91 protein-coding genes, 4 pseudogenes and 1 riboswitch (1 of these 96 running past the window's edge) are annotated in these 103,851 nt (G+C 68.3%); of the genes and pseudogenes, 65 read left to right on the top strand and 30 right to left on the bottom strand.

The window, feature by feature from the left end; translation table 11 throughout:
* The coding region (locus tag EPO51_RS19880) for a 3,4-dihydroxy-2-butanone-4-phosphate synthase (RefSeq protein WP_293353814.1) at window positions 1-393 on the bottom strand (393 nt) is incomplete at its 3' end.
* Between the two features lie 8 nt (window positions 394-401).
* Window positions 402-1,007, bottom strand: a complete 606-nt coding sequence (locus EPO51_RS19875) for an NADPH-dependent FMN reductase (protein WP_293353812.1) — start codon at window positions 1,005-1,007, stop codon at window positions 402-404.
* A 377-nt stretch (window positions 1,008-1,384) separates the two neighbouring features.
* Between EPO51_RS19875 and EPO51_RS19870 the strand changes: the two genes are divergently transcribed.
* The gene (locus tag EPO51_RS19870; protein ID WP_293353810.1) at window positions 1,385-3,925 is read left to right on the top strand and encodes a TonB-dependent receptor; all 2,541 of its coding nucleotides are present in this window, start codon (window positions 1,385-1,387) and stop codon (window positions 3,923-3,925) included.
* Between the two features lie 46 nt (window positions 3,926-3,971).
* Here the strand turns inward: EPO51_RS19870 and EPO51_RS19865 are convergent, their stop codons facing one another.
* The gene (locus EPO51_RS19865; RefSeq protein WP_293353808.1) at window positions 3,972-4,577 is read right to left on the bottom strand and encodes a TetR/AcrR family transcriptional regulator; all 606 of its coding nucleotides are present in this window, start codon (window positions 4,575-4,577) and stop codon (window positions 3,972-3,974) included.
* Window positions 4,578-4,652: 75 nt separating this feature from the next.
* Here EPO51_RS19865 and EPO51_RS19860 point away from each other — a divergent pair, with 75 nt between their 5' ends.
* Genes EPO51_RS19860 through EPO51_RS19840 form a run of 5 tightly spaced genes read left to right on the top strand, consistent with a single transcriptional unit; the run spans window position 4,653 to window position 10,102 of the window.
* Window positions 4,653-6,371 (top strand): AMP-binding protein, encoded by a 1,719-nt coding sequence (locus EPO51_RS19860; RefSeq protein WP_293353806.1) that lies wholly within the window; start codon window positions 4,653-4,655, stop codon window positions 6,369-6,371.
* Window positions 6,368-7,189 carry an alpha/beta fold hydrolase gene (locus EPO51_RS19855; protein ID WP_293353804.1) on the top strand — a complete coding sequence of 274 codons (822 nt, stop codon included), beginning with the start codon at window positions 6,368-6,370 and terminating at the stop codon, window positions 7,187-7,189. The genes EPO51_RS19860 and EPO51_RS19855 overlap by 4 nt, the downstream gene beginning before the upstream one ends.
* A gap of 43 nt (window positions 7,190-7,232) precedes the next feature.
* Window positions 7,233-8,435 (top strand): acyl-CoA dehydrogenase family protein, encoded by a 1,203-nt coding sequence (locus EPO51_RS19850; RefSeq protein ID WP_293353802.1) that lies wholly within the window; start codon window positions 7,233-7,235, stop codon window positions 8,433-8,435.
* 30 nt (window positions 8,436-8,465) lie between these two features.
* Window positions 8,466-9,524 (top strand): 2,5-dihydroxypyridine 5,6-dioxygenase NicX family protein, encoded by a 1,059-nt coding sequence (locus EPO51_RS19845; RefSeq protein ID WP_293353800.1) that lies wholly within the window; start codon window positions 8,466-8,468, stop codon window positions 9,522-9,524.
* Window positions 9,525-9,526: 2 nt separating this feature from the next.
* Window positions 9,527-10,102 carry a DUF4286 family protein gene (locus tag EPO51_RS19840; RefSeq protein WP_293353798.1) on the top strand — a complete coding sequence of 192 codons (576 nt, stop codon included), beginning with the start codon at window positions 9,527-9,529 and terminating at the stop codon, window positions 10,100-10,102.
* Between the two features lie 10 nt (window positions 10,103-10,112).
* Here the strand turns inward: EPO51_RS19840 and EPO51_RS19835 are convergent, their stop codons facing one another.
* Complete coding sequence (locus EPO51_RS19835; protein ID WP_293353796.1) at window positions 10,113-10,556, bottom strand: MarR family winged helix-turn-helix transcriptional regulator; 444 nt, start codon at window positions 10,554-10,556, stop codon at window positions 10,113-10,115.
* Between the two features lie 123 nt (window positions 10,557-10,679).
* The gene (locus EPO51_RS19830; RefSeq protein WP_293353794.1) at window positions 10,680-12,167 is read right to left on the bottom strand and encodes a sulfatase-like hydrolase/transferase; all 1,488 of its coding nucleotides are present in this window, start codon (window positions 12,165-12,167) and stop codon (window positions 10,680-10,682) included.
* Window positions 12,168-12,457: 290 nt separating this feature from the next.
* Here EPO51_RS19830 and EPO51_RS19825 point away from each other — a divergent pair, with 290 nt between their 5' ends.
* Entirely contained in the window at window positions 12,458-12,580 is a 123-nt protein-coding gene (locus EPO51_RS19825; protein ID WP_293353792.1) for a hypothetical protein, read from the top strand.
* A gap of 44 nt (window positions 12,581-12,624) precedes the next feature.
* Here the strand turns inward: EPO51_RS19825 and EPO51_RS19820 are convergent, their stop codons facing one another.
* Window positions 12,625-14,325, bottom strand: a complete 1,701-nt coding sequence (locus EPO51_RS19820) for a M10 family metallopeptidase C-terminal domain-containing protein (protein WP_293353790.1) — start codon at window positions 14,323-14,325, stop codon at window positions 12,625-12,627.
* 274 nt (window positions 14,326-14,599) lie between these two features.
* Complete coding sequence (locus EPO51_RS19815; protein WP_293353788.1) at window positions 14,600-15,007, bottom strand: ribonucleotide reductase subunit alpha; 408 nt, start codon at window positions 15,005-15,007, stop codon at window positions 14,600-14,602.
* 186 nt (window positions 15,008-15,193) lie between these two features.
* Here EPO51_RS19815 and moaB point away from each other — a divergent pair, with 186 nt between their 5' ends.
* Together moaB and EPO51_RS19805 are read left to right on the top strand one after the other, a co-directional pair.
* A complete protein-coding gene (moaB, locus tag EPO51_RS19810; protein ID WP_293353787.1) occupies window positions 15,194-15,763 on the top strand; it encodes a molybdenum cofactor biosynthesis protein B in 570 nt (189 codons plus the stop codon).
* Window positions 15,760-16,017, top strand: coding sequence for a hypothetical protein (locus tag EPO51_RS19805; RefSeq protein WP_293353786.1), 258 nt, complete (start codon window positions 15,760-15,762; stop codon window positions 16,015-16,017). Before moaB ends, EPO51_RS19805 begins: the two co-directional genes overlap by 4 nt.
* A gap of 20 nt (window positions 16,018-16,037) precedes the next feature.
* On the opposite strand, the gene EPO51_RS19800 is transcribed toward EPO51_RS19805, so the two are convergent.
* The gene (locus tag EPO51_RS19800; protein WP_293353784.1) at window positions 16,038-16,562 is read right to left on the bottom strand and encodes a hemerythrin domain-containing protein; all 525 of its coding nucleotides are present in this window, start codon (window positions 16,560-16,562) and stop codon (window positions 16,038-16,040) included.
* Between the two features lie 132 nt (window positions 16,563-16,694).
* Window positions 16,695-17,243 carry a hemerythrin domain-containing protein gene (locus tag EPO51_RS19795; protein ID WP_293353782.1) on the bottom strand — a complete coding sequence of 183 codons (549 nt, stop codon included), beginning with the start codon at window positions 17,241-17,243 and terminating at the stop codon, window positions 16,695-16,697.
* Between the two features lie 181 nt (window positions 17,244-17,424).
* Here EPO51_RS19795 and EPO51_RS19790 point away from each other — a divergent pair, with 181 nt between their 5' ends.
* The 3 genes from EPO51_RS19790 to moaA all read left to right on the top strand — a co-directional run bounded on the left by EPO51_RS19790 (window position 17,425) and on the right by moaA (window position 22,037).
* On the top strand, window positions 17,425-19,641 hold the full coding sequence (locus tag EPO51_RS19790; protein ID WP_293353780.1) for an adenosylcobalamin-dependent ribonucleoside-diphosphate reductase: 2,217 nt from the start codon (window positions 17,425-17,427) through the stop codon (window positions 19,639-19,641).
* A gap of 54 nt (window positions 19,642-19,695) precedes the next feature.
* The gene (locus EPO51_RS19785; protein WP_293353778.1) at window positions 19,696-20,871 is read left to right on the top strand and encodes an NnrS family protein; all 1,176 of its coding nucleotides are present in this window, start codon (window positions 19,696-19,698) and stop codon (window positions 20,869-20,871) included.
* 58 nt (window positions 20,872-20,929) lie between these two features.
* Window positions 20,930-21,069: riboswitch (molybdenum cofactor riboswitch) on the top strand.
* The gene (moaA, locus tag EPO51_RS19780) at window positions 21,060-22,037 is read left to right on the top strand and encodes a GTP 3',8-cyclase MoaA (protein ID WP_293353776.1); all 978 of its coding nucleotides are present in this window, start codon (window positions 21,060-21,062) and stop codon (window positions 22,035-22,037) included. It overlaps the preceding riboswitch by 10 nt.
* A 3-nt stretch (window positions 22,038-22,040) precedes the next feature.
* Here the strand turns inward: moaA and ftrB are convergent, their stop codons facing one another.
* On the bottom strand, window positions 22,041-22,811 hold the full coding sequence (gene ftrB, locus EPO51_RS19775) for a transcriptional activator FtrB (RefSeq protein ID WP_293353774.1): 771 nt from the start codon (window positions 22,809-22,811) through the stop codon (window positions 22,041-22,043).
* Window positions 22,812-23,112: 301 nt separating this feature from the next.
* Here ftrB and EPO51_RS19770 point away from each other — a divergent pair, with 301 nt between their 5' ends.
* The 10 genes from EPO51_RS19770 to EPO51_RS19725 are packed head-to-tail and all read left to right on the top strand — an operon-like array spanning window position 23,113 to window position 36,288.
* Window positions 23,113-24,465: an MFS transporter gene (locus EPO51_RS19770; RefSeq protein WP_293353772.1), complete on the top strand. Its 1,353-nt coding sequence runs from the start codon at window positions 23,113-23,115 to the stop codon at window positions 24,463-24,465.
* 23 nt (window positions 24,466-24,488) lie between these two features.
* The gene (locus tag EPO51_RS19765) at window positions 24,489-25,901 is read left to right on the top strand and encodes an MFS transporter (RefSeq protein WP_293353770.1); all 1,413 of its coding nucleotides are present in this window, start codon (window positions 24,489-24,491) and stop codon (window positions 25,899-25,901) included.
* Window positions 25,898-29,629 carry a nitrate reductase subunit alpha gene (locus tag EPO51_RS19760; protein WP_293353768.1) on the top strand — a complete coding sequence of 1,244 codons (3,732 nt, stop codon included), beginning with the start codon at window positions 25,898-25,900 and terminating at the stop codon, window positions 29,627-29,629. Before EPO51_RS19765 ends, EPO51_RS19760 begins: the two co-directional genes overlap by 4 nt.
* Complete coding sequence (narH, locus tag EPO51_RS19755) at window positions 29,626-31,149, top strand: nitrate reductase subunit beta (protein ID WP_293353766.1); 1,524 nt, start codon at window positions 29,626-29,628, stop codon at window positions 31,147-31,149. The genes EPO51_RS19760 and narH overlap by 4 nt, the downstream gene beginning before the upstream one ends.
* A gap of 3 nt (window positions 31,150-31,152) precedes the next feature.
* A complete protein-coding gene (gene narJ / locus EPO51_RS19750) occupies window positions 31,153-31,860 on the top strand; it encodes a nitrate reductase molybdenum cofactor assembly chaperone (RefSeq protein WP_293353764.1) in 708 nt (235 codons plus the stop codon).
* Window positions 31,861-31,868: 8 nt separating this feature from the next.
* Window positions 31,869-32,666 carry a respiratory nitrate reductase subunit gamma gene (gene narI, locus EPO51_RS19745; protein ID WP_293353762.1) on the top strand — a complete coding sequence of 266 codons (798 nt, stop codon included), beginning with the start codon at window positions 31,869-31,871 and terminating at the stop codon, window positions 32,664-32,666.
* A gap of 4 nt (window positions 32,667-32,670) precedes the next feature.
* Complete coding sequence (locus EPO51_RS19740; RefSeq protein WP_293353760.1) at window positions 32,671-33,789, top strand: peptidylprolyl isomerase; 1,119 nt, start codon at window positions 32,671-32,673, stop codon at window positions 33,787-33,789.
* 24 nt (window positions 33,790-33,813) lie between these two features.
* Window positions 33,814-34,389, top strand: coding sequence for a hemerythrin domain-containing protein (locus EPO51_RS19735; protein WP_293353758.1), 576 nt, complete (start codon window positions 33,814-33,816; stop codon window positions 34,387-34,389).
* Window positions 34,386-34,997: a molybdenum cofactor guanylyltransferase gene (gene mobA / locus EPO51_RS19730; protein WP_293353756.1), complete on the top strand. Its 612-nt coding sequence runs from the start codon at window positions 34,386-34,388 to the stop codon at window positions 34,995-34,997. Before EPO51_RS19735 ends, mobA begins: the two co-directional genes overlap by 4 nt.
* Window positions 34,998-35,007: 10 nt before the next feature.
* Entirely contained in the window at window positions 35,008-36,288 is a 1,281-nt protein-coding gene (locus EPO51_RS19725) for an acyl-CoA dehydrogenase family protein (RefSeq protein WP_293353754.1), read from the top strand.
* 56 nt (window positions 36,289-36,344) lie between these two features.
* Here the strand turns inward: EPO51_RS19725 and EPO51_RS19720 are convergent, their stop codons facing one another.
* Together EPO51_RS19720 and EPO51_RS19715 are read right to left on the bottom strand one after the other, a co-directional pair.
* Window positions 36,345-37,676, bottom strand: a complete 1,332-nt coding sequence (locus EPO51_RS19720) for a GAF domain-containing protein (RefSeq protein ID WP_293353752.1) — start codon at window positions 37,674-37,676, stop codon at window positions 36,345-36,347.
* Window positions 37,673-38,143, bottom strand: coding sequence for a pyridoxamine 5'-phosphate oxidase family protein (locus EPO51_RS19715; protein WP_293353750.1), 471 nt, complete (start codon window positions 38,141-38,143; stop codon window positions 37,673-37,675). Before EPO51_RS19715 ends, EPO51_RS19720 begins: the two co-directional genes overlap by 4 nt.
* A gap of 122 nt (window positions 38,144-38,265) precedes the next feature.
* On the opposite strand from EPO51_RS19715, the gene EPO51_RS19710 reads away from it, so the two are divergent.
* The 5 genes and pseudogenes from EPO51_RS19710 (at window position 38,266) to EPO51_RS19690 (ending at window position 43,421) form a co-directional block, all read left to right on the top strand.
* Window positions 38,266-38,964 (top strand): hemerythrin domain-containing protein, encoded by a 699-nt coding sequence (locus EPO51_RS19710; RefSeq protein WP_293353748.1) that lies wholly within the window; start codon window positions 38,266-38,268, stop codon window positions 38,962-38,964.
* 504 nt (window positions 38,965-39,468) lie between these two features.
* Window positions 39,469-39,576 (top strand): annotated as a pseudogene (locus EPO51_RS28160) (PEPxxWA-CTERM sorting domain-containing protein); the annotation flags it as partial.
* Complete coding sequence (locus EPO51_RS19700; protein ID WP_293353744.1) at window positions 39,573-40,580, top strand: retroviral-like aspartic protease family protein; 1,008 nt, start codon at window positions 39,573-39,575, stop codon at window positions 40,578-40,580. The pseudogene EPO51_RS28160 and the gene EPO51_RS19700, both read left to right, overlap by 4 nt.
* Before the next feature lie 115 nt (window positions 40,581-40,695).
* Window positions 40,696-41,655, top strand: a complete 960-nt coding sequence (locus EPO51_RS19695; RefSeq protein WP_293353742.1) for a phosphoribosylaminoimidazolesuccinocarboxamide synthase — start codon at window positions 40,696-40,698, stop codon at window positions 41,653-41,655.
* Between the two features lie 281 nt (window positions 41,656-41,936).
* Window positions 41,937-43,421 carry a globin-coupled sensor protein gene (locus EPO51_RS19690; RefSeq protein WP_293353740.1) on the top strand — a complete coding sequence of 495 codons (1,485 nt, stop codon included), beginning with the start codon at window positions 41,937-41,939 and terminating at the stop codon, window positions 43,419-43,421.
* Here EPO51_RS19690 and EPO51_RS19685 read toward each other — a convergent pair.
* Window positions 43,418-44,068, bottom strand: coding sequence for a DnaJ domain-containing protein (locus EPO51_RS19685; protein WP_293353738.1), 651 nt, complete (start codon window positions 44,066-44,068; stop codon window positions 43,418-43,420). The genes EPO51_RS19690 and EPO51_RS19685 overlap by 4 nt on opposite strands.
* Before the next feature lie 52 nt (window positions 44,069-44,120).
* On the opposite strand from EPO51_RS19685, the gene EPO51_RS19680 reads away from it, so the two are divergent.
* From EPO51_RS19680 to EPO51_RS19665, 4 genes are all read left to right on the top strand, one after another.
* Window positions 44,121-44,393 carry a BolA family protein gene (locus EPO51_RS19680; protein WP_293353736.1) on the top strand — a complete coding sequence of 91 codons (273 nt, stop codon included), beginning with the start codon at window positions 44,121-44,123 and terminating at the stop codon, window positions 44,391-44,393.
* A gap of 141 nt (window positions 44,394-44,534) precedes the next feature.
* The gene (locus tag EPO51_RS19675) at window positions 44,535-45,038 is read left to right on the top strand and encodes a 2Fe-2S iron-sulfur cluster-binding protein (protein ID WP_293353734.1); all 504 of its coding nucleotides are present in this window, start codon (window positions 44,535-44,537) and stop codon (window positions 45,036-45,038) included.
* Window positions 45,035-46,000, top strand: coding sequence for an FAD binding domain-containing protein (locus tag EPO51_RS19670; protein ID WP_293353732.1), 966 nt, complete (start codon window positions 45,035-45,037; stop codon window positions 45,998-46,000). The genes EPO51_RS19675 and EPO51_RS19670 overlap by 4 nt, the downstream gene beginning before the upstream one ends.
* Window positions 45,997-48,261 (top strand): xanthine dehydrogenase family protein molybdopterin-binding subunit, encoded by a 2,265-nt coding sequence (locus tag EPO51_RS19665; RefSeq protein WP_293353730.1) that lies wholly within the window; start codon window positions 45,997-45,999, stop codon window positions 48,259-48,261. The genes EPO51_RS19670 and EPO51_RS19665 overlap by 4 nt, the downstream gene beginning before the upstream one ends.
* A 213-nt stretch (window positions 48,262-48,474) precedes the next feature.
* Here the strand turns inward: EPO51_RS19665 and EPO51_RS19660 are convergent, their stop codons facing one another.
* Window positions 48,475-48,846, bottom strand: coding sequence for a response regulator (locus tag EPO51_RS19660; RefSeq protein WP_293353728.1), 372 nt, complete (start codon window positions 48,844-48,846; stop codon window positions 48,475-48,477).
* A 289-nt stretch (window positions 48,847-49,135) separates the two neighbouring features.
* Between EPO51_RS19660 and EPO51_RS19655 the strand changes: the two genes are divergently transcribed.
* Both EPO51_RS19655 and EPO51_RS19650 read left to right on the top strand, forming a co-directional pair.
* Window positions 49,136-49,345 carry a hypothetical protein gene (locus EPO51_RS19655; protein ID WP_293353727.1) on the top strand — a complete coding sequence of 70 codons (210 nt, stop codon included), beginning with the start codon at window positions 49,136-49,138 and terminating at the stop codon, window positions 49,343-49,345.
* A gap of 177 nt (window positions 49,346-49,522) precedes the next feature.
* On the top strand, window positions 49,523-49,849 hold the full coding sequence (locus tag EPO51_RS19650) for a UrcA family protein (RefSeq protein ID WP_293353725.1): 327 nt from the start codon (window positions 49,523-49,525) through the stop codon (window positions 49,847-49,849).
* An 85-nt stretch (window positions 49,850-49,934) separates the two neighbouring features.
* On the opposite strand, the gene EPO51_RS19645 is transcribed toward EPO51_RS19650, so the two are convergent.
* Complete coding sequence (locus tag EPO51_RS19645; protein ID WP_293353723.1) at window positions 49,935-50,633, bottom strand: pirin family protein; 699 nt, start codon at window positions 50,631-50,633, stop codon at window positions 49,935-49,937.
* A 215-nt stretch (window positions 50,634-50,848) separates the two neighbouring features.
* Here EPO51_RS19645 and EPO51_RS19640 point away from each other — a divergent pair, with 215 nt between their 5' ends.
* The 6 genes from EPO51_RS19640 to EPO51_RS19615 all read left to right on the top strand — a co-directional run bounded on the left by EPO51_RS19640 (window position 50,849) and on the right by EPO51_RS19615 (window position 55,886).
* Window positions 50,849-51,478, top strand: coding sequence for a beta/gamma crystallin-related protein (locus EPO51_RS19640; RefSeq protein ID WP_293353721.1), 630 nt, complete (start codon window positions 50,849-50,851; stop codon window positions 51,476-51,478).
* Window positions 51,479-51,527: 49 nt separating this feature from the next.
* Window positions 51,528-52,331, top strand: a complete 804-nt coding sequence (locus tag EPO51_RS19635; protein ID WP_293353719.1) for a peptidylprolyl isomerase — start codon at window positions 51,528-51,530, stop codon at window positions 52,329-52,331.
* A gap of 77 nt (window positions 52,332-52,408) precedes the next feature.
* A complete protein-coding gene (locus EPO51_RS19630; protein WP_293353717.1) occupies window positions 52,409-52,585 on the top strand; it encodes a hypothetical protein in 177 nt (58 codons plus the stop codon).
* Between the two features lie 66 nt (window positions 52,586-52,651).
* Complete coding sequence (locus tag EPO51_RS19625; RefSeq protein ID WP_293353715.1) at window positions 52,652-53,917, top strand: dicarboxylate/amino acid:cation symporter; 1,266 nt, start codon at window positions 52,652-52,654, stop codon at window positions 53,915-53,917.
* Window positions 53,918-53,942: 25 nt separating this feature from the next.
* On the top strand, window positions 53,943-54,710 hold the full coding sequence (locus EPO51_RS19620; protein WP_293353713.1) for a thioesterase family protein: 768 nt from the start codon (window positions 53,943-53,945) through the stop codon (window positions 54,708-54,710).
* Window positions 54,711-54,722: 12 nt separating this feature from the next.
* Window positions 54,723-55,886 carry a pyridoxal phosphate-dependent aminotransferase gene (locus tag EPO51_RS19615; protein ID WP_293353711.1) on the top strand — a complete coding sequence of 388 codons (1,164 nt, stop codon included), beginning with the start codon at window positions 54,723-54,725 and terminating at the stop codon, window positions 55,884-55,886.
* On the opposite strand, the gene EPO51_RS19610 is transcribed toward EPO51_RS19615, so the two are convergent.
* The 7 genes and pseudogenes from EPO51_RS19610 to EPO51_RS19580 all read right to left on the bottom strand — a co-directional run bounded on the left by EPO51_RS19610 (window position 55,868) and on the right by EPO51_RS19580 (window position 62,381).
* On the bottom strand, window positions 55,868-56,143 hold the full coding sequence (locus EPO51_RS19610; RefSeq protein ID WP_293353709.1) for a DUF1294 domain-containing protein: 276 nt from the start codon (window positions 56,141-56,143) through the stop codon (window positions 55,868-55,870). The genes EPO51_RS19615 and EPO51_RS19610 overlap by 19 nt on opposite strands.
* Complete coding sequence (locus EPO51_RS19605) at window positions 56,144-56,779, bottom strand: hypothetical protein (RefSeq protein ID WP_293353707.1); 636 nt, start codon at window positions 56,777-56,779, stop codon at window positions 56,144-56,146. It abuts the gene before it with no gap.
* A 43-nt stretch (window positions 56,780-56,822) separates the two neighbouring features.
* Entirely contained in the window at window positions 56,823-60,425 is a 3,603-nt protein-coding gene (locus tag EPO51_RS19600; protein ID WP_293353705.1) for a hydantoinase B/oxoprolinase family protein, read from the bottom strand.
* Between the two features lie 210 nt (window positions 60,426-60,635).
* Window positions 60,636-60,839 carry a GIY-YIG nuclease family protein gene (locus EPO51_RS19595; RefSeq protein WP_293353818.1) on the bottom strand — a complete coding sequence of 68 codons (204 nt, stop codon included), beginning with the start codon at window positions 60,837-60,839 and terminating at the stop codon, window positions 60,636-60,638.
* Window positions 60,840-61,171: 332 nt separating this feature from the next.
* Window positions 61,172-61,261, bottom strand: a pseudogene (locus tag EPO51_RS19590) (succinyl-CoA--3-ketoacid-CoA transferase); the annotation flags it as partial.
* Window positions 61,262-61,281: 20 nt separating this feature from the next.
* The gene (locus EPO51_RS19585; protein ID WP_293353703.1) at window positions 61,282-62,136 is read right to left on the bottom strand and encodes a cupin domain-containing protein; all 855 of its coding nucleotides are present in this window, start codon (window positions 62,134-62,136) and stop codon (window positions 61,282-61,284) included.
* On the bottom strand, window positions 62,133-62,381 hold the full coding sequence (locus EPO51_RS19580) for a hypothetical protein (protein WP_293353701.1): 249 nt from the start codon (window positions 62,379-62,381) through the stop codon (window positions 62,133-62,135). Before EPO51_RS19580 ends, EPO51_RS19585 begins: the two co-directional genes overlap by 4 nt.
* 4 nt (window positions 62,382-62,385) lie before the next feature.
* Between EPO51_RS19580 and EPO51_RS19575 the strand changes: the two genes are divergently transcribed.
* The 3 genes from EPO51_RS19575 to EPO51_RS19565 all read left to right on the top strand — a co-directional run bounded on the left by EPO51_RS19575 (window position 62,386) and on the right by EPO51_RS19565 (window position 65,504).
* The gene (locus EPO51_RS19575; RefSeq protein WP_293353699.1) at window positions 62,386-63,222 is read left to right on the top strand and encodes a beta-keto acid cleavage family enzyme; all 837 of its coding nucleotides are present in this window, start codon (window positions 62,386-62,388) and stop codon (window positions 63,220-63,222) included.
* Between the two features lie 4 nt (window positions 63,223-63,226).
* Window positions 63,227-64,030: a 2-keto-4-pentenoate hydratase gene (locus tag EPO51_RS19570; protein ID WP_293353697.1), complete on the top strand. Its 804-nt coding sequence runs from the start codon at window positions 63,227-63,229 to the stop codon at window positions 64,028-64,030.
* Between the two features lie 133 nt (window positions 64,031-64,163).
* Window positions 64,164-65,504: an MFS transporter gene (locus EPO51_RS19565; RefSeq protein ID WP_293353695.1), complete on the top strand. Its 1,341-nt coding sequence runs from the start codon at window positions 64,164-64,166 to the stop codon at window positions 65,502-65,504.
* Here EPO51_RS19565 and EPO51_RS19560 read toward each other — a convergent pair.
* Window positions 65,501-66,277, bottom strand: coding sequence for an SDR family oxidoreductase (locus EPO51_RS19560; RefSeq protein ID WP_293353693.1), 777 nt, complete (start codon window positions 66,275-66,277; stop codon window positions 65,501-65,503). The genes EPO51_RS19565 and EPO51_RS19560 overlap by 4 nt on opposite strands.
* A 195-nt stretch (window positions 66,278-66,472) precedes the next feature.
* Between EPO51_RS19560 and EPO51_RS19555 the strand changes: the two genes are divergently transcribed.
* Both EPO51_RS19555 and EPO51_RS19550 read left to right on the top strand, forming a co-directional pair.
* Entirely contained in the window at window positions 66,473-67,303 is an 831-nt protein-coding gene (locus EPO51_RS19555) for a DNA-binding transcriptional regulator (protein ID WP_293353691.1), read from the top strand.
* Complete coding sequence (locus EPO51_RS19550) at window positions 67,290-68,324, top strand: NAD(P)H-quinone oxidoreductase (protein WP_293353689.1); 1,035 nt, start codon at window positions 67,290-67,292, stop codon at window positions 68,322-68,324. Before EPO51_RS19555 ends, EPO51_RS19550 begins: the two co-directional genes overlap by 14 nt.
* Here EPO51_RS19550 and EPO51_RS19545 read toward each other — a convergent pair.
* Complete coding sequence (locus EPO51_RS19545) at window positions 68,321-69,763, bottom strand: aldehyde dehydrogenase family protein (RefSeq protein WP_293353687.1); 1,443 nt, start codon at window positions 69,761-69,763, stop codon at window positions 68,321-68,323. The genes EPO51_RS19550 and EPO51_RS19545 overlap by 4 nt on opposite strands.
* A 178-nt stretch (window positions 69,764-69,941) precedes the next feature.
* Here EPO51_RS19545 and EPO51_RS19540 point away from each other — a divergent pair, with 178 nt between their 5' ends.
* The 5 genes from EPO51_RS19540 to EPO51_RS19520 all read left to right on the top strand — a co-directional run bounded on the left by EPO51_RS19540 (window position 69,942) and on the right by EPO51_RS19520 (window position 77,052).
* On the top strand, window positions 69,942-70,901 hold the full coding sequence (locus tag EPO51_RS19540) for a DUF6282 family protein (RefSeq protein WP_293353685.1): 960 nt from the start codon (window positions 69,942-69,944) through the stop codon (window positions 70,899-70,901).
* 2 nt (window positions 70,902-70,903) lie between these two features.
* The gene (locus tag EPO51_RS19535) at window positions 70,904-71,701 is read left to right on the top strand and encodes an HpcH/HpaI aldolase family protein (protein WP_293353683.1); all 798 of its coding nucleotides are present in this window, start codon (window positions 70,904-70,906) and stop codon (window positions 71,699-71,701) included.
* A gap of 81 nt (window positions 71,702-71,782) precedes the next feature.
* Window positions 71,783-72,787, top strand: coding sequence for an alpha/beta hydrolase (locus tag EPO51_RS19530; RefSeq protein ID WP_293353681.1), 1,005 nt, complete (start codon window positions 71,783-71,785; stop codon window positions 72,785-72,787).
* Window positions 72,788-73,088: 301 nt separating this feature from the next.
* Window positions 73,089-75,983, top strand: coding sequence for a TonB-dependent receptor domain-containing protein (locus EPO51_RS19525; protein WP_293353680.1), 2,895 nt, complete (start codon window positions 73,089-73,091; stop codon window positions 75,981-75,983).
* 73 nt (window positions 75,984-76,056) lie between these two features.
* Window positions 76,057-77,052, top strand: coding sequence for an ABC transporter substrate-binding protein (locus EPO51_RS19520; protein ID WP_293353678.1), 996 nt, complete (start codon window positions 76,057-76,059; stop codon window positions 77,050-77,052).
* 171 nt (window positions 77,053-77,223) lie between these two features.
* Here the strand turns inward: EPO51_RS19520 and EPO51_RS19515 are convergent, their stop codons facing one another.
* Window positions 77,224-77,922, bottom strand: coding sequence for a LytR/AlgR family response regulator transcription factor (locus tag EPO51_RS19515; protein ID WP_293353816.1), 699 nt, complete (start codon window positions 77,920-77,922; stop codon window positions 77,224-77,226).
* A 17-nt stretch (window positions 77,923-77,939) separates the two neighbouring features.
* Window positions 77,940-81,008, bottom strand: a complete 3,069-nt coding sequence (locus tag EPO51_RS19510) for a TonB-dependent receptor domain-containing protein (RefSeq protein WP_293353676.1) — start codon at window positions 81,006-81,008, stop codon at window positions 77,940-77,942.
* A 406-nt stretch (window positions 81,009-81,414) separates the two neighbouring features.
* On the opposite strand from EPO51_RS19510, the gene EPO51_RS19505 reads away from it, so the two are divergent.
* From EPO51_RS19505 to EPO51_RS19495, 3 genes are all read left to right on the top strand, one after another.
* A complete protein-coding gene (locus EPO51_RS19505; protein ID WP_293353674.1) occupies window positions 81,415-81,597 on the top strand; it encodes a hypothetical protein in 183 nt (60 codons plus the stop codon).
* Between the two features lie 47 nt (window positions 81,598-81,644).
* Window positions 81,645-82,316: a TetR/AcrR family transcriptional regulator gene (locus tag EPO51_RS19500; RefSeq protein ID WP_465246615.1), complete on the top strand. Its 672-nt coding sequence runs from the start codon at window positions 81,645-81,647 to the stop codon at window positions 82,314-82,316.
* Window positions 82,317-82,515: 199 nt separating this feature from the next.
* Window positions 82,516-83,409 (top strand): SDR family NAD(P)-dependent oxidoreductase, encoded by an 894-nt coding sequence (locus EPO51_RS19495; RefSeq protein ID WP_293353670.1) that lies wholly within the window; start codon window positions 82,516-82,518, stop codon window positions 83,407-83,409.
* Here EPO51_RS19495 and EPO51_RS19490 read toward each other — a convergent pair.
* On the bottom strand, window positions 83,406-84,029 hold the full coding sequence (locus tag EPO51_RS19490; RefSeq protein WP_293353668.1) for a TetR/AcrR family transcriptional regulator: 624 nt from the start codon (window positions 84,027-84,029) through the stop codon (window positions 83,406-83,408). The genes EPO51_RS19495 and EPO51_RS19490 overlap by 4 nt on opposite strands.
* A gap of 465 nt (window positions 84,030-84,494) precedes the next feature.
* On the opposite strand from EPO51_RS19490, the gene EPO51_RS19485 reads away from it, so the two are divergent.
* The 7 genes and pseudogenes from EPO51_RS19485 (at window position 84,495) to EPO51_RS19455 (ending at window position 93,235) form a co-directional block, all read left to right on the top strand.
* A complete protein-coding gene (locus EPO51_RS19485; protein WP_293353666.1) occupies window positions 84,495-87,311 on the top strand; it encodes a TonB-dependent receptor domain-containing protein in 2,817 nt (938 codons plus the stop codon).
* The gene (locus EPO51_RS19480; RefSeq protein ID WP_293353664.1) at window positions 87,308-88,657 is read left to right on the top strand and encodes an MFS transporter; all 1,350 of its coding nucleotides are present in this window, start codon (window positions 87,308-87,310) and stop codon (window positions 88,655-88,657) included. Before EPO51_RS19485 ends, EPO51_RS19480 begins: the two co-directional genes overlap by 4 nt.
* Window positions 88,654-90,219, top strand: a complete 1,566-nt coding sequence (locus EPO51_RS19475) for a hypothetical protein (RefSeq protein WP_293353662.1) — start codon at window positions 88,654-88,656, stop codon at window positions 90,217-90,219. The genes EPO51_RS19480 and EPO51_RS19475 overlap by 4 nt, the downstream gene beginning before the upstream one ends.
* Before the next feature lie 260 nt (window positions 90,220-90,479).
* Window positions 90,480-91,173 (top strand): annotated as a pseudogene (locus tag EPO51_RS19470) (TerB family tellurite resistance protein).
* 104 nt (window positions 91,174-91,277) lie between these two features.
* A complete protein-coding gene (locus EPO51_RS19465) occupies window positions 91,278-91,565 on the top strand; it encodes a hypothetical protein (protein ID WP_293353660.1) in 288 nt (95 codons plus the stop codon).
* Window positions 91,566-91,708: 143 nt separating this feature from the next.
* Window positions 91,709-92,002: a putative quinol monooxygenase gene (locus EPO51_RS19460; protein ID WP_293353658.1), complete on the top strand. Its 294-nt coding sequence runs from the start codon at window positions 91,709-91,711 to the stop codon at window positions 92,000-92,002.
* Window positions 92,003-92,008: 6 nt separating this feature from the next.
* On the top strand, window positions 92,009-93,235 hold the full coding sequence (locus tag EPO51_RS19455) for an acyl-CoA dehydrogenase family protein (protein WP_293353656.1): 1,227 nt from the start codon (window positions 92,009-92,011) through the stop codon (window positions 93,233-93,235).
* Between the two features lie 117 nt (window positions 93,236-93,352).
* On the opposite strand, the gene EPO51_RS28155 is transcribed toward EPO51_RS19455, so the two are convergent.
* Both EPO51_RS28155 and EPO51_RS19445 read right to left on the bottom strand, forming a co-directional pair.
* A complete protein-coding gene (locus EPO51_RS28155; RefSeq protein WP_293353654.1) occupies window positions 93,353-94,000 on the bottom strand; it encodes a hypothetical protein in 648 nt (215 codons plus the stop codon).
* Window positions 93,972-94,790, bottom strand: coding sequence for a class I SAM-dependent methyltransferase (locus EPO51_RS19445; RefSeq protein WP_293353652.1), 819 nt, complete (start codon window positions 94,788-94,790; stop codon window positions 93,972-93,974). Before EPO51_RS19445 ends, EPO51_RS28155 begins: the two co-directional genes overlap by 29 nt.
* Window positions 94,791-94,875: 85 nt before the next feature.
* Between EPO51_RS19445 and EPO51_RS19440 the strand changes: the two genes are divergently transcribed.
* Window positions 94,876-95,322, top strand: a complete 447-nt coding sequence (locus tag EPO51_RS19440) for an Rrf2 family transcriptional regulator (protein ID WP_293353650.1) — start codon at window positions 94,876-94,878, stop codon at window positions 95,320-95,322.
* Between the two features lie 322 nt (window positions 95,323-95,644).
* Here the strand turns inward: EPO51_RS19440 and EPO51_RS19435 are convergent.
* Window positions 95,645-95,848, bottom strand: a pseudogene (locus tag EPO51_RS19435) (transposase); the annotation flags it as partial.
* A 269-nt stretch (window positions 95,849-96,117) separates the two neighbouring features.
* Between EPO51_RS19435 and EPO51_RS19430 the strand changes: the two are divergent.
* From EPO51_RS19430 to EPO51_RS19410, 5 genes are all read left to right on the top strand, one after another.
* Window positions 96,118-96,630 (top strand): RNA polymerase sigma factor, encoded by a 513-nt coding sequence (locus EPO51_RS19430; RefSeq protein ID WP_293353648.1) that lies wholly within the window; start codon window positions 96,118-96,120, stop codon window positions 96,628-96,630.
* Window positions 96,627-97,673, top strand: a complete 1,047-nt coding sequence (locus EPO51_RS19425; RefSeq protein ID WP_293353646.1) for a FecR family protein — start codon at window positions 96,627-96,629, stop codon at window positions 97,671-97,673. Before EPO51_RS19430 ends, EPO51_RS19425 begins: the two co-directional genes overlap by 4 nt.
* A 95-nt stretch (window positions 97,674-97,768) precedes the next feature.
* Entirely contained in the window at window positions 97,769-100,732 is a 2,964-nt protein-coding gene (locus EPO51_RS19420) for a TonB-dependent receptor (RefSeq protein WP_293353644.1), read from the top strand.
* A gap of 35 nt (window positions 100,733-100,767) precedes the next feature.
* Complete coding sequence (locus EPO51_RS19415) at window positions 100,768-102,804, top strand: S9 family peptidase (RefSeq protein ID WP_293353642.1); 2,037 nt, start codon at window positions 100,768-100,770, stop codon at window positions 102,802-102,804.
* A gap of 449 nt (window positions 102,805-103,253) precedes the next feature.
* On the top strand, window positions 103,254-103,851 hold the 5' portion of the coding sequence (locus EPO51_RS19410; RefSeq protein ID WP_293353640.1) for a TonB-dependent receptor. It continues 1,583 nt past the right edge of the window; 598 of the gene's 2,181 nt are visible here — the first part of the coding sequence; it begins with the start codon at window positions 103,254-103,256; the stop codon falls past the right edge of the window.

Here is a 103,851-nt window from a genome sequence, read left to right as displayed (position 1 = left end):
CACGCCCTTGGTCGGGTCGACCGCGACCGCGATGGTGTGGGCGCGGTCGTGGGCCGAGATGCCGGTGGTCACCCCCTCGCGCGCCTCGATCGAGACAGTGAAGGCGGTGCCGTGGCCGGATTGGTTGTCGGTGGCCATCGGCGGCAGGCGCAGCTGGCGCGCCCGCTCCGCGGTGATGGAGAGACAGATGAGGCCGCGCGCGTGCTTGGCCATGAAGTTGATCTGGTCCGGCGTGGCGAACTGGGCGGGGATGATGACATCGCCCTCGTTCTCCCGGTCCTCCGCGTCCACCAGGATGTAGGGCCGCCCGTTGCGGGCGTCCTCGATGATGTCCTCGATGGGACTGATGGCGCCCGCCAGGTTGGGTGCAGGCCTTGCACGGGCGTTCGCCACCGCAGGCCTCATGCCGGCAGGGATATCGCTGTGGCGGCGGCGCGGCCAAGACGCGTGATGGCGGCGAACTCGACCACCTGGCGCGCCACCGATTCCAGCTGCGCCTGGACCGATTCCACCACGCAGGCTTCGCCCTGGAACACGCCGCCGGACGTGTTCACCGCCGCCCCCAGAGGGGTCGGCCAGCCGCGCAGGGCGTGGACGATCGCCCGCAGCGTCGCCAGCGTGCTGCCCGTGGCCTGCCAGCCATAGGCCGTGGCGATGAGGCCCACGGGGACGCCGTCGAGATAGGGCCGCGGGTCCCGGGCGGTCTCCTCGATATAGTCGATGGCGTTCTTCGTCAGGCCTGAAATCGAGCCGTGCCAGCCGGGGCTGGCGATCAGCATTCCGTCCGCCTGCCGCACGGCCTCCACGAAGGCCTGGGCCTCGCTGTCCCGCTCGTGGGGCGCGGCGCGATAGAAGGGAAGGCGCGTCATGAAGGTCCCGTCGAAGACCGAGACCTCGGCGCCGGCCGCCTTGGCGGCCCGGACCGCGACGCCGAGGGCGCGCTCGGTGGACGAACCCGCGTCGGGCGTGCCCCCCAGCGCCACGATCCGAAGGGCCTCGTCCCGCATCCGCTCACTCCTGGACGCGTTGGCGCCCTGAACTTGACAGCATGTAAAGTTCCAATTCGATACGTGCGACTTTCCAGCATGTCAAGTCGCAGGCGCCCAAGTTCGAGGCATCGGCGCGGCCTGCGGCGTTCCGTTGCTTGACAGCATGTCAACGCGTGCTACCACAACAAGGCTTTACATAGTGTCAAGTCGTGGACGCAGGTCTGCGAGAACGAGCGGGTAGGGCGGGCGGGGTCGCAGCGCGGTCCTCGGGGGAAATCGGAATGGGGAGACGAGGGTTGAAGACGAATCTGGCCGTTAGGGCCGTGTGTCTGGGTGCGGCCCTGTGGGGTGGCGCGAGCTCGCTGGCTCTGGCGCAGGCAGCCTCACCGGGGCCCGTGGAACTGGAAGAAATGGTCGTCACGGCCGAGCGCCGCGAACAGTCGGTCAACGACGTTGGGATGGCCATCTCGGCCTTTAGCGGCGACACGCTGGAAGCGGCTAGGGTCACCAGCGTCCAGGACCTGACCCAGGTTGTGCCGGGCTTCACCGCCTCGCGCTCTCGCAGCGGCCTGCCGATCTACACGCTGCGGGGCATCGGCTTCAATGTGATCTCGGCGTCGTCGACCTCGCCGGTCGGCACCTATGTGGACGAGGCGGCGTACGTCTATCCGGCCATGAACGGCGGTCCGATCTTCGACATCTCACGTGTCGAGGTGCTCAAGGGGCCGCAGGGCACGCTCTATGGTCGCAACACGACGGGCGGTCTGGTCGATCTGATCACCAACAAGCCCGTCAAGGACTTCGAGGGCGGCGTTACAGCGGAGGCGGGCAACTATCGCACGCGCAATTTCGAGGGCTTTGTGAACCTGCCCTTGTCGGACGCCGTCAGCGTCAGGCTGGCGATGCGCAGCGAGGACAGCGACCAGGGATGGCAGAAGAGCTTTACCCGCCCCGATGATCGCCTCGGCGAGATCCACAAGTATGGCGTTCGGGGCATGGTCTCATGGGAGCCGAGCGACGACTTCGATTTTCTGCTCAGCATCAACCACTGGCGCGACACCTCGGACACCACGGCGCAGCAGTACCAGACCTACATAACCAATCCCTACACTGCAAACCCTGCGGTGTGGCGGGTGGCCCCGCACTACGCGGCCTTCGACCGGGCCTGGAAGGCCGCGAATGTCCACTCGAACAAGATCGCCGACTGGGAAGCCGGCGGCGCCCAGGGCGCGCTCACGCGCTACGGGACGGAAGGAAAAGGTCAGTTCTCCAACGCCATGGGCGCGCTGGAGCGGGACGACGAGTTCACCAGCACGGTCCTGCACTCGAACTGGAAGATCAACGATCAGATCAGCCTGATCTCGCTCACCGGCTTCAACCTCCATCACTCGTTCGCGCCCTATGCCGGCAGCGGCACGCCCTTCGAGTTCGCCGTCTTCGTGGACGGGGGCAAGACCTCGAACCTGTTCGAGGAACTCCGGCTGCAGGGCGAGACGGGGCGCCTGCAATGGACGGTTGGCGGCTACTACGGTCGTGACAAGGTGAAGAGCCAGGCCCCCGGTCTGTTCGACGACATCGCCACCGTCAGCAACCTGCGGGCCCTGTTCGCGTCCGCGCAGAACTGCGCTGTACAGGGTGGCGCGCCGGGCTCGCTCCCGTCGGGCGCGGGCACGGGTCTCCCGAACGGCTGCGTGCAGGGCCCCGGCGGGACCTTCAATCCGAAGAGCTACACGGCCGCGCAGATCTCCGAAGGCTTCCGCAACGGGGCGAGCCATGGCGAGGCGACGAGCGACCTGTTCAGCCTGTTCGCACACGCCGAGTTCGCCTTTACCGAAGAGCTCTCGGCGGTCGGCGGCTTGCGCTACTCTGACCAGGATCAGAAGGGCTCGTCCTGCGCCGGCACGCTCGATCCGGATCGGGGCCCGGTCTTCAGCAATCAGTTCTACATCTGGGATACGTCGTTCCGTTACCTCTACTACGTGCGGAACGGCTTCAAGCAGGCCCCGCCAGGGCCGATCGGGTCGACGGGGTGCCTGACCTACGACTCGGTGTCGAACAGCTTCGGCCTCGTCCAGCAGCGGCTCCAGGAGGACAATCTTTCCTGGCAGGCCGGCCTGAACTGGAAGTTCGCCCCACGGCAGCTACTCTACGTCACGCTATCCAAGGGCTATCTGGCCGGCGTGCTGCCCTCGACGTCGTCGAACAGCGCGGTCCAGCTCACGCCGGTCAAGCAGGAGGAGCTGCAGGCCTATGAGGTGGGCGCCAAGCTCTCGCTGTTCGAGCGGCGCGTGCAGGCTAACGTCAGCGGCTTCTACTACGACTACACCGACAAGCAGGTGAACGCGTACTTCCCGGACGTGATCTTCACGGCCTTGCCGGTGCTGATCAACGTGCCGAAGTCGAAGGCCTATGGTGTCGACGGCAGCGTCACCTGGGCGGTCACCGAGAACCTCACCGGCACCGTCTCGGGTGTCTGGCTCGAGACCGAGGTCACCAAGCTGCCGGCCTGCGCCGCGACCCAGCTCTTCGGCTGCGGACGGGATTCCAAGGCGCGGCCGCTGGACTACAAGGGCTTCGAGTTCGCCTACGCGCCCAAGTATCAGGCCAGCGCGATCATCATGTACGACCGGTCGATCACCGACGATCTGGGCTTTGCCGCCACGTTGTCGGCGAACTACCAGAGCCGCAGCTTCGCGCTGCTCGGCGGCGACCGCCTGCCGGACGTGGGTTCGAACCTCACGATCAAGGGCTACAGCCTGTTCAACCTGAGCGCCGGCGTCTACGGCCCGGACCACAAGTGGGGCGCGACACTGTGGGTGAAGAACCTCACCGACCGAGTCTACGCCACGAACGTGGTCCAGGGGCAGGACTATTATGCCCGCACCATGGGGATGCCGCGGACCTACGGCTTGAGCCTCAGCTACCGCTTCGACTGATCCCGCCCTGCGGCTCCGCTTCCCCTGGGAGCGGAGCCGCAGGCTGTCAGTCCGCCTGACTGTCGCGCGACGCCAACCATCCTCCGAGCAGGTCAGTAAGGTGCGCGCGATAGGCGTCTGCGCTCCAGCCGCTGTGGGTGACAAGGTCGTCCCAGGTGCGGAGCGACGTTACAGTCCAGATCATCTCTGCCGCTGTCGCCTGATCCAGGCCCTTCCGCAGTCGGCCTTCTCTCTCTAGCAGCCCCGCAACGATGCGGCAGAGCTGCATCCGCGCCTCCAGCCGATCCTGCCACGCCCGTTCGGCATCGGGATCCTGCCGCCGCAGCATGTCCATCGCGTTGGCGATCGGCCCTAGAGTGGGATTCAGGCGGGCCTGCATGTCGATCAGCGCATGCAGCGCGGTTTCGCCGTCTGCCGCTTCCTCGACCTTCGCACGCTCCATGGGCACGCCTCGGCTCTCGTCCACGCGGCGCACCAGGGCGATATAGAGGTCGGCCTTGTCGGCGAATGTGAGGTACAGCGCCTGACGCGACAGGCCCGCAGCCTTGGCGATCGCCCCCATCGACACCGCACCCCCCTGGTCGCGTTCGATCAGCCCCAGCGCAGCATCGAGGATCCGGTCGCGCGTGGTTTCGATCAGGCCACTTGACACTATGTAAAGCTCCAGCTAACCCCAAAGGCGCACTTGACAGTGTGTCAAGTGAGCGGGGCGGGCAACCATCGACACATGACCGGCGTGGGGCAGGTGCAGCATGAACGCGACAACCACGCCTCGGCCCGTATGCCCGACGGCGACGCTCCAAGTCGAGTCGCTCGGGAGTTGTCGCCGTCGCGGTACGCCGACCCGTTCGCCCGCCTTCGCCTGCCGCCGGCCGACCAGTGGCCGCAATTGGAGTTCGACCTCCCGTCGCTTGTCTACCCGGATGAACTCAACTGCGCGGATGCACTGCTCAAGGACGCGATCCGCCAAGCCGGCCCGGGCTCGCCGGCCATCATCACCGACGCGGAGACCTGGACCTACGCCGACCTCCTCGCCGCCGCCAATCGTTACGCGAGGGTGCTGACCGAGGACCTGGGCCTGCGCAGCGGCGGCCGCGTCCTCCTCCGCGGCGGCAACACGCCCGCGCTGTTCGCGTGCTGGCTCGCAGTGGTCAAGGCTGGCGGCATCGCGGTCACGACCATGCCGCTGCTGCGGGCCGCCGAACTGAGTCAGATCGTCCGGAAGGCCGAGGCGGACCTGGCGCTTTGCGACGTCCGGCTGGCGGGCGAGCTGACGGCTTGCGCCGGCGGCGGGGCGCCGACCCGCGTGGTGCTGTTCGGAACGCCCGACGCCGAGCTGGACGGCCGGGCGGCGCGCAAGCCCGCCGAATTCACGGCTGCGCCGGCCAGCCAGGACGATGTCTGCCTGATCGCCTTCACCTCCGGCACGACGGGACAGCCCAAGGCCGCTCTGCACTTCCATCGGGACGTCATGTCGATGTGCCACACCTATGCGGCGCACCGCCTGCCGCGTGGCGAGAGGCCGGTGTTCTGCGGCACGCCCCCGATCGGCTTCACGTTCGGCCTCGGCGCGTTGCTGGCCTTTCCGCTCTTCTTCGGCGCCGCGGTCGTGCTGCCGTCCGAGTCTGCGCCGGGCGCGCTGGCCGATGCGATCCGCCGCCATCGCGTGACCCACGTCTTCACGTCGCCCACGGGCTATCGGGCCATGCTGGAGGCGCCCGGGCCGCTGGACCTTTCGAGCCTCCAGGTCGCGGTCTCGGCGGGCGAGCACCTGCCCACCGCCACCTCGGAGGCGTGGTTCCAGGCCACCGGCCTGCGCCTGCTCGATGGCATTGGCGCCACGGAGATGATCCACATCTTCATCTCGTCGGATCCGGACGACGTGCGCCCGGGCAGCGTGGGCAAGCCGGTTCCGGGTTACACGGTCGCGCTCCTGGACGACGACGGGCAGCCGGTGGAAGGCGAAGGCGCAGGCCGCCTGGCCGTGCGCGGCCCGGTCGGCTGCCGCTACCTCAATGACCCGCGGCAGGGCGACTACGTCCAGCATGGATGGAATCTCACCGGCGACATGTTCCGGCGCGACGCCGACGGCTTCTACTGGTTCGTGGCGCGGGCCGACGACATGATCATCTCGTCTGGCTACAACATCGCCGGCCCCGAGGTCGAAGGCGCGATCCTCAGTCATCGCGACGTGGCCGAATGCGTCGTTGTCGGCGCGCCTGACGCGCGCCGCGGCCAGGTGGTGAAGGCCTATGTGGTCCTGAAGCCCGACGCCGCGCCGGCGCCGGAGACGGCCAAAGCCCTGCAGGACCACGTGAAGGCGATCCTCGCGCCCTACAAGTATCCGCGCCTCGTGGAATTTGTCGCCGAGCTGCCGAGGACGACGACCGGCAAGCTCTCACGACGCGCCCTGCGCGACGCCGCTACCGCTGGAGACCGCTCATGACAACCTTCGAGACGGTCCGGATCGGGCCAGCGCCCTTCATCGCCGTGGACCACGCCGGCGAAGGTGAACTGGTCGTGTTCCTGCACGGCATCGGCGGCAACAAGCGCAACTGGCATCCGAACATGCCCGCCGTGGCCCGCCACTTCCACGCGGTGGCGTGGGACGGTCGCGGCTGGGGCGAGAGCGACGACTACGAGGGACCGCTGACCTTCGAGGACATGTCGGGTGACCTCGACCGGGTCATCGCGCATTTCGGCGCGGAGCGGGCGCACATCGTGGGCCTGTCGCTTGGCGTGAAGGCGGCGCTGAACTTCGTCTACCTCTACCCGCACCGGGTGGCCTCGCTGACCCTTTGCGACGGCAGCCTCAAGTCGCGGCGGGCCGACCCCGAGACACTCAAGGAGTTCGTGCGACTCCGGCAGCAGCCCCTTCTCGAGGGCAAGGAGCCCAAGGACATCGCCGAGCCCGTGGCGCGCTCGCTGGTCTCTCCGGCCGCCAAGCCGGGGGCGCTGGAGCAGCTGATCGACAGCATGAGCCGGCTCCACAAGCTGATGTACCTCAAGGCCATCGAGCTGCTCGTCTACACGCAGGACGCGCCAGGCCTCGATCGGATCAAGGTTCCGACCCTCGTCGTCGTCGGCAAGGACGATCGGCTCACACCGGTTGCCGAGGCCGAAGCGCTGGTCGCCGCCATTGCCGGCGCACAACTCGCGGTGGTCGAAAACGCCGGGCACCTCGTCAACATCGAGCAGCCTGAAGCCTTCGATGCGCTGCTTCTCGACTTCCTGCTGGGGCCGGCGCGCGCCGGTGGCCGCTAACCCGGCCCCGGCAGCCTTCACATTCATCCAGAGGACAACACCTGTGCTGACTTCGCCTGCGGCGACCCCCGCCAAGGAAACCGACGACCAGATCCGCGCCCGCCTCATCGCGGCCGCGCGCGAGCTGGCGCCGCGCATCGCGGCCCGCGCCGCCGCCGACGAGAAGGCGCGCCGCATCTCCGACGACACGATCCGCGAGGCCGGTGAGGCCGGCTTCTTCCGGATCATGGTGCCCAAGTCGATGGGCGGCTACGAGCTGGACTGGGAGACGGTCTGCCGGGTGATCGTCGAGGCGGGGCGCTACGATGGCTCCAGCGCCTGGCAGCTGGGCTTCTTCATCATGCACAACTGGCTCTGGCTTGGCCTCTCCGAGCAGGCGCAGGAAGAGGTCTACGGCCCCAAGGGTTACAGCACCGGCCCCGTCATGCTGGCCCCGGCCGTCAAGGCGCGGAAGGTCGACGGCGGGTTCGTCCTGAACGGCCGCTCGCGCTGGGCGACCGGCATCAACCACGCCGAGTGGGTGTTCGTCTCGACCATGGTCGAGGGCGAGGAGAAGCTCGGCTTCCGCGACTTCATGATCCCGGCCGGTGAGGTGATCGTCCACGAGAACTGGGACGTGGCCGGCATGTGCGCCACGGGCAGCCACGACGTGGAGTACCCCGACCTCTTCGTTCCCGCCCACCGCAGTGCAAACCTGACCGCCGCCTTCTCGGGCGAAAACCCCGACATCCTCCTGCACAAGGGACCAAAGTACCGCATCCCCCGGTTCACGAGCATGATCTTCGGGTCGTCGTCGCCGCTGGTCGCACTCGCGCACGGAGCCGTCGAGACTTTCCGCAAGAAGGTCGAGGGTTACACGAGCCCCGTCACCGGAGGGCGGACTATCGACAACATCCCGGCGGTAAACCGCCTGGCCAAGGCGCAGATCCGACTGGATGCGGCCGAGCAGTACCTCTACTCGATCGCTCGTCGCATGCTTGAGTGGAACACCGAGGCGCCACTCACCCAGCTGCAGCGGGTGCAGATCCGGGCCGGTGTGGTCCACGTCACCAACGAGGCCCGCGAGATCGTGCAGTCGGTGGCCGCGACCTCGGGCTCGGGCGCCTACACGCTCGACCAGCCGATGCAGCGCTATCTGCGCGACGTCTCGATGATGGCCACGCACTTTTACCACGACCAGGACACCGGCTACGAGCCGCTGGGCCGGGTGATGGTCGGCCTCGATCCCAACACCCGCCTCGCCTGATGCGGCGCCATTCCAGAAGAGGTCCCATAGATGTTCGCTGATCGCATCGAAGCGAAGTGGATCCGCATGTTCCAGGACGCCCTGGTCCGCTGCGGCGTCACCGAAAAGAGCCTGGTCGGCATCGTCGCCGAGACCCAATCGCGTGAACTGAATGTCCACCTGGTGGAACTGGCCGCGGGCATGATCGGCGCGCGCTGCTTCAAGCTCGTGGCCATCACGCCGCCGGTCACAACGCCCGTTCCCACCCGGTCGAACGGGACGTCAATGGCGCTGATCGGCCTCGAGGCGGTGCTTCCCGCGCTGGCGGCCTGCGACCTGGTGGTGGACCTGACGATGGAGGGCTGCCTCCACTCGCCGCACCTGCGGCCCGCCCTCGCGGCGGCCGGCGGTCGAGCGATCTACATCCTCAACGAGCATCCCGAGGGCCTCGAACGAGCCTGGCTAAGCGACGCCGACGTCGCCGCGGTCGAGCGCAACTACGAGATGCTTGCCGCCGCCCGACAGATGACGGTGGTCTCCGACGCGGGCACCGACCTGACGATCGACCTAGCAGGCCAGGTGGCGACGCGGGTGACGGGGGTCGTGGATCGTCCGGGGGCGATGGGCCACTGGCCGGGCGGCCTGGTGGTGACCTACCCGGCGGCCGGCTGCGTCAACGGCCGTATCGTGGTCGACGCCGGCGACATCAACTGCACGTTCAAGCGCTACGGCGACCGGCCCATGACCCTGGTGATCGAGAACGACATCATCGTCGAGGTGATCGGGGACGGTGTGGATGCCGAGCTGTTCCGCGCCTACTCGGCCGCCTGGAACGAGGCGAACGCCCTGACCACCGCCCACTTCGGCTGGGGGATGAACCCGCGCGCCAAGTGGGAGTCCCTGGCGATGTACGACAAGCGCGATACCAACGGCATCGAGGCCCGCGCCTTCGCCGGCAATTTCCTCGTCGGCATCGGCGCCAGCAGCGTGGCGAAGCGGGACACCCAGAACCACTTCGACATCCCGCTCCGCAACACGACGGTGAAGGTCGACGACATCACCGTGGTCGATCGCGGACGGGTGTGCTTCCCCGCGGTGGACGCGGCCTAGGCGTGGCCGGCGTGCTGGTGATCCTGGGGGCGCAACAGGTCCTGCCTATCCAGCCGCCCGGGACGGTCGCCGCCTTCTTCGGCATGGCCGTGCCGGGACGGGCCCCTGGCGAGTGGAGCCATGCCTGCGTACTGTCGACAACCGACCCGACGGGAGACCTGGAACCGATCCTCGCGAGCGAGCGGCGCGAACCGCAGCACCCCTCGTTCTTCGTCGCAGAAGCGCTCGCCCCGGCCCTCGGCGCAGTGGCGCGTCCGGGCTCGCCGCCGCGCGCGCGGAGCCTGGTCTTCTCCAACGCCGTCGCGGGGCGGGAGGAAGAGTTCAACAGCTGGTATTCCGACCGCCACGTCCACGACGTGCTGAAGACGCCGGGCTACCTGACGGCGCAGCGGTTCCGCCTTCTCGACCATCCCCGCCTGCGTCCGTCGCCTTGGCGGTATCTCGCGATCTACGAGATCGCGCTGGGCTGGTACGAGGCGGCGGTCGCGGAAACGGCCGGGCGTTCCGGTACGCCGTTGATGCCGATCTCGGAGGCTGCGCAGCGGCCGATGTCGGCCCACTATACGCCTCAGGTCTGACGCGTGGCGGTCAGCCCTCCGCCGGCGAAAGCCGTTGGATCAGGTCCTCGACGGTCGTCTGGAATCCGACCCGCTCGTCCGGGGACAGCGCGAGAGCCGCCTCACAGCGTCGGTTCACCGCCTCGATCGCCGCCTGCAACTGGCGGCGGCCGCCCTCGGTGATCTCGATCTCGGAGCGCCGGCGATCCTCGGGATTGCGGCGGCTGCGGACCATGCCGCGCTCGTCCATCCGCGCGATGGTGCGGCTGAGCGAGGACTGCGGCAGCTTCGTGAACTCGACAACGTCGTTGAGTGTGCTCGGGCCGCGGTTCGCCAGGCACAGGAAGACCCGCCACTGGGGGACCGTCAGGCCGCACTCGTCCAGCGACGCGGCCAGCAGCGACTGGACCGCGCGCGACAGGATCGCCAGTCGGTAGGGAAGGATCGTCGACAGATCGATTGCGCCGGTGTCCATGCCTGCCTCCCGCGGCCCGGGCGCGCGGACGAGACGTCCGCTGCGCCGGGCATCGCCGCCGTCATAATGCGCCGGCGGCGAGTCGCCTGAAAAGGCGCCGCCGGTACGCGTCGAGGCTACGATTCATTTCGCCGCGCGGCGGGGGGCCGGGGAGACGGTGGTCCAGCTGCGGGGCGGCAGCGAGCTGTTCCAGGCATCATAGGCGGCCTTCAGCTCGGCGCGCACGGCCGGCTCGGCGGCCGCCAGGTCCTGTTGCTCGGCGGGATCGCGTTGCAGGTCGAACAGCCGGGTGGTTCCGCCGCGGTTGTCGATCCACAGCTTCCACTTGCCCTTCCGGACGGCCGATTCCGGCCCGAGCTTCCAGTAGAGGATGTCGTGCGGCGCACCGTCATTCGCACCCTTCAGGTAGGGTAGGAGGTCGACCCCATCCAGCGCCTTGTCCTTCGGCAGGGCGACGCCCGTGGCGGCCGCGAGGGTGGGCAGGAGGTCCAGCGAGCTCACCGGCTTCCTGTAGACCTCGCCGGCCGGGATCTGGCCTGGCCACTTCATTACGTAGGGCACCCGGATGCCCCCCTCGTAGGTGGATGTCTTCCCGCCGGAGAAGGGCGCGTTGCGCCCGGGACGGCTGATCACCGAGCCATTGTCGCTGATGAAGACGACGATGGTGTTCTTGTCGAGCCCGGAGCTCTTCAGCTTGTCGAGGACTGCGCTGACCACGTCATCCTCGGCCATCAGAAGTCCGTTGTAGGCGCGCTGGGCGATGTTGCGGATGTCGGGGCGCAGCTTCTCGAAGTAGCTGCTCGGCACCTGCAGCGGCGGCTGCGGCGCGTTCAGCGGCAGGTAGAGGAAGAACGGCTTGCTCTTGTTGTCCTCGATGAACTGAACCGCCTCATCCCGGAATCTGAAGAGCAGGAAGTCTTCGACATTGACGATCTGGCCGTTGCGCCGCACGGCGTTCAGGCCCTCACGCGTCCAGGCCACGTTCGGCAGTTCGTCGTGGTAGTCGACCTTGAGGCTGATGAGGTCGGGGTCGGAGAGGTTCTTCGATTGCAGGCTGGTGTTGCCGTAGAACACGAACGAGTGGTCGAAGCCGCGGTTGTTCGGCAGGAACTGCTCGCCGTTGCCCAGGTGCCACTTGCCGATGACGGCGGTCCTGTAGCCTCCGGCCTTGAAGATCTCGCCCATGTTCTTCTCGGTGACGGGCACGCCGCGGCGCAGGAACTCGGCCTCGCCCTGGATCGGAGCGAGCGTTCCGTCCTCCTCGCGGACCTCGGACAGTTCGGGCATGGCGCCGTTCGAGATTTGCTGCTCGAAGCCGAACCGCTGCTGGTAGCGGCCGGTCAGCAGGCCCGCCCGCGACGGGGAGCAGAGCGGGGCGGTCACATAGCCGTCGGTGAAGGTCACGCCCTCGCGGCCGATGCTGTCGATGGCGCGGGTCTGGATCAGCTTGCTGCCGTATAGCGAGGGGTCGCCGTAGCCCATGTCGTCGGCCAGGATCACGACCACGTTGGGCCGCGGCGGGGTCGGCGGCTTGGCGGTGGCGGGCGCCCCGACGGCCAGCGTCAGGCAGCTCGACAACAGCAGGGCGGATTTCCCGAATGACTTGAGCATCCCGCTACGCTCCCTGTGCGGTGGCGGCCCCCGGCCGCGTTGTGGAGATGCGGGAGTCTTGCTCTCGCCGGCAGTCCCCGACGCCGAGTCCGCAAAGACCCGTCCCGCAGCCCGTTGAAGGCGCTTCAGCTCTATCATATGCAAATACATATGCAATAGCATATATAGGATGCTTGGGTCGAGAGAACGCCCTTGGAGGCAGCCACGAGCGGCGCTGCTAGATGCCGGGCGCGGATCGCAATCCGCCAGCGCAGCGATCTCGCGGCATGGCGGTTGGGAAGGATGGCCGGATGAAAGGGGACCCGAGCATGCTGGTGAAGCGCGCCGACGTGGGCGGACAAGTATCGGAACGCTTCAACGCTCCGCAACCGGTCTCCCAGTTGCGGGTCCGGCAGGAAGCCGAGGTAAGCTGAGCCGGAGGTTCGGAGGACGGCGGAAGTGAAGCCGCGCGTCGCCGTCAGGCCCCGAGGATCCAGCCAGTGGTCAGGGTGCTGATCTGCACGCCGACCAGCACCATCTGGCCGCCGCCGGTCATGTCGATCACCGTGTCCGCGCCGACCTGGGAGACCGAGTACTGCGTGCCGGGATCGACCTGGACCCGGTCGCCCTGGGCCAGGTTGAAGTCGAGCACACGGTCCAGGCCGGCGTCGCCGAAGGTGTGGAAGATGTCGGCGCCCGCGCCCCCGGTGACGGTGTCCGCCCCTTTGTCGCCGGAGACGTAGTCGTCGCCGGCCCCGCCGAAGATCACGTCATTGTCCTGGCCGCCGCGGACGATGTCATTCCCGTCGCCGCCTTCGCAGGTGTCGTTCCCGAGATTGCCATAGACCAGGTTCTGGCCGGCGGAGCCCACCAGGCTGTCGTTGTCGCGGCCCCCGACCACCCAGTCGTCGCCGCCGCCGGAGACACAGGTGTCATTGCCCATGTTGCCGTTGATGTCGTCGAAGCCGGAGCCGCCGACGATGCTGTCGGCGCCCTCGTCCCCGCGCAGATAGTTCGAGCCCGAGGGATCGGTGACCGTGTCGGCCCCGTCGCCGCCGAACAGGCGGTCCGAGCCTGGGCCGCCGTTCAAGGCGTTGCTCGCTGCGTTGCCCGTCACCGTGTCGTCGCCGGATCCGGCATGCACGTTCTCGATGACCGTGTTGAAGGCGATGCCGACGTTGTCGTGGCCGGTGTAGAGTCGCTTGCTGGCGGCCTGGGCGTCCATCATCTGGGTGATCTGGCCGGCGAAGCTGGGGAAACGAGCAATCCAGTCGGCCGTCTGCTGCTCCGCCGAGTAGATGCCGATGCTGCTGAAGTGGCCGGGCGTCAGGTCGATCGCCGAGGCCCGGAGATGACGCGACAGATCGATCGTGTCGCTGCCTCCGGCGTCGTAGAGCGACAGCCAGAACGCCTCGTCTTCCGCCCAGGCGTAGGTGGTGTCTCCCGCCGCGGTGTCGGGATTGGCCCCGTAGATCGACTGGAGCGCCAGGATGTCGAAGATCCCGGGTTGATTGACCGCTAGGGTCGTACTGTCGATCGTCAAGGCGGAGCCGCCGGCGCTCACCGCGAACCGCGGGACGACATCGCCGCCGCCGACAATGAAGGCCTGCGACATGATCGTGTAGCGCGGGTCCTCGTACTCGCCGAGCAGTCGGACGGCGCCCTCGTAGGAGTGCTGCAGGCCGAGCGCGTGGCCGAGTTCATGCAGGAGGACGGGAATCGGCCACTCGCCCGCCGCCGGGTCGTAGCCGGGGACCAGCGAGCGCGGTTTGAAGGTGGCGTCCAGCCAGATGTCGCCATCCATGGGTTGAGCCGCCTGGCCCATGAGTGGCGGCACGAAGGCGTACCCGCCAATCTCGTGCCCGATGCCGGTGAAGGCGACGCGAATCTGGCCCGGACTGGCGACGTCGTCGGTCTCCACCAGCCGGACGGCCATGAATTGCTGCCAAGTCGCGACGGCCTGGCGGAACACGTCCGCCTGGGCGGAGCTCAACACCCCGTAGTCAGGCTTGAAGGGCTCGTTGCCGTAGTACTCGGACCAGCCGGCGCCACGCTGCGGATAGTCCGTCCAATTGCTGCCCGCCCGCGGGATGCTGAAGCTGATGGTCTGCCCGGCCCAACCCCGCAAGGGAGCGTAGGTCAGGGCTGCGACGATATCCCCCGCCGTCGGAGTCCCCATCGATGCCCCCCAAGTACGCGAACCCGATGGAGATCAGCCCACGGCCGAGGTTGCGTCAAGCCGAACTGCAACGCATGGTCTAGCGTGCGCTTGCCGGTCAGGCCTTAAGGTCCGTTGCTGGCGTGCTCCCGTCCGTGGTTGTGCGGCTTGGGCTGAACCCGTGAGCGCGTCGGCGAGTTCATCGACCGCACCCGGGGCCGTCGCCCGCGAGGCCATGAAGCGAACCGAACCGCGTCGAAGCGCCGGCCGATCCTGATGTCGGCTCGTCGCCTTGCTAGCGAATCTGGATGGGATCGCCGCTTGCGTCGTACGCGGCAAACGCCCCCACGGCGCCGAGGCGCACGGCGTTGACCATCTTCTCGAGCGCAGGATCGATCTGGGACTGGGTCGGAGGCCGGCCGTCGAAGCCTGAGAGCCCCGCCGCGAACATCACCTGCCACGGCGGGCCCGCGCGCCGGGAGTCCGCCACGAGGGCGTCGAAATCCGCGACGTCGGCCGGCGCCTTATCCACACACATGAGCGGGGTGAGCGCGCCACCGGCTCCGGCCAGGAAGCGTGCGCGCTGCTGGTCGGTGGGATGGTCGGGCAATCCGGCGCCGGCGAAGACGAACAGCAAGCGTTGCGGCTCGGGTTGGTCGGCGGCCGCGCGCAGCAACTGCTGGAAGTGCGAGCCTTGCGTCATAAGATGCATTCTGGATCCGGAGAGCGGGCGGCGCCTTGAGCCATGTCAAGCGACGGAGGCGCGAGGGCCCGCGGCGTATTGGCTTGATGGATGACAAGGCGTCCCGCGCGCGAGATCCCTAGGCTTCGATGGTGTCGCCCGGCCAGAACGTGGCCTTCGTGTCCGCATTCTCCGGAGGATGATCCATTGAGCCTCACGCTCGCCGCGAAGGACCGCAAGGCCCCTGGGATCGATCCCGACCTGCCATTTTATCCTCTGTCGATCGCGGTGCTGACCATTTCGGACACCAGGACGGAGCAGACCGACACCTCCGGCGGGCTCCTCGCGGACCGGCTGCGGACCGCAGGCCACACGCTGGCGGCCAAGGCGATCGTGACGGACGAGGTGGAGGCGATCCAGGCCCAGGTGCGCGCGTGGGTCGCCGACCCGGCGGTCGAGGTGATCCTGACCACCGGCGGCACCGGGTTCGCGCCGCGCGACGTGACGCCGGAAGCCGTGCGGCCCTTGCTGGCGCGCGTGATGGACGGCTTCTCCATCATGTTCCACCAGGCAAGCCAGACCACGGTCGGCATTTCGACCCTGCAGTCGCGGGCGCTTGCCGGGCAGATCGACGAGACCTTCATTTTCTGCGTGCCGGGGTCGACCGGCGCCTGCCGCGACGCCTGGGATCTGGTGCTGGCCCTGGAATTCGACAGCCGCTTCAAGCCCTGCTCGCTGGTGGGCCAGATTCCCCGCTATCGTGGCGTCTGCTCGTGATCGCCTTCGACGAGGCTTGCCGGCGGGTCGCGGCCAACGCCACGGCCTTCAGGGCCGAACGGGTGGCGCTGGACGCCTGTGGCGACCGCGAGTGCTTCCACCGCGGACGCAGCATGGTCGATGGGGTGCGGCCTTTAGGAAACCAGGACTCCAGCGCCCAGAAGGACCTGGCGATGGCCGACCTCCTGATCCGCCGCCGGGCTACGGCGCGGGCGCTGGCGCCAGGCGAGCTCGTCGAGGTGCTCGCGTTCTGAGGCCCGGAGCGTCCTCGCCGTCAGGTCGGGAGCATGGCGTACAGGATTTCGTCCTCGAGCCGGGCGTGTTCCCGCAGGTCCCGCTCCAGCTTGCGGCACAGGGCCGACAGCGCCTGCCAGCAGAACGGAGCCTCGAACGATGGCCGGTAGCCCTTGGTCAGCCGGCGCAGTCGGATGATCTGCAGCTCGGTGTCGATGTGGTCTTCCATCATGCGACGCGTCACGAAATTCAGGCAGTGTGGCGTGCCGATGCGGAGCATCGGGAACAGCATCGTCTCCTCGCGCCACTGGTGGGCGTCGAGATCTTCCGCCATGGCGGTGAGGTGGTCGGCCAGGCCGATGGGACAGTTGGGATCGTCCGCGTAGAGTTCTTCCACGCTGCGCGCCAGGCCGATCGCATAGGGCAGTTCGCGCAGGTGGGTTCGATGGTAGCGCTCGACGATGTGGTCCACGAGGGCGGGTATGTCGAAGCGCGTCCGGTCATTGGCCGTCACCGGCTCACCGGGGTTCGCGTCGAAGTGGTTCCGCGTGGTCTGGGCCCGCATGGCCGGGTTCCTTCTATTTGCCTGGAACCTAGGCCGTGGTTCGGCCCAACGCATTGAGCCGCGCGCGCGGCGCCCTTGATATTCGGCAAGCCGGGCGGCGAGCCCGGAAGGGGAGCGATCCCCCGTCGGAGGTCAGTCCATGAACGGCGCGAAGAGCTCCTCGTTCTCGAGCCGCATGTGTTCGCGCAGGTCAGCGTCGAGCTTCCGGCAGAGCTGCGTCAGCCCCCGCCAGGTATCGCAGGCGCCAAGCGGGTTCGCGAAGTCGTGTGTCAGGGTCCGCAGGCGGATCAGCTGCTCCTCCACGTCCAGGTGCTCGGCCATCATCCGGGCGATCGGAAACCGCACCATCGGGCTGCCGCCGGCCAGGAGCATGGGGAACAGCACCCGTTCCTCCCGCTGCTGGTGGCTTTCGAGGTCGTCGAGCATCAGGGCCAGCAGATCCGCGAGGCCCCGCGGGCATTCCGGTTCGGCCGCATGCACCGCCTCCACCTTCCGCGCCAGGCGGATGGCCTCGGGGAATTCTCGGCGATGGGTGTCGTGATAGCGGGTCTGGATCAGCTCGATCAGCGCGCCGACCTCGGGACGCTGCGGCGTCCCCGGGTCCGGCGTCATCAGCGCGCAGCGGATCGGCGCGGCTTCGATAGAGGTCTGGGCGGGGGTAAGGCCGGCGTCGTCGGGCACGGGGAGGCTCCTTTGCGGACAGGCTAGGCCAGGCCTGCGCCGCCCACCTTGAACTCGGGCCGGGCATGGCTTGATGTTCGACAAGCGCCGTCTTGCCGGTGCGGGGGTCGGGGTTTGCGCGGGCTCAAACAGGACCGCGGTGGAATCGCTCAGTCTTGCCGCCCTTCCGGAGGTGACGACCATGGCGTTCGACAGCCCGTTGGCGGGCGAGATCTGGTCCAGCAAGTACAACTTCAGGCCGGCCGGGGGCGGCGGCGACGGGACGCTACAGGGGACCTGGTCGCGGGTGGCGGCGGCGCTGGCCGAGGCGGAGGCTCCCGACCTGCGCACGCCGATGCGCGAGCGTTTCGAGGCGGCCCTGCGCGACCACCGCTTCCTGCCCGCCGGCCGGATTCTGGCGGGCGCCGGTACGGCGCGGACGGTGACCCTCTTCAACTGCTTCGTCATGGGTCGCATTCCGGACGACCTCAGCGACATCTTCGCCCATGTGAGGGAGGCGGCCATCACCCTGCAGCAGGGCGGCGGCGTGGGCATGGACTTCTCCTCGATCCGGCCGGCGGGCGCCCCGGTGAGAGGCGTCGACGCCGACGCCTCCGGTCCCCTGAGTTTCATGGACGTCTGGGACGCCATGTGCCGCACGATCCTCTCCGCGGGTCAGCGCCGGGGCGCGATGATGGGCTGCCTGCGGATCGACCATCCGGACATCGAAGCCTTCATCGACGCCAAGCGGGACGGCGCCCGGCTGCGCAACTTCAATCTCTCGGTCCTGGTGACCGACGCCTTCATGGCGGCCCTCGCGGCGGACGCCGACTGGCCGCTGACGTTCGAGGGGCAGGTGATGGGATTGGTCCGAGCGACGGACCTCTGGAGCCGGCTCATGCGCGCGACCTACGACGCCGCCGAGCCCGGCGTGATCTTCATCGACCGGGTGAACGCCCAGAACAACCTCGGCTACTGCGAGACGATCCTCGCCAGCAATCCCTGCGGCGAACAGATGCTGCCGCCCTATGGGGCCTGCCTGCTGGGCTCCATCAATCTGGCGCGGCTGGTCGCCACGCCGTTTCAAGACGGCGCCGACCTGGATCTCGGGGCGCTGTCCACCCTGACGCACACGGCGGTGCGGATGTTGGACAACGTCATCGACGTCTCGCGCTATCCCCTCGAGGCCCAGGCGACCGAGGCGAAGGCCAAGCGGCGGATCGGCCTGGGCGTCACCGGGCTGGCGGACGCCTTGGTGTTCTGCGGCGTCGCCTACGGCAGCGACCGGGCGGTCGAGCTGACCGGCCAATGGCTCTCGACGATCAAGCGGGAGGCCTATCGCGCTTCGGCCGAGCTCGCCGCCGAGAAGGGGGCTTTCCCGCTCTACGATCCGGCGATCCTGGAGCGCCCCAACCTGGCGAGCCTCGACGCCGAGACCCGCGACCTCATCGCGCGGCACGGCCTGCGCAACGGCTGCCTCACCTCCATCGCCCCCACCGGCACCACGTCGTTGCTGGCGGGGAACGTCTCGTCAGGGATCGAGCCGGTGTTCGCCTATTCCTATGTCCGCAAGGTGCGACAGCCCGACGGGTCCCACCGGGAGGAGCCGGTGGAGGACTACGCCCTGGCGGTCTGGAAGCGGCTCCATGGCGACGCTCCGCCGCCGGAGGCCATCTTCGTCAGCGCCCAGACGCTGGCGCCCGAGGACCATGTGCGCATGCAGGCGGCCGCCCAGGCGCAGGTGGACAGTTCGATTTCCAAGACCGTCAACTGTCCGGCCGACATCGCCTTCGAGGATTTCAGCGACATCTATCTTCTGGGCTGGCGCAGCGGCTGCAAGGGGATGACCACCTACCGGCCGAACGCCATCACCGGCTCGATCCTGTCGGTCGACCCAGAGCCCGCGCCGGTGGGTGGTCCGATCCTCACACCCCGGCCGGAAGCGCTGGACGGCGCCACCTACAAACTGGTCTGGCCGGAGAGCGCGCACGCCGTCTATGTCACGCTCAACGATGTCGAGGAGGGCGGCGTCCGCCGGCCGTTCGAGATCTTCATCAACTCCAAGAACATGGACCACTATGCCTGGACCCTGGGCCTCACCCGGATGATCTCGGCGGTGTTCCGGCGGGGCGGCGACGTCGGCTTCGTGGCCGAGGAACTGAAGGCGGTGTTCGACCCCCGGGGCGGCGCTTGGCTCGGGGGGCGGTACGTGCCCTCGCTGCTGGCGGCGATCGGGGGCGTGATCGAGCGCCATCTCGTCGCGACCGGGGCAAGCCCAGCCGCCGAGCAGCCGCCAGCCGCGATCGCGCCGGCCGGGTCGGCCGGACAAGCCTGCTGCCCGCGGTGCGGCGGCTTTGAGCTGGTCCGCAAGGAGGGCTGCGACAGCTGCCTATCCTGCGGCTACTCCAAGTGTGGGTAGCGCGCTTGACCCGGGTCAAGGCGTCGGCTGGCCTTTCCGGCTAAAATTGAAGACATGATCACCACCGCCGCCGCCCGTCGCGCCTACGACGGCCCGGCGCTCTTCAGCTTCGGCTTTCGCCCGTTCTTCTTCTTCGGGGCGATCTGGAGCGCGGTGGTCGTGCCGCTCTGGCTGTTCAGCTACTTCCATGGCGGATCGGCGGCCCTGACCCGCGAGTGGCACATCCACGAGATGATCTTCGGGTTTCTGGGCGCCGTGATCGCGGGATTCCTCACCACGGCGGTGCCCAACTGGACGGGGCGCATGCCCGTCGTCGGCGCGCCGCTCGGGGGACTGGTGGCGCTCTGGGTCCTGGGACGCATCGCCATGCTGTTCCAGGAGGTCCTGGGCCCGGTGGCGGCGGTCATCGATAGCCTGTTCCTGCTGGCCTTCGCGGCGGTGGTCTGGCGCGAGGTCCTCGCGGGCCGCAACTGGCGCAACCTGCCGGTCTGCGGGCTGATCACCCTGTTCGCCCTGGCCAATGTGGCCTTCCACCTGCCGATCGGCGCCGCCGTCGACGTCGGGGTCCGCCTCGCACTGGGCGCTGCGACCATACTGATCGGCTTGATCGGCGGGCGCATCGTCCCGAGCTTCACGCGCAACTGGATGAAGGCGCGCTCACTGACGCCCGAGCCGGCGGTGTTCGGAAACGTCGACAGGGTCGCCCTCGGTCTGACGGCCGTTGGCGCGGGCCTCTGGGTCGTCGCGCCACAGACCCCGGTGACCGGCCTCGCCCTGATGCTCGCCGGAGCCGCTCAGCTTGTCCGCCTCGCGCGATGGCGCGGCTGGCGCACGGTCTCAGAGCCGCTCGTGCTGATCCTGCACGTTGGTTACGCGTGGCTGGGGGCGGCGCTGTTGCTGCTGGGCGGCGCATCGCTCGATCCCGGGCTCGTGCCGCGCTCGGCGGGCATCCATGCCCTGACCGCCGGTGCGGTTGGGGTGATGACCCTGGCGGTGATGACGCGGGCCACGCGGGGCCACACTGGCCGACCGCTGGGGGCCGACACGGCCACGACGGCGATCTACCTGGCGATCAACCTCGCCGCGCTGCTGCGCGTGGCGGGGCCGTTCTCCGGCGCGGGCCAAGCCCTCCTGCTATCGGCCTCGGGGCTGGTCTGGTCGCTGGCGTTCGGCGGTTTCGCAGTGGCCTACGGGCGGATGCTTCTCCTCCCGCGCCCACGGGCGGCTTGACGGGTATCAAGGCGCTTTCCGGCGAGGGCGCTATCAGTTCATCAGCTGGATTTCCCTCCGGCGACATCTGCTCCGAGCGATCCGGCCTGTCGCGCACCCGCGCCAAGGGCGGGTCGCCGAGCCGGCGGCAGCCGGCAAGGGTGACGTTGGAAACGCCGTCGCCTCCCGCGCTTGGAAAGGAGCCAAGTTTGGACGATCTCGTCGACGGCTTCGGCCGGCGCTTCCACTATCTGCGTCTCTCGATCACGGAAGTCTGCAACTTCCGCTGCACCTATTGCCTGCCCGACGGCTTCAAGAAGACGGCGCCGCTGACCTTCCTGACGCCGGCGGAATGCGAGCGCGTCGTGCGCGCCTTCGCCGAGCTGGGCGTCTCCAAGATCCGGCTGACCGGCGGCGAGCCCAGCGTGCGCCGGGACCTGCCCGAGATCATCGCCCGGACCGCCGCGGTTCCCGGGGTCTCCAAGGTCTGCATCACCACCAACGGCTGGAACCTCGACCGCCAGATCGGCGGCTGGCGCGACGCGGGCCTCACCAACCTGAACGTCAGCATCGACAGCCTCGACCGCGAAACCTTCGTGCGCATCACCGGCCACGACCGGTTGTCGTCGGTGGTGGCCGGCCTCGATCGGGCGCTGTCGCTGGGTCTGCCGAACGTGAAGGTCAACGGCGTTCTGATCCGCGACACCGTCGAGGCGGGGTTCGACGCCTTCACCGAATTCGTTCGCGAGCGGCCCGTGGCCGTGCGGTTCATCGAGCTGATGCGGACCGGCGACAACGCCGAGTATTTCGCGGACCAGCATGTGCCGGGCACGGTCCTCACCGACTGGCTCGCCGCGCGCGGTTGGTGCCGACGGCCGCGCGCCTTCGACGACGGGCCGGCGGTGGAGATGGTCCACCCCGACTACGCGGGCCGGATCGGCCTGATCGCGCCCTATGCCGCCGGCTTCTGCGACAGCTGCAACCGCCTGCGGGTCACCGCCCGCGGCCAGTTGCGGCTTTGCCTGTTCGGCGAGCTTGGCGTTGGTCTCAAGGACCTGCTGGAAGTGGACGCGCCGGAGGCGCTGCGGGTCAGGATCCTGAAGGCGCTGGCCGGCAAACCGGCGGGGCATCGGCTGCACCAAGGCGACAGCGGCGACACCCGCCAGCTGGCCCAGTTCGGCGGCTGAGCTTCAGGCGGCGCGGACGCCCTTGTCCGGCAGTGGCCAGCGCTCGCGTTGCGCCTTGCCCGTCAGTCCCTCGGTTACGGGCTGGTGGTTGTCGATCAGGGGGTCTGGCTTGGCCAGGCGCTCCAGCACCGCCGGCCGGGTGATGGTCACGTTCGGCCCATGGACTTCCACCCCGTAGTCCGCGAGGGCGGCCAAGGATCGGGACAGGTTTTCCGGCGTCATACCCAGCAGCGACGCGAGCATCCGCTTTTCGTGGGGGAGGGCGAAGGTGGCTTCGCCGCCCTGGCGCAGCCGCTGGGTGATCAGGTAGTTGGCGAGCCGTTCCAGCCCCCCGCGCAGCTTCTGGTTCTTCAGGGTCCGCACCAGGCCGCGATAGCAGCCGGCCATTTCCGCCGCGACCGCGCCGGCGAAGCGCGCGTCCTCGGTCATGACTCTGCGGATAGCCGCGCCGGACAGCATCAGGATGTCCGAGCGCTCGACGGTGCGCGCGCTCATCAGCCCGTCAGCCTCCAGGACGACAGCGGCCAGGATGAAGGTCGACACGGGACGCAGGACTGCGAGCGTGGTCTCCTTGTCGTTCCAGGTGCCCTCCAGCTCGACGATGCCGTCCAGCAGGACATAGAGGAAATCGACCTGGTCGCCCTCCAGGAGCAGGGTGGTGCCGGAGGGAAACCGCTGCAGGAAGGCGCCGCCCGTGAGCGTGCGGAATGTCTCGCTGGAGCACCCGGAGAACAGGGGCAGAGCCCTGACCCGATCCAGATCGCCGTCCCTCATCTTCGCGCCCCGATCATGCCGGCCCGATGAGGCCAGTCGGCGTCAGATGCCGCGCGGACGCCAGGCCTGCCTTGATCTATGTCAATCACGCTGCGGGCTTGATGTTGGTCAAGCGGATAGATGATCTGTGTTTAGTTACGAAGAGATTCACATATGTGACTGAAAGATTCGGCGCGTTTTGCTGCGACATTTCTGTTCGATATTTCGCGTGATTGACCTCCATCAATTCAATATCGCTTGGAGTACTGCACTGAGGCGGTGATGCGGCGCGCGCTCTTTCGCGCCCAGATCCGAGGTCGCCGTGACCAACGCCTCTGCCCCGACCGTACCCGGCGCCAACGCCGCTCTCGGGATGAGCACCTTCGCCTTCACCGCCTGCTTCGCGGTATGGACGGTGTTCTCGATCATCGGGATCAAGATCAAGCAGGACCTGGGCCTGACGGAGGCCCAGTTCGGCCTGCTGGCCGGTACTCCGATCCTGGTGGGATCGCTGATCCGCGTCCCGCTCGGCATCTGGGCCGACCAGAAGGGCGGCCGGCTGGTCAACCTCGCGGTCATGCTGTCGGCCGCGGCGGCCACCTGGCTGCTGTCCTACGCCCAGACCTATCCGCAGTTCCTGCTGGCGGCGCTCGGCGTCGGCGTGGCCGGGGGCAGCTTCTCGGTGGGGGTCGCCTACGTCTCGAAGTTCTTCGGGAAGGGGAAACAAGGCACCGCGCTCGGTATCTTCGGCGCCGGCAACGTCGGCGCTGCGGTGACCAAGTTCGCGGCCCCGTTCGTGATGCTGGCGTTCGGCTGGCAGACCGTCGCCCAGGTCTGGGCCACGGCGCTCGCCGTCATCGCGCTGATCTACTTCTTCACCACCCGCGACGACCCGGAACTGGTGGCCCGGCGCCGCACCGGCGCCAAGGCGACCCCCGCCCTGATGCAGCTCGAGCCTCTGCGCCGGCTGCAGGTCTGGCGCTTCGCCCTCTACTACTTCTTCTGCTTCGGCGCCTTCGTGGCCCTGTCGCTGTGGCTGCCCCACTATCTGGTGGCGGTCTACCATCTGCCGCTGATCGCCGCCGGCATGTTGGCTGCGGCCTATTCCATCCCCGGCTCGCTGTTCCGGATCTTCGGCGGCTGGCTGTCCGATCGGATCGGCGCGCGGCGGGTGATGTACGTCACCTTCGGGGTCAGCGTCGTCTGCACCTTCCTGCTGTCCTATCCGGCGACCACCTACATCGTCGACGGCATCGACGGCCCGATCACCTTCCGGTTCGCGATCGGCCTGGTCCCGTTCGTCATCCTGCTGTTCTGCCTCGGGTTCGCCATGAGCCTGGGCAAGGCGGCGGTCTACAAGCACATCCCGGTCTACTACCCCGACACCATTGGTTCGGTCGGCGGCCTGGTCGGCATGATCGGCGGACTGGGCGGCTTCGTTCTGCCCATCGCGTTCGGCGCGCTCAACGACCTGACCCACATCTGGACCAGCTGCTTCATGCTGCTCTTCCTGCTGGTGGCCGGCGCCCTAGCCTGGATGCACCTGGCGATCCGCCGGATGGAGCGGGCCCGTACGCCGAGCCTCCGCGACCTGCCCGAATTGCCGGAAATGGCGGGCCTTCAACCCAACCCGCAGCCCCTGCGCGCGGCCGCGCAGCCCAGGGCCGCCGAATGACCTCTCGAGGGAGAACTACCCCTATGGCCAAACCAGGTCACCTGCTGACCGACTGGCGTCCGGAATATCCGGACTTCTGGTCGCAGACCGGCAAATCCATTGCCAACCGCAACCTGTGGATCTCGGTCCCGAACCTGCTCCTCGCCTTCTCGGTGTGGATGGTCTGGTCGATGGTGGTGGCGAAGCTGAAGCTGGTGGGCTTCAAGTTCACCACCGAGCAGCTCTTCTGGCTGACGGCCCTGCCGGCGCTTTCGGGCGCGACGCTGCGGATCTTCTACAGCTTCCTGGTGCCGATCCTGGGCGGCCGGCTCTGGACGACGATCTCGACGCTGTCGCTGCTGATCCCCGCGGTCGGCATCGGCCTGGCGGTGCAGAACCCGCAGACACCCTACTGGGTGTTCGTGGGGCTGGCGCTGGGCTGCGGCTTGGGCGGGGGCAACTTCGCCTCCTCGATGTCGAACATCTCGTTCTTCTTCCCCAAGGCCAGCAAGGGCAACGCGCTCGCCATCAACGCCGGCTTCGGCAACCTCGGCGTCAGCGTCATGCAGTTCCTGGTCCCGATCGTGGTGACCCTGGGCGCCTTCGCCCCCGTGGTCGGCGCGCCGCAGATTTCCGTAGAGAAGGGCGTCGAGAGCCAGGTCTGGCTGCAGAACGCCGGCTTCGTGTGGGTCCCGTTCATCCTCGCCGCTGCGGTGGCCGCCTGGGTGGGCATGAACGACATCGCCTCGGCCCGCGCATCGTTCGCCGAGCAGTCGGTGGTCTTCAAGCGCAAGCACAACTGGGTCATCTGCTGGCTCTACCTGGGCACGTTCGGCTCGTTCATCGGCTTCTCGGCGGCCTTTCCGCTGCTGATGAAGACCCTGTTCCCCAGCGCGCCCGTCATGCAGCTGGTGTTCCTGGGCCCGTTGGTCGGCGCGGCGTCCCGCGCGCTCACGGGGTGGGTCTCGGACAAGTTCGGCGGCCAGAATGTCACGCATTGGGTGTTCCTGGCCCTGGCGGCGGGCGTGCTCGGTGTCCTCCACAGCGTCGGCGGCTTCGGCGCGGCGCCATCGTTCGCGCTCTTCTTCGCCAGCTTCATGTGGCTGTTCTTCTGGACCGGAGTCGGCAACGCTTCGACCTTCCAGATGATCCCAGCCATCGTGCGGGCCGACATGCCGCGACTGCTGCCGAACACGGCCGCGCCGGTGCGCCTCAAGGCGGCTGAAATGGAGTCGGCGGCCATCGTCGGCTTCAGTTCGGCGATCGGCGCCTTCGGGGGCTTCTTCATCCCCCTGGCGTTCGGCAACTCCATGAAGGCCACCGGCGGCCCCGCCACGGCGCTCTTCGTGTTCCTCGCCTTCTATCTCAGCTGCGTCGCGGTGAACTGGGCCTTCTACGGCCGCAGGACCTCGCTGCTGCACGCCCCGCAAACCCCGAAACTGGAAGTCGCGGCATGAGCCACACCCTTGATCGCCTGGCGTTCTTCACGCGCAAGACCGAGTTGTTCTCGAACGGCCACGGGGTCCTCAACGACGACGACCGCACCTGGGAGCAGGCCTACCGGGACCGCTGGCAACACGACAAGGTCGTGCGCTCGACCCATGGGGTGAACTGCACGGGCTCCTGCTCGTGGAAGATCTACGTCAAGGGCGGGATCGTCACCTGGGAGACCCAGCAGACCGACTATCCGCGCACCCGTCCCGAGCTGCCCAACCACGAACCGCGCGGCTGCGCGCGGGGCGCCAGCTACAGCTGGTACCTCTATTCCGCAAACCGGGTGAAGTATCCGCTGATCCGCTCGCGGCTGCTCAAGCTGTGGCGCAAGGCCCGCGCGACGCTCAGCCCGGTCGCGGCCTGGGCGTCCATCCAGAACGACCCGGCCCAGCGCGCCTCCTACGTGACCATGCGCGGCGCCGGGGGTTTCATCCGCGCCACCTGGGACGAGGTCACCGAGATCATCGCGGCGGCCAACGCCCACACCATCAAGGCCTGGGGTCCGGACCGCATCTTCGGCTTCTCGCCGATCCCGGCCATGTCGATGGTCTCGTATGCGGCCGGCGCGCGCTACCTGCAGCTGATCGGCGGGGTCTGCGGCTCGTTCTACGACTGGTATTGCGACCTGCCGCCAGCCTCGCCCCAGACCTGGGGCGAGCAGACCGACGTCGCCGAGAGCGCCGACTGGTTCAACTCCTGCTTCATCATGCTGTGGGGCTCCAACGTCCCGCAGACGCGGACGCCGGACGCCCACTTCTACACCGAGGCCCGCTATCGCGGCGCCAAGTCGGTGGTGATCTGCCCGGACTATTCGGAGGCCTCGAAGTTCTCCGACCTGTGGCTGGCCGTGAAGCAGGGCACCGACGCGGCGCTCGGCATGGCCTTCGGCCACGTGATCCTCAAGGAGTTCCACGTCGATCGGCAGGTGCCGTATTTCCGCGAGTACCTGCGGAAATATTCCGACCTGCCGATGCTGGTCCGGCTGGTCCCGCAGGAGGGCGCCTACGTGCCCGAGCGCCTGCTGCGCGCCGCCGAGTTCGACCAGGCCCTGGGCGAGACCAACAACCCCGACTGGAAGACCGTGGCGGTCGACGAGGCGACCGGCGAGGTGATCGTGCCCAATGGCTCCATCGGCTTCCGCTGGGGCGAGGACGGCAAGTGGAACCTCGAGGAGAAGGACGGCTCCGGCCGCGAGACCTCGCTGCGCCTGGGCCTGAAGGGCGTCCATGACGAGGTCGCGGCCGTGCGCTTCCCCTATTTCGGCGGCGCCGCCACCAATGGCTTCGCCATGACCGACCATCCGGACGTGCTGGTCCGCAACGTGCCCGTGAAGCGCATGATGCTGCCGGAAGGCGAGACCCTGGTGGCCTGCGTCTACGACCTGTTCCTCGCTAACTATGGCGTCGACCAGGGTTTCGGCGGCGACCACATGCCGGCCAGCTACGACGACGTGCAGCCCTATTCGCCGGCGTGGGCGGAAGCCATCACCTCGGTGCCGAAGGACCAGATCATCGCCGTGGCCCGCGGCTTCGCCGGCAACGCCGAAAAGACCGACGGCAAGTCGATGGTGATCATCGGCGCGGCGATGAACCACTGGTTCCACATGGACATGAACTACCGCGCGGTCATCAACATGCTGGTGATGTGCGGTTGCGTCGGCCAGACCGGCGGCGGCTGGGCGCACTACGTCGGCCAGGAGAAGCTGCGGCCGCAGACCGGCTGGGCGCCCCTGGCCTTCGCCACCGACTGGATCAGGCCGCCGCGCCAGCAGAACTCGACCTCGTTCTTCTACGCCCACTCCGACCAGTGGCGTTACGAGACCGTCGAAATGAGCGAGATCCTCTCGCCCACCGCGCCGAAGGGCGTGTGGGACGGGGCGATGATCGACTTCAACGCCAAGGCCGAACGGATGGGGTGGCTGCCCTCCGCGCCCGCGCTCAAGACCAATCCCCTCGACGTCGCCGCCGCAGCGGTCGCCGCGGGCCAGGACCCCAAGGCCTATGCGCTCGCCCAGCTGAAGAGCGGCGAGCTCGAGATGTCCTGCATGGATCCGGACGACCCGGCCAACTGGCCGCGCAACATGTTCATCTGGCGCTCCAACCTGCTGGGATCGTCAGGCAAGGGCCACGAGTACTTCCTCAAGCACCTGCTGGGCGCCAGCCATGGCGTGCAGGGGAAGAACCTGGGCGAGGACGGGCGGCGCAAGCCCAACGACGTGACCTGGCATGACCAGGCTCCGGAAGGAAAACTCGACCTGCTGGTCACCCTCGACTTCCGGATGTCCACGACGGCGGTCTACTCGGACATCGTGCTGCCGACGGCCACCTGGTACGAAAAGAACGACCTCAACACCTCGGACATGCATCCCTTCATCCACCCGCTCTCGGCGGCGGTGGATCCGGCCTGGGAGTCCAGGTCGGACTGGGAGATCTTCAAGGCGATCGCCAAGACCTTCTCGGCCGTGGCGCCGGAGGTCCTGGGGGTCGAGAAGGATGTCGTCCTCACACCCATCCAGCACGACAGCGCCGCCGAGCTGGCCCAGCCGTTCGACGTCCGCGACTGGTCGAAGGGCGAGTGCGAGGCGATCCCCGGCAAGACCATGCCGCAGATCACCGTCGTCGAGCGGGACTACCCCAACACGTTCAAGCGCTTCACGGCGCTCGGTCCGCTGCTCAAGGCCACCGGCAACGGCGGCAAGGGGATCGCCTGGAAGACCGACCACGAGGTCGACCTGCTCACCGCCCTGAACGGGGCGGTGCTGGAGGAGGGGCAGACCCAGGGGCTGGCCCGGATCGAGACCGACATCGACGCCTGCGAGACCATCCTGATGCTGGCGCCCGAGACCAACGGCGAGGTCGCGGTCAAGGCCTGGGAAGCCCTCGAGAAGCAGACCGGCCGGGAACACACCCATCTGGCCCTGCCCAAGGAAGACGAGAAGATCCGCTTCCGCGACCTGCTGGCCCAGCCGCGCAAGATCATCACCTCGCCCACCTGGTCGGGCATCGAGAGCGAGAAGGTCTGCTACACGGCCGGCTGGACCAACGTTCACGAGCTGATCCCGTGGCGGACCCTTACCGGACGCCAGCAGCTCTACCAGGACCATGAGTGGATGCGGGCCTTCGGCGAGGCGCTGTGCGTCTATCGCCCGCCGATCGACCTGAAGACCACGTACGTCCAGGGGCAGAAGCCGAACGGCGAGACGGAGATCCTCCTCAACTTCATCACCCCGCACCAGAAGTGGGGCATCCACTCCACCTACTCGGACAACCTGATGATGCTGACGCTGAACCGCGGCGGCCCGGTCATCTGGGTCTCCGAGGTCGATGCGAAGAAGGCGGGTCTTGTCGACAACGACTGGGTGGAGGCCTTCAACGCCAACGGCGCGCTGACGGCGCGCGTCGTGGTCTCCCAGCGCATCCGTGAAGGCACGACCTTCATGTACCACGCCCAGGAGAAGATCGTGAACACGCCGGGGTCGCAGATCACCGGCAAGCGCGGCGGCATCCACAACTCGGTCACCCGCACGGTGCTGAAGCCGACCCACATGATCGGCGGCTACGCCCAGCTCGCCTACGGCTTCAACTACTACGGGACCGTGGGTTCGAACCGCGACGAGTTCGTCGTGCTCCGCAAGATGACCAAGGTCGACTGGCTCGACGAACCCCTCAACGCCAAGGATTTCGCACAATGAAGGTCCGCGCCCAGATCGGCATGGTGCTGAACCTCGACAAGTGCATCGGGTGTCACACCTGCTCGGTGACCTGCAAGAACGTGTGGACCAACCGCGAAGGCGTCGAATACGCCTGGTTCAACAACGTGGAGACCAAGCCCGGCATCGGCTTCCCCCGCGACTGGGAGAACCAGAAGCGCTGGAACGGCGGCTGGACCCGCAAGGCCAACGGCAAGATCGAGCCCAAGATGGGGGCCAAGTGGCGGATCCTGGCGAAGATCTTCGCCAACCCCGACCTGCCCGAGATCGACGACTACTACGAGCCCTTCGACTTCGACTACGGCCACCTCCAGACCGCGCCCGAGATGAAGGCGTTCCCCACCGCACGGCCGCGCTCCAAGATCACCGGTCAGCGGATGGAGAAGATCGAGCGGGGGCCGAACTGGGAAGAGATCCTGGGCGGCGAGTTCTCCAAGCGCTCGGCCGACTATAACTTCGAGGGGGTCGAGAAGGAGATCTACGGCCAGTTCGAGAACACCTTCATGATGTACCTGCCGAGGCTGTGCGAGCACTGCCTCAACCCCACCTGCGTGGCGGCGTGCCCTTCGGGCGCGATCTACAAGCGGGAGGAGGACGGCATCGTCCTGATCGACCAGGACAAGTGCCGCGGCTGGCGCATGTGCGTCTCGGCCTGCCCCTACAAGAAGATCTACTACAACTGGGAGTCCGGGAAGTCGGAGAAGTGCACCTTCTGCTTCCCGCGCATCGAGGTCGGCCAGCCGACCGTGTGCTCGGAAACCTGCGTCGGGCGCATCCGCTATCTGGGCGTCCTGCTGTACGACGCCGACCGGATCGAGGCCGCCGCCAGCACCCCTGACGACCAGGACCTCTACGAGGCCCAGCTCGACATCTTCCTGGATCCCACGGACCCGGCGGTGATCGCCCAGGCGCGCGCCGACGGCGTGCCGGAGGCCTGGCTGGACGCGGCCCGCAAGAGTCCCGTCTACAAGATGGCCATCGACTGGAAGATCGCCTTCCCGCTGCACCCCGAATACCGGACCCTGCCGATGGTCTGGTACGTGCCGCCGCTCTCGCCGATCCAGAATGCCGCGGCGGCGGGCGCCATCGAGATGGACGGCGAGATGCCCGACGTCCGCTCTCTGCGTATCCCGGTCAAGTACCTCGCGAACCTTCTGACCGCCGGCCGCGAGGCGCCGATCGAGCTGGCGCTCCGGCGCATGCTGGCCATGCGCGGCTACATGCGCGCCAAGACGGTCGAGGGCGTCATCGACCACAAGCTGGCGGGAAGCGTCGAGCTCTCCGCCGCCCAGATCGACGAGATGTACCGCTACCTGGCGATCGCCAACTACGAGGACCGCTTCGTCATCCCGTCCGCCCACCGCGAAGTGGCGGAGGACGCCTACGACATGCGCGGCTCCTGCGGCTTCTCGTTCGGCAACGGCTGCTCCGGCGGACGCACGGAACTCGGCCTGTTCGGCCCCAACAAGCGCAGCCGCGCCAAAACCCCCATGGAGGCCTGACCCATGGCCAAGACCTACAGGGCGCTCGCGCTCCTCCTGACCTATCCGACCAACGATCTGCAGCGGCGTGCCCCCGAAGCCCTGGCGCTGATCGAGGCCGAGGCGCTCGTGCCGAAGACCCTCCGCAAGGCCCTGGGACGCCTCGTCGCCGAGATCGCGGGCGGCGACATCTACGACCTGCAGGAGGCCTACACCGAGCTCTTCGACCGCACTCGGTCCCTGTCGCTCAACCTCTATGAGCACGTGCATGGCGAGAGCCGCGACCGCGGCGAGGCCATGGTCGCCCTGGCGGAGCTGTACCGCGCCCACGACCTGCACCTGTCGGCCAACGAACTGCCCGACTTCCTGCCGGTGTTCCTGGAGTTCCTCTCGACCCTGCCCGAGACCCAGGCCGCCTCGCTGCTGGGGGAGGCGACCCACGTCCTGGACGCCATGGGCGAACGCCTGAAGTCCCGGGGCAGCGCCTATCGCGCGATCTTCGGGGCGCTTGGGAAACTGGCCTCGCAGGCCGCCGATCCGGGCGCCCTGGCCGCGCTCTTGAGCGAGCCCGACGAGGATCCCAACGACCTGGAGGCCATCGACAAGGCCTGGGCCGAGACCGCGGTCACCTTCGGTCCCTCCGACGTGGGCTGCCCCAAGGCCAGCGCCCTGGTCGACGCCATGATGGCCGAGCCCGGCCGCCAGCCGCGCCGCGCCGCCGCCAGAGCCTGAGGCCCGCCATGCAACTCCTCAACCAGATCCTGTTCGGCATCTATCCCTACATCGCCCTGTCCGTGCTCGCCCTGGGCTCGGTCATCCGGTTCGACCGCGAGCAGTACACCTGGCGCTCGGGCTCCTCGCAGCTGCTCCGCCGCAAGCAGCTGGTGATGGGCTCGGTGCTGTTCCACGTGGGCGTGCTGACCATCTTCGCCGGCCATTTCGTCGGCCTGCTGACGCCGATCTGGGTGTTCGACGCCCTGGGCGTCCCGCACGGGGCCAAGCAGATCCTGGCCATGGCCGCCGGCGGCGTCGCGGGGGCCCTGTGCCTCGTCGGCGGCCTGATGCTGCTTCACCGGCGGCTGTTCGACCCGCGGATTCGCGCAACCTCCAGCTTCGGCGACACCGCCATCCTGGTCCTGCTGATGCTCCAGCTGATCCTGGGCCTGGCGACCATCCCGGTGTCGGCCGGCCACCTCGACGGCCACGAGATGCTCAAGTTCATGAACTGGGCGCAGGGGGTCTTCACCTTCCGGCCCGGCGTCGCCGACCTCGTCGCCGACGTGCACCCGATCTTCAAGGCGCACCTGGCGCTGGGCATGACCATCCTGCTGGTCTTCCCGTTCACCCGGCTCGTCCACATGCTGTCCGCCCCGGTCTGGTACCTGAACCGGCGGGGATGGCAGCTGGTGCGCACGCGGCGGACCATGCCGCTACGGCGCGAGGCGGCCCCGCCGACCTACCCGGCCACCGCCGCCGCGCCCCTTCCGCACACAAGCATCCAGGCCGTCCGGCCCGACACCCTCAAGGCCGCGGAGTAGTCGCATGACCGCCACCATCGTTGTCGAAGGCGTCGAGATCCCGGAGTTCCTCATCGCCGAGGAGGTCCAGCATCATCCCAGCGCGAACCCGATGGCGGCCCGGACGGCCGCCGGCAAGGCGCTCGCCGTCCGGGCCCTGCTGCTCCACCGGGCCGACGAACTGGGACTCGTCGCCCAGCCCATGGTCGACGAGGACGGCCGCGAGGAAACGCCCGAGGAGGCGCTGATCCGCGCCACGCTCGACGCCGAGGTGGAGATCGATCCGCCCGGAGAGGCCGAATGCCGGCGGGTCTATGAGGCGCAGCGCGGCAAGTTCTCGACCCCGGTCCTGACGGAAGCGGCGCACATCCTGGTCGAGCCCAAGACGGACGACGCCGAGGGCTGGGAGGTCGCGCGCCAGACCACGCAGGCCGCGCTCGACCAACTCCTGCGCAAGCCGGCCCTGTTCGGCCAATTGGCGAAGACGCTGTCCGATTGTCCGTCCGGCGCCGTCGGCGGTTCGCTGGGACAGCTCGGTCCGGGCGACGTCGTGGGCGAGGTCGAACAGGCGCTCGCCGGCCTGGAGCCTGGCGAGATCCTGGCCACGCCGGTGCGCTCGCGCTTCGGCTGGCATTTGCTGAAGCTCGAGCGGCGGATCGAGGGCCGGGTGCTCCCGTTCGACTACGTCGAGGACAAGATCCGGCTGCACCTGGAAAGCCGGGCGTGGACCGCGGCGGCGACCCGCTACGTCTCCGAGCTGGCCGAGCGCGCCCGGGCCCAGGGCGTCGCCTTCAGCCTCTCGTGGGACGGCCGCTTCGCGGAGGGCGCCCCGTCGCTGGGCGAGATGCTGTCGGACGGCGCCTCGGCCGACCGGCTCGAGGGCTGGATCGACGCGACCGACCCCGGGCTGGCCGAACGCGTTCGGGCGGCGGCGGCGGCCGAGGACCTCCAGGTCGCCACCTTCGTGCGCCGCGCCGTGCGCCATTTCGTCGATCACGCCGATGACGAGAAGTGGACTCAGCTGATCTCCGCCACCCAGGGGGCCGCCGATCCCGCCGTCGCGGCCATGGCGTCGCTGCTTAGGGCCCGGCTGGCGCCCAAGCCCGCCCAGGTTCACACCTACACCGTCATCAAGCGGAGGTAGGCGGTGCGCCGGGGAGGGGACGTGATGGCGCCGAGCCGAGCCCAGGTCGCGGAGACGCCGGACGACCTGTTGTCCGATCCGATCGCCTGGCTTTTCGCCGAGCATCACCGCCACCGCCAGTTCTGCGATCTCATGCAGCGCACCTCGATGGCGACCAACTATGACGAGGCGCTGCTGAGCTGGCTCCTGGACTTCGTGGTCCACGAGCTGGCCCTGCATGTGCTGGACGAGGAGGAAGACCTCTTTCCCCTGATGCGGGCCCGCGCCCAGCCGGAGGATGATCTCGACAAGGTGCTGACCCGCCTGTCCGGAGAGCACGCCAAGGACCTCACCCGCGCCGCCGCGGTCCGCCGCCACCTGGAGACCTGCCTGCGCCAGCAGGCCCCGATCAGCCGCAGCAATGTGCGCCGTCGTGCGCTGGAGAGCTTCGCCGTCCAGGAGCGCAGCCATCTGGCGCTCGAGAACGCGGTCGTCCTGCCCATCGCCCGCCTGCGCCTCACCGAGCGGGACCTGGTCGAGCTTTCCAACAGGCTGGCCACCCGTCGCGGCATCGCGCGCCGTCCGGCCCGGCGCGCCGACCCGAAGATCGGCGCAGGATGACGGAGCGCCTGGCCGTGGTGGTGCTGGCGGGCGGCGCAGGCTCGCGAATTGGCGGCGCCAAGCCCAGGCGGCGGCTCGGCCGCACGACCCTGATCGGCCATGCCCTGGATCTGGCCCAGGCCTACGGCCGCCAGGTCGCCGTGGCGGTGCGAGACGAGTCTCAGGTCTCCGGCGCCGTCGAGGCGCGCCTGCTGCTGGACGATCCGGACATCGAAGGGCCGCTGGCGGGCCTGGCCTCGGCGCTGGGCTTTGCGCGCGGCCTGGGCGCGGACTGGGTGCTGACCCTGCCTTGCGACTCCCCCCGCCTGCCGCCCGACCTCGCCCTGCGCCTGCAACAGGCCCTGCGGCTGGGGGAAGCGGCGGCGCTCGCCCGGAGCGGCGGGCGGCTGCATCCCACCTGTGCGCTCTGGCGCGTAGGCTGCCTCGAAGCCCTGACGGCCTACCTGGCGACTGGGCGGCGGTCGCTGAAGGGCTTCGCCGCCACGGTGGGCATGAGGGTCGTCGACTGGCCACTCGCCGAAACGGATCCCTTCGCCAACGCCAATACCCCCGAAGAGCTGGCAGCGCTGCAGCCTCCGCCAAGCGCGCTCGTCGCCCGCAATCCCTAAGGAGCCTGCCATGGATTTCAGCCTGTCGGACCGCGAGACCCAGTGGCGCGACCGCGTACGCGCCTTCATGGCCGCGCACGTCTACCCCGCGATGCCCATCTACCAGCAGCAGATGGATGTCATCGGCGCTGCGCGCTGGAAGGTGATACCGATCGTCGAGGAGTTGAAGGCGCGCGCCTATTCGGAAGGGCTCTGGAACCTGTTCCTCGCGCCGTCGGAGCATGACGAAGGCGAGACCGAGGACCGGGGGCCAGGCCTCAGCAATCTCGAGTACGCACTCTGCGCCGAAGAGATGGGCCGTGTCGGCTTCGCCTCGGAAGTGTTCAATTGCTCGGCGCCCGACACCGGCAACATGGAGGTTCTGCGCAACTACGGGTCGCCCGCCCAAAAGGCGCGGTGGCTGCGGCCGCTGATGGCCGGCGAGATCCGCTCCGCCTTCCTGATGACCGAGCCGGATGTCGCCTCGTCCGACGCCACCAATATCCAGACCTCGATCCGCCGGGACGGCGACCACTACGTCATCAACGGCCGCAAGTGGTGGTCGTCCGGCGTCGGCGATCCGCGCTGCAAGATCGCGATCCTGATGGGCAAGACCGATCCAGAGGGCGCCAGGCACGCGCAGCAGTCGCAGATCCTGGTTCCGACCGACGCGCCGGGATTCGAGGTGGTGCGGATGCTGCCGGTGTTCGGCTACGACGACGCGCCCCATGGCCATGCCGAGGTGGTGCTTCGCGACGTGCGCGTCCCGGTGGAGAACCTGATCCTCGGCGAAGGGCGTGGCTTCGAGATCGCCCAGGGCCGTCTGGGCCCCGGCCGCATCCATCACTGCATGCGCGCGCTGGGCGCCACCGAAGTCGCGCTGGAGAAGATGGTCGACCGGCTGCTGTCGCGCGTCGCCTTCGGCAAGCGCCTGGCCGACCAGTCGGTCTGGGAACAGCGGATCGGCGAGGCCCGCCTCGACATCGAGATGACCCGTCTCCTGTGCCTGAAGGCCGCCGACATGATGGACAAGGTCGGAAACAAGGCCGCCCAGCTGGAGATCGCGATGATCAAGGTCGCCGCGCCGCGCACCGCCCTGCGTGTCCTGGACGACGCGATGCAGGCCCACGGCGGCGGCGGGATGTCGGAAGACTTCGGGCTCGCCCGCGCCTACGCCGGCATGCGATCCTTGCGCATCGCCGACGGGCCCGACGAGGTGCATCTTCGCGCGATCTCAAGGCTCGAAATCGGGCGCCACGGCGCGCGGGTCCGCGCCTGGCGCGAGGGTGCTGCAGCCGCGCCGCTCGCCTGAGCGTTCGGCGCCGGCGGTGGGCGCGTCAGGCACGGGATCGCCCGCGTCTCCCCGAGCTACGGCACGATCTCCAGTTCCGGTCGTCCATCGAGCTCCAGGCGGATGCGGCCGCGCGCCGGGCGGGTGAGGCGAGCCGGAGCCTCCCGTTCCTCCAGGCGCCGCCGCAGCAGGATCAGGCGCGTCTCCAGATTGTCCTTCAGCTCCGGGAGCCGAAGCGTCGGGTCCAGCCGGATTTCCCGGTTGGTGAAATCCCGCCGGCCCGTCGCGGCGCCGATGGTGAGGAAGTGGAACAGGAGCCGCCCCGGCACGCCCTTGATGATGTAGGCCCCATCGATGAACAGGCTGTCGTCGTGCGCGTGGTAGCGCACCTGGAATCGCCTCTCAGCGAGTCGCCCTGGGGCCGCGGGGAGCGCGGTCACCGGCTCGCGGGCTTCGAGCTCGGCGAGCCGCAGGCTGGCGGCGAGCTGGACGCCCACCAGGCTGAGGGCGTCCTCGTCTTCCGGCGTGAAGGCGAAACGCTTCGCCGATTCCGCGAACAGGACACCGAACAGCTCGCCTCTTGAGACGATCGGCGCGGCGAGCTGGCTCTGCGCCGAGGCCAGCCCGGGCAGCGGAATCAGTCGCGCGGCGTCGAGGTCCGTCACATTGCTTACCGCGGCGGCCAGACGGTGGCCGCGGCTGACGTCGTTGAAGCGGATCGCCCGCCGGTGGGCGGCCGCGATGCCGATTGCGCCGTCGGCCAGCGCCACCTCGGCGCCCGCCCCTTGGCGGTCGTAGCCGCGGCTGCCCAGCGCGCTCAACCGCTGGGTCGCGGGGTCGAAGACCAGCGCCATCACGGCTTCGAACCCGAGATCACGGACCAGGCCGTCCAGCGCGTTGTCGAGCACGGCGTCAGCCTCCGGGCTGGCCGCGATACGCGCCGTCAGCCGTGCGGCTCGGGCCAGGCTGGCGCCTGGGGGAGCGGGCGCCGGGACCGGCTCAGGCGGTGTAGGGGCGTGAACCGCGCGGCGGCCCGTCACCCGATAGACCTCCGCGCTCTTCAGGCGCATCGCCTCGGCCAAGCCGTGCTGGCTGCTGATCGCGGCCAGCTGCGCGCTCATGCGGTCGTAGATGTCGCCGTGGGCCAGGGACCCGACGTGGACCACATCCAGCATGTGCTGCGCTCCGGTCCGCCCGCTGACCACCATGACCGTGCCCCGGCCGGTCGCCTGGATGTTCGCCGCCGTCTTCGAGAAGAACTGGTTGGAGAGCGCGATGTGCTGGTCGTCGACCAGATGCACCTGCGACAGGTACGAGACGTTGGGAACGCCGTCGGCGTCCAGGGTCGCGACCGCCGCGGGGATCACGCCCTCGAAGCAGTCCTGCAGATCGGCGAGTTCGACTCTCACGCGCCGGCGTGGGCCAGGACCTGGCCGGCCCTTTCGCCCGGGGTCTGCTCGAAGGCGGTCGAAGGCCGCACGCGCAGCGTCGTCAGAGGCTCCAGGTCCACCCACTGGTCGATCTGTGGCTGTAGAATGCCCAGGCGCAGCAACTCGGCGGCCATCGTCGCGCGGTACGCGGCCGCGCGCGCGTCAGACGCGCCGTCGCCCGCCGCCCGGCTCACCAGCGGGCCCTTGATCTGCACGGCTCGGTAGTCGGAAGGGCGCACGAACGTCAGCGCGACCGTATCGCCGGCCGACAGACCGCCCAGGGCCTCGGCCCACTGGCGCGCGGCGATCTCGACGATCAGCTCGCCGTCGTCCTGGACGGAACACCCGAGCGCGCGCGCAATGGCCGGGCGCCCCTCGACGCCCCGGGCCGCCATGAGGATCATCACCGGACCTTGGAGAAACCGCACCAACTCGGTGTCGAACACGCCGCGCACTCCGTCCCAGGCACCTTTTAGGAAACACGGCGCCGCTTAGGAAGGTTTTAGGATGAGGCGCCCGGCGATGGCGCCTAGTGAGCGGGTCCTCGATGCAAAGCTGAGGACGCTCGATGCCGACACCGGAATTCATATCCGCCGCGGAGTGCGGCCGCTGGGATATCTACGGTCCCATTCACAAGGGCCTGCGTCTCGCGCACGGCGAGTTGCTCCGCCGTCTTGGACGCGCGGACTTCGACGCCGCGATCCCGCACGAGTTGCTCGGTGACCTGCGCACCCACCTCGTGTTGGCCGCCCATCACCTGGCGCACGAGGAGGCTGTGATCCATCCGGCGCTCGACAGCCGCGCGCCGGGCGCCGCGGCGGGGCTCGACACCGATCACGCCCACCACCAGGCCCGGCTGGCTTTGCTGGACAGCGCCATCGGCGCGATCGAGTACGCCGCGCCCGCCGACCGGCGCGCGCTCGGGCGGGGCCTCTACCTCGCCTTCTCCACCTTCGTCGCCGAGGATCTGGCGCACATGTGCCGCGAGGAAGCGGAGGTCTGGCCGCGGCTGTGCGCCCTCTTCTCCGACGAGGAGCTCGCGGCGCTGGAGATGACCATCGTCGCGAGCCTGAGCCCGGCCGACAACATCGCGTTCATGCGGATGATGCTGCCCGCGATGAACCGCGCCGAGCGGGCCGCCCTGCTGACCGCGATGAAGACCGGCGCGCCGGCGGAAGCCTACGCCGAGGTGATCGAGCTGGCGGCCCGGCCGACCCTGGCCCCCGAAGACCTGACCCACCTGAGCGAGCTCGGCCTGGCGGCCTGAGCCACCCCGTCCCGACATCCTGAATTGACCTTTGAGGTGACCAAAATGATCCGATCGATCCCGAGCGTGGCCGTCGGCCTTGTCCTGGCGGGCTTCCTGGGCGGCCCCGCCACGGCGGCGACCCGCATCGTGAACTTCACATTGGCCTCCGACGTCGCGGCGGGCGAGTTCTCGTACGACAACAGCCTGACCGGCGTCATCGGCTACGATGACTTGACGAGCTTTTCCCTCACGTTCTCGGAGACGGGTAACAGCTACGACCTGTCTTTCGTGCAGTCCGGCGACTTCTCCGCCTATCGGGGCTTCAGCTTCGACACCTCGGCCTTGAGCTTCGTCACCACGGCGGCCGGCGGCACGACGCAGATCATGAGCGCCATCAAGAATGGCTTTGGCGAGGGGTTCTTCGTCCGCGACGACGATGGGGTCCATGCCGCGACCGACTATGCAGATGGGCGCGAGCTGGCGTTCGAGAGCATCGAAATCACCTCGCGGCTGATCGGCGTGGCGGTTCCCGAGCCGGCGACCTGGGCCTTGATGATCACGGGTTTCGGGCTCGCCGGCGCGCGGCTGCGGCGGCGGGCGTCCGCTCGCCCGGTGGTTGGCGCCGCTTGACCCGGAATACGTCGATCCGTCGCGGCCCGCTCGGCAAGTCTTCCGACACGCTGGAGGTGCGCGTTCGCGCGCAGAACGTCATGGTGAGAGCGCTCATCGCCATCCTGCTCGCCGCCTCGCTCAGCCCTGTGGCCCGCGCAGAAACACCGCTGTCGTACGCCGCCAGCGGGCACGTCACCGCGCCGACACTCGTCGATGGTCGGGGGCCCTTCGCCTTCGTGTTCGATACGGGGGCGGAGGGCTCGGCCGTCTACGCGACCTTCGCGCGTGAACAGGGGCTCAGTCCGCTGCCGGCCCGACACGAGCGACTGCAGGGTCAGACAGGCGCCGCGTCGTTCCCGCTGACCCGGCTCGCGAGCCTCGGCGTGGACGGACGCCAGGCCGGCGACATCGAGGCGGTCATCTTGCCCGATCGGGCCGACGGCGTTGCGCTCGCGGGGATCGTCGGCCTTGATCTGATGGGGCGCTTCGTCGTGGCGTTGGACCCGTCCCGCCACCGCCTTGCGCTTCATCCCCCCGACACGTCCGCCAGACGCGTCGGGGGCCGTGGTCTTGCGGCGACGAAGGCGATGCGCCTCGGCGGCGGACTGCTTGGATTGCCAGTGACCATCAATGGCGCGACGGGCGTCGCGGTCCTCGACACCGGCGCCCGAGACAGCCGGATCAACCTGCGCTTCGCCGGCGCGGCGGGCCTGGGCGCCGGGCTTGCGGACCTCCCTGACGACGGGGTGATCCAGGGTGCGACGAACATGGCGGTCGCCACGAAGCGCGCACGGCTCGGAACGGTGGAATTCGCAGGTGTTCGCCGCTCGAACGTCGACACGCGCGTTGTGGACCTGGCGGTGTTCGAAGCCCTCGGGCTTGCGGATCGGCCGGCGATGATCCTGGGTATGGACCTCTTGTCGGATCTGCGATTGGTCATCGATTTTCCGAAGGGCGTCGTCTGGATCGGGCAGGGCGGTGGAGGAGAGTCCGCTCGCGCCCCGAGCGCCAAGGTCCGCTAGCGGCGCCTCCGCAGACCGAAACGCGAAATCCGCGAATGCCCTCGATCCTGCCGTGCGAGGCCGCGGCGACCGACTCCACCTTGACGTGGCCCGACGCGGCTCCAATACCGAGCCCATGCAGTCCACCGCCGCGCACGTCCTGGCCGACGCCACCCTTCCCGACTTGCCGAACCACTACCGCGGCAAGGTGAGGGACAACTACGACCTGCCCGACGGCCGTCGGATCATCATCGCCTCGGATCGGCTGAGCGCCTTCGACCGCATCCTGGCGGCCATTCCCCACAAGGGCCAGGTGCTGACCCAGACGGCGCGCTATTGGTTCGATCGGACGGCCGACATCTGCCCGAACCACGTCCTGGAGTACCCCGACCCCAACGTGGTCGTTGGGCGGCGCCTAGCCATCCTGCCGGTCGAGATCGTCGTGCGAGATTACCTCGCGGGGACGACCGGCACCTCGATCCTGACCCTTTACAAGCAAGGCCAGCGCGACATGTACGGGCACACCCTGCCCGATGGCCTGCGCGACAACCAGCGCCTGCCGCAGACGATCATCACGCCCTCCACCAAGGCCTTCGACACCGGCCACGACGCGCCGCTGACGCCGGACGAGATCCTGGACCAGGGGCTGCTGACGGCGCCGCAGTGGGAGACGGTGTCCGCCTATGCGCTGGCGCTGTTCGCTCGCGGCCAGCGCCTCGCCGCCGAGCGGGGGCTGATCCTGGTCGACACGAAATACGAGTTCGGTATCGACGCGGCGGGCGAGATCGTCCTGGCGGACGAGATCCACACGCCGGACTCCAGCCGCTACTGGATCGCCGAGACCTATCCGGCCAAGTTCGACGCCGGCGAGCGTCCGGACTCCTTCGACAAGGACTTCGTGCGCAGCTGGGTGGCGGCCCAGTGCGACCCCTACGCCGACGCGATCCCCGAGATACCGGCCGGGATGATCGAAGACACTTCGAAGGTCTACATCCAGGCGTTCGAGGCCATCACCGGACAGACCTTTGAGCCGCCCGCCGCGGACGAACCGGTGCTGGACCGCATCCGCCGCAACCTCGCGCCATACCGCCGCTAAGCGGGTCGACCTCGGCGCCTCGCTCGGCCCGCCGCGCGATCCTGGACGCCTACTCGGGTTGGAACACCTGCGCCTATTTCTGCGAGGAGGCCGGGCGTGCATCGTCCCCCGCCCTTATCGCCGCATCCAAGACGACACCTTACCGGAGTCGCGCCAGCGGGCGGCCGGCTGCGCAGGGGGCCATGACCATGGGCCAACTTGTCGCAAGCGGTTTTGACCTATGTCAAAGCCCCGATAGCCGCGAACTGACCTCCCTTCGCGCCTAGCCTAGAGGGATATTCGTGAGCGACACCTACGCCGTCAGGGAACGATTGGAATTCATCGGCCTGGACGCTAGGTCGCGCGAGATGCTGCGGTCGCTGCGGCCGTTCATCCAGGCGGAAATCCAGCCCGCGCTGTCGGTGTTCTACGGGCGGCTGGCGGCGACGCCGCAGGTGCGCAAGTTCTTCCGGGACGATAGCCACATGGCGACCGCCCAGGCGGCGCAAGGCCGCCATTGGAGCATCATCGCCGAAGGAAAGTTCGACGATGACTATGTGAACGGCGTGCGCACCATCGGCCAGACCCACGCCCGGATCGGGCTGGAGCCGCGCTGGTACATCGCCGGCTACGCCCTGATCACCGAGACCCTTCTGCGGCGACTGGTGGAGACCCGATGGCCGAAGGGCATGACGGGGCGGGCCAAGGGCGCGGAGGAGGCTGCCGACGCCGTCACGACGCTGATCAAGGCCATGCTGCTGGACATGGACTTCGCCGTGTCGATCTATCTGGAGAGCCTCGAGGCCGAGCGACAGCGCCTGGAAGGCGAGCGAAAGATCGCGGATCGGAATCAGGCCGCAGCGATGGCCGCCGTGGGCGCGGCGCTGGCCCGCCTCTCCAAGGGCGACCTCCGGGTCCGGCTCGACGCGGACCTCGCGCCGGAATTCGCCGCCCTGAAGGCCGATTTCAACGGAGCCGTCGGCGCCCTGGAACGGGCGATCGGCTCCGTCACCCAGGTGGCCCAGGTGGTCGCGCAAGGGGTCGGCGAGATCGGCACGGCGGCGGACCACCTCTCGCGCCGGACCGAACAACAGGCCGCCAACCTGGAGGAGACCGCCGCGGCCCTCGAAGAGATCACCGTGGCCGTCCGCAAGAGCGCCGAGGGCGCCCAAGACGCCAGCCGCGTGGCGGCGGGCGCCAAGTCGGAGGCGGAACGGTCAGGGGAGGTGGTGGCCCAGGCCATCGATGCGATGGATCGGATCGACGGGTCCTCGAACCAGATCAGCCAGATCATCGGCGTGATCGATGAGATCGCGTTCCAGACCAATCTGCTGGCGTTGAACGCCGGGGTGGAAGCCGCCCGCGCGGGCGAGGCCGGCAAGGGCTTCGCGGTCGTCGCCTCGGAGGTGCGCGCCCTGGCTCAGCGGTCGGCCGAGGCCGCGAGGGAGATCAAGACCCTGATCAACGAATCCGGCGCCCAGGTGAAGTCGGGGGTGGCCCTCGTCGGCCAGGCGGGCGAGGCCCTCACGGCGATCTCCGAGCGGGTTGCGACGATCGACGTGCTCGTCGCCGACATGGCGGCGTCGTCCCAGGAACAGACCCGGGCGATCAGCGAGGTGAACATCGCCGTGAACCAACTCGATCAGCTGACTCAGCAGAACGCGGCCATGGTCGAAGAAACCACGGCGGCCACCCACACGCTGAAGGCGCAGAGCGTGGACCTCTCGCGGCTGATGGCCGGCTTCACGGTCGCACAGGCGCCGCCGAACTTGCGGACGGTCGCCTAGACCATTCCCGCCTTGCGCAGCGACTGGTACGAGCGGATCACCCGCTGCAGCCGGTTCTCCCCCGAACGGTCGCCGTTGTTGGCGTCGGGGTGCAGGCGGCGCACAAGTTCGGTGTAGCGGGCGCGGATCTTCGCGGCGTCGGCGTTCTCGTCCAGGTCCAGGTCGGCCAGGGCGTTGCGCTCGATCTTGCCGATCTTGCGGCTCTCGGGCTCGGGCTTGCGCGCGTGCTGGCCGCCGCCGCCGAACATGTTGAACGGATCGCGATAGCCCTGGCCGGTTCCGAACTTGGCGGTGAAGGCGGCGGCCTCCCGGCTCATCCGCCCCGCCTTCATCTCCCAGGTGGGACGGCCGCCGGTCATCATCTCTTCCTGCTGGCGGCGACGGACCTCGGCTTCGGGCAGGCCGGCGAAGAAGTTCCAGTTGCGGTTGTACTCGGCCGCGTGCGGCTGACAGAACCAGTAGTGTTCGTTCAGCATGTCCCGCGCCTTGGGCGCGCGCGCGGTCGCCACCCGCATGCAGCCGGGGTGGTCGCAAGCCCGCTCCCCCGGCTTCAGGGCATGGACGTCCTGCTCCGCGGCGTCCTTCTCGGACGGCGGACGCACACGGATATCGACGAATCTCGGCTTGTATTGAAACGCGCCCGGCATGGGCCAAGTATGGGGCTGAGAAACTTCCCTGCAAGAATTGAAGATGCGGCCGATGGGCGCCATATTTGAAACGATCCAAAACAAGCTGACCGCTGCCTTCCAGCCCACCAGGCTGGAGATCGAGGACGACTCCGGCCGCCACGCAGGTCACTCCGGCGCGCGGGAAGGCGGAGAGAGCCATTTCAACGTGACGATCGAGTCGCCCGCTTTTTCGGGCGCGCCTCGGGTGGTCCGCCAGCGGATGATCCACAAGGCGCTGGCCGAGGAGCTGGCCGGGCCGGTGCATGCGCTGTCGATCAAGGCGCTGGCGCCCGGCGAAGGCTGACCTAAATTCATCCCCGCGCATGCGGGGACCCAGACTTGCCGCTACGCTGCTGTCTGAAATGTCGGCGACGGCGCGAAAACGAAAAGAAAGCCTGGGTCCCCGCATTCGCGGGGATGAGTGGGTGAATTGGGGAGAGACGGGTTGCGGACGACCATCACCGTCAACGGCGAGGCGCGGTCGCTCGATCTCGACCCGCGCACGACGCTGCTCGACGCTCTGCGCGAGCACCTGAAGCTGACCGGGTCCAAGAAGGGCTGCGACCATGGCCAGTGCGGGGCCTGCACCGTCCTGGTCAACGGCGTTCGGATCAATTCCTGTCTGTCGCTGGCGGTGGCGCACGACGGCGACGAGGTCGTCTCCATCGAGGGGGTTGGGACGGTCGAGAAGCTGCATCCCGTGCAGCAGGCCTTCCTGACCGAGGACGCCTTCCAGTGCGGCTACTGCACGCCGGGACAGATCTGTTCGACGCTGGGGATGCTGCAGGAGCTGGAAGCCGGCTGGCCCAGCCAGGAGACGGCGCCTGACGCCAAGCCCGCCTTCACCGACGCCGAGATCCGAGAGCGGATGAGCGGGAACATCTGCCGCTGCTCGGCCTATCCGCAGATCGTCGCGGCCATCAGGCGGGCCGCGGAGGCCATGGCGTGAAGGCCTTCACCTACGAACGCGCGAGCGACGCCAAGGCGGCCGTGCAGGCGGCCGTGGAGACACCCGGCGCCCGGTTCATCGCCGGCGGCACCAACCTGCTGGACCTCATGAAGCTGGAGATCGAGCAGCCGCAGCACCTGATCGACGTCAGTCGCCTGCCGATGGCGGGGATCGAGGAGACCGGCGAGGGCGGTCTGCGCATCGGCGCCTCGGCCACCAACAGCCAGGTGGCCGGCGACCCTGGCGTGCGGTCGCGATACCCGGTGCTGTCCGAGGCGATCGTGGCCGGCGGCTCGCCCCAGCTGCGCAACAAGGCCAGCGTGGCGGGCAACCTGCTGCAGCGGACCCGCTGCGCCTATTTCTACGACACCTCCAAGCCCTGTAACAAGCGCACGCCCGGCTCGGGCTGCGGGGCGCTTGAGGGCCTGAACCGCAACGGCGCGATCTTCGGCGCAAGCCACGCCTGCATCGCCACCCACACCTCCGACATGGCGGTGGCGCTGGTCGCGCTGGAGGCGCGTGTCGAGACCCTGTCGCCATCGGGCGCCACGCGCGCGTTCCCGCTGCTGGAGCTGCACCGGCTGCCGGGCGAGACCCCTCACGTGGAGACGCACCTGATCCCCGGCGAGTTGATCACGGCGGTGATGCTGCCGCCGCCGCCGTCGGGAGGCCAAGTCTATCGCAAGGTGCGTGACCGCGCGTCCTATGCCGGCGGCCTGGCCAGCGTCGCGGTGGCGGGCGGCAACCTCGCGCTCGGGATGGTGGCTCACAAGCCCTGGCGCGCGGTGGACGCGGAGGCCGCGATGGCCTCGGGAGCAACGCCGGCCGAGGCGGTGGCCAGGGAGCTGGCGGGCGCAAGTCCGTTGGGTCGCAACGATTTCAAGATCCCGCTGGTGGCCCGGCTGGCCGCCGCCGCCATCGGCGAAGCCCAAGATCGTTTAAGCGGGGGGAGGGGCGCATGAGCTCGGTTCACGACTGGGCGGCGCCCAATCCCGTCACGACCAACCGCTCGGGCCTGATCGGCAAGGGCGTCGACCGCTACGAAGGCCCGCTGAAGGTTACCGGCACGGCGCCTTACGCCTACGAGGTGCAGCCGCCGTCGCCGCCGGCCTATGGGGTGATGGTCGGCGCGACGATCGCCACCGGGCGGATCACCGGGGCGGACACCGCCGAGGCCGAGGCGGCGCCCGGGGTGCTGGCCGTCTGGACCCATCGGAACGTTCCGGCCCAGCCGCCGCGCGGCACGCGGGTCCATCCGCGCAGCACCGCGGGCTCGCGGCCGGCGCTGGAGAGCGATCGCGTCTACCACTGGGGCCAGCCCGTCGCCTTCGTGATCGCCGACACGCTGGAGAATGCGGTCGCCGCATCGCATCTGGTCCGGCTGACCTATGACGCCGACGCGCCGGACGCGGATTTCCGCGCCCGCCTGGCCGACGCGGGCCAGCCGCCGGGCGAGCAGGACGTGGAGATCGGCGACTTCGACGCCGGCTTCGCGGCCTCGGCGGTCCGGCTCGACGAGACCTGGGCCACCCCGATCCAGAACCACTGCCAGATGGAGCCCTGCGCCTCGCTGGTCTGGTGGGAAGGCGACAAGTGCATCGCCCACACCTCGGTCCAGATGGTGAAGCCGGCGCAGCATGGCCTGGCCGAAACCCTCGGCATTCCCCGCGACGACGTCCGCCTGATGACCCGCTACATCGGCGGCGGCTTCGGCGGAAAGGGCCAGACCTACGACGACCTGACGCTGGCGGCCCTGGCGGCCCGCGCGCTGGAGCGGCCGGTGAAGGTGGCCTTCACGCGCCAGCAGATGATGCACGGCACGATCCATCGTCCCGCGACCGTCATGCGGGTGCGGCTGGGGGCGGAGAAGGACGGCCGGCTCAACGCCTTCTCGATCATGACCTGGACCCATTGCCACCAGGACGGCACGTTCACCGAGCACGCCTCGAACTTCGCCCGCGCCCTCTATGCCGCGCCGAACCGCCTGACGGGCCACCGGCTGGTGAAGCTGGACCTGCCGGGCGCCGGACCGATGCGGGCGCCGGGCGAGGCGTCCGGGACCATGAGCCTGGAATGCGCCATGGACGAGCTGGCTGAACGGCTCGGCCTCGATCCCGTCGAACTGCGCATCCGCAACGAGCCGCCGTCCGACCCGGAGAACGGCCGCCCGTTCTCCCAGCGCCAGCTCGTGCGCTGCCTGAAGGAGGGCGCGCAACTGTTCGGCTGGGACCGCCGGATGCCGACGCCGGGCCTGGTCCGCGACGGCCGCTGGCTGGTGGGCATGGGCATGGCCGCCGCCATCCGCGGCAACTTCCTGCTGCCGGCCAAGTGCAGCTTCTCGGTCGACGCCGAGGGCGTGATCACCGTGCGCCAGGGGATGACCGACATCGGCACCGGCACCTACACGGTGCTGGCCCAGATCGCCGCCGAGACCCTGGGTGTGCTCCTGGGCGACGTGCGGGTGGAGATCGGGGATTCGGAACTGCCGCCGGCGCCCGGCTCCGGCGGCCAGTTCGGGGCGGCCTCGGCGGGCTCGGCGGCGCTGGCCGCGGGGATGAACCTGCGCAGGGCCATCGCCGAGCTGGCGACCGGCGACCCGAACTCGCCGCTCTACGGCGACGATCCGGAACTGGTGACCTTCCAGGACGGCGTGGTGGCGATCGAGAACAAGTCCGAGACCCTGGCCGCGCTGGTCCGCCGCGCCGCGCCCGCGGGCCTGACCGTCGAGGGCGACAGCCGTCCCGCGGCCGACATGCGCGAGTGGAGCACTCAGACCTACGGCAGCCACTTCTGCGAGGTGGGCGTCGATCCGGTGACCGGCGAGGTGCGGGTGCGCCGGATGCTGGGCGTCTTCGCCGCCGGTCGGATCCTCAACGAGAAGACCGCCCGGAGCCAGCTCACCGGCGGCATGATCTGGGGCATCGGTTCGGCGATCACCGAGGGTAATGCGGTGGATCCCCGCTACGGTTCGCTGATCAACCAGGACCTGGCGCAGTACCTGGTGCCGGTGCAGGCCGACATCGGCGAGCTGGACGCCATCATGCTGGACGAGGTGGATGACAAGGCCAACCCGATGGGGATCAAGGGCGTCGGCGAGCTGGGCAATTCGGGCGCGGGGGCCGCGGTGGCCAACGCCATCTACAACGCCTGCGGGGTTCGCCTGAGGGACTACCCCATCACGCCCGACAAGCTGCTGGCCGGTCTGATGGCCAAAGGTATGTAGGCGCTTTCCAAAAGCGCAGAACCATTATGCACAAAAGGTAACTACCGAAGGGGCGGGCTTCACCTTATCTCCACCGCACGCCGGCAATGGGGCCGGCTTCGAGGGATGAAGACCGTGAAACTGTTCTTGGCGCTTTCAGCTCTGGCAGGCTCGGTGAGCATGCTGGTCAGCGACTGGGCCGGCCAGGCCTTTCCGTATCTGTAGAGCCTAAGTCTAGCGCGCCTTGAGCTCGCTCAGCACGCGGGCCAGATCGCCCTCCCGGAAGGGCTTCTGAAGCACCGGCGAGCCCTTATCCACATCGCGAAGCCCCGCATCGCCATAGCCCGTGGCGAAGGCGAAGGGGGCGCCCTTGGCCCGCAGCAGGTCCGCGAGCGGAAAGATCGGCTGGCCGCCCAGGTTCACGTCCAGGACCGCGCAGTCCAGCTCCGCGCGGTTGGCCAGATCGATGGCTTCGTCCAACCGCGACGCGGGGCCGACGACGGTGCAGCCGAGGTCGCTGAGCATGTCCTCGATCAGCATGGACACCATCATCTCGTCCTCCACGACAAGGACGCGCAGGCCTTTCAGGCTCGCCTGAGTGGTCATTCCATGAACTCCAACACGATAGCCAGCGTCATCCGGCATCGGACATTGACACTTGTCTAGTTGAACAAGGACTGAATGTCGCGGGGCGCGTGCAGCGCTTCGCTCGCCGCGTGCATGGTCCGGCTGGCCCCCTGATCCGGTCATGATCGGTCAACGGCGAAAGCTTGGCCTTTGTTCCACCGAGCGCTTTCGGCGCGCGCGCTTCCGTCGCACGGGGTGCGACCCGGGGTCTTCGTGTTTCGGAAACCACTTTTCGCCAGAATGCAGCTCTCGATGAGGGCTGAATCCCATGTTCGATTTCACCGTGCGGGCCCGAAGCGGCCACTGGGTCCTTCAGGACGCCGAGGCGGGCGACCTGGGCGCCTATGACACGCGCGACGAAGCCCTGGCGGCCGCGGGCGACTGGGTCCGCCTGATCGAGATGCCCTGGCCCGTCCTGGTCTGCGACGCCGACGGCGAATGGGACCAGACCCTGGTCGAGCCGACCTGCCTCCACTGAGCTGCCGGCTCGGCCTGTGCGGCGGATTACACGGCGTTAAAGTATTAAGGCGCTGTAATATTCTTAAATCTGTGTCATTACTCCCTATTCACGGGTTTTCACGCGGGGCCCCGAGTATTCGTTTCCTTGCCGGCGGACAACACCGCCGGAGCACAGACCGCTCCGAAGGAAACGACCATGAACAAGCTCAACCTGACCAACCGCGTCTCCAGTCTCGCCATGCTGGCCCTGGCCGCCCTCCCCATCGCGTCCCTGCCGGCCTCGGCCCTGGCCGCCCCCGCCGCCTCCGTGAAGATCGCCGACATCAACCTGCTGACCTCCGAGGGCATGTCGACCTTCGCGAAGCGCGCCGACTACGCCGCCCGCGACTACTGCCGTGACGAACGCAGCCTGGGCGCCGCTGCGACCTGCCGGGTCGCCGTCAAGCAAGAACTCTCCGAAAAGGTCACGGCGCTGCGCTCGGCCAAGCTCGAGCAGGCGTCTAAGGCCTTCGCCGCCCGCTAGCTCTCCCTTCGAAAGCGGACGTGCGAAAGGGCCCGCGGCCGTCCCCCAGCCGCGGGCCTAATCGCGTCTACCTACCGGCTTTCATTCAAGCCGCATCGACCAGGACCACTTCGGAGTCCTCCAGGGCCGTGACCCGCAGGATCTCCTCGTCCTTCACCGCCGCGCCGTCCCGGGCGCCCAGGCGGACGCCGTTGACCTCGACCGAGCCGATCGCCGGCACCAGGTAGGCGTGCCGGTCCTTGCCCAGCACATATTCCGTGGTCTCGCCGGCCTTCAGGGTCGCGCCCGACACCCGCCCGTTGGTGCGGATGGGCAGCGCGTCCGCATCGCCGGGCACGCCGCTGGCCAGGGTCACGAACTTCCCGGCCCGGTCGCCCTTTGGGAAGGGCTTGGCGCCCCAGCTGGGCGCGCCGCCGCGATCGGACGGTTCGATCCAGATCTGGAACAGCGTCGTGGTCTCAGGCTCCAGGTTGTACTCCGCGTGGCGGATGCCCGACCCGGCGCTCATCACCTGGACGTCGCCGGCCTCGGTGCGGCCTTCGTTGCCCAGGCTGTCCTTATGGGTGATGGCGCCCGTCCGGACGTAGGTGATGATCTCCATGTCGGAGTGCGGATGGGGCGGGAAGCCGGAGTTGGGGGCGATCTCGTCGTCGTTCCACACCCGGATCGGGCCCCAGCCCATGTTCTGCGGGTCGTAGTAGTTGGCGAACGAGAAATGGTGGCGGGCCTTGAGCCAGCCATGGTCGGCGCCGCCGAGGCGCGCGAAGGGTCTGCGGTCGATCATCTCATCTCTCCCTTGTCTGGTGGCGCGGGTCGCCGCGCCGTCTTCGGAAATGAAGATAATGGCTCCGTATCGGCGATAAATCTGGCTGATTGCAGAAGATTGTATCCCATTTGGAATGAATGGGCTTGGCTGCCCACTCCCGGGCGAACGCTTCAGGTGCGGTTCATTACGGCGACGCTTCATTGCCCCCAACAACTGGCTGCGGAGGCCCCGAGATGATCAAGATGTTCTGCATGACGGCGCTGGCGACGGTCGCCCTGGCGAGCGCGGTCCAGGCCCAGCCGTTCCGTGGCGGGTCCGCGACCCTGTACGACCAGCCCAATTTCCAGGGCAATTCGGTCACCATCACCCAGTCCGCGCCGGACCTCGGCAAGTGGCGCTTCAACGACCGGGCCCAGAGCGCCCGGTTCGAGGGGCGCTGGCTGATCTGTGAGCACGACAACTTCAAGGGCCGCTGCCAGGAGGTGCGAGGCGAGGTCGCCAATCTGCACACCCTGGGCCTGATGGCGCAGGTGTCGTCCATGGAGCCGGCCGGACGACCGGGCGGCGGGGGACCCGGAGGCCCCGGCCCCGGCCCTGGCCCTGGGCTCGCTCCCGGCTTCCCGGGCGGTCCGGGCGCGCGCGGCGTCGATGGGGCGACCACCGTCTTCTTCCCGCGCCCCACCCTCGGCGGCGTCGACATCGCGGCGAGCGGCCGCGCGGCCGACATGTACTGCCGACGCCAGAACCTGGGCTCCGCCGTCTGGTTCGACTCCAGCCAGCGCGCCAGCCGGGCGGTCGGGCCCGAAGGCCAGATGATCGGCCGCACGACGGTCCTGCGCGATCTGCTCTGCCGGAAGTATTGACCCAACCCTGGCCGCCTGCCCCTCTCGCGCTTCGGCTTGGGAGGGGCGGATGCTTCGGGTTCTGGGGATTTCCATTGCGGCGCTGGGACTGATGGCCGCGGGTCCGGCGGACTGGCGCCCGGTCGACCCCGAGAACACCCTGGTCATCGAGACCACCAAGGGCCTGATCGTGGTGGAGCTGCGGCCCGAGTTCGCGCCGAAGGGCGTGGAGCGGATCAAGCTGCTGGCGCGGGAAGGCGTCTACAGCGGCCTGCAGTTCCACCGGGTGATCGACGGCTTCGTCGCCCAGACCGGCAATCCGAACAATCGCGATGGCGGGACTTCGGCCCACCCCGATCTGCCGCCTGAGTTCAGCTTTCGCATCCCGCCGGAGACCGCGACCCTCGTGGTCGAGCGCAGCGACGCGCGCGAGGGCTTCGTGGGCACGACGCCGTTCCAGGCGGTCTCGGCCTCGGAACCGGCGCGGCCGGGCGACGCCCGCCTGCGTGGCTGGGGCGCCTACTGCCCGGGCGTGGTGGGCATGGGGCGGCAGGCCGACCCCGGCACGGCCAACAGCGAGATCTTCTTCATGCGCGGGCCGTCCCGGCGGCTGGACCACGAATACACGGTGGTCGGACGTGTCGTGGCCGGCCAGGGCGCGGTGCTGGCGGTCGCCGTGGGAGAGCCGCCGAAGGTCCCCGACCTCATGCTGAAGGTGCGGATGCTTACCGACATCCCGGAAGCAGAACGGCCAAGGCTGCAGGTGATGGATACGCGCGGCCCGGCCTTCCAGGCGCGGGTCGAGGCGTTGAAGCGGCAGAAGGGCGCGGCTTTCAGCGTGTGCGACGTGGAGTTCCCGGTCCGACTACAGTGAAGCTCCTGCGACGATGCGCGCCATTGTTGTCGGGAGGCTCGACCCGTACACGCGGTTGCACGGGAACGGGTAGCAGAATGCACTTTGAAGTCGTGGAAGAGGCGGACGTCTGGATCGTCCGCAGCGAGGGCCGGGAACTCGGCCGCTTTGCGGACCAGGAGATGGCCCTGCACGACGTGGCCGACCGGCTGCGCGAAGCCGACGCCTCGGCGCCCGCCGGCCTGTCGATGCGCTACCAGACCCGCGCCGCCTGACCTAAGGGCTTGCCGCCAGCCCGCCGCGCGGGCCACATCGCTCGTCAATCACGAAGCGGGGCGGCCTTGAGTTTCCTGAAATCCCTGAGCGTCCAGGTGCTGATCGCGCTCGCGGCCGGCGTGACCGTCGGGGCGGTGGCGGCAGCCTATGGCGGCGGCCCGACGCGGGACGTCATCGAAGGGGTCGAGGCGCTGGGCGGGCTTTGGCTCAATGCGCTGAGGATGACGGTGGTGCCGCTGATCTTCGCTGTGCTGGTCACCGGCATCGCCCAGGTCTCGGACGCGGCCGCCACAGGGCGGCTCGCCATGCGCGCGGTGATCTGGTTCGTCGTCCTGCTGCTGCTCTCCGCGGTGACCTCGGTCCTGCTGGTCAACGGCGTCCTGACCGTCTGGCCGGTGGGCGAGGTCGCGTCCGCCGCGCTCCGGGCTGGCGCCCAGGCGCCGCCGGCCGGTGTGGCCACCGCCCCCGATTTCGTCGCCTGGGTGAAGAGCCTCGCGCCCTCCAACCCGATCAAGGCCGCCGCCGAGGACGCGATCCTGCCGGTGGTGGTCTTCGCGGTCTTCACGGGTTTCGCGCTCACCCGGCTGCCGGAGGCCCGGGGCCGCACCCTGCTGGACGTCTTCCAGGCGTTGGGCGAGGCGATGATCGTCATCGTCCGCTGGGTGCTGCTGGCGGCGCCGATCGGGGTCTTCGCCCTGGGCCTCGGCGTCGGCCTGCGCGCCGGCGTCGGCGCGGCCGGCATCCTCGGACAGTACATCGTCGTCGCCGCGCTCGCCGGGCTGGTCATCGCCATCATGGCCTACGTCCTGGCGGTGGCCGTCGGCCGGGTGCCCCTGGGCCGCTGGGCGCAGGCGACGTCGCCGGTCCTGGCCACCGCCTTCGCCACCCAGTCGTCGCTGGCCTGCCTGCCGGCGATGATCGAGCGCTCGCGCGACGACCTGGGCGTGCCGCAGCGCATCGCGAACCTGGTGCTGCCGCTGGCGGTGGCCGTGTTCCGGATGACCAGTCCCGCCGTCAACCTGGCGGTCTGCATCTTCGTGGCCAAGGTCTACGGCCTGGAGCCCTCGGTGCTGCAGTACACCGGCGCCGTGTTCGTGGCCCTGGCGGTCAGCGTGGGCTCCGTGGGCCTGCCCGGCCAGGTGTCGTTCATCGTCAGCGTCGCGCCCATCTGCATCGCGCTCGGCCTGCCCATCGATCTCCTGCCGATCCTGCTGGCCGTGGAGGTGGCGCCCGACATCTTCCGCACCCTGGGCAATGTGGCTGGCGACATGGCCGTGACCGCGATCCTGGCCCGCGACGAACCCGAGGCCGAGCCGGCTACCCAAGCTTGACCGACTCCGGCATGTTCGCCGCCGCATGACCAACGAACCCTTCTTTCGAAAAGACGGCGACCTCTTCGTCCCCACGGCGGCCGGCATCGGCCCGTGGGACAAGAACTCGCTGCACGGGCGGGTGATCATCGGCCTGCTGGGCGCGGAGATCGAGAAGCGACACGGCTCGCCCGAGTACATGCCCGCCCGCCTGACGGTCGACATGTACAAGCTGCCCGACCTGTCACCGGTCGAGGTGGTGACGCGCACGGTCAAGGACGGCTACCGCATCAAGGTGATCGACGCGGAGTTCATCTCCGGCGGCGTCAGCGCCGGACGCGCCACCTGCCAGCTCCTGCGCAAGACCGAGAACGCACCGGGCAACGTCTGGAAGCGCGAACCCTGGGGGGCGCCGGCCCCCGCCGACACGCCGGCGGCGGAAGGCCCGATGGGCGGCATGTGGAAGATGCGATCGATCTCGGGCCAGATGCGCGGCGTCGAGCCCCGCCGCATCTGGATGGCCGAGGTGCGCGAGGTGGTGGGCGGCGACCCGCTGACCCCGTTCGTCCGCGTGGCCGTGGCCGCCGACTTCGCCAGCCCCTTCGCCCATGTCGGTGACCAGGGCCTAGGCTACATCAATACCGACGTGACCGTGTACCTGCACCGCGAGCCGGTGGGCGAGTGGATCGGCTTCGAGAGCCTGACCCACGGGGCCACCGACGGCGTGGCGGTGGGCGACTGCCTGCTGCACGACGAGGAGGGCCATATCGGCTCGGCGAGCTGCACGGCGCTGGCGCAGAAGCGGAAGCTGTAACATCTAGGGGCCATGTTCGCGCCCACGCCCCGCCGGGAGGTCCAGGACCTCCGCGTCTCCAAGATCCGCGAAGTCGCCAACGCGGGCATGGGGCGCGACGACATCCTGGCCTTCTGGTTCGGGGAGGGCGACCAGCCGACGCCCGAGTTCATCCGCCGGGCGGCGTCGGACGCCCTGCTGTCGGGGCGGACGTACTACACCCACAACCTGGGTCGGCCCGAGCTGCGGCAGTCGCTGTCGCGATACCTCTCCGGCCTGCACGGCGCGCCCATCGCCGAGGACCGGATCGCCGTGACCAGCGCCGGCGTCAGCGCCCTGATGCTGGCGGCCCAGATCGTCCTGTCGCCCGGGGACCGCACCGTGGTGGCCGGACCGATCTGGCCGAACGTCGTCGAGATCCCCAAGATTCTCTCCAGCGTGGTCGAGGTTGTGCCGGTGGAGGCCGCGCAGGGCCGCTGGCGGCTGGATATGGACCGGCTGATGGCCGCGCTGACGCCGGACACCAGGGCGCTGGTCCTGAACTCGCCCAACAACCCCACCGGCTGGACCCTGCCGGCCGAGGATCGCGGGGCGATCCTGGAACGCTGCCGCCGGTACGGCATCTGGCTGATCTGCGACGACGTCTACGAGCGGCTGACCTTCGACCGGCCGTCAGCGCCGTCGTTCCTGCCGCTGGTCACCGGCGAGGACCGGGTCATCGGGGTGAACAGCTTCTCGAAAGCGTGGCGGATGACCGGCTGGCGGCTGGGTTGGATGGTGGTCCCGCCGGCGCTGATGGAGAGCCTGGGCGTCCTCGTCGAATACAACACCTCGTGCGCGCCGGACTTCGTGCAGGCTGGGGCCAAGGCCGCGGTCGACCAGGGCGAGCCCATCGTGGCGGAGCTGCGCGCCGAGCTTGCCGCCGCCCGGAACCAGGTCGTGGGGACCCTGCGCACCCTGCCGGGCGTCGAGGCGCCCATGCCGGACGGCGGGCTCTACGCCTTCTTCCGGGTGGAGGGCTGCACCGACTCCCTGGCGCTGGCGAAGGAACTGATCACCGAAGCCGGACTGGGCCTGGCGCCGGGCGCGGCCTTCGGGCCGGAGGGCGAGGGCTGGCTGCGCTGGTGTTTCGCCGCGCGGCCGGAGAAGAACGCCGCCGGGCTGGAGCGGCTGGCGGGCTATCTGAAGAACCGATAGGCGGCGAAGGCCAGGACGGCCGCCTGCACGATCGCGATCGCCACGAGCCAGGTGCGGAACGGCTCCTTGCGGGTCTTGTGGCGCAGCATTTGTTGCGCGGCCAAGGCGCCCGGCGACCCGCCGAGCGCCGCGAGCCACAGCAGCCGACGCTCGGGCGTGCGCGCCGCGCGGAGCTCGGCCGCTCGCTTGTCGAGGGCGAAGGCCGCGAAGGTCGCCAGGTTGATCGCCGCCAGATAGATCCCGACGAGCGCCGCCACCTAGCGGTCGGGCTGGGCGATAGGCGGCTCTGTCGGGGCGCCTTCGGCGGGCGGGGCTTCCGGGGCGGGTTCGGCCGGCGGCGCGGCGGCGCCGGGCTCCTCGTTCACCCGGAAGGTCGCGCCCATCAGCTTGGCGCGGGTCTCAAGCGACGCCGACACGGTCTCGCAGCGGGCGGGCAGGGACCAGCTCATCCATTCCTGGGCCTTGCGGGCCTTGGTGACGTCGGGGCCGGTGTTCCAGATCTGGCGACCGAGGCGCACGGCGTTGGCGCCGATGGTGTTGATCGGCCGGACGGAGGCCTTCTCCGCGGCGGTCAGCGTCGCCTGGAAGGTCTTGAGCTGGGCGCGGCCGTCCTTCTGCATCTGGGCGTAGACCTTCAGGTCGTCCTCCAGTCTGGTCCCGGGCTTGCGGAACTGGCTCTCGATCCGGGTGACCTCGGGCATCATCTCGTCGTGCATGTCGAGGTAGCCGCGCAGGGCGCCGTAGCACCAGGCCACGAACTGGTAGTCGTCGCGCGGCGCGCCGGCGGGCAGGCGGTCTTCGGCCGCCGCGACGGCGCTGGGCGCCTCGGCGGGAGGAGCCCCTCCGTCGGCAGCTTGGGCGAACAGGGCGAGGGCGATGGCGAGAGCGGTCATTCAGAACCTTGTGATGAGCAATTTTGTCAGCTTCGCGCCCGATCTAGGTCGCGGGTCCAAACCCGCCGCCCCCAGGGGTCTCGATCTCGATCGCGTCGCCAAGCTCCACCGTAACGGAGAAGCAGCCAGGAAGTTCACTAACCGCGCCCGAGGCCGCGATCAAACGCTGCCGCCCAGGCGCCCCGGGACCGCCGCCGGCGATCCCCTGGGGCGCATGCTCGCGGCGTGACGAGAGCAGTGCCGCTGCCATCGGGGCCAGGAACCGGATGCGCCTCAGCACGCCGTCCCCGCCGCGCCGCGCGCCGCCGCCGCCGGAATTCGCACGAACGCCGAAGGCCTCCACCCGCACGGGGAAACGGCGTTCCAGGATCTCCGGGTCGGTGAGCCGCGAGTTGGTCATGTGGGTATGGATGGCGCTGGCGCCGTCGGCCGTGGCGGTCGCGCCGGCCCCGCCGCAGATGGTCTCGTAGTACTGCCGATGTTCATCCCCGAAGGTGAAATTGTTCATCGAGCCCTGGCTGTTGGCCATCACCCCGAGCGCCGAATAGAGCGCATCCACGACATGCTGGCTGGTCTCGACATTGCCGGCGACCACGGCGGCCGGCGGGTGCGGGGCCAGCATGGAGCCGTCGCGGGTGAGGATCTTCAGCGGCTTCAGGCACCCCGCGTTCAGCGGGATGTCGTCGTCCACCAGGGTGCGGAAGACGTAGAGCGCCGCGGCGTCGACGATGGCCGAGGGCGCGTTGAAGTTGGAGCCGAGCTGGTCGGCGCTGGCGGTGAAGTCGAGGACGGCCTCGCGGGCGGCCGGATCGACCGTGGTGCGAACCACGATCTCGCCGCCGCCGTCCATCGGCACACGGGCCTCGCCGTCGGAGAGCCGGCCCACCGCCCGGCGCACGGCCTCGGCGGCGTTCTCCTGGACGAAGCCCATGTAGCGGGCGACGGCGTCGGCGCCGTAGGTGCGGATCATCTCGGCGACCGCCGCGGCCCCGGCCTGGCAGGAGGCGACCTGGGCCTTGAGGTCGGCGAGGTTGCGGTCGGGCGCGCGGGCGGGCCAGGGGCCGCCCAGCAGGGCCGCCCGGGTCTCGGCGTCGAGGAACCGCCCCTCGCGCATGATCGGCAGGGCGTCCAGCATGACGCCCTCCTCGTCGATGGTGCGCGAGAACGGAGGCATCGACCCTGGCTGGACCCCGCCCACGTCGGCGTGGTGGCCGCGCGCGGCGACGTAGAAGCTGGCCTGGGCGTCGTGTTCGGCCATGAACACCGGCATGACCACAGTGATGTCCGGCAGGTGGGTGCCGCCGGCGTAGGGGTTGTTGAGCGCGAAGGCCTGGCCGGGCTTCAGCTCCGGGTGACGGTCGCGGACGGCGCGGACGGATGCGCCCATGGACCCCAGATGCACCGGCATGTGCGGAGCGTTGGCCACCAACCCGCCGTCGGCGTCGAAGAGGGCGCAGGAGAAGTCCAGCCGCTCCTTGATGTTCACCGAGTGGGCGGTGCGTTCGAGGGCTGCGCCCATGGCCTCGGCCACGCCCATGAAGCGGCGGTTGAAGAGTTCCAGAGTGACGGGGTCGGGCCTGTCGAGGGCGATGGCCTGGCGGGCCGCCGCGCCGGTGCGGGCGAGGCGGATGAGACCGTTCGCGTCGGCTACGGCGCTCCAGCCCGGCAGGACGGCGATCTGGGTGTCGGCGCGGACGACAAGGGCGGGGCCGTCGATGGTGGTGAGCTGCGCGGCGTCGACGACCGGAGCGTCATGCCAGGCGCCGAGGGCGAACATCCTCAAGACCTCATCCCCGCAAATGCGGGGACCCAGGCTTGCCTTGAGGCCGTCCTGCTTCGCCGCGCTTGAGAGGAAGTCTGGGTCTCCGTATTCGCGGGGATGAGCGGCATTTGAGACCGCTTCCGCTTCCACCGCCGCGATCAGGATCGGGCGGTCGGGCTCGATGAAGCCGAACAGGCGCTGGTGAGCCTGTTCGAAGGCGGCCTTGGCTGCGGCGGCGTCGGTCTGCGGAACGGGCAGTTCCGCGTCGGCGCCGTCGTAACGGAGGCGAAGCGTGTGGCGAATGTCGGAGGTCTCGGCGCCCTGGGCGGCCATGTCGGCGCGGACGCCGGTCTCAAGCGCCGCGAGGGCGCCTTTCGCGGCTTCCAGTCCCGACGCCAGCGGCGCTTCGACGCCGGCCTGACGGAGCGCGGTGACCTGGGCCTGGCCGATGCCCCAGGCGGAGAGCACGCTGCCGTACTTCGGGCACAGCACCTCGGCCACGCCCAGCGCCTCGGCGGTCTGGCAGGCCACCTGGCCGGCGGCGCCGCCGAACGCCACCAGGGCATGGTCGCGCGGGTCGAAGCCGCGCTCGGTGGAGATGCGGCGGACGGCCTGGGCCATCTGCTCCACGGCGACCGCGACGAACCCCTCGGCGGCGGCCTCGACGCTGCCGGCGCCCATGGCCTGGGCCAGGGCCTCGAGGCGGACGCGGCTGGCGGCAGGGTCGAGCGGCGCGTCGCCCCGGGGCCCGAACACGGACGGGAAGAACCGTGGGTCCAGGCGGCCCAGCACCAGGTTCGCGTCGGTCACGGCCGCCGGACCGCCGCGCCCATAGCAGGCCGAGCCGGGATCGGCGCCGGCGCTGGCCGGGCCGGCGCGGGCGCGCATGCCGTCGAAGGTCAGGATCGAGCCGCCGCCGGCCGCCACGGTCTCCACGTCCAGCATCGGGCTGCGCAGCTTCACGCCGGCCACCTTGGCCGCGTCCCGACGCTCGAGGACCCCGGCGAACCGGCAGACGTCCGTGGACGTGCCGCCCATGTCGAAGCCAAGGACCGCTTCGGCGCCCGCCTCGGCCGCGGTCCGGGCCACGCCGACCACGCCGCCCGCTGGCCCCGAGACCACCGCGTCGCGGCCCCGGAACGCTTCTGCCCGCACCAGCCCGCCGGCCGAGGTCATGAAGTAGAGCGGGGCTCCGGCCACGGCGTCGGCCACCCGGCGGACGTAGGCCTGCAGCACCGGCGTCAGGTAGGCGTCGGCTACCGTGGTCTCGGCCCGCGGGATGAAGCGCGGCAGGGGCGAGACCTCGGAGCTCAGGGCCACGAATTCGAGGCCGGCGGCCCGTGCGATCTCACCTGCCGCGCGCTCGTGCTCGGGGTTCAGGTCGGCGTGCAGGAAGGCGATGGCGACGGAGGTGAAGCCTTCGGCGACCGCGGCCTCCAGTTTCGGCCTCAGCGCGTCGGCGTCCAGCGGCGCCACGACCGCGCCATCCGCGGCCAGCCGCTCGGACGCCTCGACGACGCCGGCGTAGAGTGGCGCTGGCCGGTCGATGTTCAGGGCGAAGAGGTCCGGGCGCGCCTGGTCCCCGATCGCCAGGGCGTCGGCGAAGCCGGCGGTGGTGACGAACAGGGTCTTGGCGCCCCGCCGCTCCAGCAGGGCGTTGGTGGCGACCGTCGTGCCCATCTTGATCGCCGCGACCCGGGCCGCCGGGAAGGGCTCGCCGGGTCCTGCGCCGAGGACCCGGCGCATGGCCTCGACGGCGGCGTCCGGATAGGCCGGGGAGGCCGACAGCAGCTTCGCCGAGACCTCGGTCCCGTCGTCGGCGCGGCCGATCACATCGGTGAAGGTGCCCCCGCGATCGATCCAGAAGGAGAATAGTCTGTCCAAAACCTAACCTCTGGGCGTGATCACCACGCGCTCGCCGCGGTGGCAAGACGCACCCATGGCGAAGTGCGCTTCTGGCCCAGAATCTGTGGCGTGAGGATAGTTCGTTGAGTTTATTTGCATATTTATCTTACGTCGATCGCGCCCTACAAGCCTATCCGGGCCTTCGAACTCGCATCTTGATCGGGAGCCGCGACTCGAACGCTGCGACCCTCACTGATGCTGCCGGCGCCGAAACGCCGCCACGTCTGCCGCGAGCAGTTTGAACCATTCGCCGTTGCGACGCTTCTCGGCGAAGCGACGATGCCAGTAGGCCTCGATCCCCGGTGGGTCGTCGGTGCGGATAGAATGCACAAGCTCAAGGGCCTCCGGCATCGCAACTCCGATGGCCTTGATGCGCCGTTCGAGGCTAACCACTGCCGGTTGTACTGGCGCGCTGTTGTAGCTCAATGGAAATTGAATAGGCGTTTGCCTGCAGCCGGCGGCCCGTATCAAGATCCGCCGCGCTGCGCCGCGGCGTCTACCCGTCGTCGTCCACGCGCTCGCCGCCAACGCGCTCAGGACCTGCACACGCTGCCGTCGAGCGGGGCGGTCGCCGCTGAAAACTCGCTGTGGCAGTTTCACAAACACGGCCCGGGCTTCACGTTCGAAGAGTTGGTAATGGCCGAGTGGTTTCCATGCATGACAGACTTCCCCACGCAGACATCGTGGATGCCTGGAGGCTACTTCTCTACCTGGGATCCTTGGGTCAGCCCGAACCCGCACGCCATGATGGTCATGCCGTCGAAGAGTAGCCCTTGCAGCGCCTCGACCGCGTCCTTGCGAACCTTGTCAGCCATGGCCGCCCTTCTCCAGCCGGTCAGCGCGTCACGGTCTCTGGCATTGGATAGTCGCCGGCATTCGCGACCAGGCCTTCGCGCAACGAGAAATCGACCCGCGGCGGTGCGAAGACGTCGATCAGGCGGCCCGGCTGGTCGCCGATGTTGCGGCTGGTGTGGATCACCGTAGGTGGGATGACGAGCACCGAGGGACTCGCCATCTCAAGGTGTTCATCGTCCCGCCACGTGGCCATGTCTGGCGTCCATGGATAGCGTAGATGGTGGATGTAGACCCCGCCGATCGCCAGCGATCCCTGTTCGAAGTCGGCGTGCGAATGCGGCGTCAGCTTGGCCGTGTCGCGCGGCACGTTGCGCGCGGTCATCACGTTTAGCATCAGGTTGGTGGAGCGGAAGATCCGCATGTTGGTGTCCGGCCGCACGTGATCGGCCAGCGCATAGGTCCGCAGGCGATAGCCGTCGACCGGCTCGGGCCACGGCTCGAGCGGCGCGACATCATTGGGACGGCTACGATAGGACGCCGCATTCGAGGCCCGGGCCGCGAGGTCTGCCGCCTTGTCCGAGAAGACACGCACGATCTGGCCGTCGCGCGCGGCGACAACGCGGCTGGGTCCCGGCGGCACGATCGTCAGGCTGTCGGGCGGAACCTCGATGGTCTCATCGCCAGCCGTGACCGTGACGGCTACCTGGTCGTTGAGAAGCATATATTCGTCGGCGTTGTCGGACCGCGCCAGAACGGCGCCGGATTCGAGGTCGCTCACCACCGTCACGAAGTTGGCGCCGCGCGCGATCCAGGTCTTCGCCCCGGAATCGACATCGGTCAGCGGCGGCTCCTTGTAGTGCCATCCGCCGGACGCAGGACGTGCCGGCGCCATCATACCGCGCAGCCCATCTTGGCGGTGCTCTCCTCGCGTCCGGCCATATCCGCCTCCCCACTGTGTTCGTTGCAGTCGGCGTCATCCTGATCGACCAGCGCGGCCGGGAAAGCGGCGAGTTTGAGGTTTTCGAACAGCGAAAGTTTCGGGCAGCGGAAAGCTTTGCTTCGTGCATTGCCCGGCTCGGCAGCGACCTGCTGAACTTGTCGAATGACGAAGACAATTATCTCCTGCGCGCTGACCGGCAACCTGGTGAAACCGGAGCAACATCCGAAGCTTCCGGTGACGCCCCAGCAGATCGCAGAGGCCGCGCTCGATGCGCGCGCGGCCGGTGCGGCGATCGTCCATATCCACGTGCGCGACCCCGAAACGGGACGGCCCTCGATGAGCCTCGACCTCTACCGAGAGGCAGTCGACCGGATACGCGATAGCGGCAGCGACCTGATCATCAATCTGACCACGGGGGAGGGCGGCCGCTTCGCGCCGTCCGAGAATGATCCTCGTGTCGCCGGGCCGGGCACAACTCTGGTTCATCCGTTGCTGCGTGTCGCCCATGTGGTCGAGTTGAGGCCAGAGATCTGCTCGTTGGACTTCAACACCATGAACTCGGGCGGCCAGGTGGTGGTCAACACACCATCCAATGTTCGCAAGATGGCCGAGGCGATCGTGGCCTCGGGGGTGAAGCCAGAGCTTGAGGTTTTCGACACCGGCGACATCCACCTCGCCAAGGACCTGCTCGCCGATGGGACGATCCCAGGCAAGCCGTTCTTCCAGATCGTCACCGGGGTCAAATACGGCTGCTCGTCCACAGTCGAGACGCTTGCCTACATGAAGTCGATCCTGCCGCCCGAGGCGGTTTGGTCGGCGTTCGGCATCGCGGCGCGGGAGTACCCGATGCTGGCGGCGGCGCAGCTGCTCGGCGGTCAGGTGCGCGTCGGGATGGAAGACAACATCTACATCCGCCGCGGTGAGCTGACCCGCGACAACGCCGAGCTCGTTGAACAGGCGGTGCGGCTCCTGGACATGCTTGGCGCTGAGCCCGCCACGCCGGACGAGGCGCGCGCGATGCTCGACCTGGCGCCCCGGTGACGCGATGCTGAACGTGGAAGATCGCGCAGCGCTGATTGCTAGGCTGGACGAGGCGAGGCGCGAGCGTCGTGCGACGTCTTTGCCGCGCGCGGCGCATCCTGAATTGACTTTGGCCGACGCATACGGCGTGCAGCACGCGTGGGCCTCATATCGCATGGCGGAGGAGGGGCGGACACTCGCGGGCTACAAGGTCGCGCTCACGACGCGCGGGTCGCAACAACCGCTAGGCGCCGAAGGCCCCATCTTCGGTACGCTTTTGGACGACATGGCCTTCGGCCAAGACGCGCCAGTGGAGATGGATCGCTTCCTGGCGCCCAAGGTCGAGATGGAGCTGGCGTTCAAGTTGGGAAGCCGCTTGGCGGGAGCCTGCAGCGAGGCCCAGGCGATCGCGGCGATCGAATGGGTGTCGCCCGCGGTTGAGATCCTGGACAGCCGCCTGGTCATGCGTCAGCCCGACTCGGGCCTGGCGCGATCAGCGATCGACATCGTGGCCGACGGCGGCGGAGCCGCGGGATTCGCCATCTCGGACCAACGCTGGCGTCCGGACGAGATCGCCCTCAGCGAAATCGGCGCGGTCCTCTATCACAATGGCGAGGCAGAGGACTCGGGACTGTTCCCGCTCGTGTTCGGTCGGCCCGAGCGGGCGCTCGTCTGGCTGGCCGCGGCGTTGGCCGACCAGCACAAAGCCCTCGAGCCGGGCGACATCGTGCTGTCGGGCTCGGTGATCAAGCCGTTCTCGGTGACGCGCGGGGATCGCTTCGAGTTCGACTTCAGGGAAGCTGGAAGGATCGAGCTGGCGTTCGTGTAGGCCCAAGTTTTCGCCTGTCGAAAAACGTTCGTCGGATGATCGAATGCGCCGGTATGCGCAGCATGCTGACGCCAACACGCTGACAACAGCTTAGACCGCGCGCCGCGAAAAGGCGCCTGGGCCTGGGGAGGGCATGATGAATCTGATCGGCAGAGAGAGCGTCGCCGACGAGGCGCGTTGGCGGACCTACAACCTCATCGCGTGGCGGATCCTTCCGCTGCTGCTCATCGCCTACACGATGGCCAGCCTGGACCGCGTGAACGTCGCCTTCGCGAAGCTGCAGATGGGCGAGGCGATCGGCCTGACCGCCGCCATGTACGGCTTCGGCGCTGGCATCTTCTTCATCGGCTACTGCCTGGTCGAGATCCCCAGCAATATGATCCTGCATCGGGTCGGCGCGCGGATCTGGCTGGCGCGGATCATGATCGTCTGGGGCATCCTTTCGGCGACGACCGCCCTCGTCCAGACACCCACCCACTTTTACATTGTGCGTTTCATCCTGGGGGTGGCGGAGGCCGGCTTCTATCCGGGCGCCCTGCTCTTCATGACCTACTGGTTTCCCCAGCACCTGAGGGCGCAGGCGATCTCGATCATGATCCTGGGCAGCAGCCTATCCTCGATCATCGGCAGCCCGCTTTCCGGCGCAATCATGGATTTCATGGACGGCTGGCTGGGCCTTGCTGGCTGGCAGTGGGTCTTCGTCGTCGAAGGCCTACCCGCGTCGATCCTGGGGGTGATCGTCTTCGTCGTGCTGCGCAACGGGCCCGCGGAAGCGGCCTGGCTGAACGCCGACCAGAAGGCGATGGTCATTGCCGATCTCGCCGCCGAGCAGAAGGAACAGTCGGACGCCGGTGTCGGCCACCGCTTCGGCGACGCGTTCCGCAATCCGAACATCTGGTGCGTCGTCCTCGCCAATTTCTGTAACTTGTCGACGCTCTACGGCATCCAGTTCTGGCTGCCGACGATCATCCGGAAGGTGAGCAACACGTCGGTGTTCGACACTGGCCTGATCGCCGCGGGCCTGGCCATCATCCCCTGCGTCGTGCTGATCGTGAACGCCCGCCACTCGGACAAGACGCGCGAGCGGCGCTGGCACGCCACCTTCGGCTTCCTGGCCCAGGCGGTCGGCCTCTGCGTCGCCGGCACGTTCAGCGACAATGCCTATGTGGCGCTTTCGGCCTTGGTCTTCGCCCAATGTGGATTCGTGGTCGCCTCGGCGACGATCTTTTCGCTGCCCGGCGCCTTCGTGATGGGCGCCGCGGCGGCGGCGGGCTTCGCCCTGATCACCACCCTGGGCAATTTCGCGGGTTACTCCACCCCATTCGTCTTCGGTGTTCTGAACGACGCGACGGGTGGCTTCAGCGCCGGCTTCTACGCGATGGGCTCGATGTCTCTGCTCGGCGCCGTCGCCATTCTGGTCACGCCGGCGCTGCGGCCGCGGAAGAAACCCGCCGCCGAGGTGGCTGGGGCCTAGAGGGCGGCGATGTATCCGCCGTCCAGGGCGATGGTCGAGCCGTTGACGTAGGCGCCGGCCCGCGAGGCGAGGAAGATGCAGGTCCCCTGCACATCCTGCGCCTCGCCCGCGCGATTGACCGGGATGTACGTCTGCACGCTCTTCTTCACCGCCTCGGACGTCGTGTCGGTGAGACGCGAGTGGAAGGGTCCCGGTGCGATCGCGTTGACGCGGATCTGATCGGCGCCCAGGCTTTTGGCCAGCGCCCGGGTCAGGTGGTGGATCGCCGCCTTCGACGCGCCGTAGGGATAGGCCTCCCAGTTCGGAATATGCAGGCCGCCGATGGACCCGATGTTGATGACGCTCGCGTGGCCTCCTTCGGTCGCCGCGGCGCGCAGCAGCGGCAGGGCCTGCTGGATCAGCAGGAACGGTGCGCGCAGATTGACGTCCATGACGGCGTCCCACGCTTCGGCGGTGACGCCGGCGATGGGGCCGCGGTTGTTCGCCCCGGCGTTGTTGACCAGGATATCGAGCCGCGCTTCCCGCGACGTCAGCGCCTCTAGCAGCGCCGCCGGGCCATTCGCCTCGCTCAGGTCGGCCGCCAGCCCGATGCAGACGCCGCCGGCTGAAGCCAGTTCGGCCGCGGTCGCGTCCGCCCGCGCCTGGTCCCGCGCGGCGATGTAGGTCCGCACTCCGCTCCGCACGAAGCCTTCGGCGATCATGCGGCCGATGCCGCTGGTCCCACCGGTCACCAGAGCGACCTTACCGGCCACCTCGAACAGTTCCGCGATCATCGATCCACCCTTCTTATCGGCGGACGATCCGCCGTCCCCGGAGTGTTGGATCGGCCGCGACGCATCAACGCCGGCTTGGCTACTTTTCGCTGGTCGGAACATCGAGATATGCTCGTTGTCGCCGCACCGCTGCCCCGGCACCTTCGCGGAGGTCTGACGAGGGAGGTTAGCGGAAGGCCCGTGGAGATGTCGGCGATGGCGAGAGACTCCAGGTCGGAGAAGGGCAGCATTCGCGCTGTCGAGCGGGCGATCGACCTGCTCCAGGCGATGAACCGTCGCCCGCTGTCCACGCTCCATGACCTGCATCGCGAAACCGGCCTGCCCAAGCCATCGATCGTACGTCTGCTGCGCACTTTGGAAGCCAAGGGCTTGGCGACCCAATCGGCCAGCTACGGCACCTACCAGCTGCTGGGACGGGTCAAGACGCTGTCCAGCGGCTTCCACCACGAGCCACTGGTGATCGAGGTCGCCCAGGAGATCATCGTCGAGTTCACCAAGCAGGAGGGCTGGCCGCTGGCGCTCGCCCTCTTCGACCTCGACGCCATGGTCGTCCGCGCCAGCAGCATTCCCTACACCTCGCTCTCGCTGCTCCATTCCTCGCTGAACATGCGGCTGAGCATGGTCAGCCGCGCGCTCGGCCGCTGCTACCTGGCCCACAGCCCGCCCAACGAGCAGCAGATCATCCTTGAGATCGTCAAGCGCAGCACGGACCCCGAAGACCGCCTGGCCCACGATCCCGAGGCGATGTCGCGGATGATCGAACAGGTGCGCGGCCGCGGCTACGCCACCCGCTCACCGGGCATTGAGACCAAGTCCTCGACCATCGCCGTGCCCGTGCGCGACGGAGACCATGTCGTGGCCTGCCTCGGCTTCACCTGGATCACCGCGGCGATGCCCCTGCAGAAGGCGATCACCGAGTATCTGCCGCGCGTGGTTCAGACCGCCGAGACCATCTCGGATGAGCTTGCGCGGCGCTCCGAGGCGGCCAGGCCCGCCGACCCGGGATCGACCCATGACCTTGTCTGACGCCCTCTCGGCCGAACGTTCGATGCAGGCCATCGGCGTCGATGGGGAAGGCGATGAGGCCCGTCTCGTGGTTGAAGATGCGCACCGGCCGACCGTGGCGCCAGGCCAGGTCCTTGTCCGGGTCGCGGCGGCCAGCGTGAACCGTCCGGACGTCCAGCAGCGCCGGGGGCTCTATCCCCCGCCGCCGGGAGCCTCGCCGCGTCTGGGGCTGGATATCGCCGGCACGGTCGTGGCGGCGGCCGACGACGTGGCCTGGCCGCGTCCGGGCGACCGCGTCTGCGCCCTGGCGAACGGCGGCGGCTACGCCGAGTACTGCCTGGCGCCGGCAGGGCAGTGCCTGCCCATTCCCGCCGGCCTGGACCTTGTCGAGGCTTCGAGCCTTCCCGAGGCGTTCTTCACCGCCTGGAACGCGCTCATGATCCTGGGCCGGATCGAATCCGGCGAAGGCCTGTTGATCCAGGGCGGCGCCAGCGGCGTCGGCCTGGCGGCCATCCAGCTGGCCGCACACCTGCGGAATGCGAAGATCGTCGCCACCGCGAGCAGCGAGGAGAAGCGCGCCGCGTGCCTCGCAGCAGGCGCCACATACGTTCTCGACTATCGCGACCCCGACTGGCCGGATCAGGTCCGCACCCTGCTGCCCGGCGGCTTCGACGTGATCGTCGACGCCCAGGCCGGCCCGACCACGGCGGGTCTGCTCGACCTGTTGGCCGAAGGCGGCCGTCTGGTGCTGCTGTCGAGCCATGCGGGGCGGACGGGCGAGATCGACACCCGCAGCATCGTACGCCGCCGACAGACCCTGACCGGCGCCACCCTTCGGCCGCGAACGCCGGAATTCAAGGCCGAGCTGGCGAGCGCATTGCGCACTCATGTCTGGCCGCTGATCGAACAGGGCCAGGTCGGGACGCGCATCTGCGCCACCTTCCCGCTGGACAGGGCGGCCGACGCGCATGCGCTGATGGACGCCAACCAGCAGATCGGCAAGGTCGTGCTGATCGTCGATCCTGGGCAGCTCGCGCCCTAGCGCGGATCCCCCAGGATCGCCTTCACCTCGAGGTATTCCTCGAAGCCGAAGACCCCGAACTCGCGCCCATTGCCGGACTGCTTGTAACCGCCGAACGGCAGGCTGCGGTCGAACGGCGCGCCATTGAGATAGACCCGGCCGGCGCGGATACGATTGGCGACGGCCCGCGCGCGGTCGAGGTCCGGGGATTGCACGAAACCGGCCAAACCGAAGGGCGTGTCGTTGGCGATCTCGATGGCTTCGTCCTCGGTGTCGTAACTCATGATCGACAGCACCGGGCCAAAGATCTCCTCGCGGGAAATGCGCATGTCGCGGGTGACGTCGCCGAAGACGGTCGGTCGGACGTGGAAGCCGCGGTTCAACCCGGCCGGCCGGCCAAGTCCGCCGGCAACTAGGGTAGCACCCTCGTCGACGCCCGACTGGATGAGCGCCTGGACCTTGTCGAACTGCGCCTGGCTGACGAGCGGGCCAAGTGTTGTGACGGGATCGAGCGGGTCGCCAGCCTGGATGGTTTCCACGGCGCCGCGCGCCGCTTCGAAGGCCGTCTCGCGCGCGCCGCGCGGGATCAGCATGCGTGTAGGCGACTGGCAATTCTGGCCGGCGTTCGTGTAGCAGGCGTGCACGCCCTGGGCGACGGCGGCCGCGATGTCGGCGTCGTCCAAGATGATGTTGGCCGACTTGCCGCCCAGCTCTTGGGCGACGCGCTTGACGGTGTCCGCCGCCAGCTTGGCCACGCGGATTCCGGCCTGGGTCGATCCGGTGATCGAGATCATGTCGATGCCCGGATGGACGGCCAGCGCCTCGCCCACCGTCGGCCCGTCGCCGTTGACGAGATTGAACACGCCCGCCGGCACGCCCGCGTCATGGATGATCTCGGCCACGAGCATGGCGCTGAGGGGCGCGATCTCGCTGGGCTTGAGCACGACCGTGCAGCCGGTGGCGAGCGCCGGGGCAACCTTCGAGGCCACTTGGTTCAGCGGCCAGTTCCACGGCGTGATCAGGCCGCAGACGCCAATGGGCTCGCGGCGGACGACCCCTACGCCCATGCGCTCTTCGAACTTGTAGTTCGCCAGCACGCGCGCGGCCTCCTCGAAGTGGAAGAGAGCGACGGTCGCCTGGCGCTCGGTCGAGAAGGTGATGGGGGACCCCATTTCGAGGGTCATGGTGCGGGCGAGTTCGGGCAGGCGGGCTCGGAAGCCTTCGATGATCCGGGCCAGGTAGCCCAGGCGTTCCTCGACACTCGTTGTGGCGTAGGTGGCGAAGGCCCGCCGTGCGGCGCGGACGGCCCGGTCCACGTCCTGGGCCGACCCGAGGCTGATGTGCGCGAGGACCTCTTCGGTGGCCGGGTTCTGGATGGCGAGCTGCGCCGGCGAGATGGGGTCGACCCAGGTTCCGTCGATATAGAACTTCAGCGCATCCACCGGTTGGACCCCCTTCACTCCGACACTCTGGCCTGTCTTCCAATCCCCGGGGGCAGCGCGCAACAGACCACCATTCCCCTTTCCGCGCGCCGGAAACTTCCGCTCCACGGAAAGTTGCAATTCGGCGCGGGAGCCCCCCGACCCAGCGCGGCATAAAAGGACCTCTCGCCGAGACGCAGTATCAGGAACACGTGCCATGCCGAACGACAGCCCCACGATCTCCCGCGAGGAACGGATCACCTCGCTGCTCGTGGGCGCCATCGATCTCCACTGCCACAGCGGCCCGTCGGTCATGCCCCGCGAGCTCGATCACATCGAAGCGTTGCAGGACGCCGCCAGCGCTGGGATGCGGGCCATGCTGATCAAGGACCACTATTATTCGGCGACGCCGGTCACGGAATTGCTGAACAAGCACTATGGCCACCTCGGCGTCACGCTGCTGTCCGGCGTCCCGCTGAACAACGCACTCGGCGGCTTCAACCTCTACGCGGTCGACCACGGCATCGCGCTCGGCGCACGCCTGGTGTGGATGCCGACCTTCACGGCCAAGAACCACATCGACGCCAACGCCAAGTCCAAGGGCTTCCCGCACACCACCAAGCCGCTGATCGAGCCCGAGCCGCTGACCGTCCTCGACGGCCAGGGCCAACTGATCGAAGCGGTGAAGCCGATCCTCGATCACATCGCCATGCACGACGTGGTGCTGTCCGGCGGCCACCTGCACATCACCGAGATCTTCCCGCTCTTCGAGGAGGCCAAGCGGCGCGGTGTGAAGCGCCTGCTGGTCAACCACCCGACATTCCTGATCGGCTGCACCTACGACGACATCCGCGCGCTGGTGGAGATGGGGGCGTACATCGAGCACTCGTTCTGCATGTTCATCAACGTCGAGCGGGGCAAGCCGCCGCGCTTCCCGCCGGAGGAACTGGATGCGCTGATCAAGGCCGGCACGGTCGAGCGCACCATCCTTGGCTCCGACCTGGGGCAGCGCGGCCGCGACCGCCCGGTCGAGGGCTTCCGCTCGGTGATCGAGCAGTGTCTGAACCTCGGCTATTCGGACAGCGACATCCGGCGGATGATCTCGCTGAACGCGGCCGAGCTGATCGGCCTCGACAAGCTGGAGCCCGGCGCGCCCGCCGAGCCGCACACGCACTGACCATGACGGCCGCGCCACGTCCCGACCGATACGCGTTCCGCGAACGCCTGATCGCGGGCGAGCCGCTGATCGGCACCTTCATGAAGGTGCCCGGACCCCACAACACCGAAGTCATCGGGGGTCTGGGCTATGACTTCGTCGTGCTGGACGCCGAGCATGCGCCGTGGGATCGCGGCGCGCTCGACCTTGGCCTGCTCGCCGCCCGCGCGGTCGGAACGGCCGGCATCGTCCGCATCGCCCGGCACGACGCGGCCAGTGTCCTGTCGGCCTTGGACGATGGCGCCATCGGCGTCCTCGCACCGCATATCGACACGGTGGAGAAGGCGCGCGAACTGGTGTCGTGGGCGCACTACAGGGACGGGACCCGGGGGGCCGGGGTGGGGCGCGGCGGCGACTACGGCGCCCGCGGCGCCGGCCATCAAGCCTTTGCCGACCGGACCACGACGGTCATGGCGATGATCGAGGATCGGCAGGCGATCGAGGTCGTCGACGACATCGTCGCGACGCCCGGGATCGATGCGATCTTCCTGGGGCGTGGCGATCTCACGCTGTCGCTCAGCAACGCCACGCGACCCGCGCCGTCGGTGAAGGAAGCCGTCGAGATCGTGACGGACGCATGCCGCCGGCGTGGCAAGGCGATCTCGGCCGTCGTGCAGTCACTGGACTCGGACGAGGCGAAATGGCTGACCGACCTTGGCGTGACTGCGATGATGGTGGCCACGGATCAGGGCTTCATGCGCCAGGCTGCGGCCTCCGTGCTTGCGCAGTTCAGGGCTATGACCGCCGCCCGCGCAGGCTAGGCGGCCAACGGGGAGGTGAGGGTGGGCGGAATAGGTTTCGACGGACGGTGCGGGCTTGCCGCTCTCTGCGTCCTCCTCGCCGTGTCGCTAGCGGCCCCGGCCGCCGCCGCGCCGCCGATCCCGATCGTGCGACAGGGCGCGTTCGAAGCCGGAGGGGCGCAACTGCGCGAGGGCGACAAGACGCTGTCCTGCGACCACGGCTATGTGGAATACCAGGTCCCCGCCCGTGCGCGCGGCCTGTCGCTGTTCATGTGGCACAGCTCCTCGGCCAAGGTCTGGCAGAACCGCTGGGATGGCGGCGAGGGCTTCCAGTCGATCTTCCTGCGGCGCGGCTACCCGGTCTATCTATGGGATGGCCCGCGCGTCGGGCGCGGCAACTGGGGTTGTGCGAGCTACACCTACAAGCCGTCCATCGGGCAGGATCAGCAGAACTTCGTCGCCTGGCGCCTGGGCGCGAAATATCCCGAGTGGTTTCCGGGCGTGCAGTTCCCGACTGGTGACGCGGCGGCGTGGGAGCAGGCGACGCGGGCGCGCTACGACGAGTTCGACACCAGCGAGAACGCCAGGCTGGAAGCCCATGCGGCGGCGGCGGCCATCGACCGCATTGGCCCGTCGATCCTGGTCACCAATTCCAACGGCGGTCTGCGCGCGATGCTCGCGGCGCTGGAGAGCGACAATGTGAAGGCCATCGTGGCCTATGAGAACCCGGGGTATGTCTTCCCCGCCGACTTCACGGGCGCGAAGCCGGCCGACCGCTTCGGCCCGGTCATGGTCGAGCCCGAGGTCTTCAAGAAACTGACGCGGTTTCCGATCCAGTTCGTGTTTGGCGACAACCTCGACAAGTCGTCGACGTGGTCCGAGCACGCCCGCGAAGCCCGCAAGTTCGTTGACCTGATCAACGCGCGTGGCGGCAAGGCGGAGATCCTCTTCCTGCCCGCAGTCGGCCTACACGGGAACACCCACATCCCCTTCGCCGACCTCAACAACGTCGCGGTCGCCGATCAGCTTTCGGCCTTTCTCCGCAAGCATCACCTGGATGAGCGAAGCAAAGGCGCATCGAAGCGGGTTGATCAGGGGCGACCCTGATTGATCGCTGAGTGTCCGTCGGCGCCGGAGCGTCCGAGACTTTCGCGCTGCGGAAAGCTGCAACTCGGTGCTTTCGTCCCCATCCCCAGTGCACGAAGATCGCCCTCAACAAGGCAAGCATTGGGTGCGTGGCTTTCAAAGCAACAATCAAATCCAGAAGGTTAGTGACCGGCGCGGTTGCAATTTAGCCGCGCACGTCACGACGCCAAGAGTCTCGATCTTCGGGGCGCCAACTTACGAGTACACAGCGCAACAACGCGTCTGACTTTCAAAAATAACTTGAATCAAAAGGGGGAAATGTATGCGTACGGGGAGGCTATCGAGTCTTTTCAACTCCAGCGCGGTGCTCGCGGTGGTCGCAGCCGTCAGCGCCTCGCCCGCCATGGCGCAAGAGAAACCCGCCGATGATCAGGGTCCGAAGACTGATGTCGTGGAGGAGGTCGTCGTCACGGGCTCGCGCCTCGGGCGGACGAGCTTCAACTCACCGACTCCGGTCAGCGTGATCGGCCAGGAGCGCTCTCAGAACCTTGCCATCACCAACGTAGGGGATGCGCTCAATCAGATTCCATCCTTCCGCCCGATCGTCGGCCCGGCGACCAATTCCTTTCGCTCGAGCGCGAACATCGCGGGCCGCAGCCTGGACCTGCGGGGTCTCGGCGCGATCAGGACGCTGACCCTGATCGATGGCCGTCGGCATGTCGGGAGTTCGGACGACGGCACATTCGATCTCAACTCGATCCCATCGATCCTGATCCAGCGATCAGAGGTCGTCACCGGAGGCGCCTCTGCCGCCTATGGCGCGGGAGCTGTGTCTGGCGTGGTGAACCTCATCACCGACACCCGGCTGGAAGGGTTCAAGGCCGAAGCGAGCTACGGTGTCAGCGAGCATGGCGACGCCCGGAACACCTATGTCGCCGCGGCCGGGGGCAAGTCGTTCGCCGACGGACGCGGACATCTGGTCATCGGCGGCGAGTATTCGAAGGAGGGGCCTGTCCCCGAGTTGAGCCGTGACTGGAGCCGCCGCCTTCACGACTTCATCCCCAACCCGTTCTTCTCCACCAATCCGGCGCTGAGTAACGGCCTGCCGGCCAATGTCGCTGCAGACAACGTCGTTACGTCGCTCACCCCGGCCGGCTCGATCACCATCGTGCATCCGCTGCAGGGGATGCAGTTCGACAGCAGCGGCAACCTCATCCCCTTCCAGTTCGGCGGCCTTTACAATCGGGCCAAGCCGAGCTCGCTGATGATCGGCGGCGACCCCAGCATCACAGGCTACTACGGCGCCGTGGGACCGTTCGTCGTGGGCACGAAGCACGGGTCTATCCTGAGCCACGTCAACTACGACCTGACCGAGGCCATCACGGTCTCGGCGGAGCTTGGTTACGCCGAGGTCCGGGGCGGGCCGACCGGGGCCAACCCGCGATCCGACCCGAACGGCGCGCTGCGGATCCAGCGGGACAACGCCTACCTCACGCCTGCGACGGCCGCGATGATGGACGCCGCGCGCACCACCTTCCTTCCGGTGAGCCGCATCAACTACGAACTCGGCCCCAACGTCTATTCGTCGAAGAACGAGACCTGGCATGCCTTCGCGGGCCTGGATGGCAAGCTCCGCGGCGACTGGAAATGGGATGCCTACTACCAGTTCGGGCGAACGACGGGCCGCCAGAGCAATGCCAACTCGCGGCTCGAACAGCGCTTCAAGGACTCCATCGACGCCGTACGGGCGCCTGCGGGCATACCGGGGATAGCGGCCGGCACGATCATATGCCGGACGACGATCAAGGCGCCGACCAACGGCTGTATTCCCGCGAACATCATGGGGCCTGGCAAGATCAGCCCCGAGGCGGCCGCCTGGATCAATACGATCGCCTACTCGACCCGCAAATTCACCGATCACAACGTCGCCGCCAATATCAGGGGCTCCCTGTTCGAAGGCTGGGCTGGCCCGATCTCGGCTGCGGCGGGCGTCGAATACCGCAGTAGCGCCTCGGAGGGCGACAACGACCCGAACAGCAAGGCTGGCTTGTTCTCACAGGTCGCCTGGACGTACCTGCCGCCGACCACCCAGAAGGTGACGGAAGGCTATCTCGAGGTCAGCCTGCCCGTCCTCAAGGACTCGCCCCTGGGCAAGTCGCTCGACGTCGACGGCGCCGTGCGACGCACGCACTACAGCCTGTCTGGCAACGCTACGACCTGGAAAGTCGGCGCGGTGTACCGGCCAGACGACCAGTACATGCTTCGCATCACCCGCTCGCGCGATATCCGGGCGCCCTCGCCGCTGGAACTCAACCCGAACAAGAGCACGACAACGCTGTCGCTCGCCGATCCGAAGTACGGCGTGCAGTACCTGATGCCCACGTTCAGCGGCGGCAACCCAGACCTCGAGTTGGAAACAGCGGACACCTTCACCGCGGGGGTGGTGCTTCAGCCGGACTGGTTCCCGAACTTCAAGCTGTCGGTCGACTACTACGACATCTCGGTTGACGGGGCGATCGACATCCCCGCTGCGAACCTCGCCATCAGCATCTGCCGCTCGGGAACCAACCCGGCGATCTGCACGCTGGGCGCCGACGCCAACGGCAATCCTGACCGCATCCTGGCGCTGTTCGCGACCTATCAGAACATCAACAAGCTCCACACCAGGGGCTACGAGTTCGTGGCGAACTACGCCCTCGATCTCGCTGAGGTCGCGCAATGGATGAGCGGCGACGTCAGCATTTCCTTGAATGGCTCCTACGTCGAGACGCTTTCCACCCTGCTTCCGAACGGGACGAAGAAGGAGCTTTCCAACTTCACGGGCAATTCCGGCGGGGTCACCAACATCCTGGGCGTGCCGCGTTGGCGCGCCGATGCGGTCATCACCTATAGCCAGCCCACGTACTCGCTGACGGCGCACCTGGCCCACATCCCGAAGGCCCTGCAAAATCCAGATTGGATCGGGCCGGAGCAGGACGGCTACAGCCCCTATTTGCCGAATAGCGTCACCTACAACCACGTTTCCGCTCGGACCTATCTCGACCTGAGCGCACGGGTCAGCCTCTCCGGTCCCGAGTCCAAACGCTTAGAGGTGTTTGGTGGGGTCAATAACGTCTTCGACACCGACCCGCCGCCGGAACTGCGCCTGAACGGTAACGGGCTCTATTTCTCGCCGGTGGGCCGCAGCTATAAATTCGGCGTTCGCACGCAATTCTGAGGTGACGGCTGGGCGCGCCGATCGTCCGGCCAGCGCTCAATCAGCAGTTCGGGCAAACTGGAGGAGAGACTCAATGAGAGGAAGAACGGGGAAATTCATCTCCGCGGTCGCTGCGCTGATCGTCCTTCCGACGGCGGTCTTGGCCGAGCCGCTGCGAGTGGTCGGCAACATCAAGGTGATGGAAATCGCACCTCTTGTGCTCGCTTCGGAAGCGTCAGGCGGGCAAGTCGAAATCGCGCTTGGCGGCGTCGCGAACCTCTGGGATCTGGAGCTGGCCAGCCTGACCGTCGCGGTCTCCCCCGGCGCAAAGTCAGCGCCGCCGAGCACCAAGCTCGCGGATCTCGCCGGCAACGCAGAGACCCAACTGCTGCGCGTAACGCTCGCGCATCCGGACGGCCGCTATCTGCTCACGGCGACCGAGGGCCTCTATCGGATCGTCGCGCGGCGCTCCAGGGGGATCGCCACCGAGGCGGATTTGAAGGGCAAGAGGATCGGCGCCTATCCCGGCACATCCGCAGCCTTCTACCTCCACAAGGCGCTCCAGCGCGCCAACCTGACGGAGAAGGACGTCACGATCGTCACTCTGTCACCGCAGGCTTCGGAGGACGCCCTGATCGCGGGGTCCATTGACGCCATGTCAACCTGGGAGCCGCATTCGGAGCGAGCGCTGCGAAAGCTCGGGGACGAGGCCGTGCTGATCGCCCCGCCCCAGGCGTACCGCGAGCTCTATTCGCTACACACCACGCAAGCCGCGCTGGACAATCCGCAAAAGCGGGCGGCGATCGTGGCCTACGTCAAGAACCTACTCCAGGCCTGTCGGGCGATCTCTGCAGACCCGAGTCACGCTCAAAGCCTGATCCGGCCGCTGAATGGTTACTCCGCAGATCTGATGACCCAATCGTGGCATTACAGATTTCCCTGCGAAGTCACCCCCAACCTGCTGGACAAGTTCGTCGAGGAGGAGGCTTGGCTGGCTGCGCAGGACGGACGCGCGCCCCGCACACGCGCGCAGCTCGCCCGCCTGATCGACACCAGTGTCTACGATGAGGCGCGTCGGGCGCTGAGATGACGGAGCGCTGGAGCGGCTTCACCGCTGCACCGAGCGATCGCCGAAGACCTCGGAAGGCGCATCGCCGAGCGTGATCGTCTTGCTGTCTTCCAGCGCAGAATGGGCCGAGACGTAACTTCTCAGACGAAGTCTGAAGAGGACGAGCCGGCCGCCGTCCGCAGCCGGATCAAATCAGGAGCCAGCAGGCCCCCGACGCACCGATGCCGTGATGACTTTTGCGAACGCTCGCCCACCCGGCGCCCGACGCCTGTCCTTCAGCAGGAACTCGTAGCGCGATCCGGGCAACGACGTGACCTGCGCCAGGGCTCTGCGGGCGACGATCCATGACCTGTGCACCCGGACGAACGCCGCGCCGTCGAGGCGTTCGTAGGTGGCGGCGAGCGTCGAGCGCAGGTTGATCTGCTGGGTCTCGGTGGTGATCTCGATGTAGTTGCCGATGGCTTGGATGCTCGAAATCGTCGTCGCATCCAAGAGGTAGATTCGGCCCTGCGCCACGAAGCGCACGTCGGACTGAGGCGGAATTCCCGTGGCTACGGCGCGGCTGGGTGGCGGAATCCGCCTCAGAATCCTGGCCAGCGCCTCGTCCAGCCTCGTGCTCGACACAGGCTTCAGGAGATAATCGACCGCATCGATGTCGTAGGCGCGAGCCGCGTGTTCCGCGAAGGCGGTTACGAAGACCAGGGGCCGCGGCCTCGCGAGCCGGGCGAAGGACGAGAAGCCGTCCGGACCGGGCATGTCGATGTCCAGCAATACCACGTCGGGCGAGAGATCTGACAGGCCTGCCTGCATCGCCTCGCCGTCCGCAAACTCGCCCACGAGAAGGCAGTCGCTGCGCTGTTCCAGCAGACGGCGAAGACGCTGGCGAGCGATCGAGGAGGAGGTCGGCCTCAGAAGCGCTTTCTGACGGCGACCTGGAGGACCCGGCCCAGAGGACTTCCGTGCTCGTAGTCATAGTTGAACGGGCTGTAGGCGAACGGCGGGTCCTTATCGAAGAGGTTCTGGACCGTGGCCGTCAGGGTGGTCTCCCAGGGCAGCTCGACGCGGTAGACCAGGTCGATAGGCGTCCAGGCCTTGATCGTCGCCGGCTGCACGCCCGGCGTGGCCGTGTCGATGTCGTGGTTCAGGTCCTTCATCGAGTCCACGTAGTGGAGTGTCGCGCGGAAGTTGTGCCGTCCGAGATTGTAGTTGACGTAGAAGTTCGCCTTCCAGTGCGGCTGGGAATAGAAGGCGCTCAGCAGCTCGGCCTTCCCGGCGCGGTCAACGCCGGGCGCGATGGTGATACCGTCCAGCGTCAGCAGCGGGCCGCGGTCGTACTTCGACACATAGGCGCCATCGAGGCCCAGCGTGAGGTCGCCGTCCGATACGAACAGGTCGCGTAGGCGATAGGTCGCGGCGAAGTCGACGCCCGAGGTCTTCACGCTGGGGCCGTTGATCAGGTTCGTCCGCTCGCCCTGGAAATTGGACGGGTGACAATTGGTGCCGGTGATGGGGTTGATGGCGGTGCCGGCGCCGCTTGCGAAGCTGAAGCGCGAGGCCAGGGTGGCGTTGGCGCATTGCCAATTGGCCGGCGTGGCGTTGGGGAACATCGTGGAATAGACCGCCGCAGCGGTCTCCACGGTGAGCTCTTTCTTGAAGTGGAAGTTCCACCAGTCAACGGTCGCCGTGAAGTCGCCGAGCTCCAGAATGCCGCCCACGGAATAGTTGGTCGCCGTCTCGGGATCGAGGTTCGGGTTGGCGAACGTGTCCACCGCCCGATAGAGCGCCGCGCCCGTAGTCGGATCGACGAACTGCTGCAGGCTGCGAGTGAATCCCGGCTGCACCGACGTCTGTGGCGGGGCGCGGAACGTCGTTCCCACGGAACCCCGGAACGCGAACCACGGCAGCGCTTGCCACTTGACGTCGGCTTTCGGGTTGGTCGTCGAGCCAACGGCGCCGCCGTAGGTCTCGTAGCGGACGGCGCCGCTGACCGTCAGGGTCTCGAGGACCGGGATCCTGACCTCCGCGAACACGGCCTTGACGATCCGGTCGACCGAGTAGCCCTGGACGCCAGGGGACAGGTTGAACGGCCCGACACCGCCGGTGCATTGCGGCAGGCGGTCGTCAACGTCGTCCACGCATCGCGTGGCCTCGATGTTGGACAGCGCATCGTCGGCGCGGTTCTTGTATTCGTCGTAGCGCCACTGGGCGCCGACGGCGACCGCTATGGGCCCGCCCGGCAGCGTGACAGGCAGCTCGCCGCTCGCGACGGCGTCACCCACCAGGATGCGGCTCGTCGTCGTCGCGCTCAGGTACTGGTGCATCCACTCGTAGAGTTCGCGCGTGTTGGTATTCGAGGGGACGGCGGCCGCGTTGTAGAAGGGGTTGGGCCGGCCATAAACGGCGTCCTGGGCCACGGCGTTCGAGAACGGGTTGAACCACAGGCAGCCGTTCTGACCCGGCGTGTTGGTCGTGCAGTTGGGCCCGCCGAGGCCCCGCAAACCCCGTTGCACGCGGTTGACGACCTCGTCGGGGACCGCGTTGACCCCCTCGGATTCCATGTAGGTGACCGCGACGTCGTATTTCCAGCCGCCCACGGGCAGCTTGCCGGTGACGCCGCCCGAGATGCGGAAGGCGTCGGCCTTGCGGTGGTTGTGGTCCGCCCCGTCCTCGAACAGCGGCTGGCCGCCGTAGCCGCCCGGACGCCACTGTGTCTGCGAGGTGATCACCCCGAAGTTCTGGATATTGGCGCACTGGGTCGCCGAGTAGGGCGTGGTGGGTGCGCCCGTGCAGTGCGCGCTGAAGAGCGCGGTCAGCCCCGGGTTGGCGAACGGGATGAAGAAGCGCGACTGCTGGTTCAGACCCGTGGCCGGATAGGGCGACTGGCCGCCGCCGGGGGACCCGCCCGACGCCGCGATCGGGGTCGGGAACTGGACCGTCGACTGATAGGGCGACACGCGCTCTTCCGGCACGTCATGCCGCGCCCACATCACCTCGCCGTGGAAACGGGTGCTATCGGTGATGTCGAAGTTCAGCTCGCCGTAGACCTGATAGTGGTACTCGTCGTTGCCCAGGTTGTCGAAGCGCGTGAACTGGAAGCGGCAGGTGCCGCCGATGATCTCGCCCCCGAGCTCGGCGCAACCGTCGTCCTGGAAGTTGATCGGCCCGGCGTAGGGCTGGGCCAGCGAACCGTTGGGCAGGATCGAGCCGCCGTTGCCGGTCGTGTATCCGCCAGGGTTCGACGAACCCGACCAACCGCCGAACGGGTTGGCGGCGTTCGAGAGGATCGCCCAGTCACGGTCGGTGGTGCGCAGCTCGCTGCGGCGGCGGTAGCCGGCGGTGAGGAGGGCGTTCCCCCGATCGAACTTGCGGCCCCACGCGGCGGTGAGGTTGTAGTCGCCGTCGGCGCCCTTGATGTAGCTGTAGTCCGCGTTGAGCTCGACGCCGTCGAGGTCGGTGCGTGTGATGAAGTTCACCACGCCGCCCACCGCGTCGGAGCCATAGGTCGCGGCCGCGCCGTCTTTCAGAACCTCGATGCGCCCGACCGCGGCGGTCGGCAGCAAATTGACGTCCACGGCCCCGCCGGCGGCGGCCGAGACGGACGCGGCCAGGCGCCGCCCGTTGAACAGCACGAGAGTCCTGGCCGCCCCGAACCCGCGGAGGTTGACGGTGGCGATGCCTGCGGTGGCGCCCATCAGGCGGTTCGCCTCGCCGATCGAGCCCGCCGCGGCGGGAAGCGACTTGATGATCTGTATGACCGTCGGAGAACCCTGCTTCGAGAGCTCCTCCGCACTGATCACCGAGACAGGCAGGGCGCTGTTCTGGGGGGTTCCGGCGATGTACGAGCCGGTGACCACGACCTCTTCGACTTCGGGCGGGGCGTTGGCGCCGGCAGCCTGGGCGGCAGCCGTGCCGGCCGACAAGCCGGCGCAGACGACGACAGCGAGCGCGGACGCGCCCCGGAAAAACAGCTGCTTCACAGGATCCCTCCCAAAAGGGCCGCGCCGCTCTGATGGCGGATGTCGGCGTGGCGAATGTGCGGGCCGAGCGCATCCGTCGTCCCGGCTCGGGCGCTGGAGGCGGCGGCGTCGGCGGCGGCTCGGGGGGATGGCGGTGCGAACGCGCACAGGCGCGGTCCTTGGACCCTCATCGTTTCCTCCCCCGTCGTCGCTCTTCGGCGTGTGAGGGGACGCTCACCGACATTCGCTGTTCTGTCAATGCTGACTAACACAAGAGTGAATAACTACGGAATGTGAGCTCCAGAGCGCACGACGGCTTGGCTATCGATATGTTCACTCACGTAATAATCAGCATTGACAACGGAATATCGTCTCCGCCAGCCTCGCGTGGCTCGTCCCAGCGCGGGCCCGTCGGATGGAGGAGGCCGTGGAGATTTCTGTCTTGGCCTCGGCTGAGCAGACTGCGCGACGAGGCGCCCGACGGGTGGCTGCCGATCGGATTGCGCGCGTGGCGGCCATGCCGCTGGCCGCCACCGGCAAGATTGACAAGGTCCGCCTGCGTGCGGACTACGTGGACGGTAAGATACCGGCGGAGGATGTCGTGCGTTGACGGACCCCAGTCGGCCAATTTCTCCTTGAGGTGTTAGGTACGGCTTGATGTCAGACGGTTCGACGGCAAAGCGCGTCTCCCGAAGCAAGGCGGAGATGCGCGCCGAATCCATCGAACAGATTCTCGACGCCGCCGAGTATCTGTTCTCGAGGAATGGACTCCATGGAGTCACGCTTCGCGATGTCGCCAAGCGAGTGGGCGTCCACACGACGCTTCTGCATTATTATTTCGAGGACAAGCAGCGCCTGTTCGAGATGGTGTTCGCCCGACGCGCTGGCGTGACCAGCGGCCGCCGCATGGAGGCGCTCGAGAAATATGAGGCCGAAGCGGGCGACAGGCCCACGGTCGAGGGCGCCCTGCATGCGTTCCTCGACACCGACCTGGACCTCTATGTCGAGGGGGGCGAGGCCTGGATGAACTATGCCGCCTTCTGCGCGCGGGTCAGCAACACCGTCGAAGGTGCGGCGCTCATGGACGTCCACTTCGATCCCGTCGTCCTGAAGCTGGTCGGCATCCTGAAGCGTGCGCTGCCCGACCATTCGGATGAGGACATCTTCTGGGGCTATCATTTCGTGACCGGGTCGCTGATGAACACCCTGGCCCGCACGGGTCGGATCGACCGCCTGTCGGGCGGGCTTTGCCACTCGGACGACTTCTCCGCGGTAAAGCAACGGATCGCCCGCTTCATGGCGGCGGGTTTCCTCTCCCTGAAGGCGTGAAGCCTCGGCCGCAAGGCAGGCCGACGCGCCTGTAACCGCGTGCGCCGAACCCGGCGCGCAAAGCCGTTGCGCGAGCGGAGCGCGGCCCTAATCGAACGCCAAACCAGGCGTCCGAAAATATTCACGCACACGATAGTGAGTGTTGACCTCCACCTTGAGGTCGGACAGCTTCCGGCTCTCTCAGGGTTAGGAGATTGAGATGTCCCTCCAGGGCAGGATTGCGATCGTCACCGGCGCGGGCGGGGGGCTCGGGCGGGCCCACGCCCTGTACCTCGCCCGAAACGGCGCCCGAGTGGTCGTCAACGACGTGGCGGAGGACTCCGCCTCGGCGGTCGCGGCGGAGATCGTGGCGGCCGGCGGGGAGGCGGTGGGGATGGCCGCGTCCGTCACGGACGAGGCGGCGGTGGCGACGATGGTTGCGGGCGCCCTCGACCGGTGGGGCCGCGTCGACATCCTGGTGAACAACGCCGGCATCCTGCGCGACAAGACGTTCGCCAAGATGACGCTCGACGACTTCCGCCTGGTGATCGACGTCCATCTGATGGGCGCGGCGATCTGCACCAAGGCCGTCTGGGACGTCATGCGCGAGCAGCGCTACGGCCGGGTGGTGATGACCACCTCGTCGTCAGGTCTCTACGGCAACTTTGGGCAGGCAAACTACGGCGCCGCCAAGATGGCGCTGGTCGGTCTGATGCAGACCCTGGCGATCGAGGGCGAGAAATACGGGGTCCGCGTCAACTGCCTCGCGCCCACTGCAGCGACGCAGATGACGCACGGGGTGCTGTCTGCTCAGAGCCTGGCGCTCCTCGGGCCTGAACAGGTGAGCCCGGCGCTGCTCGCGCTGGTGGGCGAGGACGCGCCGACGCGCACCGTCCTCTGCGCCGGGGCCGGCCATTTCGCGCAGGCGAACGTGACCCTCACGCGCGGGCGCTACCTCGGGACCGGCGACGACGCCGGCCAGAAGGTGATCGCCCACTTGGCGCAGGTCGGCGACCGCACCGACGAGATCGTGCCACAGTACGGCTTTCTGCAAGCCGAACGCGAACTGGCCGCGGCCGGCCTCGGGGCGGACGTGGAGGTGGTGAAACGCTAACTTCGGCGCGGATTGCGTTCGCAGAGGCCACGGATTCCGGCGGCGATCAGCACCGGCAAGCGGTCGGCGATGGCGATCATGTCCTTCGACGAGACCGCGCCTTCCGAAAGCTTGTCGATTCGCCCGGTCTGGCCGAGCGAGAAGGTGAAGGCGCCGGTCAGAAAGTGATAGCCCCAGTAGAGCTCGTCGTCCGAGGCGTCCGGCAGGATTGTGCGCATGTCGGCGATCAGCTCGCGGGAAACGTGGTCGAAGGTCTCGGACATGAGCCGGTCCAGGTCGCCGCGGGAACTGTTCACGTAGGCGACCATCGCCATGTAGTTGCGCCAGCCGTCGTCCTCGGCGGCCTTCTCCAGCGACGGCCGGACGAAGGCGTCGATAATGCCCTCCAGCGTCATCTCGCCGCCGCAGGCGTCCCGGTACGCCGCCATAGCCTTGAGGCGCAGCTCGTTGATGATCGGCCCGCGGCGTCGGAAGACGGCGCGGAAGAGCTCTTCCTTGTCTCCGAAATAGTAGCGCAGCAGCGCCGTATCGACGCCCGCCTGCTGGGCGAGTTCGCTCAGCGGGACGCCGTAGCCCTTCTCGGCGAACAGCGCCTCCGCGCGGTCCATGATCAGGGTCATCGACGCAGCCCGGCGCGCGGCCTGCACCTTCCCGGCCGTCCGTCTGGGCCGCGGCCGCCCCGCTGTCGCCGACTGGTTCACGCTGCCCCTCGCTTCCTGCTGTCCTGTCTCGCCTCTACCGAACACGCGAGGCAAGTCCCTCGCGATGCTCCCCGGGGTCGTCGGTCGCCGAGCGCCGCGCGGCGTTCGCAGTATCTTCCCTATAACGGGAATAAATTGACAAGCTCCAAAACGCCCCGCATCGTGACCGCAGATAAGAGCAGTAGGGCAGGAACCGAGATCGAGCGCCGCTGAACGGCGCCGTCGCCGGAGGGCCTCCGTTTGAGACGGAAGCCGAGTCGGCTTGCGCCATGGACGTCGCCCTAAGCTCCGGGCGGCGGCAGGCCGGTCAACGCGTACGTCGCCCCCACTGCCAGAAGCTTGTTTCGCGGCACGAAGATCGCTGCGGGAGAGAGGGAGGGGAGCATGCGGCGGATGACAAGGCAGGTGAACGCGGCCACGGGCGTGGCGAGGCGGGCGAGGGCGAGCCTGAGACTGATTCTACTGGCGTCCGCGGCCTGCGCCGTCGCGCAGCCGGCGGGGGCGCAAGGGGTCGAGCCGGCAACGCCGCCCAGTCTGGACGAAGTGGTCGTCACCGGCTCGCGCATTCAGTCGAACGGATTCCAGCAGCCGACGCCGGTCACGGTCATCGGCGGCGCCGAGATGCAGCGGGAGCTGCCGACGACGGTCGCGAACTATCTCAACACCTTGCCCGCCTTCGGAACCCCCGTCTCCAGCAGCAACCCCGGTCCAGGCGTGTCGGGGGGCGGCGCGTCGCTTCTCAACCTTCGCAACCTGGGTGTGACGCGGACCCTCGTCCTCTTGGACAACCGCCGCGTGGTCAGCTCGTCGCCCGGCGGCGGGGTGGACATCAACACCCTGCCCACGGGCCTCATCCAGCGCGTGGAAGTCGTCACCGGCGGCGCTTCCGCGGCCTGGGGCGCCGACGCGGTCGCGGGTGTCGTGAACTTCGTTCTGAACCATGAGTTCGAGGGCGTGCAGGTGGACGCCTCGACCGGGATCTCGGAAGAAGGCGACAACTGGAACGCCAAGTTCGGCGTGACCTACGGACGGTCGTTCGCCGGTGGGCGCGGCCACATCCTGGCGGCGGGGGAGTTCTCCCGGCAACCCGACATCGTCCGTATCGGCAGCCGGGACTGGTGGAAGAACTGGGCCGTCGTGCCGAACCCGGCGTTCCGCGCGGGCAACGGACGGCCGGCCCGTATCACGGTGTCCGGGGCGGGCCCGTTCGAGCTCTCGGAAGGTGGCGTGATCACCTCGGGGCCGCTGCGCGGGACCCAGTTCGTCGGGCCGAACGGAACGCCGGCCCCGTTCAATTTCGGCAACAACGCCGGCGTCCTGCAGTGGGGCGGGGACGCGGCGCTCGGCACCTCGCGCAACCGCAACCTGACCAATGGGCTGGATTACGGCACGCTCTTCACCCACGCCCGCTACGACCTGACCGACAACCTCACGGTCTATGCGGAGGGGTCCTACGGGAAGTCGGCCGTCCAGACCGATTCCCTCTACTACAACCGCGGCGGCAACCTCACGATCCGGGTGGACAACCCCTACCTCGACGCCGGCGTGCGCAACCAGCTGATCGCAGCGGGGCAGACCTCGTTCAACATCGGCAAGATGTTCACCGACTCGCCGCCGCCCGGCAGCCGCAACGAGCGGACGCTGTGGCGTGGCGTCGTCGGCGTCGACGGACAGTTCGGCGGCAGCTGGAAGTGGGGCGCCTACTACCAGCACGGCGACTTCCGGGTTCACACCCAGACCTACAACAACCCCCTGATCCCGCGCTTCAATCAGGCCGTCGACGCGGTGCGCGATCCGGCGTCCGGCCAGATCGTCTGCCGCTCCACCCTGACCGACCGCGGCAACGGCTGCGTGCCCCTGAACGTGCTGGGGACGGGCGCTTCTTCGCCCGAGGCGCTGGCCTGGGTGTTCGGGACCGTGCCCTACCAGCTCACCGACCTGAAGCAGGATGTGGTGTCGGGCAGCCTGAGCGGCGAGGTGTTCCGCCTCCCGGCAGGCCCGGTGTCGATCGCAGTGGGGGGCGAGTACACCCGCGACTCCGCCACCTCGACGCAGGATGCCGGCTCTGCCGCGCGCCAGTACTTCACGGGCAACTTCCAGCCGTTCGACGGCAAGCGGAACGTGAAGGAGGCGTTCGCGGAAACGGTCGTGCCCCTGCTCGCGGACCTTCCGATGATCAGCCGGCTGGAGCTGAACGCGGCGGCCCGGGTCACGGACTACAGCACCAGCGGTTCGGTGGTGACGTGGAAGCTCGGGGGCTCCTGGGAGGTCAACCCCGAGCTGCGCCTGCGCGTCACCCGTTCGCGCGACATCCGGGCGCCGAGCCTTTCCGAGCTGTTCACCCGCGGGTCGACCGGCACCCAGTTCGTGTTCGATCCCCAGACCAACAGGCAAGTTTCGGTGCTCGCCAACACCCAGGGCAACCCCGACCTCACGCCCGAGGTCGCTCGCACCTGGACGGCCGGCCTCGTCTACCGGCCCGAATGGGCGCCCGGCCTGGGGTTGTCGGTGGACTATTACGACATCAAACTGCGCGACGCGATCGCGTCGGTCACGGCGCCGCAGACCGTGCTGCTCTGCTTCGGCGCCGTGCCGGCGCTGTGCGACAATATCATCCGCGACCCCGCGGGGATCATCACCCAGATCAACCTGCTGCCAACGAACGTCGCGCTGCTCGCCACCGCCGGCTGGGACGCCGAGGTCAGCTACCGCCGCGACCTCGGCCCGGGTTCGCTCACGGTAAGGGCGCTGGGCAGCTACCTGGCCAAGCTGGACCGCACGGATCCCGACGGCACGGTCCGCAAGCTGGCGGGCGCCATCGGAGACTTCTACGTCGGGGAGCCCAAGTTCAAGGGCCAACTCACCGCGACCTACGACCAGGGACCGTTCTCCGGAACGGCGAAGGTCCGGGTCATCGGCGCCGCCAAGCTCGACAGCACGTGGGTCGACCACGTCGACGTGGACGACAACACCGTCCCGCGGATGGGCTACCTGGACCTGCGGGCGTCGTACAAGTTCACGGTCGGCGACATCGACTCCGAGCTCAGCTTCGCGGTGGACAATGTCCTCAACACCGAGCCGCCCCGGGTCTCGGCCGTTCCCAGTACGGTGCCCTATGTCGTCGTGGCGCCGCACACGCGGCTCGACCTCTACGACGCCATCGGCCGCAGCTACCGGGTGGGGCTGAGGGCCAGGTTTTGACACCTCGCCGGCAGCCCTCCGCTGGGAAGCCCGGAATCTTCAGGATCGCCCTGACGGCGTCGGCCGGCGCGACGATCGAGTGGTACGACTTCTTCATCTACGGCACCGCCGCGGCGCTGGTGTTCCCCAAGCTCTTCTTCCCTGCCGACATTCCACCGCTGGCGGCGCAGATGGCGGCCTTCAGCACCTTCGCCGTCGGGTTCATCGCCCGACCCGTCGGCGGGGCGGTCTTTGGACATCTGGGAGACCTCTTCGGGCGCAAGAAGGCCCTGGTCACCGCGCTCATGATGATGGGCCTGGCGACGGCCGCCATCGGGCTGTTGCCGTCCTATGCCAATGCGGGCCCCCTGGCCCCGGTGCTGCTCGTGGCCCTGCGGTTCATCCAGGGTCTCGCGGTGGGCGGCCAATGGGGCGGCGCCGCGTTGCTGGCGATCGAAAGCGCGCCGCCATCCCGGCGCGGCTTCTACGGAAGCTTCGTCCAGGTCGGCGTCCCCCTGGGTGTGCTTCTGGCGAACGTGGTCTTCCTCGCGGTGGGCGCCGTCGTGGCGCCCGACGCCTTCCTGGCCTGGGGATGGCGCGTTCCGTTCCTGGTCAGCCTGGCGTTGGTCGGGATCGGGATCTACGTCCAGTTGAACCTAGAGGAGTCCGTGGAATTCGACGCGGCCCGGGCTGTCGGCCCGGACGCGCCCAAGGCGAGGTCCCCGATCCTCTCCGTGCTGGCCAGCCACCCGAAGGAGATCCTCCTGGCCGGCGGCGCGTTCGTCGCGAACAACACCTGCTTCTATATCGCGATCACCTATGTCGTGGCCTACGGGACCGCGACCCTGGAACTCCCCAGGAGCTTGATGCTCACCAGCGTGATGATCGGCAGCTGCGTCATGGCGCCGGCCCTCATCCTGTGCGGTTGGCTGTCGGATCACTGGGGACGGCGTCCGCCGTTCATGTGGGGCGCCGCCCTCACGGGACTTTGGGCGTTCGCGTTCTTTCCGCTCATCGAGACCGGAGAACCCAGGGCGATCGCCCTGTCGGTGTCCGTGGAGCTGGTCCTCATCAGCCTCATGTACGGGCCCCAGGCGGCGTTGTTCGCCGAACTGTTCCCGGTCGAGGTGCGCTATTCGGGCGCCACGCTCGGCTACCAGATTGGCTCGGTCCTGGGCGGGGGCTTCGCGCCGATCGTGGCGACGGCCCTGTTCGCGCGCTTCCAGTCGAGCGGCGCCATCGCCGCGTACCTCTTCGTGATGTGCGCGATTTCGCTGGCCTGCACGGCGATGTTGAGCGCGCGCGCACGAGCGTCGGCGACGATCGGAAGATCGAACACTCCACTAGAGGGAAGAGGATCGAAATGACGATTCCGCGGCGGGATTTGCTGTGTGGCCTGGGGGCCGGAGCGGCCGCGAGCCTGGTCGGCGCGCGGGCCTACGGCGCGACGGACTCCGCGCTCCTCAGGACCAATCCCGATTTTGTCGTCTCCGAGGCGGAGGCGATCGCGTGGCACCGGCTCAAGGACAGCAAGGGCCCGGCGCTCACCGGCAACGAGTCCTGGCGCTCGTTCATGGGATTCCTCGAGGCCAAGCTGAAGGCGTACGGCTGCGTGGACGTCCATCGCTCGGCGTGGACCTTCAAGCGGCTGGTCACCAGCATCTGGCCGGACGACTCCAAGTGGGGCCTCGTCTCGAATGGCCGCCGCATCCCGGTCGCGAACTTCGGGGCCAACTGCGGCACGACCGGTCCGGAAGGGGTGACGGCCGATCTGGTCCTCTGGGATCCCGACGTCAGGCCGGATGTTGCGGGCAAGATCGTCGTCTATCGGCCCGTGCCGCGGCCCGACGTGCGGGAGGCGTTCAGCAACAGCGACTACGAATACATGACCCCGTTCGAGAGCTGGCCGGTCGAGGGCGAGACGGCGCCGCAGGCCCAGAACGGGACGAACTCGATCTCGAGCGTGGTGTGGGACGACATGACCGCCAGCTCCACCTTCGTCGCGGCCATGCGGGACGCGAAGCCGGCGGGGATCGTCTTCGCGATGAACCTGAACAAGGCGGCGACAGCCGGCCTCTACACCTTCGGCGTTCCCGCCGACTATGGCTTCCCGTCGGTGTACCTCGACCGCTCGGTCGGCGACACGGTCATCGCGGATGCCCGCGAGGGCCGGAAGGCCACCATTCGGGTCGAGGGCGAGCGGGTGGAAAGCGAGGCCTATCAACTGATCGCCTACCTGCCGGGCGCCGACTACGGAACCGAGCGCGATCAGCAGCTCCAGCTGCGCACCCACACCGACGGCCCTTCGATCAGCCAGGACGATGGCGCGCTCGGGCTGCTGGGGGTCGTCAGGTACATGAGCCACATTCCGATGGAACGGCGCCCCCGGTCGCTGATGATCGAGCTGGACTGCCGCCACTTCATGCCCGGCCTGGAACGCGCCTGGGCCAGCCAGGACTATTTCGAGAAGAACCCTCGCGCCCGCGACAAGATCGTCGCCATGGTCGCCATGGAGCACCTGGGCCAGATCGAATACGTGTTCGACGGCGAGGAAATTAAGCCGAGCGGCCGGTCCCTGCCGACGTGGCTCTACGCCACCACCAACCAACGGGTGATCGACTACGCCTTCAAGGCCGTGAAGGACAATCACGTGCCGTCGGCGATCATCCGCTCCCCCGGCCGCCCCGGCGTCAGCGGCAAGTCGCAGGGGCCCTGGTATGGCATGGGCAGTGGCGCGCGATACCTCGGCATTCCCGGCTATGGCGTTCAGGGCGATCTCGGCGCCTACTGGGCCCACTCCGCCCGGATCGACCGCTTCGACGCCCGATCCTACCGGCGCCAGGTCGCGACCTTCTGCCAGCTCACGGGCTTCCTGATGGCCTCGGACCTGGGGCCGTTGCAGGCGCCAAAAGTGGACCGGCCTGCCTAGAGATCGCCCGCCGATCTGTCGCGCAATGGCGAAGAAGCAGTATAGCCGAGGCGTCGCCGCAGCGCCTTGAGGGCGCATAAGGCCCGAAACAGCAGACTTCCTTGTCCGCAAAGGTGCCTTTCGTCATGATTCATCCTACAAGCCGTCCTACAAGCTGGCCCGCGATATTGGACCGCAGATCGAACGCGTGGGAACGTGAAAGTGCAATATCCCGTTGAATTAATGGGAAAAACTGAGCGACAAGCGCCGGGAAGCAGCCGTTGAGCTTCTGGCGCAAAATAGCCGGCCGCGCCGTGCGCAAGGTCGATGAGGCGGAATGCGATGTCTGCCCGCCCGGCCTGCCGGGCGAGGACCCCGCATTTTCCACCGCCGTCACGGCGCTGGGCGCTAAGCTGGCCAAGGCGGACGGCGACGCCCAGGCGGCCGAATACGCCACCTTCTCCATGGTGTTCCAGTCGGAGGCCGGCAGCGAGGGCGCTATCCGCCGCCTCTACCAGCTCGCCCGCCAGACCACCCGTGGCTTTGAAGGCTACGCCCGGCGGCTGAGGAAGCGCTACGGCGCCTGCCCGCAACTGCTGGAGGACGTCCTGGACGGCCTGTTCCACATCGCCGCCTCCGACGGCGTGGTGACCAGCGACGAGCTCGCCTACCTGGAGCGGGTCTGCGAGCTGTTCGGCCTGTCGCCGCTCACCTTCCGACGCCTGAAGGCCACGCATCTGGGCGCGGCCAACGACGACCCCTACGTGATCCTGGGCGTGGCGCCCGACGCCTCGGACGAAGCCGTGCGGGCCGCCTGGCGCGCCCAGCTCTCCGAATCCCACCCCGACCGCGCGCGCGCGCGGGCTCCCGGCCGAGTTCGTGGAAGTGGCCGAGGCCAAGGCGGCCGCGATCAATGCGGCCTACCATCAGGTCTTGCGCGAGCGGAAATCGTTGGCGCTCGAAGGTGCGGCATGACGGCCTGTCGTCGCATTCTCGACGCATCTGCGGTTGACGTTCGGAACCAGTATGCTGACATGAACCTTTCACGGAACGCTGCTGGCGCCCGCTGAGGAGCTGAAATGGTCAAGGACTTCGCCGCGAACGAGGGCTCCGCCCTTCGCAGCCTTTCCGCCGTCGCCGCCACGCTGGCTACGGCCGCCGCGGTTGTCGTCGGCGCCATCCTCGCGGTCTTCGCGGCCGCCACGGTGGCGGTGATCGCCGTGATGGGCTCCGCGCTCCTGGCCTTCACGGCGCTTGCCATGCGCGCCAGCCGCAAGGTGCGTGCGCGCCGCCGCTCCGACGTCATCGAGGCCCGCCACCTGGGCGGCCACCACTGGGTGGCCTATGGCTGGAACGAGCGGCGCTAGACAGCGCGGCCCTTTGTGGGTCCCGGTCATCGGCTGCGCCGAGGCCGGAATGGCAAAGGGCTGGGGATGTCGCGTCACGTGGCGCTTGCCCGCGCCTCGCCGCCCCTCTACCGTTCATTCAAACATCTGTTGGGAGGAACGGCATGACCATTGGCGTGATCGCGAAGCTGCCTATTCAAGAGGGCAAGACGGCGGAGTTCGAGGCCGTCTTCACGGAACTCGCCAGCCAGGTCCGCGCCAACGAGCCGGGCAACATCGCCTACCAGCTCACCAAGAGCCGCACCGAACCGGGTGTCTACAAGGTGCTGGAGCTCTACAAGGACCAGGACGCGATCACCCATCACGGCGGCACCGACTACTTCAAGGCCGCCGGCCGAAAGCTCGCCGCGGTCCTCGCGGGCGCGCCCGAGATCGAATACCTCGACGGCGTGGGCTGAGCCGCCATGGACCTGGATTTCTCCCCTGAGGACCTGGCCTTTGGCCAGGAGGTTCGCGCCTTCATCGCCGAAGCGTTCGACGACGACATGCGGGCCAAGCTCTCGCAGTCGAAGAACCACCACCTCGACAAGGAAGCCCAGGTCCGCTGGCTGAAGCGCCTGGGCGAGAAGGGCTGGATCGCGCCCGACTGGCCGGTGGAGTACGGCGGCACGGGCTGGAGCCTGGGCAAGAAGTACGTCTACGACATGGAGATGGCGCTGGCCGGCGCGCCGTCGACCTCGAACATGGGCCTGAAGATGTGCGCCCCGGTGGTCATGGCCTTCGGGACCGACGAGCAGAAGGCCCAGCACCTGCCCAAGATCCTCTCCACCGACGTCTGGTGGTGCCAGGGATATTCCGAGCCGGGCTCCGGCTCCGACCTGGCCTCGCTGGCGCTGAAGGCGGAGCGGGACGGGGACTATTACGTCCTGAACGGCTCGAAGACGTGGACGACCCTGGCCCAGTGGGCCGACTGGATGTTCTGCCTGGTGCGGACCTCGAACGAGGACATCCGCCAGAAGGGCATCAGCTTCCTGCTGATCGACATGAAGACGCCGGGGATCTCGATCCGCCCGATCATCACCCTCGATGGTCCGCCCGAGGGCGAGCAGGAGATCAACGAGACCTTCTTCGACAATGTGCGCGTACCGGTGTCGAACCGGATCGGCAAGGAAGGCGAGGGCTGGACCTACGCCAAGTACCTGCTGCAGTTCGAGCGCGGCAACGCCTACGCGCCGGGCCTCCAGGCCCAGCTCAAGAAGGTGCGCAAGATCGCCAATGTCGAGCGGTCGGACGGCGGCGGCGCCATGATGAGCGACCCTGACTTCCGCAAGAAGCTCAGCGAGGTCGAGATCAAGGTCGAGGCGCTGAACGCCACCGAACTGCGGATCTTCGCCGGCCGCGCCAACGGCGACGCCATGGGCGCCGTCTCGTCCATGCTGAAGCTGGAGGGCAGCCAGATGCAGCAGGCGATCACCGAGCTGGCCCTCGAGGCCGCCGGGGTCTACGCCCAGCCCTTCGTGCAGGACACCTGGAGCCACCTGAAGGGTGACGGCGCCAACTACTTCCGCGCGGGGCAGGACTATTCGGCGACGGTAGCTCCGACCTACTTCAACTACCGCAAGACCTCGATCTACGCCGGCTCCAACGAGATCCAGCACAACATCATGGCGAAGATGGTCTTAGGGTTGTAGCAGCCTTTTTCAACCCTGTTTGCCTCGTTCCAAGTTATTGAAAACATTGAAGATCAAGTTTTCAGGAGCAAGCAACGTTCGCCGTTGAGTTGCAGGATTTTGGGACCTATTTGGGACCTAGCTCCAAGTGTTGTGGGGCTGTTCTGAGTTTGTCCCATGCCAATCCGAAAGCTCACGAGCGCGCTCTGCGACTCGGTCAACCCGACCGAAGGCCGTCAGGTTGCCTACCCGGACCACGACGTCCGCAGCCCTGAGCTGCGCGTCTCCGGCGATGGTCGCAAGACCTGGAGTCACCGGTACTGGACCAAGACCGGCCGGCGCGGGCGGGTCATGCTTGGCGTCCACTCTCGCGAGTTCGGCCTGTCCGAAGCCCGGGCCGCGGCGCGCAAGGCGCAGGTAAAGGTCGACGAAGGCGGCGATCCGGCGATGGCGCGTCGCCAAGATCGAGGCGACGACCGAGCATCTCAAGACGTTCGGCGACCTGGCCGCAGCGTACTTCGCCGATAGGGAGAAGGGGCGGTATCGGCCCAAGCGCGCCCGAGCCTGACGAACGAGAAAGCGGTCTACCGCGCCCATATCGAGAAGGCGCTCGCCCGCTTGCCGCTTGAGAACATCAACCGCCGCCTGATTAAGGGCGCCCTGATGCGGATGCTCGATCAGGGTGTCACGTCCCAGGCCGTCCGCGCGCAAGCGGTCATCCGGCAGATGTTGTCCTACGCCGTGACGATCGACCTGTTCATTGACGACCCGGGGCGCCGACGTCATCGGGCGACGCCCATCGCTTCGCCACGCCGATCAGTGCGGTCGACGCGATAGGAAGGACCGGACGATCCCCGGCCATCCGCCGCGCCTCGGCGACCACGGCCGCCTTGTCTGCGTGGCTCAGGCTGGTCCAATCGGGCGACATGCCAAACAGCGTGTCGGGGTGGGCGAGCGCCGCGACGTCGAGTTCGTAGTCATGGGTCACGGGCTCGATCCGCGGATCGCGATAGCCGGCGGCGACCAGTTCGCGCGCAAAATCCCCGGGATCGCTCAGCGCCCTCACGCCCTCCGGCATCGACATGCCGCCCCGCTCCGGAAACAGCTTCCGGCGAATCTGGCCAAGCAGGAGGAACGTCGCCGCGCCCCGGTCCTGCCAGGTCGCGACCACGCCGCACCCACCGGGACGCGTCACCCGCGCCATCTCGGCGAGGCCTTTGCGCCAGTCCGGGAACATGATCACGCCAAAGATCGAGAACACCGCATCGAAGCTGGCGTTGGGGAGGGCGAGCGCCTGCCCGTCCATCACCTGGGCCTCGACATTCGCCAGCCCTGCCGCCGCGATGCGCGCGACCATGCCGGGAGAGAAGTCGGCGGCAAGCACCTGCGCGCCTGTCCGCGCCGCGGCGCGCGCGAGCGCGCCCGTCCCTGCCGCGACGTCGAGAACGCGGCTCTGGGGCGTCAGCGCCACGCGCGTGAGGGCCGCCTCCGCGAAGCGCGCCGTGAACGGATGGGCGGTCTTCTCATAGTGCTGGGCGGCCGCATCCCAGTGGTCCGGATTCTCGAACTCACGCATCTCCACGCTCCATAGTCACGTAACTTATAAAGTAGCGTGATGGCGCGCGCTTGCCAATCCGGGTCGGCGTGAGAAGGATCGAACGATGCGGAACGATAGTCGCCTCTCACGGATGCTCCATGTGCTCCTGCACCTGGCGCAGCGCGACGGCCCCACGACCTCCGAAGCGATCGCGCGGATGCTGGGCGCCAACCCGGTCGTGGTCCGCCGGACGATGGCGGGCTTACGGGAGGCGGGACTTGTGCAATCGGAGAAGGGGCACGGCGGCGGCTGGGCGATCGCCGCGGATCTGGAGCAGGTATCCTTGCTCGACGTTCACCGCGCGGTGGGCGGCCCCCGCATCTTCGCGATCGGCAATGAACATCCCAACCCCGATTGTGCGGTGGAGAAGGTTGTCAACGAAGCCCTGCAGGATGCCCTGCACGCGGCCGAGGCGCTGCTGATCGCGCGGCTGAGCGCCGTCAACCTAGCCCAGCTTGCCAAGGCCTTTGACGAACGCTGCGCCGCGGCCCTCGAGAAGACTCCTCGCTGAGCCCCATCTCGCTCCGCGAATTGGGGCGCGCAATCCGGTTCGTGGATGAACGGGTCCGACAGCCCACGGGCAAGATATCATCAAGCTCACTCCCGGCTGGGTAAGAAGTGCAATGAGTTGTGAGTTCTGGGGCGCGGGGTACAACATCATGGCAAACCCATTGAGGCGGGTTTGCGAGCTGAAGCGCAGTGAAGCGACCTGCCGCACAGGGGCTTGCAACAGCTAAAACGGCGCCGACAACGCTCGGAACTGCCGCTGGTATCGTTGCTGGTATTACTCCCAAAATTCCGGCGACTTCCCTCGGAAATTCGAGTCCTGCCGAGCCCACCAGCAGCATCCGGAGCAGCAACTCCGGATCGATCGAGAGCCGGCCGATCGGGCTGTAGTACGTCGCCAGCTTCGCCCGCAGACCTTCCAGGTCCACGAAGCGGTCCATCGACCGGAGCATGTGATGCGCCGGAATATGCCGGTCGAGCGAGAACTCGTAGAGCAGCGCGGCCTGATCGACCCGGCGCTCTCCCATCATCGGACGGACCTCCCGGCTCTCAACGACCAGAGTGAATCAGCCCACCGGCGCCCCTGCAACAGCGGCCCTTTTCAACACAATCGGCGCAGAGACGACGCGGGCCGCCGACGATCCATGCGCCTGAGCGGCATTGCGACCACACGGCCATCAACAGAAGCCGGATGCCCCAAGAGATCTCACGGCGATGTTTTCGGCTGCTTTCTGCCGGGATCGGCGAATGATCGCCCTTGTCATCCGTCTTACACTTCGGCTGGCTTGCGAAGGGCTGGATGAACGCGCCTCTGGGAGAAGATCTGGACCACCTGAACCGGACCTACCGTCCGGCCCTCATGGCCTTCTTCCTCCGCCGGCTGCGCAATCACGCCGAAGCCGAGGACATGACCCAGGACGTGTTCCTGCGCCTGGCGCGCGCGCAGCCGACGGAGGTGGCGGCGCCGGACGCCTTCGTGTTCCAGATCGCGGCGAACCTGCTGCGGGACCGGGCGCGCAAGGAGAAGGTGCGCTTCGACTACCGGGCGGAGCTCGCCGCGGACGAGCAGCTTGGGATCGAGCCGCTGGACCCGTCACGGATTGTCAGCGGCCTACAGGCCATGGCCGCCTTGCGCGCCGCACTGAAGGACCTTCCCGAGACGACCCGCAAGATCTTCGTGCTCTACCGGCTGGAGCACGTGGAGAAGCGGGCCATCGCCGAGGGCCTTGGGCTGTCGATCAGCGCGGTGGACCGCCATCTCATGAAGGCGATGGCGCACCTGGTCGGCCGCGTGCGAGGAACCTCCGAATGACCGGTCCGCTGACGCCGCAGGTCGACGACGAGGCACGCCTGGAGGCCGCCGCCGCCTGGTGCATCCGGCTCTCCGAGGGTGAGCTCGACGGGCGGGACCAGGCCCACTTCGAGGCCTGGCTGTCGGAGGATCCTGCCAACCGCACCGCGTTCGAGGACACCGCGGGCATCTGGGGCGCCATCAGTGATGTGGCGCTGGATCCCGGGGTCATCAGCCTGCGGCGCGGCGCGCTGGCGGCGATTGAACGCGGTCGGCGCGCGCGCTGGAGCCGGCGCGACCTTGGCCTGCGCCTTGCGGCAGGCATCGCGGTGGCGAGCTTCGTGGCAGGAGGGGCATTCTGGAGCGAGCGCCCCCGGACCCTCGAGACCGGCGTCGGCGAACGGCGGGTGGTGATGCTGAAGGACGGCTCGAAGGTCTCGCTGGACGGCGCCACCGAGGTTCGGGTGAAGTACCGCGCGGACCGGCGCGAGCTGCGCCTGGCCCGTGGCCGCGCGAAGTTCGATGTGGCGAAGGATCCGGCGCGGCCCTTCACCGTCGCCGCAGCGGATAAGGTCGTCCGCGCCACCGGCACGCAATTCAGCGTGGAGCTGCTGCAGGCAGGCGTGCGCGTCGTCCTGTACGAGGGCCACGTCCTCGTCCGCGAGCGGCAGGGCCCGGCGGGGCTGGGCGCGCCCTTGCGGTTGACCGGCAAGGTGGGGGGGGGCGTCGACGCCGACACGGCCCTGACCCCGGGCCACGAACTGGTCGCGCCGCTGGCGGTCGCCGCTGCGGAGGTCACCCCGACGGATGCGCCAAGATCCTTGGCATGGGAGGGCGGCCAGCTTGTCTTCGTCGATGAGCCGCTCGCGTCCGCCGTGGAACGGGTGAACCGCTACGCCCCCAGGCGACTGCGGATCGGTGACGCGCGGGTCGGTGCGATCCGGGTCGACGGCGTGTTCAGTGCGGGTGATCCGGCGGCCTTCATCGCCGGCGTAACCGCGCTTCTACCCGTCCGCGCCGTGGAGGAGGGCGATGAGATCCTGCTGGTCAGCCGGGGGCGCTAAGAATCTGTCACATGCGCCGAATGATCGGGGTGGTGGCGCGTCTTAGCCCTTAGAGCGCTGTCGAATTCGGGGATGGCGTCAAAGGGGGATCTGCCATGCCGTCCACACTCCGCCGTCGTTCGCTGGGAACCTGCGCCGCGCTTGTCCTGCTGGGGGCGAGCGCGCCCGTCCTGGCCCAGGCTCGGGCGCCGGTCGCCGCCTTCGATATCCCAGCGCAAAACCTCGCGGCCGCCCTTCGGACGTTCGCGCGGCAGTCGGGGCAGCAGGTGATCTTCCAGGGCGCGGCCGCCCGGGGACGGACCAGCGTGGCGCTGAAAGGCGGCTACGGCGCAGACGCGGGTCTCGACATCCTGCTGCGGGGCACGGGACTGACGGCGCGGCGTGGCGAACGCGGCGTGATCATCGTGGAGGAGGCGTCCTCCAGCCCCCAGCTCCCGGCGGCGCCCGTCGCCGCTGAGACCGTGAGCGAAGTACTGGTGACCGGCTCGCTCATCCGCGGCGGCGAAAGCCCGTCGCCGCTTCACGTGGTGTCGCGCGAGGATCTCGAACGCAGCGGTCGGGCGACGATCGCCGAGGTGCTGACGGATCTGCCCCAGGCCTTTGGCGGCAATGCGTCCGCCGACACCTATCTCGCCAATACCGACGGTAGCGGCAACAACGCCAATGTCTCCACCGGCATCAACCTGCGCGGTCTTGGCCCGAGCTCGACCCTGGTGCTCGTCAACGGCCGGCGGATGGCCGGCACCGGCTTTCACGGCGACTTTGCGGACGTCTCGGCGATCCCGTCGTCGGCCGTCGCCCGGGTCGATGTGCTGTTGGACGGGGCGTCGGCGCTCTATGGGACCGACGCGGTCGGCGGGGTGGTGAACATCATCCTGCGCGATGACTTCCAGGGCCAGGAGAGTCGCGTGCGGGTCGGGGCCGCCGCAGGTGACAAGGCGCGCGAGCTCCGTGTCGATCACACCGGCGGCTGGACCTGGGGCGGCGGCCATCTGGTGCTGTCCTATGAGCACTATGAACGCGACGCCCTGCCGGCCGAAGCGCGAGCCTACACGGCGACGGCGGACCTGCGCGCGCTCGGGGGCACGGACCACCGGCTGTTCTACAGTCACCCGGGCAACATCATGCTATTGGACGCGACCTCGTCCTACATCCCGGCCTATGCAATTCCCGCGGGCCAGAACGGTCTTGGCCTCACGCCCGCGAGCTTCCGGCAGGGTCAGGTCAACCTCGAGAACCAACGGGCCCGGTCGGATATGCTGCCGCGTCAGGAGCGGGACAGTCTCTTCGCCAGTTTCGGCCAGGCCGTGACCCCGGGGATCACCGTCCGGGGGGATGCGCGGTTCAGCCGTCGTGATTTCGCCCACAACCTCCCGGGGACGGTGGCGCTGATCGCGGTGGACCGCCGCAACCCGTTCTTCGTATCGCCGAACGGCGCGACGTCCTCTGTCGTCGGCTACAGCTTCACGGACGAGCTCGGACCCATCCACAGCGATGGGCGTTCGGACAATTTCGGCGCCTCCCTCGGCGTCGACATCGACCTGCCACGGGGCTGGCAGGCCGAAACCTACCTCGCCTACGCCTCGGAGGCGGCGCACCGCGACGTGGATCGGCGCTACAACAGCCGGTTCCTCCAGGAAGCCATAGGCATGATCCCGGACGACCCGACCACCTCGTTCAGCACGGCGGTGTCGGGCTTTTTCAATCCCTACGGCGACGGCGCAGCCAACAGCGAGGCGATCCTGGATTTCGTCGGCAGCGGCTGGTCGAAAAGCAAGTCGCGCAGCCGGGTGGAGTCCGTGAACGTCAAGGTCGACGGCGCGCTTTTCGATCTCCCGGGCGGCCCGGTGAAGATCGCCGTAGGCGGGCAGTTGCGGCGCGAGCGGTTTCAGTTCCTGACCGTCGGCATGACCTCGCGCACTGTCCCCACCGTCACCTTGGCGGGACCCTATGACAGCAAGATCGCAGCCGGCTTTGTTGAGGTGCGTGCGCCGCTCTTCGGTCCCGCGAACCGCCGCCCGGGTCTCGAGCGGCTCGAACTCTCGTTGGCGGCGCGGATCGAGCACTACGACGATGTCGGATCGACCCGCAATCCGAAGGTCGGCGTCCTCTGGTCGCCGATGTCCGACATCCTCGTGCGGGGAAGCTATGGAACCTCGTTCCGGGCGCCCTCCCTCGCAGAACGGTTCGAGACCGAAGGCGGCGGCGGCGCCTATCTGAACCTCGGCGGCGTGCAGAAGCTGGTGCTCCTGCGCTACGGCGGCAACGTGGGCTTGAAGCCGGAGCACGCCCGCTCCTGGACGGCCGGTGTGGACTACACGCCGGCGGCCGTGCCGGGGCTGCACATGTCCGCCGGCTGGTTCAATATCCGCTTCCGGGACCGCATCGGCACGCCGGTCTATGACGACATCACCAACGCGCTGGGCAGTCCGGTCTATGCCACGTTCGTGACCCGCGTCGATCCGACCAGCACCACCAACCTGGCGAGCGTCTCGGCCCTTCTGGAGAAGTACGGCGTCACCGGCCAGTTCCCCGCGAACGCCTACTACGCGGTGGTCGATGGGCGCTATCTGAACACGGGTGGCCTGCGCGTGGAGGGCGTCGATTTCAGCGCCAACTATGGATTCGACGTTGGGGCCGATCACTTCGACGTGGACGCAAACGCGACCTACCTCACCCAGTATCGGCGAAAAGTCACACCGGACGCCCCGGCGTTCCAGTTGCTGGACAGGCCGGGGCAGCCGGTCGATCTCCGCGCCCAGATGCGAGGCTCGTGGCGTCGCGGTCCTTATGGGGCTTCCGTGACCCTGAACTACACGGACGACTACGGCGGTGGCGGCGTCCCGAAGATCGACTCCCTGACGACAGTCGATCTGCAGCTGAGATGGACGCCGCCTTCCAAGGGCGCCCTGGCCGGGGTCGACCTCAGCCTCTCGGTGCAGAACCTCTTCAACACCGCGCCGCCGTTCTACGACTCCCCGGCCGGAGTGGGCTACGACACCGCGAACGCCGAACCGCTCGGCCGCTTCGTCTCCGTCCAGCTGACGAAGGCCTGGTGATGCGGGTGTCTCGTCGTGGGGTGTGGAGCCCGCTCTTGGCGTTGGCGCTCAGTGTCGGTGGACCGAAGGCGCTGGCGCGGACGCCCCGGTCGGGATCGCCCCCGACCGGGGCCCTGGCGCCCCTGACGCCGGCGGCGCTGGAGCGCATGGCGCCCAACCTCGACGCTGTCATGTGGAGCGGCGAGGGACGGCTCTCGGGTGTCGTGCAGGCCGAGGGTGCGGCGCCGGCGCGCTGGAGCCTGGAGGTCGAAACCGGGCGAGAGATCCTGTCCCCCGGCCGCCCGGACGCCAGTCCGTCGCCGGATGGCCGCCACCTGGTCTTCCGCCAGGACGGTGGCTGGTGGCTCGAAGCGCTCGCGTCGGGGCGGCAGCGCCGGCTGGGCGTGGCGACGGCTGGGGCGCTGTTGGTGCAGCCCGCCAGCTGGTCGCGCGATAGCCGATGGGTCGCGATCATCGAGACCATCAGGGGCCCGGACGAACCCGTCCCGCCGCCGGTGACGACGGCCGGGGGCGTCCGCTTCCAGGACGTCGGCGCGTTCGCGGACGCGACCTCCCGCACGAAGCGCGGCTTCGACGGCCATCGGGTCGTGGTGTTCGAGGTGGCGACCGGTCGGACGTTGCAGGAGATCAGCGTGCCAGAGGACACGCTGTTCAAGGGCTCCTGGGGGGCGGGTGCGGCGTTCTTTTTTGTTCCGGTGCGCATGCCCCACTATGGGCATGAGACCTATACGGCCGTGCGCCGGCTCGACGTCCTGACCGGCGAGATCTCGGAGGTCTATCGCCAGCCGGGGGCCATGCAGTCCGCCGGACCCTCGATCTCGCCGGACGGGCGGAGCCTGGCGCTCAACGTCGATGTCGACGGCCAGCGTTGGGAGGACTTCGTCAGCCTGATCGTGGTCGATCTCGAGAGCGGCGCGGTGCGGCGGCTCACCCACGAGCACTATCTGTCGGGCGCGCCGATCTGGGCGCGCGACGGCCGCGAGCTCTATTTTGTCGCGCGCAACGGGGGGCTCAATCGCATCCACGCGGCGGACCTGGGCGGAACGATACGGCCGCTGACCTCCGGCGCGCGTCACCACTTCGATGTGCAACTCTCGCCGGACGGAGACCGGCTCAGCTACCAGACCGCCGACGGCGCCGGTCGGCGCGACGTGCGGGTACGAGATCTCCGGACGGGGAAGGAGTCCGTTCTAAAGGTGCTTCAGGATCCGGCGGCGCAGTTCCGCCTCGGCGCCTTCGAGCCCGTCACCTGGCGGGCGACCGACGGCCTTCCGGTGCGGGGCTTCCTCATCTTCCCGCCGGACTTCGATCCCACGCGCAAATATCCGGTCTTTGTCGACGTTCACGGCGGCGGCCCGGGCTCATCGCTGAAGCTCCGCAGTCTCTTCAGCCCCGGCTCGCCGCTTGGCTGGCACCTGCTGGCGGCCCAGGGCTACCTCGTCTTCGTCCCCGACATGCGCTCGTCCGGCGAGTATGGGCCGGCCGTCGCCGCGGCGCGCTACGCGCGCGACGACTGGGACGTCTCCGGCATGGTTCCGGACGCCGACGACGTGGACGCCGGCGTGACCTGGCTGGCGAGGCGCTCCTACGTCGATGCCGGGCGGGTCGGGATCATGGGCCACAGCGCGGGGGGCGGGCGCGTGAATTACCTGCTCACGCGCACCCATCGCTACGCGGCGGGCATCGTGCATGATCCGATTCCTGCCGGGGCCCTTCCGACGCATCTGGCCCTGATCACCGGCGCGGCCACAGGCGAGCATCTGGGCAAGTTCGGGATCTCCACCATCGCACAGCGACCGGAGGCCTATACGAACCACTTCATGCTCGACGGGTATCTGAGCCGCACGCCGACCCTGATCATCGTCGGCAACCCCGCACGCGGCGCCATGGTCCCGCTATCCGCCGAAGCCTTGTTCTCGATGCTCCGCAGCTTCGACGTACCCGCGCGGTTCCTGAGGTATCCTGACGACGGCCATACGCCGGAGTCGCGGGCCTCGGCGCTGCATCGCTACGCAGAGGTGCTCAGCTGGCTGAAGCGGTACGCACCGCCCCAGGCGAGCCCGACGGCTTAGCTCCGCGATGGGGCCTGACCTCACGCGCCAGCAGCGCCCGAGGTGAAGACCGCGAGGTCCCCAGTCGCGCCTGGCGGACGCTCACATTGCGCCAGGCTTGCCGGGCTTTGAGCCTTGAGGGCGGGTGAGGAGCCTTCCGAGTCATCGGACGATGGGCCGAGACGACGGTCCGCCTTCGGCGCCGCCGCCAATCTCTTGTCCTGGCGGTGCTCAGCAGGTCGTGCGCCGGCCGGCCGGGGGGCTACCTATTCGTGCCGTCCATCATGACTGGTGTGATCTCCGCAGCACCACGATCTAGGACCGCGCGATACCAAGTCTGGCCGCGCAGTTGGCGCCAGCGTGAGCCAAATTGCGACCTTTCGATTGAACGCTCGCGTCATCGACTTCGCACTGGCGGTCGCCTTTAACGCCCCCAAGCACTGGCCCACTAGAGGCGAGGGGGAGGACCAATGAGATCTCTATTCGTGACGAGCTCGATCGGCTGCGCGCTCACATTTCTGCAAGCGCATCCCGCCCTTGCGGCGGGCCCGACCGGCCCCGAACCCGCGGCGGAAGCTTCTGCCTCGTCGCCGTCCTCCGACGTCCAATTGGGCGAGGTGATCGTCACCGCCTCCCGGCGAGAGGTGAGCATCCGCAAGACGCCGACCGCGGTGTCCGCCTACACGGGCGCGGCGCTGGAGGAGGCCCACGTCACGTCCCTGACCGATCTGACGGCGATCAGCCCGAACATCCAGATCGGCGCCTTTGCGAACGCCGCGAACGTCACGATCCGAGGGATCGGCAATACGCAGTTGACCGCCTCTGGATCCGATCCCGGCGTCGCGGTGAACGCGGACGGCGTCTATCTCGGGCAGAGCGGCCTCGTCATCAGCTCGTTCCTGGATGTGAACAGGGTCGAAATCCTGCGCGGGCCGCAGGGCACGCTCTTCGGCCGCAACGCCACGGGTGGGGCGATCAATGTCGTGCCCAACACGCCGACGTCCGACCTGCACTACGGCGGCGACCTGACGCTTGGCGGCGACCCGGCCCTGGTTCGCAGTTCGGGGT

Source organism: Phenylobacterium sp. (genome assembly GCF_004297125.1).
GTDB lineage: Bacteria > Pseudomonadota > Alphaproteobacteria > Caulobacterales > Caulobacteraceae > Phenylobacterium.
Note: the sequence above shows the minus strand (reverse complement) of the source record. Positions and strands in the feature narration are given on the sequence as shown.

Bases quoted from the DNA above. Each gene is read 5' to 3' on its own strand.
- EPO51_RS19875 (WP_293353812.1), bottom strand. From the start codon at position 1,007: ATGCGGGACGAGGCCCTTCGGATCGTGGCGCTGGGGGGCACGCCCGAC.
- EPO51_RS19860 (WP_293353806.1), top strand. From the start codon at position 4,653: ATGACCGGCGTGGGGCAGGTGCAGCATGAACGCGACAACCACGCCTCG.
- EPO51_RS19855 (WP_293353804.1), top strand. From the start codon at position 6,368: ATGACAACCTTCGAGACGGTCCGGATCGGGCCAGCGCCCTTCATCGCC.
- EPO51_RS19845 (WP_293353800.1), top strand. From the start codon at position 8,466: ATGTTCGCTGATCGCATCGAAGCGAAGTGGATCCGCATGTTCCAGGAC.
- EPO51_RS19835 (WP_293353796.1), bottom strand. From the start codon at position 10,556: ATGGACACCGGCGCAATCGATCTGTCGACGATCCTTCCCTACCGACTG.
- EPO51_RS19830 (WP_293353794.1), bottom strand. From the start codon at position 12,167: ATGCTCAAGTCATTCGGGAAATCCGCCCTGCTGTTGTCGAGCTGCCTG.
- EPO51_RS19825 (WP_293353792.1), top strand. From the start codon at position 12,458: ATGAAAGGGGACCCGAGCATGCTGGTGAAGCGCGCCGACGTGGGCGGA.
- EPO51_RS19820 (WP_293353790.1), bottom strand. From the start codon at position 14,325: ATGGGGACTCCGACGGCGGGGGATATCGTCGCAGCCCTGACCTACGCT.
- EPO51_RS19815 (WP_293353788.1), bottom strand. From the start codon at position 15,007: ATGACGCAAGGCTCGCACTTCCAGCAGTTGCTGCGCGCGGCCGCCGAC.
- EPO51_RS19800 (WP_293353784.1), bottom strand. From the start codon at position 16,562: ATGCGGGCCCAGACCACGCGGAACCACTTCGACGCGAACCCCGGTGAG.
- EPO51_RS19790 (WP_293353780.1), top strand. From the start codon at position 17,425: ATGGCGTTCGACAGCCCGTTGGCGGGCGAGATCTGGTCCAGCAAGTAC.
- EPO51_RS19785 (WP_293353778.1), top strand. From the start codon at position 19,696: ATGATCACCACCGCCGCCGCCCGTCGCGCCTACGACGGCCCGGCGCTC.
- ftrB (WP_293353774.1), bottom strand. From the start codon at position 22,811: ATGAGGGACGGCGATCTGGATCGGGTCAGGGCTCTGCCCCTGTTCTCC.
- EPO51_RS19765 (WP_293353770.1), top strand. From the start codon at position 24,489: ATGGCCAAACCAGGTCACCTGCTGACCGACTGGCGTCCGGAATATCCG.
- EPO51_RS19760 (WP_293353768.1), top strand. From the start codon at position 25,898: ATGAGCCACACCCTTGATCGCCTGGCGTTCTTCACGCGCAAGACCGAG.
- narH (WP_293353766.1), top strand. From the start codon at position 29,626: ATGAAGGTCCGCGCCCAGATCGGCATGGTGCTGAACCTCGACAAGTGC.
- narJ (WP_293353764.1), top strand. From the start codon at position 31,153: ATGGCCAAGACCTACAGGGCGCTCGCGCTCCTCCTGACCTATCCGACC.
- narI (WP_293353762.1), top strand. From the start codon at position 31,869: ATGCAACTCCTCAACCAGATCCTGTTCGGCATCTATCCCTACATCGCC.
- EPO51_RS19740 (WP_293353760.1), top strand. From the start codon at position 32,671: ATGACCGCCACCATCGTTGTCGAAGGCGTCGAGATCCCGGAGTTCCTC.
- EPO51_RS19735 (WP_293353758.1), top strand. From the start codon at position 33,814: ATGGCGCCGAGCCGAGCCCAGGTCGCGGAGACGCCGGACGACCTGTTG.
- mobA (WP_293353756.1), top strand. From the start codon at position 34,386: ATGACGGAGCGCCTGGCCGTGGTGGTGCTGGCGGGCGGCGCAGGCTCG.
- EPO51_RS19725 (WP_293353754.1), top strand. From the start codon at position 35,008: ATGGATTTCAGCCTGTCGGACCGCGAGACCCAGTGGCGCGACCGCGTA.
- EPO51_RS19710 (WP_293353748.1), top strand. From the start codon at position 38,266: ATGCCGACACCGGAATTCATATCCGCCGCGGAGTGCGGCCGCTGGGAT.
- EPO51_RS19695 (WP_293353742.1), top strand. From the start codon at position 40,696: ATGCAGTCCACCGCCGCGCACGTCCTGGCCGACGCCACCCTTCCCGAC.
- EPO51_RS19685 (WP_293353738.1), bottom strand. From the start codon at position 44,068: ATGCCGGGCGCGTTTCAATACAAGCCGAGATTCGTCGATATCCGTGTG.
- EPO51_RS19680 (WP_293353736.1), top strand. From the start codon at position 44,121: ATGGGCGCCATATTTGAAACGATCCAAAACAAGCTGACCGCTGCCTTC.
- EPO51_RS19665 (WP_293353730.1), top strand. From the start codon at position 45,997: ATGAGCTCGGTTCACGACTGGGCGGCGCCCAATCCCGTCACGACCAAC.
- EPO51_RS19660 (WP_293353728.1), bottom strand. From the start codon at position 48,846: ATGACCACTCAGGCGAGCCTGAAAGGCCTGCGCGTCCTTGTCGTGGAG.
- EPO51_RS19655 (WP_293353727.1), top strand. From the start codon at position 49,136: ATGTTCGATTTCACCGTGCGGGCCCGAAGCGGCCACTGGGTCCTTCAG.
- EPO51_RS19650 (WP_293353725.1), top strand. From the start codon at position 49,523: ATGAACAAGCTCAACCTGACCAACCGCGTCTCCAGTCTCGCCATGCTG.
- EPO51_RS19645 (WP_293353723.1), bottom strand. From the start codon at position 50,633: ATGATCGACCGCAGACCCTTCGCGCGCCTCGGCGGCGCCGACCATGGC.
- EPO51_RS19640 (WP_293353721.1), top strand. From the start codon at position 50,849: ATGATCAAGATGTTCTGCATGACGGCGCTGGCGACGGTCGCCCTGGCG.
- EPO51_RS19635 (WP_293353719.1), top strand. From the start codon at position 51,528: ATGCTTCGGGTTCTGGGGATTTCCATTGCGGCGCTGGGACTGATGGCC.
- EPO51_RS19630 (WP_293353717.1), top strand. From the start codon at position 52,409: ATGCACTTTGAAGTCGTGGAAGAGGCGGACGTCTGGATCGTCCGCAGC.
- EPO51_RS19620 (WP_293353713.1), top strand. From the start codon at position 53,943: ATGACCAACGAACCCTTCTTTCGAAAAGACGGCGACCTCTTCGTCCCC.
- EPO51_RS19615 (WP_293353711.1), top strand. From the start codon at position 54,723: ATGTTCGCGCCCACGCCCCGCCGGGAGGTCCAGGACCTCCGCGTCTCC.
- EPO51_RS19605 (WP_293353707.1), bottom strand. From the start codon at position 56,779: ATGACCGCTCTCGCCATCGCCCTCGCCCTGTTCGCCCAAGCTGCCGAC.
- EPO51_RS19585 (WP_293353703.1), bottom strand. From the start codon at position 62,136: ATGATGGCGCCGGCACGTCCTGCGTCCGGCGGATGGCACTACAAGGAG.
- EPO51_RS19570 (WP_293353697.1), top strand. From the start codon at position 63,227: ATGCTGAACGTGGAAGATCGCGCAGCGCTGATTGCTAGGCTGGACGAG.
- EPO51_RS19565 (WP_293353695.1), top strand. From the start codon at position 64,164: ATGATGAATCTGATCGGCAGAGAGAGCGTCGCCGACGAGGCGCGTTGG.
- EPO51_RS19560 (WP_293353693.1), bottom strand. From the start codon at position 66,277: ATGATCGCGGAACTGTTCGAGGTGGCCGGTAAGGTCGCTCTGGTGACC.
- EPO51_RS19555 (WP_293353691.1), top strand. From the start codon at position 66,473: ATGGCGAGAGACTCCAGGTCGGAGAAGGGCAGCATTCGCGCTGTCGAG.
- EPO51_RS19550 (WP_293353689.1), top strand. From the start codon at position 67,290: ATGACCTTGTCTGACGCCCTCTCGGCCGAACGTTCGATGCAGGCCATC.
- EPO51_RS19540 (WP_293353685.1), top strand. From the start codon at position 69,942: ATGCCGAACGACAGCCCCACGATCTCCCGCGAGGAACGGATCACCTCG.
- EPO51_RS19535 (WP_293353683.1), top strand. From the start codon at position 70,904: ATGACGGCCGCGCCACGTCCCGACCGATACGCGTTCCGCGAACGCCTG.
- EPO51_RS19525 (WP_293353680.1), top strand. From the start codon at position 73,089: ATGCGTACGGGGAGGCTATCGAGTCTTTTCAACTCCAGCGCGGTGCTC.
- EPO51_RS19520 (WP_293353678.1), top strand. From the start codon at position 76,057: ATGAGAGGAAGAACGGGGAAATTCATCTCCGCGGTCGCTGCGCTGATC.
- EPO51_RS19500 (WP_465246615.1), top strand. From the start codon at position 81,645: ATGTCAGACGGTTCGACGGCAAAGCGCGTCTCCCGAAGCAAGGCGGAG.
- EPO51_RS19495 (WP_293353670.1), top strand. From the start codon at position 82,516: ATGTCCCTCCAGGGCAGGATTGCGATCGTCACCGGCGCGGGCGGGGGG.
- EPO51_RS19490 (WP_293353668.1), bottom strand. From the start codon at position 84,029: ATGACCCTGATCATGGACCGCGCGGAGGCGCTGTTCGCCGAGAAGGGC.
- EPO51_RS19485 (WP_293353666.1), top strand. From the start codon at position 84,495: ATGCGGCGGATGACAAGGCAGGTGAACGCGGCCACGGGCGTGGCGAGG.
- EPO51_RS19475 (WP_293353662.1), top strand. From the start codon at position 88,654: ATGACGATTCCGCGGCGGGATTTGCTGTGTGGCCTGGGGGCCGGAGCG.
- EPO51_RS19465 (WP_293353660.1), top strand. From the start codon at position 91,278: ATGGTCAAGGACTTCGCCGCGAACGAGGGCTCCGCCCTTCGCAGCCTT.
- EPO51_RS19460 (WP_293353658.1), top strand. From the start codon at position 91,709: ATGACCATTGGCGTGATCGCGAAGCTGCCTATTCAAGAGGGCAAGACG.
- EPO51_RS19455 (WP_293353656.1), top strand. From the start codon at position 92,009: ATGGACCTGGATTTCTCCCCTGAGGACCTGGCCTTTGGCCAGGAGGTT.
- EPO51_RS28155 (WP_293353654.1), bottom strand. From the start codon at position 94,000: ATGACGTCGGCGCCCCGGGTCGTCAATGAACAGGTCGATCGTCACGGC.
- EPO51_RS19445 (WP_293353652.1), bottom strand. From the start codon at position 94,790: ATGCGTGAGTTCGAGAATCCGGACCACTGGGATGCGGCCGCCCAGCAC.
- EPO51_RS19440 (WP_293353650.1), top strand. From the start codon at position 94,876: ATGCGGAACGATAGTCGCCTCTCACGGATGCTCCATGTGCTCCTGCAC.
- EPO51_RS19430 (WP_293353648.1), top strand. From the start codon at position 96,118: ATGAACGCGCCTCTGGGAGAAGATCTGGACCACCTGAACCGGACCTAC.
- EPO51_RS19425 (WP_293353646.1), top strand. From the start codon at position 96,627: ATGACCGGTCCGCTGACGCCGCAGGTCGACGACGAGGCACGCCTGGAG.
- EPO51_RS19420 (WP_293353644.1), top strand. From the start codon at position 97,769: ATGCCGTCCACACTCCGCCGTCGTTCGCTGGGAACCTGCGCCGCGCTT.